The organism is Actinomadura madurae (genome assembly GCF_047130825.1).
Lineage (GTDB): Bacteria > Actinomycetota > Actinomycetes > Streptosporangiales > Streptosporangiaceae > Spirillospora > Spirillospora madurae.
Genome location: NZ_CP083237.1, coordinates 9,264,323 through 9,376,157, shown reverse-complemented (window position 1 = coordinate 9,376,157; position 111,835 = coordinate 9,264,323). Strand labels below are relative to the sequence as shown.

At 71.8% G+C, this 111,835-nt stretch carries 110 protein-coding genes and 2 pseudogenes; 54 read left to right on the top strand and 58 right to left on the bottom strand.

What is annotated here, in order from left to right; all coding sequences use genetic code 11:
* The first annotated feature begins 59 nt into the window (after positions 1-59).
* A complete protein-coding gene (locus K8Z49_RS43950) occupies positions 60-4,790 on the top strand; it encodes a DEAD/DEAH box helicase (protein WP_412516918.1) in 4,731 nt (1,576 codons plus the stop codon).
* 77 nt (positions 4,791-4,867) lie between these two features.
* Here K8Z49_RS43950 and K8Z49_RS43945 read toward each other — a convergent pair.
* Positions 4,868-5,695: pseudogene (locus K8Z49_RS43945) on the bottom strand (DMT family transporter); the annotation flags it as partial.
* A gap of 46 nt (positions 5,696-5,741) precedes the next feature.
* On the opposite strand from K8Z49_RS43945, the gene K8Z49_RS43940 reads away from it, so the two are divergent.
* Positions 5,742-6,323: a TetR/AcrR family transcriptional regulator gene (locus K8Z49_RS43940; protein WP_021600347.1), complete on the top strand. Its 582-nt coding sequence runs from the start codon at positions 5,742-5,744 to the stop codon at positions 6,321-6,323.
* Here the strand turns inward: K8Z49_RS43940 and secA2 are convergent.
* Positions 6,295-8,619 (bottom strand): accessory Sec system translocase SecA2, encoded by a 2,325-nt coding sequence (gene secA2, locus K8Z49_RS43935; RefSeq protein WP_024934628.1) that lies wholly within the window; start codon positions 8,617-8,619, stop codon positions 6,295-6,297. The two genes, K8Z49_RS43940 and secA2, sit on opposite strands and share 29 nt — an antisense overlap.
* A gap of 237 nt (positions 8,620-8,856) precedes the next feature.
* Here secA2 and K8Z49_RS43930 point away from each other — a divergent pair, with 237 nt between their 5' ends.
* Positions 8,857-8,991, top strand: coding sequence for a hypothetical protein (locus tag K8Z49_RS43930; protein WP_021598817.1), 135 nt, complete (start codon positions 8,857-8,859; stop codon positions 8,989-8,991).
* Positions 8,992-9,093: 102 nt separating this feature from the next.
* Here the strand turns inward: K8Z49_RS43930 and K8Z49_RS43925 are convergent, their stop codons facing one another.
* Positions 9,094-10,317 (bottom strand): ROK family transcriptional regulator, encoded by a 1,224-nt coding sequence (locus tag K8Z49_RS43925; protein ID WP_021598818.1) that lies wholly within the window; start codon positions 10,315-10,317, stop codon positions 9,094-9,096.
* A 254-nt stretch (positions 10,318-10,571) separates the two neighbouring features.
* Here K8Z49_RS43925 and K8Z49_RS43920 point away from each other — a divergent pair, with 254 nt between their 5' ends.
* The 7 genes from K8Z49_RS43920 (at position 10,572) to K8Z49_RS43890 (ending at position 17,750) form a co-directional block, all read left to right on the top strand.
* Entirely contained in the window at positions 10,572-11,840 is a 1,269-nt protein-coding gene (locus K8Z49_RS43920) for an extracellular solute-binding protein (RefSeq protein ID WP_412516917.1), read from the top strand.
* A 19-nt stretch (positions 11,841-11,859) separates the two neighbouring features.
* Positions 11,860-12,831 carry a carbohydrate ABC transporter permease gene (locus K8Z49_RS43915; protein WP_021598820.1) on the top strand — a complete coding sequence of 324 codons (972 nt, stop codon included), beginning with the start codon at positions 11,860-11,862 and terminating at the stop codon, positions 12,829-12,831.
* The gene (locus K8Z49_RS43910; protein WP_021598821.1) at positions 12,828-13,670 is read left to right on the top strand and encodes a carbohydrate ABC transporter permease; all 843 of its coding nucleotides are present in this window, start codon (positions 12,828-12,830) and stop codon (positions 13,668-13,670) included. The genes K8Z49_RS43915 and K8Z49_RS43910 overlap by 4 nt, the downstream gene beginning before the upstream one ends.
* A complete protein-coding gene (locus tag K8Z49_RS43905) occupies positions 13,667-15,124 on the top strand; it encodes a glycoside hydrolase family 3 protein (RefSeq protein ID WP_412516916.1) in 1,458 nt (485 codons plus the stop codon). Before K8Z49_RS43910 ends, K8Z49_RS43905 begins: the two co-directional genes overlap by 4 nt.
* 287 nt (positions 15,125-15,411) lie before the next feature.
* Positions 15,412-15,876 carry an RrF2 family transcriptional regulator gene (locus K8Z49_RS43900; protein ID WP_075019701.1) on the top strand — a complete coding sequence of 155 codons (465 nt, stop codon included), beginning with the start codon at positions 15,412-15,414 and terminating at the stop codon, positions 15,874-15,876.
* Positions 15,877-15,886: 10 nt separating this feature from the next.
* Entirely contained in the window at positions 15,887-16,711 is an 825-nt protein-coding gene (locus tag K8Z49_RS43895; protein WP_412516915.1) for a DNA-formamidopyrimidine glycosylase family protein, read from the top strand.
* Between the two features lie 154 nt (positions 16,712-16,865).
* On the top strand, positions 16,866-17,750 hold the full coding sequence (locus K8Z49_RS43890) for a LysR family transcriptional regulator (protein ID WP_075019699.1): 885 nt from the start codon (positions 16,866-16,868) through the stop codon (positions 17,748-17,750).
* Here K8Z49_RS43890 and K8Z49_RS43885 read toward each other — a convergent pair whose 3' ends face one another.
* The 5 genes from K8Z49_RS43885 to K8Z49_RS43865 form a co-directional block, all read right to left on the bottom strand.
* Complete coding sequence (locus K8Z49_RS43885; protein ID WP_021598266.1) at positions 17,751-18,257, bottom strand: hypothetical protein; 507 nt, start codon at positions 18,255-18,257, stop codon at positions 17,751-17,753.
* 152 nt (positions 18,258-18,409) lie between these two features.
* Positions 18,410-18,877 (bottom strand): Dps family protein, encoded by a 468-nt coding sequence (locus K8Z49_RS43880; RefSeq protein ID WP_021598265.1) that lies wholly within the window; start codon positions 18,875-18,877, stop codon positions 18,410-18,412.
* 138 nt (positions 18,878-19,015) lie between these two features.
* Positions 19,016-19,369 (bottom strand): helix-turn-helix domain-containing protein, encoded by a 354-nt coding sequence (locus K8Z49_RS43875; protein WP_021598264.1) that lies wholly within the window; start codon positions 19,367-19,369, stop codon positions 19,016-19,018.
* A gap of 111 nt (positions 19,370-19,480) precedes the next feature.
* Positions 19,481-20,776 carry a CinA family nicotinamide mononucleotide deamidase-related protein gene (locus tag K8Z49_RS43870; RefSeq protein ID WP_111833020.1) on the bottom strand — a complete coding sequence of 432 codons (1,296 nt, stop codon included), beginning with the start codon at positions 20,774-20,776 and terminating at the stop codon, positions 19,481-19,483.
* Between the two features lie 233 nt (positions 20,777-21,009).
* Positions 21,010-21,522, bottom strand: a complete 513-nt coding sequence (locus tag K8Z49_RS43865) for a DUF1990 family protein (RefSeq protein ID WP_412516914.1) — start codon at positions 21,520-21,522, stop codon at positions 21,010-21,012.
* A gap of 88 nt (positions 21,523-21,610) precedes the next feature.
* On the opposite strand from K8Z49_RS43865, the gene K8Z49_RS43860 reads away from it, so the two are divergent.
* The 3 genes from K8Z49_RS43860 to K8Z49_RS43850 are packed head-to-tail and all read left to right on the top strand — an operon-like array spanning position 21,611 to position 23,178.
* Entirely contained in the window at positions 21,611-22,414 is an 804-nt protein-coding gene (locus tag K8Z49_RS43860; RefSeq protein ID WP_111833022.1) for an MOSC domain-containing protein, read from the top strand.
* 21 nt (positions 22,415-22,435) lie between these two features.
* Positions 22,436-22,759, top strand: coding sequence for a hypothetical protein (locus K8Z49_RS43855; RefSeq protein ID WP_412516913.1), 324 nt, complete (start codon positions 22,436-22,438; stop codon positions 22,757-22,759).
* Entirely contained in the window at positions 22,756-23,178 is a 423-nt protein-coding gene (locus K8Z49_RS43850; protein WP_021598259.1) for an acyl-CoA thioesterase, read from the top strand. Before K8Z49_RS43855 ends, K8Z49_RS43850 begins: the two co-directional genes overlap by 4 nt.
* 18 nt (positions 23,179-23,196) lie before the next feature.
* On the opposite strand, the gene K8Z49_RS43845 is transcribed toward K8Z49_RS43850, so the two are convergent.
* From K8Z49_RS43845 to K8Z49_RS43810, 8 genes are all read right to left on the bottom strand, one after another.
* Complete coding sequence (locus tag K8Z49_RS43845) at positions 23,197-23,790, bottom strand: CDP-alcohol phosphatidyltransferase family protein (RefSeq protein WP_021598258.1); 594 nt, start codon at positions 23,788-23,790, stop codon at positions 23,197-23,199.
* The gene (gene rimO / locus K8Z49_RS43840) at positions 23,787-25,211 is read right to left on the bottom strand and encodes a 30S ribosomal protein S12 methylthiotransferase RimO (RefSeq protein WP_024934633.1); all 1,425 of its coding nucleotides are present in this window, start codon (positions 25,209-25,211) and stop codon (positions 23,787-23,789) included. Before rimO ends, K8Z49_RS43845 begins: the two co-directional genes overlap by 4 nt.
* Before the next feature lie 60 nt (positions 25,212-25,271).
* A complete protein-coding gene (locus tag K8Z49_RS43835; protein WP_024934634.1) occupies positions 25,272-26,021 on the bottom strand; it encodes a helix-turn-helix domain-containing protein in 750 nt (249 codons plus the stop codon).
* A gap of 146 nt (positions 26,022-26,167) precedes the next feature.
* Positions 26,168-28,786 (bottom strand): DNA translocase FtsK 4TM domain-containing protein, encoded by a 2,619-nt coding sequence (locus K8Z49_RS43830; RefSeq protein ID WP_412516912.1) that lies wholly within the window; start codon positions 28,784-28,786, stop codon positions 26,168-26,170.
* 102 nt (positions 28,787-28,888) lie between these two features.
* The gene (locus K8Z49_RS43825) at positions 28,889-30,574 is read right to left on the bottom strand and encodes a ribonuclease J (protein WP_021598438.1); all 1,686 of its coding nucleotides are present in this window, start codon (positions 30,572-30,574) and stop codon (positions 28,889-28,891) included.
* Positions 30,571-31,509, bottom strand: coding sequence for a 4-hydroxy-tetrahydrodipicolinate synthase (gene dapA / locus K8Z49_RS43820; RefSeq protein ID WP_075019692.1), 939 nt, complete (start codon positions 31,507-31,509; stop codon positions 30,571-30,573). Before dapA ends, K8Z49_RS43825 begins: the two co-directional genes overlap by 4 nt.
* 156 nt (positions 31,510-31,665) lie before the next feature.
* Positions 31,666-31,887 (bottom strand): hypothetical protein, encoded by a 222-nt coding sequence (locus K8Z49_RS43815; RefSeq protein ID WP_021598440.1) that lies wholly within the window; start codon positions 31,885-31,887, stop codon positions 31,666-31,668.
* A 140-nt stretch (positions 31,888-32,027) separates the two neighbouring features.
* Positions 32,028-33,074: a hypothetical protein gene (locus tag K8Z49_RS43810; protein WP_021598441.1), complete on the bottom strand. Its 1,047-nt coding sequence runs from the start codon at positions 33,072-33,074 to the stop codon at positions 32,028-32,030.
* Between the two features lie 241 nt (positions 33,075-33,315).
* Here K8Z49_RS43810 and K8Z49_RS43805 point away from each other — a divergent pair, with 241 nt between their 5' ends.
* A complete protein-coding gene (locus K8Z49_RS43805; RefSeq protein ID WP_021598442.1) occupies positions 33,316-33,492 on the top strand; it encodes a hypothetical protein in 177 nt (58 codons plus the stop codon).
* On the opposite strand, the gene K8Z49_RS43800 is transcribed toward K8Z49_RS43805, so the two are convergent.
* Positions 33,461-34,435, bottom strand: a complete 975-nt coding sequence (locus K8Z49_RS43800) for a DMT family transporter (protein WP_412516911.1) — start codon at positions 34,433-34,435, stop codon at positions 33,461-33,463. The two genes, K8Z49_RS43805 and K8Z49_RS43800, sit on opposite strands and share 32 nt — an antisense overlap.
* Here K8Z49_RS43800 and K8Z49_RS43795 point away from each other — a divergent pair.
* A complete protein-coding gene (locus tag K8Z49_RS43795) occupies positions 34,434-35,828 on the top strand; it encodes a PLP-dependent aminotransferase family protein (protein WP_024934637.1) in 1,395 nt (464 codons plus the stop codon). The two genes, K8Z49_RS43800 and K8Z49_RS43795, sit on opposite strands and share 2 nt — an antisense overlap.
* Here K8Z49_RS43795 and K8Z49_RS43790 read toward each other — a convergent pair.
* Positions 35,823-36,176: a VOC family protein gene (locus K8Z49_RS43790; RefSeq protein ID WP_412516910.1), complete on the bottom strand. Its 354-nt coding sequence runs from the start codon at positions 36,174-36,176 to the stop codon at positions 35,823-35,825. The two genes, K8Z49_RS43795 and K8Z49_RS43790, sit on opposite strands and share 6 nt — an antisense overlap.
* Positions 36,173-36,436 carry a hypothetical protein gene (locus tag K8Z49_RS43785; RefSeq protein WP_024934639.1) on the bottom strand — a complete coding sequence of 88 codons (264 nt, stop codon included), beginning with the start codon at positions 36,434-36,436 and terminating at the stop codon, positions 36,173-36,175. Before K8Z49_RS43785 ends, K8Z49_RS43790 begins: the two co-directional genes overlap by 4 nt.
* 124 nt (positions 36,437-36,560) lie before the next feature.
* Between K8Z49_RS43785 and K8Z49_RS43780 the strand changes: the two genes are divergently transcribed.
* From K8Z49_RS43780 to K8Z49_RS43765, 4 genes are all read left to right on the top strand, one after another.
* Complete coding sequence (locus tag K8Z49_RS43780) at positions 36,561-37,115, top strand: CGNR zinc finger domain-containing protein (protein ID WP_412516909.1); 555 nt, start codon at positions 36,561-36,563, stop codon at positions 37,113-37,115.
* A gap of 70 nt (positions 37,116-37,185) precedes the next feature.
* Positions 37,186-37,728, top strand: coding sequence for a GNAT family N-acetyltransferase (locus K8Z49_RS43775; RefSeq protein WP_021599407.1), 543 nt, complete (start codon positions 37,186-37,188; stop codon positions 37,726-37,728).
* A gap of 45 nt (positions 37,729-37,773) precedes the next feature.
* Positions 37,774-39,453: an MFS transporter gene (locus K8Z49_RS43770; RefSeq protein WP_412516908.1), complete on the top strand. Its 1,680-nt coding sequence runs from the start codon at positions 37,774-37,776 to the stop codon at positions 39,451-39,453.
* 2 nt (positions 39,454-39,455) lie between these two features.
* Positions 39,456-40,322 carry a 1,4-dihydroxy-2-naphthoate polyprenyltransferase gene (locus K8Z49_RS43765; protein ID WP_412521284.1) on the top strand — a complete coding sequence of 289 codons (867 nt, stop codon included), beginning with the start codon at positions 39,456-39,458 and terminating at the stop codon, positions 40,320-40,322.
* On the opposite strand, the gene K8Z49_RS43760 is transcribed toward K8Z49_RS43765, so the two are convergent.
* A complete protein-coding gene (locus K8Z49_RS43760) occupies positions 40,286-41,326 on the bottom strand; it encodes a DUF3995 domain-containing protein (RefSeq protein ID WP_081842389.1) in 1,041 nt (346 codons plus the stop codon). The genes K8Z49_RS43765 and K8Z49_RS43760 overlap by 37 nt on opposite strands.
* 80 nt (positions 41,327-41,406) lie before the next feature.
* On the bottom strand, positions 41,407-42,081 hold the full coding sequence (locus tag K8Z49_RS43755; protein ID WP_021599411.1) for a uracil-DNA glycosylase: 675 nt from the start codon (positions 42,079-42,081) through the stop codon (positions 41,407-41,409).
* A gap of 112 nt (positions 42,082-42,193) precedes the next feature.
* On the opposite strand from K8Z49_RS43755, the gene modA reads away from it, so the two are divergent.
* The 3 genes from modA (at position 42,194) to K8Z49_RS43740 (ending at position 46,170) form a co-directional block, all read left to right on the top strand.
* Positions 42,194-42,973 (top strand): molybdate ABC transporter substrate-binding protein, encoded by a 780-nt coding sequence (gene modA / locus K8Z49_RS43750; RefSeq protein ID WP_021599412.1) that lies wholly within the window; start codon positions 42,194-42,196, stop codon positions 42,971-42,973.
* A gap of 147 nt (positions 42,974-43,120) precedes the next feature.
* Complete coding sequence (ftsH, locus tag K8Z49_RS43745) at positions 43,121-45,214, top strand: ATP-dependent zinc metalloprotease FtsH (RefSeq protein ID WP_412516907.1); 2,094 nt, start codon at positions 43,121-43,123, stop codon at positions 45,212-45,214.
* A gap of 77 nt (positions 45,215-45,291) precedes the next feature.
* Entirely contained in the window at positions 45,292-46,170 is an 879-nt protein-coding gene (locus K8Z49_RS43740) for a sigma-70 family RNA polymerase sigma factor (RefSeq protein WP_024934643.1), read from the top strand.
* Between the two features lie 3 nt (positions 46,171-46,173).
* Here the strand turns inward: K8Z49_RS43740 and K8Z49_RS43735 are convergent, their stop codons facing one another.
* From K8Z49_RS43735 to rimP, 17 genes are all read right to left on the bottom strand, one after another.
* The gene (locus tag K8Z49_RS43735) at positions 46,174-46,620 is read right to left on the bottom strand and encodes a GNAT family N-acetyltransferase (protein ID WP_021599241.1); all 447 of its coding nucleotides are present in this window, start codon (positions 46,618-46,620) and stop codon (positions 46,174-46,176) included.
* On the bottom strand, positions 46,617-47,144 hold the full coding sequence (locus tag K8Z49_RS43730) for a transglutaminase-like domain-containing protein (RefSeq protein WP_021599240.1): 528 nt from the start codon (positions 47,142-47,144) through the stop codon (positions 46,617-46,619). The genes K8Z49_RS43735 and K8Z49_RS43730 overlap by 4 nt, the downstream gene beginning before the upstream one ends.
* Complete coding sequence (dapB, locus tag K8Z49_RS43725; protein ID WP_021599239.1) at positions 47,144-47,881, bottom strand: 4-hydroxy-tetrahydrodipicolinate reductase; 738 nt, start codon at positions 47,879-47,881, stop codon at positions 47,144-47,146. The genes K8Z49_RS43730 and dapB overlap by 1 nt, the downstream gene beginning before the upstream one ends.
* A 37-nt stretch (positions 47,882-47,918) precedes the next feature.
* Entirely contained in the window at positions 47,919-48,542 is a 624-nt protein-coding gene (locus K8Z49_RS43720) for an FMN-dependent NADH-azoreductase (protein WP_021599238.1), read from the bottom strand.
* A 93-nt stretch (positions 48,543-48,635) separates the two neighbouring features.
* A complete protein-coding gene (locus K8Z49_RS43715) occupies positions 48,636-49,955 on the bottom strand; it encodes a M16 family metallopeptidase (protein ID WP_111833028.1) in 1,320 nt (439 codons plus the stop codon).
* Between the two features lie 72 nt (positions 49,956-50,027).
* Positions 50,028-52,364 carry a polyribonucleotide nucleotidyltransferase gene (locus K8Z49_RS43710; RefSeq protein ID WP_024934646.1) on the bottom strand — a complete coding sequence of 779 codons (2,337 nt, stop codon included), beginning with the start codon at positions 52,362-52,364 and terminating at the stop codon, positions 50,028-50,030.
* Between the two features lie 271 nt (positions 52,365-52,635).
* Positions 52,636-52,905: a 30S ribosomal protein S15 gene (gene rpsO, locus K8Z49_RS43705; RefSeq protein ID WP_021599383.1), complete on the bottom strand. Its 270-nt coding sequence runs from the start codon at positions 52,903-52,905 to the stop codon at positions 52,636-52,638.
* Positions 52,906-53,233: 328 nt separating this feature from the next.
* Entirely contained in the window at positions 53,234-54,175 is a 942-nt protein-coding gene (locus K8Z49_RS43700; protein WP_024934647.1) for a bifunctional riboflavin kinase/FAD synthetase, read from the bottom strand.
* Positions 54,176-54,296: 121 nt separating this feature from the next.
* Positions 54,297-54,965 carry a PAQR family membrane homeostasis protein TrhA gene (trhA, locus tag K8Z49_RS43695; protein ID WP_024934648.1) on the bottom strand — a complete coding sequence of 223 codons (669 nt, stop codon included), beginning with the start codon at positions 54,963-54,965 and terminating at the stop codon, positions 54,297-54,299.
* Between the two features lie 100 nt (positions 54,966-55,065).
* Positions 55,066-55,938: a tRNA pseudouridine(55) synthase TruB gene (gene truB, locus K8Z49_RS43690; RefSeq protein ID WP_021599380.1), complete on the bottom strand. Its 873-nt coding sequence runs from the start codon at positions 55,936-55,938 to the stop codon at positions 55,066-55,068.
* Between the two features lie 26 nt (positions 55,939-55,964).
* Entirely contained in the window at positions 55,965-57,008 is a 1,044-nt protein-coding gene (locus tag K8Z49_RS43685; protein WP_024934649.1) for a DHH family phosphoesterase, read from the bottom strand.
* The gene (gene rbfA / locus K8Z49_RS43680) at positions 57,005-57,544 is read right to left on the bottom strand and encodes a 30S ribosome-binding factor RbfA (RefSeq protein WP_021600090.1); all 540 of its coding nucleotides are present in this window, start codon (positions 57,542-57,544) and stop codon (positions 57,005-57,007) included. Before rbfA ends, K8Z49_RS43685 begins: the two co-directional genes overlap by 4 nt.
* 86 nt (positions 57,545-57,630) lie before the next feature.
* Positions 57,631-57,927, bottom strand: a complete 297-nt coding sequence (locus tag K8Z49_RS43675) for a DUF503 domain-containing protein (protein WP_024934650.1) — start codon at positions 57,925-57,927, stop codon at positions 57,631-57,633.
* Between the two features lie 201 nt (positions 57,928-58,128).
* Complete coding sequence (gene infB / locus K8Z49_RS43670) at positions 58,129-61,149, bottom strand: translation initiation factor IF-2 (protein ID WP_412516906.1); 3,021 nt, start codon at positions 61,147-61,149, stop codon at positions 58,129-58,131.
* A gap of 108 nt (positions 61,150-61,257) precedes the next feature.
* Complete coding sequence (locus K8Z49_RS43665; RefSeq protein WP_235206352.1) at positions 61,258-61,530, bottom strand: YlxR family protein; 273 nt, start codon at positions 61,528-61,530, stop codon at positions 61,258-61,260.
* A gap of 34 nt (positions 61,531-61,564) precedes the next feature.
* A complete protein-coding gene (gene nusA / locus K8Z49_RS43660; RefSeq protein WP_024934652.1) occupies positions 61,565-62,614 on the bottom strand; it encodes a transcription termination factor NusA in 1,050 nt (349 codons plus the stop codon).
* A gap of 25 nt (positions 62,615-62,639) precedes the next feature.
* Positions 62,640-63,326: a ribosome maturation factor RimP gene (gene rimP, locus K8Z49_RS43655; protein WP_075019681.1), complete on the bottom strand. Its 687-nt coding sequence runs from the start codon at positions 63,324-63,326 to the stop codon at positions 62,640-62,642.
* A gap of 208 nt (positions 63,327-63,534) precedes the next feature.
* Here rimP and K8Z49_RS43650 point away from each other — a divergent pair, with 208 nt between their 5' ends.
* From K8Z49_RS43650 to K8Z49_RS43640, 3 genes are all read left to right on the top strand, one after another.
* Positions 63,535-64,521: a DUF4439 domain-containing protein gene (locus K8Z49_RS43650; RefSeq protein WP_244938936.1), complete on the top strand. Its 987-nt coding sequence runs from the start codon at positions 63,535-63,537 to the stop codon at positions 64,519-64,521.
* Between the two features lie 81 nt (positions 64,522-64,602).
* Positions 64,603-64,950, top strand: coding sequence for a hypothetical protein (locus K8Z49_RS43645; protein WP_075019680.1), 348 nt, complete (start codon positions 64,603-64,605; stop codon positions 64,948-64,950).
* 91 nt (positions 64,951-65,041) lie between these two features.
* Positions 65,042-66,109, top strand: a complete 1,068-nt coding sequence (locus K8Z49_RS43640) for a TRM11 family SAM-dependent methyltransferase (RefSeq protein ID WP_412516905.1) — start codon at positions 65,042-65,044, stop codon at positions 66,107-66,109.
* Here K8Z49_RS43640 and K8Z49_RS43635 read toward each other — a convergent pair.
* Positions 66,101-66,802, bottom strand: coding sequence for an HAD family hydrolase (locus K8Z49_RS43635; protein ID WP_024934653.1), 702 nt, complete (start codon positions 66,800-66,802; stop codon positions 66,101-66,103). The genes K8Z49_RS43640 and K8Z49_RS43635 overlap by 9 nt on opposite strands.
* Before the next feature lie 105 nt (positions 66,803-66,907).
* Between K8Z49_RS43635 and K8Z49_RS43630 the strand changes: the two genes are divergently transcribed.
* The 4 genes from K8Z49_RS43630 to K8Z49_RS43615 all read left to right on the top strand — a co-directional run bounded on the left by K8Z49_RS43630 (position 66,908) and on the right by K8Z49_RS43615 (position 70,746).
* The gene (locus K8Z49_RS43630; protein ID WP_412516904.1) at positions 66,908-68,452 is read left to right on the top strand and encodes a hypothetical protein; all 1,545 of its coding nucleotides are present in this window, start codon (positions 66,908-66,910) and stop codon (positions 68,450-68,452) included.
* 57 nt (positions 68,453-68,509) lie between these two features.
* Positions 68,510-68,782: a hypothetical protein gene (locus tag K8Z49_RS43625; RefSeq protein ID WP_021595256.1), complete on the top strand. Its 273-nt coding sequence runs from the start codon at positions 68,510-68,512 to the stop codon at positions 68,780-68,782.
* 117 nt (positions 68,783-68,899) lie between these two features.
* Positions 68,900-70,096 carry a lysylphosphatidylglycerol synthase transmembrane domain-containing protein gene (locus K8Z49_RS43620; RefSeq protein WP_412516903.1) on the top strand — a complete coding sequence of 399 codons (1,197 nt, stop codon included), beginning with the start codon at positions 68,900-68,902 and terminating at the stop codon, positions 70,094-70,096.
* Between the two features lie 128 nt (positions 70,097-70,224).
* Positions 70,225-70,746, top strand: coding sequence for a flavin reductase family protein (locus K8Z49_RS43615; RefSeq protein WP_412516902.1), 522 nt, complete (start codon positions 70,225-70,227; stop codon positions 70,744-70,746).
* 15 nt (positions 70,747-70,761) lie between these two features.
* Here the strand turns inward: K8Z49_RS43615 and K8Z49_RS43610 are convergent, their stop codons facing one another.
* The 6 genes from K8Z49_RS43610 to K8Z49_RS43585 all read right to left on the bottom strand — a co-directional run bounded on the left by K8Z49_RS43610 (position 70,762) and on the right by K8Z49_RS43585 (position 76,810).
* Positions 70,762-71,988 carry an ROK family transcriptional regulator gene (locus K8Z49_RS43610; RefSeq protein WP_033330682.1) on the bottom strand — a complete coding sequence of 409 codons (1,227 nt, stop codon included), beginning with the start codon at positions 71,986-71,988 and terminating at the stop codon, positions 70,762-70,764.
* Positions 71,988-72,746: an ATP-binding cassette domain-containing protein gene (locus K8Z49_RS43605; RefSeq protein WP_021595252.1), complete on the bottom strand. Its 759-nt coding sequence runs from the start codon at positions 72,744-72,746 to the stop codon at positions 71,988-71,990. The genes K8Z49_RS43610 and K8Z49_RS43605 overlap by 1 nt, the downstream gene beginning before the upstream one ends.
* A 198-nt stretch (positions 72,747-72,944) precedes the next feature.
* Positions 72,945-74,192, bottom strand: coding sequence for a sugar ABC transporter permease (locus K8Z49_RS43600; RefSeq protein ID WP_021595251.1), 1,248 nt, complete (start codon positions 74,190-74,192; stop codon positions 72,945-72,947).
* Positions 74,193-74,241: 49 nt separating this feature from the next.
* The gene (locus tag K8Z49_RS43595; RefSeq protein WP_021595250.1) at positions 74,242-75,027 is read right to left on the bottom strand and encodes an ATP-binding cassette domain-containing protein; all 786 of its coding nucleotides are present in this window, start codon (positions 75,025-75,027) and stop codon (positions 74,242-74,244) included.
* 114 nt (positions 75,028-75,141) lie between these two features.
* Positions 75,142-76,227, bottom strand: coding sequence for a sugar ABC transporter substrate-binding protein (locus K8Z49_RS43590; protein WP_021595249.1), 1,086 nt, complete (start codon positions 76,225-76,227; stop codon positions 75,142-75,144).
* A gap of 286 nt (positions 76,228-76,513) precedes the next feature.
* Positions 76,514-76,810 carry a hypothetical protein gene (locus K8Z49_RS43585; RefSeq protein ID WP_021595248.1) on the bottom strand — a complete coding sequence of 99 codons (297 nt, stop codon included), beginning with the start codon at positions 76,808-76,810 and terminating at the stop codon, positions 76,514-76,516.
* Between the two features lie 199 nt (positions 76,811-77,009).
* Here K8Z49_RS43585 and K8Z49_RS43580 point away from each other — a divergent pair, with 199 nt between their 5' ends.
* Both K8Z49_RS43580 and K8Z49_RS43575 read left to right on the top strand, forming a co-directional pair.
* On the top strand, positions 77,010-77,612 hold the full coding sequence (locus K8Z49_RS43580) for a hypothetical protein (RefSeq protein WP_024934655.1): 603 nt from the start codon (positions 77,010-77,012) through the stop codon (positions 77,610-77,612).
* A 54-nt stretch (positions 77,613-77,666) separates the two neighbouring features.
* Positions 77,667-80,192 carry a M14 family zinc carboxypeptidase gene (locus tag K8Z49_RS43575; RefSeq protein WP_412516901.1) on the top strand — a complete coding sequence of 842 codons (2,526 nt, stop codon included), beginning with the start codon at positions 77,667-77,669 and terminating at the stop codon, positions 80,190-80,192.
* A 42-nt stretch (positions 80,193-80,234) separates the two neighbouring features.
* Here K8Z49_RS43575 and K8Z49_RS43570 read toward each other — a convergent pair whose 3' ends face one another.
* The gene (locus K8Z49_RS43570; protein ID WP_024934657.1) at positions 80,235-80,909 is read right to left on the bottom strand and encodes a hypothetical protein; all 675 of its coding nucleotides are present in this window, start codon (positions 80,907-80,909) and stop codon (positions 80,235-80,237) included.
* A 99-nt stretch (positions 80,910-81,008) separates the two neighbouring features.
* Here K8Z49_RS43570 and K8Z49_RS43565 point away from each other — a divergent pair, with 99 nt between their 5' ends.
* Complete coding sequence (locus K8Z49_RS43565; protein WP_021595244.1) at positions 81,009-82,079, top strand: hypothetical protein; 1,071 nt, start codon at positions 81,009-81,011, stop codon at positions 82,077-82,079.
* A 43-nt stretch (positions 82,080-82,122) separates the two neighbouring features.
* Here the strand turns inward: K8Z49_RS43565 and K8Z49_RS43560 are convergent, their stop codons facing one another.
* Positions 82,123-82,698, bottom strand: coding sequence for a TetR/AcrR family transcriptional regulator (locus tag K8Z49_RS43560; protein ID WP_075019675.1), 576 nt, complete (start codon positions 82,696-82,698; stop codon positions 82,123-82,125).
* A 67-nt stretch (positions 82,699-82,765) separates the two neighbouring features.
* Here K8Z49_RS43560 and K8Z49_RS43555 point away from each other — a divergent pair, with 67 nt between their 5' ends.
* Positions 82,766-84,139, top strand: coding sequence for an MFS transporter (locus K8Z49_RS43555; RefSeq protein ID WP_412516900.1), 1,374 nt, complete (start codon positions 82,766-82,768; stop codon positions 84,137-84,139).
* A 28-nt stretch (positions 84,140-84,167) separates the two neighbouring features.
* Here the strand turns inward: K8Z49_RS43555 and K8Z49_RS43550 are convergent, their stop codons facing one another.
* A complete protein-coding gene (locus K8Z49_RS43550) occupies positions 84,168-84,755 on the bottom strand; it encodes an HAD family hydrolase (RefSeq protein ID WP_111833582.1) in 588 nt (195 codons plus the stop codon).
* Between the two features lie 126 nt (positions 84,756-84,881).
* On the opposite strand from K8Z49_RS43550, the gene K8Z49_RS43545 reads away from it, so the two are divergent.
* Both K8Z49_RS43545 and K8Z49_RS43540 read left to right on the top strand, forming a co-directional pair.
* Positions 84,882-85,550, top strand: a complete 669-nt coding sequence (locus K8Z49_RS43545) for a TetR/AcrR family transcriptional regulator (RefSeq protein WP_021595240.1) — start codon at positions 84,882-84,884, stop codon at positions 85,548-85,550.
* Positions 85,551-85,829: 279 nt separating this feature from the next.
* A complete protein-coding gene (locus K8Z49_RS43540) occupies positions 85,830-86,060 on the top strand; it encodes a hypothetical protein (protein WP_021595239.1) in 231 nt (76 codons plus the stop codon).
* 141 nt (positions 86,061-86,201) lie between these two features.
* Here the strand turns inward: K8Z49_RS43540 and K8Z49_RS43535 are convergent, their stop codons facing one another.
* Complete coding sequence (locus K8Z49_RS43535; protein ID WP_033330654.1) at positions 86,202-86,501, bottom strand: Dabb family protein; 300 nt, start codon at positions 86,499-86,501, stop codon at positions 86,202-86,204.
* Between the two features lie 266 nt (positions 86,502-86,767).
* On the opposite strand from K8Z49_RS43535, the gene K8Z49_RS43530 reads away from it, so the two are divergent.
* From K8Z49_RS43530 to K8Z49_RS43510, 5 genes are all read left to right on the top strand, one after another.
* Complete coding sequence (locus K8Z49_RS43530; RefSeq protein WP_412516899.1) at positions 86,768-88,420, top strand: bifunctional lysylphosphatidylglycerol flippase/synthetase MprF; 1,653 nt, start codon at positions 86,768-86,770, stop codon at positions 88,418-88,420.
* Positions 88,421-88,489: 69 nt separating this feature from the next.
* Positions 88,490-89,656: a serine hydrolase domain-containing protein gene (locus K8Z49_RS43525; protein WP_412516898.1), complete on the top strand. Its 1,167-nt coding sequence runs from the start codon at positions 88,490-88,492 to the stop codon at positions 89,654-89,656.
* Positions 89,657-89,676: 20 nt separating this feature from the next.
* The gene (locus tag K8Z49_RS43520; protein ID WP_021597418.1) at positions 89,677-90,372 is read left to right on the top strand and encodes an endonuclease V; all 696 of its coding nucleotides are present in this window, start codon (positions 89,677-89,679) and stop codon (positions 90,370-90,372) included.
* Positions 90,373-90,457: 85 nt separating this feature from the next.
* Positions 90,458-91,027 carry a TetR/AcrR family transcriptional regulator gene (locus tag K8Z49_RS43515; protein WP_250361258.1) on the top strand — a complete coding sequence of 190 codons (570 nt, stop codon included), beginning with the start codon at positions 90,458-90,460 and terminating at the stop codon, positions 91,025-91,027.
* A gap of 71 nt (positions 91,028-91,098) precedes the next feature.
* Positions 91,099-91,860, top strand: coding sequence for a glucose 1-dehydrogenase (locus tag K8Z49_RS43510; RefSeq protein WP_021597416.1), 762 nt, complete (start codon positions 91,099-91,101; stop codon positions 91,858-91,860).
* Between the two features lie 58 nt (positions 91,861-91,918).
* Here the strand turns inward: K8Z49_RS43510 and K8Z49_RS43505 are convergent, their stop codons facing one another.
* On the bottom strand, positions 91,919-93,295 hold the full coding sequence (locus tag K8Z49_RS43505; RefSeq protein ID WP_021597415.1) for an amidase: 1,377 nt from the start codon (positions 93,293-93,295) through the stop codon (positions 91,919-91,921).
* Positions 93,296-93,367: 72 nt separating this feature from the next.
* On the opposite strand from K8Z49_RS43505, the gene K8Z49_RS43500 reads away from it, so the two are divergent.
* From K8Z49_RS43500 to K8Z49_RS43485, 4 genes are all read left to right on the top strand, one after another.
* On the top strand, positions 93,368-93,925 hold the full coding sequence (locus K8Z49_RS43500; RefSeq protein WP_111833580.1) for a TetR/AcrR family transcriptional regulator: 558 nt from the start codon (positions 93,368-93,370) through the stop codon (positions 93,923-93,925).
* 410 nt (positions 93,926-94,335) lie between these two features.
* A complete protein-coding gene (locus K8Z49_RS43495; protein ID WP_412516897.1) occupies positions 94,336-94,557 on the top strand; it encodes a hypothetical protein in 222 nt (73 codons plus the stop codon).
* Entirely contained in the window at positions 94,550-95,149 is a 600-nt protein-coding gene (locus K8Z49_RS43490; RefSeq protein ID WP_412516896.1) for a DUF2637 domain-containing protein, read from the top strand. Before K8Z49_RS43495 ends, K8Z49_RS43490 begins: the two co-directional genes overlap by 8 nt.
* An 85-nt stretch (positions 95,150-95,234) precedes the next feature.
* Positions 95,235-96,011 (top strand): hypothetical protein, encoded by a 777-nt coding sequence (locus tag K8Z49_RS43485; protein ID WP_412516895.1) that lies wholly within the window; start codon positions 95,235-95,237, stop codon positions 96,009-96,011.
* Positions 96,012-96,080: 69 nt separating this feature from the next.
* Here the strand turns inward: K8Z49_RS43485 and K8Z49_RS43480 are convergent, their stop codons facing one another.
* Together K8Z49_RS43480 and K8Z49_RS43475 are read right to left on the bottom strand one after the other, a co-directional pair.
* A complete protein-coding gene (locus K8Z49_RS43480) occupies positions 96,081-97,355 on the bottom strand; it encodes a hypothetical protein (protein WP_412516894.1) in 1,275 nt (424 codons plus the stop codon).
* Positions 97,356-97,764: 409 nt separating this feature from the next.
* Positions 97,765-98,496 (bottom strand): XRE family transcriptional regulator, encoded by a 732-nt coding sequence (locus K8Z49_RS43475; RefSeq protein WP_412516893.1) that lies wholly within the window; start codon positions 98,494-98,496, stop codon positions 97,765-97,767.
* A 171-nt stretch (positions 98,497-98,667) separates the two neighbouring features.
* Here K8Z49_RS43475 and K8Z49_RS43470 point away from each other — a divergent pair, with 171 nt between their 5' ends.
* The 4 genes from K8Z49_RS43470 to K8Z49_RS43455 all read left to right on the top strand — a co-directional run bounded on the left by K8Z49_RS43470 (position 98,668) and on the right by K8Z49_RS43455 (position 100,459).
* Positions 98,668-98,946, top strand: coding sequence for a hypothetical protein (locus K8Z49_RS43470; RefSeq protein ID WP_412516892.1), 279 nt, complete (start codon positions 98,668-98,670; stop codon positions 98,944-98,946).
* 218 nt (positions 98,947-99,164) lie between these two features.
* On the top strand, positions 99,165-99,389 hold the full coding sequence (locus K8Z49_RS43465) for a hypothetical protein (protein ID WP_412516891.1): 225 nt from the start codon (positions 99,165-99,167) through the stop codon (positions 99,387-99,389).
* A 1-nt stretch (position 99,390) separates the two neighbouring features.
* Entirely contained in the window at positions 99,391-99,846 is a 456-nt protein-coding gene (locus tag K8Z49_RS43460; protein ID WP_412516890.1) for a winged helix-turn-helix domain-containing protein, read from the top strand.
* 7 nt (positions 99,847-99,853) lie between these two features.
* On the top strand, positions 99,854-100,459 hold the full coding sequence (locus K8Z49_RS43455) for an HD domain-containing protein (protein WP_412516889.1): 606 nt from the start codon (positions 99,854-99,856) through the stop codon (positions 100,457-100,459).
* 140 nt (positions 100,460-100,599) lie between these two features.
* Here K8Z49_RS43455 and K8Z49_RS43450 read toward each other — a convergent pair whose 3' ends face one another.
* Genes K8Z49_RS43450 through K8Z49_RS43440 form a run of 3 tightly spaced genes read right to left on the bottom strand, consistent with a single transcriptional unit; the run spans position 100,600 to position 103,254 of the window.
* The gene (locus tag K8Z49_RS43450) at positions 100,600-101,997 is read right to left on the bottom strand and encodes a PIN-like domain-containing protein (RefSeq protein WP_412516888.1); all 1,398 of its coding nucleotides are present in this window, start codon (positions 101,995-101,997) and stop codon (positions 100,600-100,602) included.
* A 32-nt stretch (positions 101,998-102,029) separates the two neighbouring features.
* Complete coding sequence (locus K8Z49_RS43445; protein WP_412516887.1) at positions 102,030-102,506, bottom strand: NUDIX domain-containing protein; 477 nt, start codon at positions 102,504-102,506, stop codon at positions 102,030-102,032.
* Between the two features lie 4 nt (positions 102,507-102,510).
* The gene (locus K8Z49_RS43440) at positions 102,511-103,254 is read right to left on the bottom strand and encodes an XRE family transcriptional regulator (RefSeq protein ID WP_412516886.1); all 744 of its coding nucleotides are present in this window, start codon (positions 103,252-103,254) and stop codon (positions 102,511-102,513) included.
* A 179-nt stretch (positions 103,255-103,433) separates the two neighbouring features.
* Here K8Z49_RS43440 and K8Z49_RS43435 point away from each other — a divergent pair, with 179 nt between their 5' ends.
* The 6 genes from K8Z49_RS43435 to K8Z49_RS43410 all read left to right on the top strand — a co-directional run bounded on the left by K8Z49_RS43435 (position 103,434) and on the right by K8Z49_RS43410 (position 107,761).
* A complete protein-coding gene (locus K8Z49_RS43435) occupies positions 103,434-103,643 on the top strand; it encodes a hypothetical protein (RefSeq protein ID WP_412516885.1) in 210 nt (69 codons plus the stop codon).
* A 165-nt stretch (positions 103,644-103,808) separates the two neighbouring features.
* The gene (locus K8Z49_RS43430) at positions 103,809-103,997 is read left to right on the top strand and encodes a hypothetical protein (RefSeq protein WP_173396356.1); all 189 of its coding nucleotides are present in this window, start codon (positions 103,809-103,811) and stop codon (positions 103,995-103,997) included.
* On the top strand, positions 103,994-104,368 hold the full coding sequence (locus K8Z49_RS43425) for a hypothetical protein (protein ID WP_412516884.1): 375 nt from the start codon (positions 103,994-103,996) through the stop codon (positions 104,366-104,368). The genes K8Z49_RS43430 and K8Z49_RS43425 overlap by 4 nt, the downstream gene beginning before the upstream one ends.
* Before the next feature lie 59 nt (positions 104,369-104,427).
* Entirely contained in the window at positions 104,428-106,152 is a 1,725-nt protein-coding gene (locus tag K8Z49_RS43420) for an FtsK/SpoIIIE domain-containing protein (RefSeq protein WP_412516883.1), read from the top strand.
* A gap of 98 nt (positions 106,153-106,250) precedes the next feature.
* A complete protein-coding gene (locus K8Z49_RS43415) occupies positions 106,251-106,505 on the top strand; it encodes a helix-turn-helix domain-containing protein (RefSeq protein WP_412516882.1) in 255 nt (84 codons plus the stop codon).
* Between the two features lie 119 nt (positions 106,506-106,624).
* The gene (locus K8Z49_RS43410) at positions 106,625-107,761 is read left to right on the top strand and encodes a tyrosine-type recombinase/integrase (protein ID WP_412516881.1); all 1,137 of its coding nucleotides are present in this window, start codon (positions 106,625-106,627) and stop codon (positions 107,759-107,761) included.
* Positions 107,762-108,839: 1,078 nt separating this feature from the next.
* Here K8Z49_RS43410 and K8Z49_RS43405 read toward each other — a convergent pair.
* From K8Z49_RS43405 to K8Z49_RS43395, 3 genes and pseudogenes are all read right to left on the bottom strand, one after another.
* A pseudogene (locus tag K8Z49_RS43405) lies at positions 108,840-109,235 on the bottom strand (AMP-binding protein); the annotation flags it as partial.
* Between the two features lie 280 nt (positions 109,236-109,515).
* Complete coding sequence (locus K8Z49_RS43400) at positions 109,516-109,695, bottom strand: hypothetical protein (protein WP_412516880.1); 180 nt, start codon at positions 109,693-109,695, stop codon at positions 109,516-109,518.
* A gap of 327 nt (positions 109,696-110,022) precedes the next feature.
* Positions 110,023-111,264, bottom strand: coding sequence for a thiolase family protein (locus K8Z49_RS43395; RefSeq protein ID WP_412516879.1), 1,242 nt, complete (start codon positions 111,262-111,264; stop codon positions 110,023-110,025).
* Positions 111,265-111,835: the final 571 nt, after the last annotated feature.

Here is a 111,835-nt window from a genome sequence, read left to right as displayed (position 1 = left end):
ACAATGTGACGCGCGCCACGCCGCCGCATTCTGTCGGACCCGCGAGGCACTATGGCGCCATGGGCGGTGACGTGCTCGAACGCTTCTCGCCGGCGACCCGCGCCTGGTTCACCGGGGCGTTCGCCGCGCCCACCCCCGCCCAGGCGGGGGCGTGGGGGTCGATCGCCGGCGGCGACGACACGCTGGTCGTCGCCCCGACCGGGTCCGGCAAGACCCTCGCGGCGTTCCTGTGGTCGCTCGACCGGCTCGCCACCGAGGCCGTCCCCGACGACCCGCTGCGCCGCTGCCGCGTCCTGTACGTGTCGCCGCTGAAGGCCCTCGCCGTCGACGTGGAGCGCAACCTGCGCGCCCCGCTGGCCGGCATCCGCCACGCGGCGCGCCGCCTCGGCCTGCCCGAGCCCGGCGTCCGGGTCGGGATGCGGTCGGGCGACACCCCGGCCGACGAGCGCCGCAGGCTGGCCACCAGACCGCCGGACATCCTGATCACCACGCCGGAGTCGCTGTTCCTGATCCTCACCTCGCGGGCGCGCGAGTCGCTGCGCGGGGTGGAGACCGTCATCGTGGACGAGGTGCACGCCGTCGCGGGCACCAAGCGCGGCGCGCACCTGGCGCTGTCCCTCGAACGGCTGGACGCGCTCCTCGAACGTCCGGCCCAGCGGATCGGCCTGTCGGCGACCGTCCGTCCCACCGACGAGGTCGCGGCGTTCCTGGGCGGCACGAAGCCGGCCGCGGTCGTCCAGCCGCGCTCCGACAAGGTCTTCGACCTCGACATCGTCGTCCCGGTGGAGGACATGGGCGAGGTCGGGCAGTTCGTGGACGACTCGGGGGCGGCCGACCCCCGCCAGCGCAGCATCTGGCCCCACGTCGAGGACCGCCTGCTCGACCTCATCCAGGCCCACCGTTCGACCCTCGTCTTCGCCAACTCCAGGCGGCTGGCCGAAAGGCTGTGCGGACGGCTGAACGAGCTCGCCTACGAACGCGCCACAGGCGAGCCGCTGCCCGAAGACCACTCTCCCGCGGCGACGATGGCCCAGGCGGGCGCGGCCAGAGGGGCGCCGCTGGAAATCGCCCGAGCGCACCATGGTTCCGTCTCCAAGGAGGAGCGGGCCGGCATCGAGAACGCCCTGAAGGAGGGCCGTCTCCCCGCGGTCGTGGCGACGTCCAGCCTGGAACTGGGCATCGACATGGGCGCGGTCGATCTGGTCGTCCAGGTGGAGTCGCCGCCGTCCGTCGCCAACGGCCTCCAGCGGGTGGGACGCGCCGGCCACCAGGTCGGCGCCGTGTCCAAGGGCGTCATCTTCCCCAAGTACCGCGGCGACCTCATCCAGACGACGGTCGTGGCCGAGCGCATGCGCGGCGGCGAGATCGAGGAGCTGCGGTACCCGCGCAACCCCCTGGACGTCCTCTCCCAGCAGATCGTCGCGATGGTCTCCATGGACGAGTGGACGGTCGACGACCTCGAATCCCTCGTCAAGCGCGCCGCCCCCTACGCCACGCTCCCCCGGTCGGCGCTGGAGGCGTCCCTCGACATGCTCGCCGGGCGCTACCCCAGCGACGAGTTCGGCGAGCTGCGCCCCCGCCTCGTCTGGGACCGCGTGACCGGCGTCCTGCGCGACCGTCCGGGCGCGCAGAGGCTCGCCGTGACCAGCGGCGGGACGATCCCCGACCGGGGTCTCTTCGGCGTCTTCCTCGTCGGGGAGAAGGCCTCGCGCGTGGGCGAGCTCGACGAGGAGATGGTCTACGAGTCGCGGGTGGGCGACGTGTTCGTCCTCGGCGCCAGCTCATGGCGCATCGAGGACATCACCCCCGACCGGGTGCTCGTCTCGCCCGCCCCCGGCCAGCCCGGCAAGCTGCCGTTCTGGCACGGCGACACCCTCGGCCGGCCCGCCGAGCTGGGCCGCGCGCTCGGCTCGTTCACCCGCGAGCTGGCGGGCCTTCCACAGGAGCGGGCACAGGAACGCGTCACCACGGCGGGCCTGGATGCCTGGGCCTCCGCCAACCTCGTCTCCTACCTCCACGAGCAGCGGGAGGCCACCGGCCACGTCCCGGACGACCGGACGATGGTCGTCGAGCGGTTCCGCGACGAGCTCGGCGACTGGCGCCTGGTCGTGCACTCTCCGCTCGGGGCGCGCGTGCACGCGCCGTGGGCGCTCGCCATAGCCGGCCGCCTCCGCGAGCGGTACGGCCTCGACGCGCAGGCCATGCACGCGGACGACGGCATCGTCATCCGCATCCCCGACATGGACGAGCCGCCCGGCCTCGACCTCGTCGCCTTCGACGCCGACGACGTCGAACGCGTCGTCGTAGACGAGCTGGGCGGTTCGGCGCTGTTCGCGGCACGGTTCCGCGAGTGCGCCGCGCGCTCGCTGCTCCTCCCCCGCCGCCGCCCCGACAAGCGCATGCCGCTCTGGCAGCAGCGCCAGCGCGCCGCGCAGCTGCTGGCCGTCGCGAGCAAGTACCCGTCCTTCCCGATCGTGCTGGAGACGATGCGCGAGTGCCTGCAGGACGTGTTCGACGTCCCCGGCTTGGTGCGGCTGATGCGCGACCTGTCGGGACGCAAGGTCCGCATGGTCGAGGTGGAGACGCCCGAGCCGTCCCCCTACGCCCGCTCCCTGCTGTTCCACTACGTCGGCGCGTTCATGTACGAGGGCGACTCACCGCTGGCCGAGCGCCGTGCCCAGGCCCTCGCGCTCGACTCGGCGCTGCTGGCCGAGCTGCTCGGCCAGGCCGATCTCCGCGAGCTGCTCGACCCCGACGCGGTCGCCGAGACCGAACGCGAGCTGCAGCGCCTCGCCGCCGACCGGCGGGCCCGTGACATGGAGGGCGTGGCCGACCTCCTCCGCGCCCTCGGCCCCCTCACCACCGCGGAGATCGCCCGCCGAACCCTCCCCGCCCGCGCCGAGGCGGAGGACGACCGAACGCCGCGACGTCCCCTCACAGATGGCACGGTTCGACCGGCCGGAGTGAACGCGCCCAGCCCGGCCGACCTGGAGCCCTCGGCCGCCGGTGCCGGCGGTAGTGCACCTGGGACGGGGGCCGCCGTGCCGGACGAGGTGGCCGTGCAGGTGGCGCGGTGGGTGGCGGAGCTGGAGGCGACGCGGCGGGCGATCCGGGTGCGGGTGGCCGGCGAGGAGCGGTGGGCGGCGATCGAGGACGCCGGGCGGCTGCGGGACGCGCTCGGCGCGCCGCTGCCCGTGGGCGTCCCGGAGGCGTTCCTCGAACCGGTCGACGATCCGCTCGGCGACCTGGTCTCCCGGTACGCACGCACCCATGGCCCCTTCCGGGCGGGCGAGCCGGCCGCGCGGTTCGGGCTGGGCGTCGCCGTGGTCGTCGAGACGCTGCGGCGGCTCGCGGCCGGGGGGCGGGTGGTCGAGGGCGAGTTCCTGCCAGTCGAGGCCGTGGCCGGGCCGTTGACGACCGAATGGTGCGACACCGGCGTGCTCCGGACGCTGCGGCGGCGCTCGCTGGCGCGGCTGCGCGCCGAGGTCGAGCCGTCCCCGCCGGAGGCGCTCGGCCGTTTCCTGCCGGTCTGGCACGGCGTATCGGGCGGATCCCGGTTGCGCGGCATCGACGCGCTCGTCCAGGCGATCGAGCAGCTGCAGGGCGCGGCGGTCCCCGCGTCCGCGCTGGAGTCGCTGATCCTGCCGTCGCGGGTGCCCGGCTACTCCGCGGCCATGCTGGACGAGCTGACGTCCGCGGGCGAGGTCGTCTGGGCCGGCCAGGGCGGGCTGCCCGGCGGCGACGGCTGGGTGGCGCTGTACCTGGCCGACACCGCGCCGCTGCTGATGCCCGAGCCCGCGGAGATCACGCTCACGCCCGTCCACCGGGCGGTCCTGGACGCGCTCGGCGACGGCGGCGCGCTGTTCTTCCGGACGCTGTCGGACCGGGTGAACCGGCAGGTCACCGCGAACGACGCCGACCTCGTCACCGCCGTGTGGGACCTCGTCTGGGCCGGGCACCTCACCAACGACACGATGGCCCCGCTGCGGGCCGCGCTCGGGTCGGGCCGCCCGACGCACCGGTCGCGGACGACGCGCCGGGGACGTCCCGTCCTGCCGTCCCGGACGGGCCCGCCCACCGTGGCGGGGCGCTGGTGGCCGCTCCCGGAGCGGGAGGGCACCCCCACCCTGCGGTCGCACGCGCTGGCCGAGGCGCTCCTGGAGCGGTACGGCATCGTCATCCGCGGCGCGGTGGCGGCCGAGCGCACGCCGGGCGGGTTCTCCGCCGTGTACCCGGTGCTGCGGGCGTTCGAGGAGTCCGGCCGGTGCCGGCGCGGCTACTTCGTCGAGGGCCTCGGCGCGGCGCAGTTCGCGCTCCCGGGGGCGGTCGACCGGCTCCGCGCGCTCCGCCCGGCCGCGGCGGCGGCCCCGGACGACATCTCCGCGCTGTGGGAGCCGGCGCCGCGCGAGCCGCAGGTCCGCGCCCTCGTCCTGGCCGCGGCCGATCCCGCCAACCCGTACGGCGCGGCCCTGCCGTGGCCGGAGCGGGACGACGAGGTCGCCAGCGGCCACAAGCCGGGCCGCAAGGCCGGCGCGCTGGTCGTGCTGGTCGAGGGCCGCCTCGTCCTCTACGTCGAGCGCGGCGGCCGGACGCTGCTGACCTGGGACGACGCCCCGGACGTCCTGCAGCCGTCGGTCGACGCGCTGGCGCTCGCGGTCCGCGAGGGGGCGCTCGGCAAGCTCACCGTCGAGCGCGCCGACGGCGCGGCGATCACCGGCTCGCCGCTGGCCGCGGCGCTGGAGTCGGCCGGCTTCCATCCGACCCCCAGGGGCCTGCGGCTGCGCTCCTGACCGCCCGGGGCGCGGAGCGCGACCGTCACGGCCACGGCGCACACCGCCACGCCCAGCAGCGACGGCGGTGTGAGCGTGCTGCCGAACATCAGCCATCCCCACAGCATCGTCGTGGGCGGCGTGAGGTAGAGCAGGGCGGACACCCTGGCCACGCCCGTCCGCTGGACGTTGATCCAGTAGAGCCCGTAGCCGCCGAGCATCGCCAGCGCGACCAGGATGGCGATGGCCGCCCAGAACACGGGGTCGGCCGGCGGCAGGAGGGAGCCGTCCAGTCCCGCGACGCCCGAGAAGACCACGGCGCTGATGCCCGCCTGGACGGCGAGGGCCTCGGGCAGTTCCGCCGAGGGCCGGGCCCGCCGCTCCAGGAGGGTCGCGCCGACGAGGGAGAGCATCGCGGCGAACGGCAGCGCGTACGCCCAGGCGGGCGCTCCCCCGTTCAGGTCGCCGCCGACGACGAGCAGGACCCCGCCGAGCCCCGCGACGAACCCGGCGAACTGCCGGCGGCTGATCGATTCGCCGAGCAGCGGCACGGCGAGCGTGACCGCGACGAGCGGCTGCAGGGCGGTGATCAGGCTGTTGATGCCCTCGACGACGCCGTACTCGGCGGCGAAGAAGACGCCGGCGAGGTAGCCGACCTGGCCGAGCGCCCCGATCAGGACGTGCAGCAGGAGGTCCCGGGACGGGACGCGGCGCCGCCGCCAGGCCACCCAGGCGCCGAGGACGGCGACGCCGATGATGAACCGCCAGGCGAGCAGGGCGGTCGCCGGCGCGGCCCGGGTGCCGAGCTCCGCGCCGACGAAACCGGAGCTCCAGGTGATGACGAAGGCGGCCCCCAGCAGGGCGTCCGTTCGGCGCGGGTGCACGGTCCTCCTAGGTATACATACCGGTATAGCTACAGAGTACATATACCGGTATGTATACTTGCGGTGTACCTCTGGGGAAGGAGCCGCGATGGCCGTCCGGGAAAGGCCGCTCACTCCCGCCGCCCGGCGGGTCCTCCAGGTGGCGAGCGAGCTGTTCTACGAACGCGGGATCGGCTCGGTCGGCATGGAGCTGATCGCCGCCGAGGCGGGGGTCACCAAGAAGACCGTCTACGACCGGTTCGGGTCCAAGGACGCGCTGATCCTCGCCTACCTGCGCGCGCGCGACGAGCGCTGGCACGCCTTCATAGAGGGCCGTCTCTCCGAGATCGCCGATCCGCGCGAGCGCGTCCTCGCCACGTTCGACGCGCTCGGAGAGTGGCTGACGACGAAGTGCCGGCGCGGCTGCTCGATGGTGAACGCCTGCGCCGAACTCCCCGAGCCGTCCCACCCGGTCCACCGGCTCGCCGCCGAGCAGAAGGCGTGGGTGCGGGCTCTCTACGCGGAGCAGGTCGGCGACGGCGCGCTGGCCGACCAGCTCCTCATCCTGCACGAGGGGGCGATCGTCGCGTTCAGCGTGGGCGGCGTCCACGACGCCACCGGGAAGGCCCGCGCCGCGGCCGCCGCGATCCTCCCCGCGACGCTCAGCGCCGCCGGCGCCCGAACATGTTGATCATGCCGCGCAGCGCCCGCTCGTCCAGGGACCCGAACGGGTTGTCGTGGACGAGGTACGTCCAGGTCGCCGAGGGGCGCTTCAGGCCCGCCGAGTCGAGGTCGATCCCGTCCCCGGACGCGGTGAGGGCCTCGAACGCGGCCACCGACCGCTTCCGCGCGTCGGCGAGCAGCCGCTTGCCCGCCGGCACCGCCTCCCGGTTGAACTCGACCAGCGGGTCCAGGCCGCGGCCGAGCGACCGCAGGTGGATGCCCTCGCGCAGGTCGGCGAGGTAGGCGAGGTGCTCGGCCCAGCAGCGGTCGAGCTGGTACAGGACGACCTGGCGCGCGGCGGCGGCCACCGCGTCCGCGCCCGCGGTCCCGGCGAGCTCGGCGTGCTTCGCGGGCGCCGCCGCGGCCATCGCGCGGTCGGCGGCGTCACCGCGCAGGACGCCGTCCCGCTCGGCCAGCAGCTCCCGCCGCTGCAACCCGATCAGGTGGTTGTACCGCCAGGTGTTGCGGTGCAGTTCGAGGTCGACGCCCTCCGCGACGCGCTGGGCGTGGCCGACGAGCCAGTGCGCGCCCTTGCCGGTGACGCGGCCCTGGTCGTCGGCGGGGTCGTCCGGCTTCTCGTCGGGCGCGTAGCGGGTGACCAGGTCGTCCTGGAGGCTGGTGAAGAACACCGAGCCGCCGGGGTCGCCCTGCCGCCCCGCACGCCCCCTGAGCTGGTCGTCCAGGCGGCTGCTGTGGTAGCGGCCGGTCCCGATGACCAGCAGGCCGCCCGCCTCGGCCACGCGGTCGTGGTCGGATCCGCCGGCCTCGGCCGGGGCCTTGCCCGGCTCCGCGGACGGGCTGCCGCCGAGCCGGATGTCGGTCCCCCGCCCGGCCATCTGGGTGGAGACGGTGATCGCGCCGTACGCCCCCGCCTCGGCGATGATCGCGGCCTCCTCGGCGTCGTTCTTGGCATTGAGCACGACCCGGTCCAGCCCGGCGCGGGCGAGCCGGCGGGCGAGCCGCTCGGACTCGGCGACGTCGCCCGTGCCGATCAGCACCGGGCGGCCGGCGGCGTGCGCGGCGGCGATCTCCTCCACGATCGCGACCTCCTTGTCGGCGGCGGTCGCGTAGAGGCGGTCCGGCTCGTCGGCGCGGACGCACGGCCGGTTCGGCGGGACGACCGCGATCTGCAGCGCGTAGAACTCGGTGAGCTGCCCGGCGACGGCCATCGCCGTGCCCGTCATCCCGCACCGGACGGGATAGCGCCCGATCAGCTCCTGGACGGTGATCGAGTCGAGGATCTCCCCGCTCGGCGACGCCTCCAGGGCCTCCTTCGCCTCGACCGCCGCCTGCAGGCCGTCCGGCCAGCGCTGCAGCAGGGCGACCCGGCCCCGCGACTCGCTGACCAGCTTCACCGCGCCGTCCCGGACGATGTAGTCCACGTCCCGGAGCAGGAGGACCTCGGCGTGCAGGGCCACGTTGACCGCGGTGAGCGTGCCGAGCTGGTCCGGCGCGTACAGGTCGACGCCTAGGACGCGCTCCACCTCGCGGGCCCCGGCCGGGGTCAGCTGGACGTTCCGGGCCTCGTCGTCGGTGGTGTAGTGCAGGCCGGGCCGCAGCCGGCGGACGAGGTCGGCGTACTGCGGGTCGGCGGCGTCGAGGTCGGCGGCGCCCGCGAGGACGAGGGGCACCATGGCCTCGTCCACCAGGACCGAGTCGGCCTCGTCGATCAGCGCGACGGACGGCTCGGGCAGGACGAGGTCGTCCGGGTCGGTGACGAGCCGGTCCCGGAGGAGGTCGAAGCCGACCTCGCTGACCGGCGCGTACGTCACGTCCGCCCGGTACGCGGCGCGCCGCTCCCCGGGCGTGGACGACTGGCCGACCCAGCCGGCGGTGACCCCGAGCAGGGAGTACAGCGGCTCCATCCACTCGGCGTCGCGCCGCGCCAGGTAGTCGTTGACCGACATCACGTGCACCTGCCGGCCGCGCAGCGCGTACCCGGCGGCCGCCAGCGCCCCGGCCAGGGTCTTGCCCTCCCCGGTCGCCATCTCCGCGACATGCCCGGACAGCAGCGCGAGCGTCCCGATGAGCTGGACGTCGTAGGGCCGCTCCCCCAGCGCCCGGCGGGCCGCCTCGCGGCCGAGCGCGCACAGCTCCGCCAGGTCCTCCTTCTCGCGCAGGGCGGACGCCGCGGCGGTCAGCTCGGCGTCGGACAGCTCCCGGACGCGGGGCTCGCGCGCACCGGCCTCCTCGGCCAGCGCGCGGAAGGGCCCGAGGTCGACGCTGCCCGGCTTCTGGACGAGCCGCCGCAGCCGGTCACGCAGCGCCACGGCGCCTCCTCGGTTCGTCGCTCACGGTTCCCCCAACGGCAGGTCGCGCACGTGCGTTCCCCATGATCGCAGTGCCGGGGCGGAGCGGCACCGGCGCCGTCTCCGCTGTTGGTCTGACCTCGATTTCATTCCTTGGGCGGATCCCCTCCACCCCTCGCGTTTGAAAGCATGAGGCCATCACGGGGTTTGCGGTGGCCGTGGGGAAAGCGCCACCGCGGAACGGGGTTCGCCATGACACCTACGGCACGCAAGGCCGCCGCACTCCGGCGCAAGCGCCAGATCATCAGCCAGACCGTCATCGACCGCGCGCTGAACGATCCGCGGCGGCACAAGGAGACCGCGGTCGCCGCGGCCGCCGCCAAGTAGGAACCGCCAAGCAGGAACGTGCCAAGCAGGAAACGCCGAGCAGGAACGCTCCGCACGGCCGTCGAGGCGCCCCCGCCGATCCGGCGGGGGCGCCTCGCGGTTCTAGGACTCCCCCGCGGACGAGAAGACGTCGTCGCGGGCCTGCTCCAGCGCCGCGTGCAGGGCGCCGCGCAGGACGGGATCGCCGGTCACCCCGGTCACCGTGACGGTGGGGCGGGTCGGGCTGATCCGGCCGACGATCTCCTCGATGCGGGTGGCGAGGGGCCGCCCGCCGGCCAGGCCGAGGCTGCCCGACAGCACCACCAGGCCCGGGTCCAGCACGATGTTGACCGAGGTCACGCCGTAGCTGATGCGGTTGGCCAGCTCGTCCAGGAACGGGCCGCCGCGCTCCTCGTCGGCGGCGGCCGCGCGGACGCAGTCCACCGCGGTCGGCTCGGCGATGCCGTGCTCGTGCGCGAGCGCGCGGACGGCGTCCGCGCCGACCAGGGCCCCGTAGCCGCCGGCGAGGGTGGGCGTGCCCCAGGTCACCGACTCGGTCACGCCCTCGTCCTGCGGGCCCCGGCGGGCGGCGCCGAGCGGCAGCGGCGCGCCGGGGACGGGCAGGTAGCCGATCTCCCCGGCGCCGCCCCACCGGCCGCGGTGCAGCCGGCCGCCCAGCATCACCGACATGCCCATGCCGCGGTCGAGCCACATGAGCGCGAAGTCGTCGGCGCCGCGCGCGGATCCGTACGCCCGTTCGGCGATGGCGGCGAGGTTGACGTCGTTCTCGATGGTCACCGGGCGACGCAGGTCGCTCCGGAGCTCGGCGAGGACGCCCTCGTGCAGCGCCGGCAGGTCGAAGGAGAACTGGATGTCACCGGTGCGCGGGTCGACGACTCCGGGGGTCCCGATGACGCAGGCGTTCAGCTTCGACATCGCGACGCGGGCGGACGCGCAGGCCTTGGCGACGGCGTTGTGCACCAGCTTCACCGGCTCGTCACCGCCGTTGGGGTCCACGGTGACCTGGGCGACGACGTGCCCGGTGATGTCGGCGACGCCCGCGGTGACCCCGTCCGGCCCGACCTCCAGCCCGGCGACGTAGGCGCTGGACGGGACGACCGCGTAGAGTGCGGCGTTCGGGCCCCGTCCCCCCGCCTGCTCCCCGACCACCGAGACGAGCCCGCGCTCCTCCAGCCTGGACAGCAGCTGGGACGCGGTCACCTTGGAGAGCCCGGTGTGCTCGCCGATCTGGGCGCGGGTCAGCGGGCCCTGCTCGACCAGCAGGTCCAGTGCCGCGCGATCGTTGAGCTCACGCAGCAGCCTCGGCGTTCCCGGGCGTCTTGCCATGCTGGCACCCCTGATGTCTCAATCCGCTAACGAGCAGTTTTGTTTAGGAAAGTTTCTTGTTAGTTTACGCCCAAGCGCCGACCGGTCCGGTACCCCGGGCCGGCGGAGCCCGCAGAGCGCGGACTGGCGAGCAGGGCGCCCGCGATCGATGCGAATGCGAGAGGGGCATGGCCAGGACCTTAAAGGGTCCGTGCCGTCCCCACCCGCACCGCCGGCCACACGGCCGCGCGAGGCGATGCCGGAAAGGATCCCCAGTGAGGTACATCAAGGTTGCGGCCGCGGCGGCCGCGATCGCCCTGGCCGCCACGGCCTGCGGCGGCGACAGCAAGGACGACGAGGCGGGCGGCGGCAAGGACCCGGCGCAGCTGAAGGTCTGGATGATGGGCGACGGGACGCCCGAGCAGACCAGGCTCCTCGACGGCGTCGAGGCCGAGTTCAAGCAGAAGCACCCGAACACCGACGTCCAGATCAAGTACGTGCCGTGGGCGCAGGTCGCCACCACGTTCCAGAAGGCGGCGGCCGGCGGCGAGGGCCCGGACGTCACCGAGCTCGGCAACACCGACGTCCAGTCCCACGTCGAGCAGGGCAGCCTCGCCGACATCACCGACGAGTTCGGCGGGTGGGCGGACGGCAAGACCCTGAACAAGACCGCCCTGGCCAACGACCAGGCGGACGGCAAGACCTACGCGGTGCCGTGGTACGGCGGCGTCCGCGGCGTGTGGTACCGGACGGACTGGTTCCAGGAGCTCGGCATCCAGCAGCCCAAGACGTGGGCCGACCTGACCGCCGCGGCGAAGAAGGTGCAGGACTCCAAGAAGGTGCCCGGCATCGGCATCCCGAGCGACCAGACCAACGCGCTCCTCAGCTTCATCTGGGGCAACGGCGGCGACGTGGCCGCCAAGCAGGGCGAGGAGTGGAAGGGGCAGCTCGACCAGCCGCAGGCCGTCGAGGCGGTGAAGTACTACGCCGGCCTCGTGACCACCGAGAAGGTCGCGCCCGAGAAGTACGTCGGCAAGAACGAGCTGGAGGGGCCGCAGCGCGACTTCGCGCTCGGCAAGCTCGGCATGTACGTCGACGGCAGCTGGGCCCTGAAGGAGATGACGAAGATCTCCGAGAAGAACGCCGACAAGTGGGGCGTCTTCCCGATCCCCAGCAAGGCGGGCGGCAACGCCCCGGTCATGGCGGGCGGCTCCGACCTCGCCGTCTGGAACGACAGCAAGGCCAAGGACGCGGCGTTCGACTACATCACGGTCCTGAACAACGCCAAGAACGCCAAGGCCTGGGCCGACTACAGCGGCTTCTCCTCCATGCGGTCGGACGTCACGTTCACCGACCCGAAGCTGGAGATCTTCACCCAGATCGCCGGCAACACCAAGTTCCCGCCGATCAGCGCGGGATGGGGCGAGTTCGAGCAGGCCAAGAAGGTGCTGCCGAACGCGGTGAAGGCCGTCATGCAGGGCAAGTCCGCCGAAGAGGAGATGAAGAAGGCGAACGAGCAGGCCAACACGCTGTTGAACCCGTAACACGGCTGATCGGAACGTCATGCTCGACACCGCTCCCGCGGTGCGGAAGGCACCCGGCCGGAAGTCCTCCGGCCGGGTGCGGCCCCGCCGCCGGCCCCGCCTCGGGCCCTACCTGCTGATCGCGCCGACCGTGCTCGTGATCGCCGTCCTGATGTTCTGGCCGATGATCCAGATCGGGATCATGTCGTTCCAGAAGGTCGGCAACCGCCAGCTGCGCGGCGAGCCGGCCGAGCAGGTCGGGACCGAGAACTTCGACACGATCCTCAACGACCCGTTCTTCTGGCAGACGCTCCGGAACACGGTGCTGTTCGCCGTCGTCGCGGTGACCCTGACCATGGTCGTCGGGACGCTGGTGGGGCTGCTGCTCAACAAGCTCGGCAAGCGGATGTCGGGCTTCGTCGCGGGCGGCGTGATGGTCGCCTGGGCGACCCCGCCGGTCACCGCCGCGATCATCTTCAGCTGGCTGTTCGGCTCCACCGGCGGCGTCGTCAACTGGGGCCTGGACCTGCTGCCGGACGCCCTCGTCGGCGGCGGCTGGAGCGACTACAACTGGTTCGCCACACCGCTGTCCACCTACACGGTCCTCACCGTGTGCGTCGTGTGGCAGGCGTGCCCGTTCGTCGCGGTGTCGGTGCTGGCGGGGCTGAAGAGCGTCCCGGGCGAGCTGTACGAGGCGGCCCGGGTGGACGGGTCCGGCGCCTGGCGGACGTTCTGGAGCCTCACCTACCCGATGCTCAAGCCGATCTTCCTCGTGCTGCTCGTCATGTCGATCATCTGGGACTTCAAGGTCTTCACCCAGCTGTTCATCATGTCCGGGATGGCCAACCGCGACGCGTTCAACCTGTCGCTCTACGGCTACTCCGAGGCGTTCGGCTCGCTCAATCCGAAGCTCGGCATGGGCTCGGCGATCGCGCTCGTGCTGACGCTCATCCTGCTCGTCGTCACGGCCCTCTACGTACGGGTCATGGTCCGTCAGGGGGAGACACGATGAGACGCTCACTGCCACGCAGGATCGCACTGAACGGGACGGGGCTGCTGGTCTTCCTGATCGCGGTCTTCCCCGTCTTCTGGATGGCCTCCACCGCGTTCAAGCCGAACACAGAGATCTTCAGCACGACGCCGAAGCCGCTGCCCGCCCACCCGACGCTGACGCACTTCGACCTGGTGCTGAACGGCGGCATCGCCGAGGTCTCCTTCTGGGAGTACTTCCGCAACAGCGCGATCCTGGCGCTCGTCACCGTGCTGGCGTCCGGCCTGCTCGCGCTGATGGCCGCCACGGCCGTCGCCCGGTTCCGGTTCCGCTTCCGCACCACCTTCCTGATCATGCTCCTGGTGGTGCAGATGGTGCCGCTGGAGGCGCTGGTCATCCCGCTGTTCCTCGATCTGAAGCAGCTCGAACTGCTGAACAGCCTGTCCGGTCTCGCCATCGTCTACATCGGCTTCGCGGTGCCGTTCGCCATCTGGATGCTGCGCGGGTTCGTCGCCGCGGTGCCGCGCGAGCTGGAGGAGGCCGCCGCGATCGACGGCGCCGGACCGGTCCGGACGTTCTTCACCGTCATGCTGCCGCTCGTCGCCCCCGGCCTGGTGGCGACCAGCATCTTCTCCTTCATCACCGCCTGGAACGAGTTCATCTTCGCGTTCACGTTCCTGGACGACCAGAACAAGTACACCCTGCCGATCATGCTGCAGTTCTTCTTCGGCCGCAGCGGCAACGCCTGGGGGCCCATCATGGCAGCGTCCACGCTGCTCACCATTCCCGTCATCGTCTTCTTCCTGCTGGTCCAGCGCCGTATGGTGTCCGGCCTCACCGCCGGGGCGGTGAAGGGGTGACGACCGACGACACCGCGACCACGGCGGAGATCGCCCGGCTGGCGCGCGGCACGCTGCTGCCGTCCTTCCACGGTTCGACCGCGCCGCGCTGGGTGCTGGACGAGCTGGAGTCCGGCCTCGCCGGCGTCACCCTGTTCGCCCTGACCGGCAACGTGCCGAGCCCGGAGTCGCTGGCCGCGCTCACCGCGCAGATGCGCAAGGCCGGCGACCCGTTCGTCACGATCGACGAGGAGGGCGGCGACGTCACCCGGCTCGGCGGGCACGCGACCGGCAGCCCCTACCCGGGCAACGCCGCGCTCGGCGCCGTCGACGACCCCGAGCTGACCCGGCGGATCTACCGCTCGCTCGGCGCCGAGCTGGCCGAGGTCGGCGTCAACTTCAACTTCGCGCCGTCGGTGGACGTCAACACCGCCGACGACAACCCGGTGATCGGGACCCGGTCGTTCGGCTCCGACCCCGAGCTGGTCGCGCGGCACGCCGCGGCGTCCGTCACCGGCACGCAGGAGGCGGGCGTCGCCGCCTGCGCCAAGCACTTCCCCGGCCACGGCGCCACCGTGGACGACTCGCACCTGTCGATCCCGCTCGTGGACGCCGACCTGGACCTGCTGGACCGGCGCGAGCTGGTCCCGTTCCGGGCGGCGATCGAGGCGGGCACCCGCGCGGTGATGACCGGGCACCTCAACCTGCCCGCGATCACCCGCGGCGTGCCGGCCACCCTGTCCCACGACGCGATCACCGGGCTGCTCCGCGAGCGGCTCGGCTACCGGGGCGTGATCGTCACCGACGCGCTCGACATGGAGGGCGCGAGCGGCGCGATCGGCATCCCGGAGGCGTCCGTGCGGGCCCTCGCCGCGGGTGCCGACCTGCTGTGCCTCGGCCCGCACGAGCAGGCCGAGACCGTCGAGGCGACGCTCGCGGCGGTCGACGAGGCCGTGCGGACCGGGCGCCTCCCGGTGGCCCGGCTGGCGGACGCCGCGGAGCGCACCGGCCGGCTCCGCGCGTGGCTCGCCGGGCACAGCCCCGCCGTCGTCGACCGCGCCGCCGGGCTGGAGGCCGCCCGCCGCGCCATGCGGGTCACGGGAGCGCTCCCAGGTTGGGAGGCGGCGCCCCTGGTGGTGGAGACGGAGTCGACCGGCAACATCGCGGTCGGCCCGACCCCCTGGGGCCTGAACCCCTGGGCGCCCGACGCCGTCCAGGCCGACGGCGCGGACGGGACGGCGGACCGGATCCTGGATCGTGCCAGGGGCCGCGGCCTGATCGTCGTCCTGCGGGACGCGCACCGGCACGCCGGCCAGCGCGCTCTCACGACGGCACTGCTGACGGCGCGCCCCGACACGGTCGTCGTGGAGATGGGCCTGCCCGTCTGGCGCCCCGGCTCGGCCACCTACCTGGCCACCTACGGCGCCGCCGCCGCGAACGCCCAGGCCGCCGCCGAACTCCTGGGGCTCTGTTAATGGCATTCCTCTCCTCCTTCGGGCCTGGAGGCCCTGCTGTGTTTATTGCAGTGCCCTCCTCCTTCGGGCCTTGGCGGCCCTCCTTCGTCGGGTACTGCGGGCGATCGCTGCATCGCTCCGACTCGCCTTGCGGCTCGCTGCGCGATCAGGTTCTCGCTTCGCTTGAACCTGCCTTCGGACGCGATCGCAACCATTGAGGTCGGCGCGCTCGGTGGGTTCAGAGCCTGGTCCCGGCGAGCGCGCCGTTCCCTACCCGAGTGGTCCGATCGGCAAGGGATAATGCCTACATGCGATTGTCCGCCAGGGTCGACTACGCGTTGCGCGCCGCCGCCGAGCTGGCGGTCGCCGGGAGTCACCCGGTGACCGCCGTGCAGCTCGCCGAGGCGCAGCAGATCCCGCCCAAGTTTCTGGAGAACATCCTCGGCCAGCTCCGCCGGTCCGGGCTCGTCCGCAGCCAGCGGGGGCCCGAGGGCGGCTACTGGCTGGCGCGCCCGGCCGAGCGGATATCCCTCGCCGACATCATCCGGGCGATCGACGGGCCGCTGCTCGGCGTCCGGGGCGAGCGTCCCGAGCACGTCGGGTACGAGGGGCCCGCGCGCTCGCTGCAGGAGGTGTGGATCGCGCTGCGCGCCAGCGAGCGGGCGATCCTGGAGCAGGTCACCCTCGCGCACATCGCGGCCGAGGAGCTGCCCGCGCCCGTGCGGAAGCTGACCGAGGACCCGTCCGCCTGGGAGAGCCCCTCCCTGATCTGAGGGGAGGCCGATGCCGGAGGGGGACACCGTCTGGCTGACCGCCCGGCGGCTGCACGAGGCGCTGGCCGGGCGGGCGCTGACGCGCTCCGACTTCCGCGTCCCGCGGCTGGCCACGGTCGACCTGCGCGGGCGGACGGTCCTGGAGGCGGTGTCGCGGGGCAAGCATCTCCTCGTGCGGGTTGAGGGCGGGCTGACCATCCACACGCATCTGATGATGGAGGGCCGCTGGCAAGTCCGGCGTTCCGTCACGGGCCGGCCCTCCGCGAGGGGCGCGTCCGGAGCCGTGCCGCGCGATCATCGGGTGCGGCTGGTGCTGGAGAACGCGGAGTGGCAGGCGGTCGGCCACTCGCTCGGCATCGTCGAGCTCCTGCGCACCGCCGAGGAGGACGGCACGGTCGGGCATCTCGGGCCCGATCTGCTCGACCCGTCCTGGGACGCGGAGACGGCCGCCGAGGCCGTGGCCCGGCTGGGCGAGAGGCCGGACCGGGCGATCGGCGAGGCACTGCTCGACCAGACGCGGCTCGCCGGGATCGGCAACGTCTACAAGGCCGAGATCCTCTTCCTGCGGGGCGTGCATCCGTGGACCCGGGTGAGGGACGTTCCCGACCTTCCCGGCCTCGTGCGGCTCTCTCACCGGCTGCTGGACGCCAACAAGGAGCGGCACGGCCACATCACGACGGGCGACCGGTCGCGCGGGCGGGAGCACTGGGTGTACGGGCGGGCCGGGCGGCCCTGCCGCCGCTGCGGAACCCGGATCGAGCGCGCGGACCAGGGAGCCGGGCCCGGCGAGCGGATCACCTACTGGTGCCCGCGCTGCCAGCCCGCCGCCGGCTAGGGGTCGGCGCCCGCCCTCCCCCGAGGTGCCCAGGGCGGGTCGCCGCCTGTCCGGGTCGCCGGATCCCGCGCCCGTACGACCGATCGTCGGCCCACGACAGCCCCAAGTCAATTCTCGGGTTTCCTTATCGACCCCTTCGCTCTACCTTGGGTCGGTGACCCTGGACGATCTTCGCGTGTTCGTGGCCGTGTGCGCGTCCGGCAACCTGAGCGCCGTCGCGCGCGACCTGTCGTGCAGCCAGTCGGCCGTCAGCCAGCACGTGAAGCGGCTCGAACGGGAGACCGGGCTGGTCCTGCTGGAGCGGCGCCCGCGGGGCGTGGTGCCGACCCGCGCGGGGCGGATCCTGGACGAGGCCGCGGCGGAGGGCATCGCGGGGCTCGACGCCGCGCTGCGCCGGCTCGACGACCTGCGCCGCGGCGTCGGCGGCACCGTCCGGATCGCGACCGGCGCGACCACCGTCCGGCACTTCATGGCGGCCGGGGTGGCCGTGTTCCGCGCCCGCCACCCCGAGGCCGCGCTCCAGTTCGAGACGGCCGGGTCGAGCCGGCGGTGCCTGGAGGCGGTCCGCGCGCACACCGCGGACCTGGCCTGGGTGACGATCGGGCCGCCGCTGGAAGGGGTCGAGCAGAGGGCGTCCTGCGAGCTGCCGTGGATGCTCGCGGTGCACGCCGCCGATCCCCTGGCGGGCCGGGAGGCCATCGCGTTGGACGATCTGTCCGGGATCCGGTACATCGAGCTGCCCGCGCATTCCACGTCCCGCGTGCACCTGGAGATGCACCTGGAGCGGCACGGGGTGCGGCTGGCGTCCACCACGAGCGTCGCCGACTGGGACACGGCGCTGCTGCTGGCCGAGCTCGGCCTCGGCCACGCGATCCTGCCGGCGCTGCCGGGCTGGGGAGGCGGGACGGGAGACGTCCGCCTGGTCCCCGTCCGGGACCTGCCGCCGCTCACCGCCGGCTGGGCCGCCCGCCGGTGGGACGCCCTGAGCCCGCTGGCCGTCGAGTTCGCCGACACCGTCCTGGACCACCTGCGGACGTGATCAGCGCACGCCGACCCGCCCGTTCGCGACCGTCAGCACGGCCTGCGGACGGCCCTCCCCGCAGCCCGGCCCGTTGGGGAACGTGGCCTTCGGGGTCACGTCGAGGCTCTGGTCGAGCACCGTCCGGCCGTCCGCGTCGCGCAGCCTGACCGTGACCCGGACGGGCTCTTTCGGGAGTCCCTCGACCTGCGCGAAGCCTGCCTTGCCGCCGTCGGGGGACGCGGACGCCCCGCAGACGGCGTCGGGCTCGTCGCCGTCGCAGCCGGTCGAGACCGCCGTCGACGTGGGGTGCAGCTCGATGCGGGGCTCCCGGCACTCCCCGTTCCAGCAGACCCGCAGGGACGCGGTGTCGATCCGGGCCGCGTCGGGCGCGGGCACGGCCAGCCGCAGGCCCGGCATGGACCCGATCGCCGTGCAGGGCCGGCCCGCTCCCTCGCCCCCGGCCCCGCAGGCGGCGAGGGCGAGCGCCGCGGCGCCGAGTGTGACGGCTCTGCTGAGAAGGCGCATCCCTCATAATCTCCACATTCCGGGCCCGGCGGCACCGGAACGCCGGAAGGCCCCGGCCCCGCACCGAAGCGGTGCGGGGCCGGGGCCGTCTATGGTGTCTCGTCCGCCCGGTGCGCCGGAGTCGCGCTGCCATGGGCGGGCCGGAACGCGTATCAGGTCTGCGCCTGGAACATCCAGTGCTGCTTTTCAAGTCCGGCGGTGATGCCGATGAGCAGATCCTGGGTCACCTGGTCCGGCTCGTCGGTCGCCGCGATCCGCTCGCGGAACCGGCCGATGATCTGCGCCAGGGTGTCGGTGATCGCGGCGACGACCTTGTCGTCGTCCAGGTATCCGGCCTCCGGCTGCGGGACCTTGCTCTTGTCGGCGACCGTGCGGGCACGGCCGTCGGGGTTCACGCCGATCGTCACGGCGCGCTCGGCGACGTCGTCCTGGCCGGCACGGGCGAGAGTGACGATCTCGTCCAGGTGCTCGTGGACGACCTTGAAGTTACGCCCCGTCAGGTTCCAGTGCGCCTGCTTGGCCACCAGGGCCAGATCGATGAGGTCGATGAGAGCGCCCTGCAGGGCGTCCCCCGCGACCCTCTGGTCGGCCTCGCCGAGCGGGCTCTTGATCGCCGCCATGTCGGGCTCCTTCCGCATCGTTACGGTTATCCCTCACAACACGGAACGATCCCCGGAAATGTCGCATTCATGCGTGAGGCCGCGCACACCCGCGGCCCCGGTCGGCGCATGAGAACGGGCCTGGAAACGGGCCGGGGATCAGGCCGCGACCATGTCGCCGCGGAACTCGCCGGTGATCTCCTCGGGGGTCTCGGGGATCCGCTCGGCGGGGATCCGCTCGTGCTCCGGCGCGCCCGCCATGACGGGCTCGTGCTGCAGCTCGGCCAAGGCGAGCTGATCCGCGACGTCCCTCAGCACGTGCGACAGCGGGACGCCCAGGGCCTTGCAGATCGAGGACAGCAGCTCCGAAGAAGCCTCTTTCTGCCCCCGTTCCACCTCGGACAGGTAGCCGAGCGACACCCGCGCGGCCGCGGACACCTCACGGAGGGTGCGTCCCTGGCGCAGCCGCAGCTGCCGCAGTACGTCACCGAGCAGCTGGCGAAGCAGGACCATCGTCTCGCTCCCTCCCTCAGTTCGGACCATCTGCCGGTTCCACCGTACCCGGCTTGACGGTGGCCATGGCAGACCGTTGATTTCGTGTTCGCTCGGAACGTAACGCTGTAATCAGCCCGGATCTTCCCGATCCACCCGACCTTCGCCGTTCCCGTCCTCCGCGTCAAGCCCCAGCAGGCGACGTCTCAGCAGTTCAAGAGCGTGTACGACCGTCATCCGGCGCACGACCCCGCGGGTCTCCGGTCCGTTCCCGGGCACGGGCAGCCGCGGCCCGACGACCGTGCGCGATTCTTGCGGACCGGCCAGTCCGATGTAGACCGTTCCCACCGGATGCCCGTCCTGCGGGTCGGGGCCGGCGACACCGGTGACCGCGAGCCCGTACGTCGTCCCGAGGGCGTCCCGGACGCCCGCGGCCATCGCGGCGGCCACGTCCGGGTGGACGGCCCCGTGCGCGGCGAGCAGCTCGCCGGGAACGCCCAGCAGCCGCCGCTTCACATCGGTGGCGTAGGCGACGACGCCCCCGCCGTAGGTGGCCGACGACCCCGGCGTGCGGGTCAGCTCCGCGCCGATGAGCCCGCCGGTCAGCGACTCCGCCGCCGCCACGGTCTCGCCCCGCCCGGCGAGCAGCCGGTGCACGACCAGCGCGAGCGACTCGTCCTCGACCCCGTACACGGCCGGGCCGAGCAGCTCCCGGACGCGCGTCTCCACGCCCGCCAGGCGCCCCGCGGCGTCCGCCCCCGCCACGGTGATGCGGACCTTCACCTCGGCGGGGTCGGGCAGGTAGGCGAGCTTCACCCCGTCCATCGCCTCGACCTCGGCGAGCCGGGTCGCGACCACCGACTCCCACAGCCGGGCGGTGCGCAGGGTGCGGCGCGCCACCGCGGGCAGCCCGGCGATCTCCGCCAGCTCCGGCAGCACGACCTCGTCCATGATGGTGCGCATCTCGAACGGGACGCCGGGCAGCGCGTACACGGTCCCGCCGGGCAGCTCGACCCGCAGGCCCGGCGCCGAGCCGGCGGAGTTGGCCAGCACCCGGGCGCCCTCGGGGACGTCCGCCATGCGCAGCGCCATCGGCTGCAGCTCGCGGCCGGCCCTGGCGACCCGCTCGCGCAGCCGCCGCTCCAGGGCCGCGTCCCGGACGAGCGCGACACCGGCGGCCTTGGCCAGCGCGTCCCGGGTCACGTCGTCGTAGGTGGGGCCGAGACCGCCCGTGGTGATGACCGCGTCGGCGCGCTCCAGGGCGGAGGTGACGGCCGCGACGATGACGTCCGTCTCGTCGCCGACGACGACGCTGCGGGTGACGTCGGCGCCGTGGTCGGTGAGCCGGCGGCCGAGCCAGGCCGCGTTGCCGTTGACCGTGTCGCCGAGGAGCAGCTCGTCCCCGACGGTGAGCAGTTCGACCCGCATCGCGTCCCCCTGTCCGCCGTCCGCACGCCGCAGGGCCTCGAATCTACCGGTGCGGATTCGCGCTGGAAGCCCGACATGAGGCTGATGGTCCGGTAACGGTGTGAGTCAAAACTCACTCCGCGGGTGCGTCCTCGCGGCCGGGCGGAGGGGATAATCGTTACCGCAGCACCCGCGAATACGGGGCCGCGGGATCACGACCGGGGTGGGCGTGTTCCCGCGGCCCGCTCGCGTGCTCAAGAGCGCGACAGCCCGCGCAGCACCGCGCCGCACCGGCGGGCGTAGGCCCGCTGGAACGCCCGCCCGAACGGGCCCGCCAGCCGCGCCGCCGCCGTCGCCGGACGGCTGAACGCGGTGACCGTCAGCCACACGTCGCCCTCCTCGTCCAGGTGCACGACGAACGACTCCTCGCCCGACTGCGGGTGGCCCGGAAGCGTCCCGTACGCCCATCCGACGTAGCGCTCCTCCTCGCGCGTCCACACGATCCGGCAGGGCGCCCGCAACCGGAGCGGCCCGGCGCCCAGGCCCACCACGACGCTCACGCCGGGGGCGGCGCGCGGAGCCGACGCCTCCACCCGGGCGGGGAGCGCGCGGTGCATCCAGAACTCCATGACCGCGTCCGCCGCGTTCCGGAACGCCGCCGGACCCCGGCCGACGAGCATCCGGTGCCGCAGATGCCGGTACCCGGCCGGGCGCTCCGCGTCGCGCGTCGCCCCTACCTCGGCATACGTGAAGTCCTGTCCCGCCATCCCCGCCCGTCCTCCAAGCTGACGAATCGGTGTCAAGTATCGCCCGTTTCTCTGGCCGCCCGGAGGATCGGTCCGTAACGTCCGTCGCATGAGAGCCGTCGTCGCCGGGCTGAACGTCTTCCCGATCAAAAGTGCCGGGGCCGTCGCGCTCACCGCGGCCGCCCTGACCCCGAACGGGCTGCGCCACGACCGGGAGTTCATGCTCGTCCGCCCGGACGGGCGCCACCTGTCGCAGCGGGAGGCCCCCGAGCTCGCCCTGGTCCGCCCGGACTTCGACGGTGTGAAGCTCACCGTCCGGACACCGCTCGCGCCCGCGCCGCTGGTGTGCGAGGTGTCCGGCGGGCCCGCCGTCGACGTGACCGTGCACCACCGCCCGTGCCAGGGCATCGACCAGGGCGACGAGGCCGCCGCATGGTTCTCCGGCGCCCTCGGACTCCCCTGCCGCCTCGTCCGCTTCACCGGGACGCGTCCCACCGCGCTCGGCGGCGGGACCCTGGCCTACGCCGACGGCTACCCGGTCTCGGTGCTGTCGGCCGAGTCGCTGGACGACCTGAACCGGCGGATGGGCGGCCGGCTCCCGATGGCCCGCTTCCGGCCCAACATCGTCCTGCGCGGCCTCGGCCCGTACGGCGAGGACGCCGTCACCGGGCTGCGCGGCGACGAGGCGGAGATCGAGCTCGTCCGGCCCTGCGGGCGCTGCGTCATCATCAACACCGACCAGGAGACGGCCCGCCGGTCTCCGGAGCCGCTGCGCGCCCTGGCCGGCTACCGCACCGAGCGCTTCGGCGGCGCCCGGCAGGTCGTGTTCGGCCGGCTCGGCATCCCCCGCGCGCTCGGCGCCCTGCACGTGGGCGAGGAGCTGACCGCCTCCTCATCGCTTGGCGATCGCTAGCGATCGGTCTACGATGGGCGGGTGGACGAACCGATCGACCGCGCCCGGCTGCAGGCGGGCCTGCGGCTCATCGCACGCGGCCTGGAGGAGATCGCCGGCGCCCTGGACGGCCCCGACGAGCCCGGGGAGCTGGAGCGCATGGCCCGCGTCATGCGCGAGTGGGGGCCCGGCGGCCTCCGCAAGGACGAGGCGTCCGCGCTGTTCAAGCGGCACGGCTTCGCGCCGCAGACGACCGGCGGCTGGACGCGCGGCGACTGGGTCGAGATAGGCGGCGACGGCCTGCGCTACCTCACGGCCAAGTCCCGCGAATGGCTCGCCGGATATGAGGAGGAGGAGAACCCGTGACGCCTTCCTTCACGGTGCGGGTCACCGTGCGCGCCTACGAGCTGGACACCCAGGGACACCTCAACAGCGCCGTCTACCACCAGTACGGCGACCACGCCCGCTGGGAGTGCCTGCGCGCGGCCGGCATCTCCGTGGACGAGCTGATCGCGACCGGTGTCGGGCCCGTCACCCTGGAGAACACCATCCGCTACCACCGGGAACTGCGCGCGGGCGACGAGGTCGACATCACGTGCACGTTCCACTGGGGCGAGGGCAAGACGTTCCGCATGCGGCAGGAACTGCGGAAGGCGGACGGGTCCCTGGCCGCCGAGATCAGCAGCCTCGGCGGACTGCTCGACCTGGAGAGGCGGCGGCTCGTCCCCGATCCCGGGTCCCACTGGCGCGCGCTGGCCGACGCACCGGCGCTGCTCGGGCTCTGAGCGCCTCTCGGCGCCCTCTCAGGAGGTCTCGGAACCTGTGCGGCGCAGGCGCCAGGCCTGGACGACGTAGTCGATGCCCGTCGCCACGGTGACGACGAGGGCGGCGCCCATCGTGACCCAGCGCAGGTAGTCCAGCGGGCCCGGCAGGATGTAGAAGCCGATCGCGACGACCTGCAGCATCGTCTTCAGCTTGCCGCCCTTGCTGGCCGGGATCACCCCGCGCCGGATGACGGCGAACCGCATCACCGTGATGCCGATCTCCCGGACCATGATGGCGGCGGTCACCCACCACCACAGCTCCCCCATCACCGACAGGCTGACCAGCGCCGCGCCGGTGAGCGCCTTGTCCGCGATCGGGTCGGCGATCTTGCCGAAGTCGGTGACCAGGCCGCGGGCCCGCGCGATGTCGCCGTCGATCTTGTCGGTGATCGAGGCGACGGCGAACACCGCGAACGCGGCGAGCCGCCAGCCGGTGCCGTCCAGGAAGAACAGCCACACGAACACCGGCACCAGCGCGATCCGGGCGAGCGTCAGCGCGTTGGCGATGTTCCACACGCCCGCCTGCGGCGGTTCCGGGGAACCCGCGACCGGATCCGGGGTGCCGGCGATCATGAGACGTCCGCGATGAGGTCCACGCCGTCGCTGCCCGTGACCCGGGCGGCCACGATCTCGCCGAGGGCGAGCCCCGCGCCGCGGACGAGGACCGTCCCGTCCACCTCGGGCGCCTGGTGCTCGGCGCGGCCTTCGAAGGCGCCGTCCTCCGCCCCGTCCTCCAGCTTGTCCTCCAGCAGGACGCGCACCGGCGAGCCGACGCGGTCCTCGGCGCGCTGCGCCGTCAGCTCCTCGGCCAGCGCGGACAGCTCCTCGACCCGGGCGGCGACCTCGGCGGGGTCGAGCTTGCCGTCCAGGTTCGCGGCCTCCGTGCCCTCCTCGTCGGAGTAGCCGAACACGCCGACGGCGTCGAGGCGGGCCGCCGTGAGGAACTCCGCCAGCTCCTCGAAGTCGTCCTCGGTCTCGCCGGGGAACCCGACGATGAAGTTGGAGCGGACGCCCGCCTCCGGCGCCAGCGCGCGGATCTGGTCGAGCAGCCCGAGGAACCGCTCCCGGTCCCCGAACCTGCGCATGGACCGCAGCACCGGCCCGCTCGCGTGCTGGAAGGACATGTCGAAGTACCGGGCGACGCCGGGCGTGCCGCAGATCGCCTCGATGAGCCCCGGCCGCGTCTCCGCCGGCTGCAGGTAGCTGACCCGCACGCGCTCGATCCCGTCCACCGCGGCGAGGCCGGGCAGCAGCTTCTCCAGCGCGCGCAGGTCGCCCAGGTCCTTGCCGTACGACGTGGAGTTCTCGCTGACGAGCACCAGCTCGCGGGCGCCGTGCCCGGCGAGCCAGCGCGCCTCCTCCAGCACCTCCTCCGGCGGGCGCGACACGTACGCGCCGCGGAACGCCGGGATCGCGCAGAACGTGCAGCGCCGGTCGCAGCCGGACGCCAGCTTCAACGGCGCGACCGGGCCGCCGCCGAGGCGCCGCCGCAGCACGCGCGGGCCGGACGCGGGGGCCATCCCGTCCGGCAGGTCGGCCGGCCCGCCGTGCCCCGGGATCGCGACGCCGGCGGAGGACCGCTCGACCGGGCTGATGGGCAGCAGGGTCCGCCGGTCGCGCGGCGTGTGCGCGGCGTGCGCGCGTCCCGCCATGACGTCGTCCAGCCGCTCGCCGATCGCGGTGTAGTCGTCGAAGCCGAGCACCGCGTCTGCCTCGGGCAGCGCCTCGGCCAGCTCCCTGCCGTAGCGCTCGGCCATGCAGCCGGCCGCCACGACCTTGGCGCCGGAGTCGTGCGCGGCCAGCAGCGTGTCGATGGAGTCCTTCTTGGCGGCCTCGATGAACCCGCAGGTGTTGACGACCACCACGTCGGCGCCGTCCGCGCCGTCGGCCACGTCCCAGCCCGCGTCCTCGATGCGCGCGGCGAGCTCCTCGGAATCGACCTCGTTGCGGGCGCAGCCGAGCGTGATGAGCGAGACCTTGCGGCGAGTCGACATGCCCCTAAGGTAATGGGCGCGCACGTCCGGACGGGTCGGCGGGGCCGAGGTCCGGGCGGCCTACGCGGGCTCGGGGTCGTCGCGGTCGAAGGTGAGCCGCTGCACGCCCTCGCCCTCGCCGGGCGAGCCCAGGTGCTTGCCGTTGACGGTCAGGTCGACGCTGCCCCCGACGCCGATCACCATCCGCACCTTCTTCTTGGCGCTGAAGTCCTTCTGGTCGCCCTCGCGCAGCATCCCGCTGAACAGCGTCTCGCCCTTGTCGCCGCGGACGTTCAGCCACGTCGTCCGCTTGGCCTCGACGCTCACCTCGACCTTGGTGCGCGGCGCCTGCGCGACCGGGCCGTCGTTGCGCGCGGACGGGGTGGGCGACGGCTTGGGCGCCGCCGGGGTCCCGGCGACCTGCTGCGCGGTGCGGTGCTCACCGCCGCCGCCGCTGCCGACCACCTGGATCACGCCGTAGATCACCACGAGGGCGAGCGCGAGCGCCATCGCGGCGCTCCAGTTCGGCGCGCGGCGCTCGCGGAACGCGACGGGCTGCTCCGGCTCGAACGCCGACACCGCCGAGACGGGCTGCGGGGCGCCACCGTGCGCGGCGTCGAACTCGGCGACGAGCGGTTCCGGATCGATGCCGATGACCCGCGAGATGCTGCGGATGTGTCCGCGGGCGTAGAAGTTGCCGCCGCACGCCGAGAAGTCGTCGGCCTCCATGCCGCGGATGACGGTCTCGCGTATCCGCGTCTGGAGACTCACCTGTGTCACCGAGAGACCGGCCCGCTGACGTTGCTCCGCCAAGGTCTCACCGATGCTCACGCCGGGCCTCCTTTGAGGGCGCTCGTGGCCGACTCCGCATGATTGCGGCACCAGTCTAGAAACGGCAATGCCCGCTGGGCGACAGCCAACACGTTCGAAACAGGGCAAGATTTCGCATCATTCCGCAATGCCCCGGCGCCCCGCGCTCAGCCGCCGCCGCGCAACTCCGCGAGGACGCCCGGGAGATCGTCCGGCTTGGCCAGCACGTCCCGCGCCTTGGAGCCCTCGCTCGGCCCGACGATGTCGCGGCTCTCCATCAGGTCCATCAGCCGTCCGGCCTTGGCGAACCCGACGCGGAGCTTGCGCTGCAGCATCGACGTCGACCCGAACTGGGTGGACACGACCAGCTCGATCGCCTGGACGAGCAGGTCCATGTCGTCGCCGATCTCCTCGTCGATCTCCTTCTTCGGCACGCCGGACGCGCCGACGTCCTCCCGGTACCTCGCCTCCATCTGCCCCTTGCAGTGGTCGACGATCCCGTGGATCTCCTTCTCCGCGACGTAGGCGTTCTGGATGCGCATCGGCTTGCTCGCGCCCATCGGCAGGAACAGCGCGTCGCCCTGGCCGACGAGCTTCTCCGCGCCCGGCTGGTCGAGGATGACGCGGCTGTCGGACAGCGAGGAGGTCGCGAACGCCAGCCGGGACGGGACGTTGGCCTTGATGAGCCCGGTGACGACGTCCACCGACGGGCGCTGCGTGGCGAGCACGAGGTGGATGCCGGCGGCGCGGGCGAGCTGGGTGATGCGGACGACGGAGTCCTCCACGTCGCGCGGCGCGACCATCATCAGGTCGGCCAGCTCGTCCACGATGACCAGCATGTACGGGTACGGCGTGTAGACGCGCTCGCTGCCGGGCGGGGCGGTGAGCTTGCCCGCCTTCACCGCCTTGTTGAAGTCGTCGATGTGCCGGTACCCGGACGCGGCGAGGTCGTCGTAGCGGCGGTCCATCTCGCCGACGACCCATTCGAGGGCCTCCGCGGCCTTCTTCGGGTTGGTGATGATCGGGGTGATGAGGTGGGGGATCCCCTGGTACATCGTCAGCTCGACCCGCTTGGGGTCGACGAGGATCATCCGCACCTCGTCCGGCGTGGCGCGCATCAGGACCGAGGTGATGAGCCCGTTGATGCACGTCGACTTGCCGGCCCCGGTCGCGCCCGCGATGAGGATGTGCGGCATCTTCGCCAGGTTGGCGACGACCGTGCGCCCCTCGACGTCCTTGCCGAGGCCGACGATCATCGGGTGGTGCTCGTTCGTCGCGGCGGGCGAGCGCAGCACGTCGCCGAGGCTGACGATGTCCTTGTCGGTGTTCGGGATCTCCACGCCGATCGCCGACTTGCCGGGGATCGGGGAGATGATGCGCACGTCGGCGCTCTTCACCGCGTAGGCGATGTTCTTCGTCAGCGCGGTGACCTTCTCGACCTTCACCGCGGGGCCGAGCTCGATCTCGTACCGGGTGATCGTCGGGCCGCGGGTGAACCCGGTGACCTGCGCGTCGATGTCGAACTGCTCCAGCACGCCGGAGAGCGCGTTCACCACCGTGTCGTTGGCCTTCGTGCGCGGCTTGGACACGCTGCCGGGACGCAGCGCCGACGGGTCGGGCAGCATGTAGATCTCGCCGGACGACGACAGCGGCAGCTGCTCGGACCGGCGCGGCGCCGGGGTCGGGTCGGGCACCTCGGCCGGCTCCGGGGCGTCCGGCGCGTCCGGCATCGACGCGCCGGCCACGTGCTCGTCCGCCGGCTCGTCGTCGCCGGGCGGGGCGGGCGGCGGGACCTCGGCGCCGCCGAACGGGTCGGGCTCGAACAGCTCGTCGGCGAGGTCGCGCCTCGGCCGGTCCGCCTTGTTCGGGACGTCCTCCAGGAGGGGGGTGTCGTAGGGCCGGGAGTGCTCGCCGACCTCCAGCTCGCCCTCGCCCTCCTCGGCCTTCTTCCTGCGGCGCCGCTTCTTCGGCGCCTCGCCGTCCTCGCTCTCGCCGGCGGCCGGGCGCTCGGGGCGGTTCTGCAGCGTCGCCATCGCCCACAGGTCGGTGACCCGCTCGGGGACCTTCGCGATCGGCGTCGCGGTCACCACCAGCAGCCCGAACCCCGACAGCAGGAGCAGCAGCGGGACGGCCACCCATCCGCTCAGCGCCGCCTCCAGGGGGGCCGACACCAGCCAGCCGACGACGCCGCCCGCCTCGCGGACGCCGTCCATGTCCTTCGCGGGGGACGGGACGCCGGCGGCGATGTGCAGGACGCCGAGCACGCCGACGCCGAGCGCGGTGATGCCGATGACGATGCGGCCGGTGTCCTCGTGGTGCTCGGGATGCCGCAGCGTCCGCCAGGCCAGCAGCGCCAGCAGGACGGGCAGCGCCATCGCCATGATGCCGAGGCCGCCGCGCACCACCTTCTCCAGCGCGATCGTGACGACGCCGTCCGGGCGGAACCAGGTCACCGAGGCCAGCACGATCGAGGAGCCGAGCAGCGCCAGCCCGAGGCCGTCGCGGCGGTGCTCGGGGTCGAGGTTGCGGGCGCCGTGCCCGTAGGCGCGGAAGACGGACCCGACCGCGACCGCCGCGAGCAGGTACAGCCTGAACAGGAGCTTGAAGAACCCGAGCACCGCCATGGGGATCGGGTCGGGCTTCGCCGGGGGACGCCCCCGGCCCGAGCCGCGGCCGCCCTTAGCGGTGCCGCTCGGTCGCTTCCGGGGGGACGAACCTGCGGCCTTGCGAGCCGTGCCCCCCGCACGCGAGGAGGTTTTCGCGCCCCCGGACGCACGTGTGGCCATGGTTATGAGAGTAACCAAGGACCTCAGCGGTTCCAGGGATGGCGGACGGGCGTGTTGGGAACGGACGGCCGCGGGAGCCCGCGGCCGTCCGGCCCCTGGCGCTCAGACCTCCACGACGACCGGGACGATCATCGGGCGGCGGCGGTAGTTGTCGCTCACCCACTTGCCGACCGTGCGCCGGATGAGCTGGCCGATCTGGTGCACGTCGTTCACGCCGTCGCCGGCGGCGTCCCGCAGCACCTCCTCGATCCGCGCGATGACCTCGTCGAAGTCCTCGTTCACGATGCCGGCGCCGCGGGCGTGCACCTCGGGCCCGGCGACGAGCTTGCCGGACGTGGAGTCGATCCCGACGACGATGGAGACGAACCCCTCCTCGCCGAGGATGCGCCGGTCCTTCAGCGAGGTCTCGGTGACCTCGCCGACCGAGAGGCCGTCGACGTACACGTACCCGGCCGGGACGGCGCCGACGATGCTCGCGCGGCCGTCCACGAGGTCGACGACGACGCCGTCCTCGGCGATGACGACGCCCTCCTCCGGCACGCCGGTGAGCGCCGCGAGCTTGGCGTGCGCGCGCAGGTGCCGCCACTCGCCGTGGATCGGCATGAAGTTCGCCGGCTTGGTCACGTTGAGCACGTACAGCAGCTCGCCCGCGGACGCGTGCCCGGACACGTGCACCAGCGCGTTGCCCTTGTGGACGACGCGGGCGCCCCACCGGGTGAGCCCGTTGATGACGCGGTTGACCGCGTTCTCGTTGCCGGGGATCAGCGACGACGCCAGCATCACGGTGTCGCGGTCGGTGATGCGGATCGAGTGGTCGCGGTTCGCCATCCGCGACAGCGCGGACATCGGCTCGCCCTGCGAGCCGGTGCACACCAGCACCAGCCGGTCGCCGGGGATGTCGTCGATCTCCTTCTGGTCGACCATGACGCCCTCGGGGACGCTCAGGTACCCGAGCTCGCGCGCGACGCCCATGTTGCGGACCATCGACCGGCCGACGAAGCAGACCTTGCGGCCGTTGGCGACGGCGGCGTCCAGGACCTGCTGGACGCGGTGGATGTGCGAGGCGAAGCAGGCGACGATGAGCCGCTCCCGCGCGGTGCGGAAGACCTCGTCCACGACCGGCCCGATGTTGCGCTCGCTGGTGACGAAGCCGGGCACCTCGGCGTTGGTGGAGTCGGCCATCAGCAGGTCGATGCCGTCGGCGCCGAGCCGGGCGAACCCGGGCAGGTCGGTGAGCCGGCCGTCCAGCGGGAGCTGGTCCATCTTGAAGTCGCCGGTGTGCAGGACGAGGCCGGCGGACGTGCGGATGGCGACGGCGAGCGCGTCCGGGATCGAGTGGTTGACGGCGAGGAACTCGCAGCCGAACGGCCCGAAGGTGCGGCGCTCGCCCTCCACGACCACGTCGGTGACGGGTTTGATCCGGTGCTCGGTGAGCTTGGCCTCCAGCAGCGCCAGCGTGAGCCGGGAGCCGACGAGGGGAATGTCGCGGCGCTCGCGCAGCAGGTACGGGACGGCGCCGATGTGGTCCTCGTGGCCGTGCGTGAGGATGACGGCCTCGATGTCGTCCAGGCGGTCCCTGATGTACTCGAAGTCGGGCAGGATCAGGTCGATTCCGGGCTGCTCGGTCTCGGGGAACAGCACGCCGCAGTCGACGACGAGCAGGCGACCGCCGTACTCGAACACCGTCATGTTGCGGCCGATCTCCCCGAGCCCGCCCAGGGGGACGATGCGCAGGCCGCCCTCGGGCGGTGCGGGCGGGTCCGAGAGCTCCGGGTGAGGATGACTCACCGGGCGACCTCCGGGATGACTGCCTCGGGCACTTTGACTCCCCCAATCGTGAGGTCTTCGCGCAGGCGCGCCGCGAACTCCGGCGGGGCCTCCAGCAGCGGCGCGCGGAGCGGGCCGCCGCCGGGAAGGCCGAGCAGGTTCAGCGCTGCCTTGACGGCGATGGCGCCCTGCGTACGGGTCATGATGGCGGTGACCACGGGCAGCAGGCGCCGGTGGATCTCCAGCGCCCGCCCGTGCTCACCGGCGCGGTATGCGTCGATCATCTCATGGAGCTCGACGCCGACGACATGGCCGACCACGCTGACGAACCCCGCGGCGCCCACCGACAGCCAGGGCAGGTTGAGGTTGTCGTCGCCGGAGTACCAGACGAGGTCGGTCCGCGCCATCACCCGGGACGCGCCGAACAGGTCGCCCTTGGCGTCCTTGACGGCGATGATCCGCGGGTGCTCGGCGAGCTGCACGAGCGTGTCGTTCTGGATCGGCACCCCGGCGCGCCCCGGGATGTCGTACAGCATGCAGGGCAGGCCGGTGGCGTCGGCCACCGCCGTGAAGTGCCGGACGAGGCCCTCCTGCGGGGGCTTGTTGTAGTAGGGGGTGACGACGAGCAGCCCGTGCGCGCCGGCGGCCTCGGCCTGCCGCGCGAGTTTCAGGGTGTGCTCGGTGTGGTTCGTGCCGGCACCGGCGACGATCACCGCGCGGTCGCCGACCGCGTCGATGACGGCGCGCAGAAGCGTGCTCTTCTCTTCGTCGCTCGTCGTGGGCGACTCGCCCGTCGTCCCGTTGACGACGAGGCCGTCGTGGCGCCGCTCGTCGACCAGGTGGGTCGCGAGGCGCGCGGCGCCGTCGTAGTCGACGCCGCCGTCCGGCAGGAACGGAGTGACCATGGCGGTCAGCATCCGTCCGAACGGAGCGTCAGTCGTTGTGCTGGGTGCCATGCAACGAACGGTACCGTTCCGGCCGATCGTCTTGGACCCGCAGGTGGAAGCCGACCTACCCCAATATGGGAGGAAGCCGCCGCCACACGCTCGGGGGTACGCGTGGCGGCGGCTCCCACATCCGACATCGTGGCACGCAAATGCCTCGTTACGGGGTCAGTCCGGCCACTTCCCGGACTCGGTTGGATAACGTGACCCCACGGTCATCTGGTGCAGCCGGACCCGGAGCTCCTCGACGTCGGGGGTGCGCACGAGATCGTTGCCGCGGACGGCCCACCAGAGGCCGGACCCGCCCCGTCCGATCCGCCAGCCGGCGAACTCGGCTGCCAGCTCGCCGATCCTGTCGGCGTCGTGCCGCGCGGACTGCTGAACGCCCATCGGCCTCGTCCCCACTTCCTTTGCCATCCGCAGGTCGAATCCTGACCGTCCGCACCGAGCCTTACCCCCCGGCATCCCGGACTATCCACCCCTTTTTACCTGGGCATACGGAAGAAACGAAACGTAACCGGGCGGGTTTCTCAGCCGCCAAGACTTTCTGTCGTCCGGGGCAGCCAGGTGGCGCGGTAACGGGCCCATTCGGCCGGGTTCGTGGTCCACTCCGCGTACACGCCGACGCCGTACGGCCGCTTCGGCGGCCGCTTCAGGTCGTCGATCCCGCGGCGGACGCCACGCAGCGCGACGGAGAGGTCCTCCGACCACTCCATGAGAGGGCGGTAGGTGGGGACGCCCATGAAGACGGTCGTCCGGTCGCCGATGAGCTCCAGCGTCGCGCGGGTGTTCCGGGCGAAGTGCCATCCGGCGAGCGCGCGCGTCGGCAGCGACACGTCGTACGTCATGATCGCCACCTGGTCGGCCCGGTCGGCGACGGCGCGCAGGAAGTCCCGCGTCGGACGCGGCGGGTAGTGGAACGACGTCCCGCCGCGCGGCAGGAGCGCCTTGTAGACGGGCTGCGCGGCGTCCACGAGCGTCAGTTGCTCCAGTGCCACCGACAGCAGCGCGCCCTTGCGCCCGGTCAGCTCGCGGGTCCGGTCCATGAGCGTCAGGAACGCGCGGTCGTCGGGGTAGATGGGCTCGAAGTCGTAGTGGATGCCGTCGAAACCGAGATCGAGGAAGATCGCGTCGGTCCGGAGGACCCGCTCCCGGACGGCCGGGTCGTCGAGGTCGATGACGCCCTTGCCGTCCACCCTCCGGATCTGCCCCAGGTACGCCTGCGCGCGGACGCCCGGCGCGTACTCGCGCATGGCCTCGATGAGCCGCCGCGCGTGCCGGTACTTGGCGGCGGGGACCGACCCGTCCGGCTCGAACGGGCCGGTGTGGAAGAACACGTCGGTGATGCGGTGCCGCCTCAGCGACTCCCCGAGCGCGCGGTACTCGGCGTCCGTGTGCGGCTCTCCCACCCACTGGTGCCGGGCCCACAGCGCGTTGGCCTCCGTGCCGCGCGCCTCGGGCTCCTGCTGCCACCACACCCAGGCCCCGGCGAGCACGAGCGCGGCCAGGCCGAGCCCGTAGGCCGCCGCCCACCCCGTCCAGCGCAGAAGCCGCCAGACCCACCCGATTCTCCTCATCGCGCAATGATCCCGGATCATCCACGCACCTCGAACGCCCTACGCCAGGATTCCCCCTCGCCGCTCCCACACCACCGCCACGAAATGATCATGGTTGGGCCGAGGCCGCGCGCCGCGCGGGACGGCCGGGCGCGGCGGGGGAACCCTGTGGAGACGAGGCGGCTCGGCAGTGTCGGCCCCCGTGGTCTCGATGGGGAGCCGCCCCGGTCCTTACGTCCAGGTGGATGGAGGTCGAGCCGGCATGCGAGTCCCACCGAGCCAGGGCGAGCCGCGCCCCCTGATCAGCACCCGAACGCTCGTGATCGTCCTCGTGGCGGTCGGCGCCGCCGTACTCACCGCCGCGGCCCCGCGGTTCGCCGTCCCCATCGGCGTGGGCGTGGCCGTCATCACGCTCCTCGCCCAGATCGTGAAGGACTGAGGAGCGCCCGCTCCGCCGGGTCCCGCGGGGCCCGGCGGACGCGGGTGCGCTGGGTGAGGGCGACGCACACCAGCACGGCGACGGCCGCGAGCACGGTCGTGGCGTCGACCACCTCGGCGAGCAGGATCCCCGACCACGCCAGCGTCAGCACCGGCTGCGCGAGCTGGACCTGGCTGGCGCGGGCGATCCCGGCCCGCGCCAGCCCCTCGTACCAGGCGAAGAAGCCGAGGTAGGCGGAGAAGGCGGCGACGTAGCCGAAGCCGAGGACGGCGTGCCCGGTCCAGGCGGGACGGGTGGTGGCGAGCAGCCACGCGGTCACCGGGACGGTGACGGGCGCGGCGAGCACGAGCGCCCAGGAGATGACGCGCCAGCCCGGCATGTCGCGGGCCAGCCGGGCCCCTTCGGTGTACCCGGCCGCGGCGGCGAGGAGCGCGCCGAACAGCAGCAGATCGGCGGCCGTGACGCGGCCGGCGCCGCGGACCAGGGCGAAGCCGGTGACGCAGGCCGTGCCGGCCGCGCTCGCGAGCCAGAACGCGCCGGAGGGCCGCTCCCCCGCGCGCAGCACGCCGCAGACGGCGGTGGCGGCGGGCAGCAGCCCGACGACGACCGCGGAGCGGGCGGACGAGGCGCCGTGGTCGAGGGCGAGCGTGGACAGCACCGGGAACCCGAAGATCACGCCGGCCACGACCACCGCGAGGCCCGCCCACTGGCCGCGGCGCGGACGGCGCGCGCGGACCGCCAGCAGCGCGGCGGCGGCGAGGACGGCCGCGGCGGCGGAGCGGCCGACGCCGATCAGGTACGGGTCGAGCCCGTCGAGCCCGAAGACCGTGGCGGGCAGCGTGAAGGAGTAGATCAGGACGCCCAGCCCGGCGAGCCACAGGCCGGGGCCGAAGGCGGGATCCGCTACCGGCGCGGGGACAGTAGCGCTATCTTGGTTCCTCATGAAAGACGATAGCAGTGTGATGGCGCTGGCCGGAACGCTGCGCGCCGGCGTCCTGCGGATGAGCCCCGGGGAGCGGCTCCCGTCGAGCCGCGCGCTCGTCGAGCGGCACCGGGTCAGCCCGGTGACGGTGTCCCGGGCGCTGGGCGTGCTGGCCGCCGAGGGCCTGGTGGTGACGCGTCCGGGCAGCGGCACGTTCGCCGCGGAGCGCAAGGAGACCGTCCCGGAGCCGGCCGACCTCGGCTGGCAGGCGGTGACGCTCGGGGACCGGTCCGTCGATCCGTCCGGGGTGTCGTGGCTGCTCACCCCGGCCCCCGAGGGCGTGGCCGCGCTCAGCGGCGGCTACCTGCATCCCTCGCTCCAGCCGGTGCGGGCGCTGGCCGCGGCGGGGGCGCGGGCGGCCCGGCGGCCGGACGCGTGGGAGATGCCGCCGCTCGGCGGGGTACCGGAGCTGCGCGCCTGGTTCGCCCGCACCGTCGGCGGCGGCGTCACCCCCGCCGACGTGGTGATCACCAGCGGCGGGCAGCAGTCGCTGACGACCGTCCTGCGGGCGCTGCTCCCGCCGGGCGCGCCCTTGCTGGTCGAGTCGCCGACCTACCTCGGCGTCCTCGCGGTGGCGCGGGCCGGCGGGCTGCACCCGGTGCCGGTCCCGGTGGACGCACACGGCGTCCGCCCCGACCTGCTCGCCGAGGCGTTCGCGATGACCGGGGCGCGCGTCCTCTACACGCAGCCCGCCTTCCAGAACCCGACCGGCGCCGTGCTGGACGCGCAGCGGCGCGAGCGGGTGCTGGACGTGGCGCGCGCCGCCGGCGCGTTCGTGGTCGAGGACGACTTCGCGCGCCACCTCGGCATCGACGCGGACCCGCCGCCGCCGCTGATCGCCGCGGACGGCGAGGGCCGGGTCGTGCACATCGCGTCCCTGACCAAGGCGACCGCGCCCAGCCTGCGGGTGGCCGCGGTGGCGGCCCGGGGCCCGGTCGCCGAGCGGGTCCGCGCCACCCAGCTCGTCGAGGAGTTCTTCCCGGCGCGGCCGCTGCAGGAGACGCTGCTGGAACTGGTCAGCTCGCCGGGCTGGCCGCGGCACCTGCGCGCCGTCCGGACCGCCCTGCGGTCGCGCCGCGACGCGCTGCTCGCCGCGCTCGCGCGCGACCTGCCGGAGCTGCGCGTGAACCGCCCGGCGGGCGGCCTCCACCTGTGGGCCCGGCTGCCGGACGGCGCGGACGACGCCGCCCTGGCGGAGGCCGCCCTGCGCGCCGGCGTCCTGGTCAGCGCGGGACGGCCCTTCTTCCCCGCCGAGGCCCCGGCCCCGTACCTGCGGATCGGGTACGCGACCGCGGCCTCGGAGGCGGAGCTGGCGGAGGGCGTCCGCCGCCTCGCCGCCGTCCTGCGGTCATGAGGCGGTGCAGAAGCAGAACTCGTTGCCCTCGGGGTCGCGCCACACCTGGAAGGGGGATGCCGGGTCGCCCATGAGGCCGGCGGCGGGGGTCGCGCCGAGGCGGGCCGCCCGCTCGCCTGCCGCGCGGACGTCGGGGACGTCCAGGTCCAGGTGCAGCCGGTTCTTGGCCTTCTTGCCCTCGGGAACGCGCTGGAAGGACAGGACGGGGCCGCCCGTCCCCAGCGGCTCCAGGTCGAGCCAGTCGGCGTTCACCGCCGACGTCCTCATGCCGAGCAGACCGCCCCAAAAGGCCGCCATCGCGTCCAGGTCGGCGCAGTCGATCACGATGTTGCCCACCCTCGGGGTCATCGCGCACCTCCGGCGAGACGGACCGCGCCCGCGGAGCGCGCCGCGGCACGCGCGCAGTACGGGGCCGGCCGGTGGCGGCGCGGCAGCGGCAGGCCGCCGACCAGGGCGCGGAAGCGGGCACGCCGCTCGCCGGCCTTCACCTCCGCCCGGGCGCGGGCGGCCAGCCTCGCCTCCACGATGTCGGCGTGGAGGCGCGCGTACTCGCGCTCCGCCCAGGCGTGCCGCGTCGCGAGCGCCCCCAGGTACGGCAGCTCGTTCATGTCGTCCTCCCGTTCATTGACACCATCAAAAGCTTAATGCCGGTGTCGTCGTCGCGCAACCGGTGAAACATTTATGGCGGTGTCGCCGGTTGGTAGGGTTGAGGAGGACAAGGCAGGAGGGGTGATGGCCGACACCCGCGAGAACGAGGACCCCGCGCTGCTGCTGACCGGCTTCGTCAACACGCTCGACGTCGAGTCCGCCGCGGACGCGCTCGCGACGCCCGGCGACCTGGCCGGGTGGCTCGCCGGGCGCGGTCTCGTCCCGGACGGGACGCGGGCCGGCGACGCCGACCTGCGCACCGCGCTCACGCTCCGCGAGGGCCTGCGCGAGGCCATGTCCGCCAACCACGGGCCGCGGGAGGTCGACCTCCCCGGCGACCTGGACGACGCCCTGGCCGCCCTGCCGCTGCGGATCGAGCTGACCGGCCCGCGCCCCGTCCTGCTGCCGCTCGACCCGCCCGGCACGGCCGCCGCGGGGCTCGCCCGGATCGCCGCCGCGATCATGGACGCGGTGTCCGCTGGAACCTGGCCCCGGCTGAAGGTCTGCCAGGAGGGCACCTGCCGCTGGGCGTTCGTGGACACGTCCAAGAACCGGTCGCGCGCGTGGTGCTCGATGAGCACCTGCGGGAACCGCACCAAGACGCGCGCCTACCGGGCCCGGCGGCGCACCCCCGCCTGACCGGCGCTCGCTAGGGTTGACCGGGTCTCCGGATGAAGGCCGGGGCTCCGGAGAGAGGACGTGGGACGGCATGGCGGATGTGGGGGTGCGGCCCGCGCGGCGTGCGGACGCCGCCGCCGTCGCAGACATCCAAGTGCGGGCGTGGCGGCACGGGTACCGCGACCTGCTGCCGGCGGGCGTCCTCGACGAGGTGACCGGCGACGCCGCCGTGGAGCGGTGGCGGGAGAAGTGGGCGGAGGCCGCCACGGCGCCGCCGAGCCCCCGGCACCGGCTGCTGGTCGCGGTGGCGTCCGACCTGGTCGTCGGCTTCGCCGCGCACGGGCCGGCCGAGGACCCCGACACCCGCCCGGACGACACCGCCGAGCTGATCGGGCTGCTCGTCGACCCGCTGCACGCCCGCGCCGGGCACGGCAGCCGGCTCCTCGCTGCCACCGTCGACCTGCTCCGCGAGGACGGCTTCGCCACCCTGATCTCCTGGGTGTTCGAGGGCGACGAGGTCACGCGGTCGTTCCTCGGCTCCGCCGGATGGGCGCCCGACGGCACCGCCCGCACGCTCGACATGGGCGAGCCCGTCCGGCAGATCCGGCTGCACACCGACATCGGCGTCCGGTGAGGGGTCGGTGAGCCGCACCGGCGCCCCGGCCATATCTTTGACGTCGTGCCCGAGTCCACCTCCCTGACCCCGCCGCGCGCCCCGGCGCCGGCGCCCGCCGTCCGGCACCGCCGGCTCGGCGTCGCCGTCATGAGCCTCGGCGTCTCGCTGGTCGTCGTGGACGCCACGATCGTCGGGGTGCTGCTCCCCCGGATCATCGGCGACCTGGGCCTGATGACGACGGACGCCGAATGGGTCACCTCGGTGTACTCGCTGGTGTTCGCCGCGCTGCTCATCCCGTTCGGGCGGGCCGGCGACCTGTTCGGGCGGCGCCGGATGTTCGTGCTCGGGGTGGCGGTGTTCTCGGTGGCGAGCATCGCCGCGGCGGTCGCCGGGACCGGGTCGGCGCTGCTCGGCGCGCGGGCCCTGCAGGGCGTGGGCGCCTCGATGATCATGCCGGCCACGCTGTCCACGGTGAACGCGGTGTTCACCGGGCGGGACCGGGCCGTCGCGTTCGGCATCTGGGGCTCCATGATCAGCGGGATGGCCGCGCTCGGACCGCTGCTCGGCGGGGCGCTGGCCACCGGCGGCGGCTGGCGGTGGGCCTTCGCCGTCAACCTGCCGCTCGGCGCCGTGCTGATCGCCGGGGCGCTGCGGTTCATGCCGGAGACCCGCCGGCCGGGGCCGGGGAGCGCGCGCCGCGAGATCGACTGGCCGGGCGGCCTGCTGTCCGCGCTCGGGCTCGGCGCGCTGGTGTGCGGGATCATCGAGGGCCAGACCTACGGCTGGTGGACCGCGACCCGCCCGTTCTCCATGGCCGGGCTCGACTGGCCGGAGGGCGGCCTGTCGCCGGTCCCGGTCGTGCTGGCGCTCGGCGCCGCGCTGATCGCGGCGCTGATCCTGGTGGAGCGGTCCCGCGCGGCGGCCGGACGCCCGGTGATGCTCGACCTCGACCTGTTCCGGATCCCGAACTTCCGGCGCGGGAACCTGGCCTCGGCCCTGATCAACGTCGGCGAGCTCGGCCTGCTGTTCGTCCTGCCGCTGTTCCTGCTCGGCGTGCACGGCACGAACCCGCTCCAGATCAGCCTGGCGATCCTGCCGCTCGCCCTCGGCGCGTTCCTGTCCGGCGGATGCGCGGGCCGGCTCGCGAACCGGCACGGCGCCCACCGGGTCGTGCAGATCGGCATGGTGCTGGAGGTCGCCGCGGTCACCGCCCTCGGCGTCACGGTGTCGGCGACGACCGGCTGGCCGGGCCTCGCGCCCTGGATGCTGCTGTACGGGCTCGGGCTCGGCCTGACGTCGGCGCAGCTGACGAACGTGTCGCTGGCGGACGTCCCGCCGGACCGGTCCGGGCAGGCGTCCGGGACGCAGTCCACGGCCCGGCAGGTCGGCGCGGCGCTCGGCATCGCCGCCATCGGGACGGTGTTCGCGACGAGCCTCGGGCACGCGATGGCCGACCGGCTGTCCGGCTCGGCGCTGCCGCCCGAGCAGCGCGCCGCCATCGCGCACGGCCTGCGGGAGAGCGCCGGGACCTACGGACGTGATCTGCACGACACCCCGGGCCTCGCCGCCGAGGCGCGCGCCGCCGACGCCAGCCTCGCCGCCGCGACCAGGCACGCCGCGCTGACCACCGCGGCGATCCTCGCGCTCGGGCTCGGCCTGTCGCTGCGGCTGCGCCCGAGTGGTGATCTTCATCGGGAAGAATCGGACCGCCAGCCCCCTGTCGTCCCACAGAACAAGCGGTGATCGTGGCCACGCTCTCCCAATGGGTCGCCGGCTCCCGGCCCCGGACCCTGCCCGCCTCCCTCGTTCCCGTCGTCGTCGGCACCGGCGTCGCCGCCGGCGAGGGCGACCCCGTCTGGTGGCGCGCCGTCCTCGCCGCGGTCGTCGCCCTCGTGCTGCAGATCGGGGTGAACTACTCCAACGACTACAGCGACGGCGTCCGCGGCACCGACGAGGACCGCGTCGGCCCGCTCCGGCTCGTCGGGTCGAAGGTCGCGCCGCCGAAGCAGGTCCTCGCCGCCGCCCTCGGCTGCTTCCTCGCCGCCGCCGTGGCCGGGCTCGTCCTCGCCGCGGTGACCACCTGGTGGCTGCTGCTCGCCGGCGCGTGCGCGATCCTGGCCGCCTGGTTCTACACCGGCGGCAAGACCCCGTACGGCTACCGCGCGCTCGGCGAGGTCTCGGTCTTCGTCTTCTTCGGCCTGGTCGCCGTCGTCGGGACGGTCTACGTCCAGGTCGAGGCGCTGCCGTGGGAGGCGTGGGCGGCGGCGGTGCCGATCGGGCTGCTGGCGTGCGGGCTGCTGGTGGCCAACAACCTGCGCGACATCCCCACCGACCGCGAGTCGGGCAAGCGGACCCTCGCCGTCCTCCTCGGCGACCGCTGGACCCGGATCCTGTACGCGGCCTGCACCGCGCTGCCGTTCATGATCGTCCTGGCGCTGGGGGCGGTGCGCCCGTGGGCGCTGATCGCGCTGCTCGCGGCGCCGCTGTCGCTGCCGCCGACGCAGAAGGTGCTGAACGGCGCGGCCGGCCCCGCCCTGATCCCCGTCCTGGGCGAGACCGGCCGGCTCCAGATCGCCTACGGCGTGCTGCTGGCGGTCGGCCTGGCGCTCTGACCCCCGGCGGCGTCGCTCCCGGGGCCGTGGCTCTCGGCGAGCAGGACGGCGCCGGTGAGTCCCATGATGAGCCCGCCGAGCACCCCCGCCAGGGCGGTCAGGCCCGCCGCGGTGCTGAAGTCCGGCGCCAGGGCGTCCGGCCGGCCGATCATCACCAGCAGCCCGTAGAGGGACCCGGTGAACGTGGCGGCGGATCCCACCCAGGCGGCGGACAGCGGCACGGCCAGCGGCCCCGGCCCGCCCGCACGCCGGACGATCAGCACGAGCGCGGCCGCACCGGCGATCGCCAGCACACCCCACACGCCGTCGGCCAGTTGCTGCGGCACGTTCCGGTCGTCGAGCGCGTCGTCGTGGAGGCCCGCCGTCCCGCCGAACGCCCAGTACAGGTGCGCGGCGGCGAAGGCGGACACCGGGACGGCCGCAACCCGTGCCAAGAGCATCTGCAGCGACGAGGTCGCGCCCTTGGGAAGGTTCCTCGCCCGTGTCGCGAAGACCCACGGCCACCGGTCCCGCGCGTACAGGACGAACGCCGTCAGCAGCCCGAGCCCCTGCACGGTGAACCCCCCGTAGACGATGCCGTACACCCAGCTCTGGAGCCCGTTGGCGTCTCCGGTCACCGGTTGAGAGGAGAACAGCGTCTGCAGGAGCGTCCCCAGCGGGACGGCGAGGACGATCGGCGCGAGCAGCCCGGCCGCGACCCAGATCGGCGCCAGCACCAGCCAGCCCGGCAGGCGCCGCCCCCAGGGGAAGGTGAACGCCATCGCGACCAGCACGGCCACCGCGTCCATCCCCATGGTGATCGCGTTGCCCGCGTAGAGCGCGGTGTCCTCGGCGGCGGACGCGTCGTTCCACCCGACCGTGCTGCCGGACAGCCACGCGATCTTTATGGTGAGGTAGGGGACGCACGCGGCGATCGTCGCCGCGCAGACGGCCAGGCGGAGGCGGCCGGGACCCCCGCGCGCGGCGCGCGGCCGCACCGGCAGCGGATGAGCTGAAACGGTCATGCTCCGAGGATCCGCCGGAGCGCCCGTCCCGCGCCTCCCGCCGCCGGGTGACGCGCGTCCCCCGCGCGGGTGAACCCCCGCTAGCCCCAGCTGATCTCGGGCAGGCCGGCGTCGACGAGGGCCTTGTTGACGGCGCTGAACGGGCGCGTCCCGAAGAACTTCTTCGCGCTGAGCGGGCTCGGGTGCGCCGACTCGATCACCGTGTGCTGCGGGCCGGTGATCAGGCGGGCCTTCTTGCGCGCGTAGGCGCCCCACAGGACGAACACGACGCGCTCGGTCTTGTCGTTCAGCGCGCGGATCGCGGCGTCGGTGAAGTCCTCCCAGCCCTTGCCGGCGTGCGAGCCCGCCTCGCCGCCGCGCACGGTCAGCACGGCGTTCAGCAGCAGGACGCCCTGGTCGGCCCACCGGGTGAGGTCGCCCGACGCGGCGGCCGGGACACCGAGGTCGGTGCCGAGCTCCTTGTAGATGTTGCGCAGCGACGGAGGCAGCCGCACGCCGTCGCGGACGCTGAAGCTGAGCCCGTGCGCCTGGCCGGGCCCGTGGTAGGGGTCCTGGCCGAGGATCAGCACGCGGGCGCGGTCGAACGGGCAGTGCCGGAACGCGTTGAACAGGTCGTCGCGCGGCGGGTACACGGTCTGCCCGTCGTACTCCCCCGCGACGAACGCGCCCAGCGCGGCGGTGGCGAGCGGGTCGAGCAGCGGGTCGAGCCGCTCCCGCCAGTCGCCGGGCAGCAGTTCCATCAGGTCGAGGGACATCGTCGAGCCTCCGAGGACGTGATCTCCAATTGCCCGAAACACTAGTGCGGGCCACTGACACGCCATGCCGAATCCGGGGAGCGCGGGCACTTCGACTCTAGGATGACGCCATATGCCCGATTCCCCCCGTCGGCGGCGCCTCCGCGCGTCCGCGCTGCTCGCCGCCCTCGTCCTGCCCGGCCTCGGCGCGGGCTGCGGCGGCTCGTCCGGGCCGGTGACGCTCACCGTCCTCGCCACCGCGTCCATGACGGAGGTGTTCGGCGAGATCGCGGCGGCCTACCACCAGGACAACCCCGGCGTCCGGCTCCGGCCGGTGTTCGGCGGCGCGCCCGAGCTCGCCGACCGGCTGTCCGAGCACGACCCGGGCGACGTCCTGGTGACGGCGGACGGGGCGAGCATGGACGAGGCCGCCGAGCAGCTCGGCACACCCCGCCGGACCGTCGCCAACGGCGCGCTCACGATCGCCGTCGCGCCCGGCAACCCGCGCCGCGTCCGGGGCCTGCGGGACCTGCGGAGGCCGGGCCTGCGGGTCGTCGTCGGCGCCGGGACGGTCCCGGTGGGCCGCTACACCCGCCAGGTCCTCCGCAAGGCGGGGCTGACCGTGCGGTGGAGCAGCGAGGAGATCGGCGCGCGGGCCGTCCTGGACCGGATCCGCGCGGGCGAGGCCGACGCGGGGATCGTGTTCATCACCGACATGCGCTCGGCCGGCATCGCGGCGAGCAGCGTGCCCATCCCCGCGGACCACAACGTCACCGCCGCCTTCCCCGCCGCCCCGATCCGGGGCGGCGCCCACGAGGAGGACGCGGCGGCGTTCGTGTCGTGGCTGGTCACGCCCGCCGCGCAGAAGCTGTTCAACAAGTACGGCTTCGTCACCCCGGCCGCCCCCCGCTGAGGCGGCCCCGCGGGCGCCGCGGCGGGCGCGGGAACGGATGGGGGGCGAACTCCGTTGACCTCCCCGGGGACCCGACGGGGGTCCGGTGCCGGCCGGCACGGCGGGCACCAGCGAGAGCACCGCGATCGATCCGGGGAGATGGCAGACGTGCCGGAGCAGCGACCCGCGCCGGGGCCCGACGAGGCGCCACGGCCCACCACCACGCGGCCCACCGCCACGCCGCCCACCACCACGCGGCCGGGCGGCGCGCACCGCTCGGCCGCCGAGCCCGACCGGCACCGGTCGGTCCCGCCCCGCACCGATCCGGAGCAGCCGTGGCGCGCCGAGGGCGTCCCCGGCCGGCGCGAGCGGCCGGCGCGCCGCCTCGGCGGCTGGAAGCCCGGCCGCAACACCGGCGTCTTCTGGGCGCTGCTCCTCGCCGTCTTCGCGCTGAGCTACGTCTCCATGCACGTCACCGGGCAGAAGGAGCGGGTGACGATCCCCTACACGGCGTTCACCCAGCAGGTCGCCGCCGGGAACGTCAAGGACGTCTACACCAAGGGCTACGAGATCCAGGGCCAGCTGAAGAGCAGGCAGCAGGTCCCCGGGCAGCGGGACGCCGGCGAGACCTACACCGCGTTCGAGACGCTGCGGCCAGCGTTCGCCGACGACCACATCTACACCCAGATGGTGCAGAAGGGCGTGGAGGTCGAGGCCAAGCCGGTCAACGCGGACCGCGGGCTCCTCGCCAACCTGCTGCTCTCGCTCCTGCCCACGCTGCTGTTCGTCGGCCTGTGGATCGGCGTGATGGTGTGGCTGCAGCGCCGCATGACCGGCGGTGGGGGCGGCGGGCTCATGGGCGGCTTCGGCCGGTCCCCGAAGCCGGTCGCGCCGGACGAGAAGCGCGCCACCTTCGCCGACGTCGCCGGCATCGACGAGGTCGAGGCGGAGCTCAGCGAGGTCGTCGACTTCCTCAGGGACCCCGGCAAGTACCGCCGGATGGGCGCCCGCGTCCCCCGCGGCGTGCTCCTCACCGGCGCGCCCGGCACCGGCAAGACGCTGCTCGCCCGCGCCGTCGCCGGCGAGGCCGGCGTCCCGTTCTACTCCGCCGCCGCCTCGGAGTTCATCGAGATGGTCGTCGGCGTCGGCGCGGCCCGCGTGCGCGAGCTGTTCACCGAGGCCCGCAAGACCGCGCCGTCCATCATCTTCATCGACGAGATCGACACGATCGGCCGGTCGCGCGGCGGCGGCGCGAGCATGGGCGGGCACGACGAGCGCGAGCAGACGCTCAACCAGGTCCTCACCGAGATGGACGGGTTCTCCGGCTCCGAGGGCGTGGTGGTGATCGCCGCGACGAACCGGCCCGACATCCTCGACCCGGCGCTGCTGCGCCCCGGCCGGTTCGACCGGCAGGTCGCGGTGTCCCCGCCCGACCTGGACGGGCGCGTCGCGATCCTGCGGGTGCACACCCGCGACGTCCCCCTCGCCGACGATGTCGACCCCACCTCCGTCGCGAAGATGACGCCCGGCATGACCGGCGCCGAGCTGGCCAACCTCGTCAACGAGGCCGCCCTGCTCGCCGTCAAGCACGAGAGGGGCGCCGTCGGCATGGACGAGTTCCAGAGCGCGCTCGAGAAGGTGCAGCTCGGCACGCGGCGCTCCCTGGTCATGCCGTTCGAGGAGCGGCGCCGGACGTCCTACCACGAGTCCGGGCACGGCCTGCTCGGCATGCTGCAGCCGGGCGCCGACCCCGTCCGGAAGATCACCATCGTGCCGCACGGCCGCGCGCTCGGCGTCACCGTGTCCACGCCGGACGACGACCGCTACGCCTACGACGAGCGCTACCTGCGCGGCCGGATCATCGGCGCGCTCGGCGGCATGGCGGCCGAGGAGCTGGTCTTCGGCGTGATCACCACCGGTTCGGAGAGCGACCTGGAGCAGGTCACCAAGATCGCCCGCGGGATGGTGGGCCGCTGGGGCATGTCCTCGAAGGTCGGCCCGCTGTCGATCCTGCCGGCGGACGGCGACGGCCCGATGGGCCAGTACGCCGCCCAGGGCACCCTGGACGCCGTCGACCTGGAGGCCCGCCGGATCGTCGACGAGTGCTACGCCGAGGCCCTGGAGACGCTCCGCGCCAACCGCGACCGGCTCGACTCGCTCGCCGCCGCCCTCCTGGAGAACGAGACCCTCGACGAGAAGGCCGCCTACGCCGCCGCCGGTGTCGACCGGACCATCCGCGAGGTCGACATGTCGAAGACCTGACCTCCGCGGGCGAGCGCCGGTCACATCCGCCGCGTCCGGTCCGTCAGTGCTATGACGGAGCCGAAAAGGGGAACGTGATGGACGAGCGCGAGTTTCTGGCCGAGCGGTTCGAAGAGCACCGCACACACCTGAGAGCGGTCGCCTACCGGATGCTGGGCTCGCTCGCCGAGGCCGACGACGCCGTCCAGGAGTCCTGGCTGCGGCTCAGCCGCTCCGGGGCCGGCGGCATCGAGAACCTGGGCGGCTGGCTGACGACCGTCGTCGGCCGGGTGTGCCTGGACATGCTCCGCTCGCGCACGTCCCGCCGCGAGACCCCCTTGGAGGAGCGCCTCCCCGACCCGGTCGTCGGCCCGGCCGCGGGCCCGGACCCCGAGCACGCGGCGCTGATGGCCGATTCGGTCGGGCTCGCGCTGCTGGTGGTGCTGGAGTCCCTCACGCCCGCCGAGCGGCTGGCGTTCGTCCTGCACGACACCTTCGGCGTCCCGTTCGAGGAGATCGCCCCGATCGTGGGGCGGTCACCGGCCGCGGCGCGGCAGCTCGCCAGCCGCGCCCGCCGCCGGGTGCGCGGGACGGCGCCGTCCCCCGAACGCGACCCGGTGCGCCAGCGGGCGGTCGTCGACGCGTTCCAGGCCGCCGCGCGGGACGGCGACTTCGAGGCGCTCGTCGCCGTCCTGGACCCGGACGTGGTCCTGCGCGCCGACGTCGGCGCCGTCGCCGGCGGCCTGACCGAGATCCACGGCGCCGCGGGCGTCGCCGGGCAGGCCCTCGCCTTCCGCCAGAGCGCCGGCGTGTCCGTGCCCGCGCTGGTCAACGGGACCGCGGGGATCGTCGGCTTCGAGGACGGCCGGCCGAAGTCGGTGCTGGCCTTCACGATCGCGGACGGCAGGATCGTCGAGATCGACATCCTGGCCGACCCCGCCCGCCTCGCCGCGCTGGACCTCTCCTTCCCCGGCTGACGCTCAGGCGTCGAGGCGGCGGTGGAAGAGCACCTTGTCCTCTCCCGGGCCGTCGTGGGAGGGGGCGTCGGCCGTGGTGAATCCCATGGCCCGGTGGAAGGCGATCGACGCGGTGTTCCGGGGGGACGTCAGAGCGCGGACGGTGGTGCGGTCGTCGGCGCGGGCCATGGCGAAGAAGGCCTCGTACAGGCGACGGGCCAGCCCGGTGCCGCGGTGCGCCGGGGCGACGCCGGCGAAGTGGACGTAGGCCGTGTCCGCGTCGGAGGGCGAGAGGAAGCCGACGAGGAAGGCCGCGAGGTCGCCGCGGGTCTCGGCGACGAGGCTGGTGCGGTGGAAATGGTCGAGGAACAGGCGGGGCAGGACGGGGTGGATCTCGCGGCCCCACCAGTCGTCCACGACGGCGATGATGCGGTCGTAGTCGGCCGCGGCGGCCGGGCGGACGTCCGTCACAGGGTCTCCGGAAGGCCGGCGACGGTGAGGGTCTCCATGCCCTGCAGAGCCTTCAGGACCGTGGGGTGCGGCACCGCGTGGACGGTCGGGAGGATCGGGTCGGCGGGGTGGGCCAGCGCGTCCTCGGACGCGGAGAAGGCCACGTCCGTGCCGCGCGGATCCAGGCGGACCCAGCGGTCGTCGATCAGGGCGGCGGCCAGGCCGTGGACGAAGCCGGGGCACAGCTGGTAGCAGAGGCCCGCCTGGACGCCGCCCGCGCGGAGGAGGGCGACGAAGGCGTGCGACTGGGCGAAGCAGAGGCCGGTGCACTGGTCGAGGACGTCCGAGGCGCGCCACGTGACGCGGGTGTCGCCGGTGTCCATCGGGTGCGAGATCCGGTCGCGGACGTGGTCGAACGCCGCGCGGGCGTAGGCGATGTCGTCGCCGGTGCGCAGCTCCGAGGCGATCGACTGGACGAGCGGGTGCTCGATGTCGATCGCCTCGGACGCGGCGAGGTAGTCCCAGGGGTCGGCGGCGAAGTCCATCACAGCCCGAGGAGCGACTCGATGCCGATCGTGAGCCGGTCCAGCTCGGGGACCCTGCGGACGGCGAGCAGCACGCCGGGCATGAACGACTCGCGGTTCATCGAGTCGTGCCGGATGGTGAACAGCTCGCCGTGGCCGCCGAGGACCACCTCCTGGTGGGCGACGGCGCCGGACATGCGGACCGCGTGCACCCGCACGCCGTCCACGTCGGCGCCGCGCGCCCCCTCGATCTCGGAGGTGGTGGCGTCCGGGGACCGGGACACCCCGGACTCGGCGCGGGCGGCGGCGACCAGCTCGGCGGTGCGGTACGCGGTGCCGGACGGGGCGTCGACCTTGTTCGGGTGGTGCGTCTCGACGATCTCGACGGACTCGAAGAAGGGGGCCGCCTTCTGCGCGAAGTGCATCATCAGCACCGCGCCGATCCCGAAGTTCGGGGCGATGATGACGTTGCCGGCCGACTCGTCGGTGAGCCAGGAGCGGACGGTGTCGAGGCGGGACGGATCGAAGCCGCTGGTGCCGACGACGGCGTGCAGGCCCTGCTCGACGCACCATCTCAGGTTGTCCATGACGACGCCGGGGTGGGTGAAGTCGACGACGGCCTCGGCGGCGGTCAGGGCGTCGAGCTTGTCGCCCTGGTCGACGGCGGCGACGAGCTCCAGGTCATCCGCCCCCTGCACGGCACGGCACACCTCGGCTCCCATGCGGCCCCGCGCGCCCAGCACCCCGACCTTGATCACGTGTTCCTCCCGGTTCGCGTCCCGCCCGAGCCTATCGTCAGAAGCGCTTGCCCAGCTCGCGCGCCTCGGAGTGCGCGGTGCGGCGGCCGGTCTCGGCGTCGGCGGTGGCGAGGTCCGGCCGGAACTCGACGGTGCGGACGTCGGTGATCCCCGTCCAGCGCAGCCAGCCCTCGAAGAACGGAGCCTGGTGGTCGTGGCCGAACGCGGGCGGGCGGCCCTCCCCGTAGACGGCGCTGGTGTAGACGACGGCGGCCTTCTTGCCGCGCAGCAGGCCGCTGTACCCCTTCTCCGGGTCAAAGCCGAACACCCAGCCGGGCTGCGAGATGACGTCGATGAACTGCTTCAGGATGTACGGAACGCTGGTGTTCCACATCGGCACGCTGAAAAGGTAGCGGTCGTAGGAGTCGTAGCGCTCGAAGACGTCGCGGGCGGCCCGCCACGCGGCGGCCTGCTCCCCGGACGGCTCCTCCCCCGCGAACACGGTCATCTTGGCGCCGGCCCCGGCGGGGCCGAACTCGGGGAGCGAGCCGTCCCACAGGTCGAGGTGGTCGACGGCGTCGCCGTGGACGTCGCGGTAGGCGTCCAGGAACGTCTTCGCGATCGCGAGCGACTCGGAGGCGCCGCCGCGGGGCGACGCGGAGATGTGCAGCAGACGGGACATGGGGCGTTCCTCTCGGGACAGCATACGGACCAGAGTCCGATTACTCCCGGAAGAGTAACGGACTCCGGTCCGCTTAACAAGTCCGTCCCGCGGTCAGGCGGCGAAGTCCCGGTCCCCGACCGGCCCGATCACGGTGAGGGCCCGCGGGCCCGCCAGGACCTCGGCCGCGACGGCCCGGACGTCGTCGAGGGTGACGGCCTCGATCCGCGCCAGGACCTCGTCCACCGGCAGCAGCGACTCGTAGACCAGCTCGCTCTTGCCGATCCGGCTCATCCGGGAACCGGTGTCCTCCAGGCCGAGGACCATGGCGCCGCGCAGCTGCCCCTTGCCGCGCTCCAGCTCCTCGGCGGTGAGGCTCTCCTCCACCGCCTTGTGGAGCTCGTCCCGGCAGATCGCCAGGACCTCCTCCGCCTTGGCCGGCTGGCAGCCCGCGTAGACCCCGAAGATGCCGGTGTCGGCGTACTGGGCGGTGTAGCTGTAGACCGAGTACGCCAGGCCGCGCTTCTCGCGGATCTCCTGGAAGAGGCGGGACGACATGCCGCCGCCGAGCGCCGCGTTCAGCACGCCGAGCGCGAACCTGCGCTCGTCGGTGCGGGACGTCCCGGCGCCGCCGAGGATGATGTGGGCCTGCTCGGTGTCCTTGTCGATGACGACGGTGCGCGGGTCGATCGGCACCGGCGTCCCGTCGAGGCGGGGCGCGGCGGGCGCGGCGTCGCCGGCGAGGTGCTCGGCGAACGCCCCGGACACCAGCCGGACGACCTCGTCGTGGTCGATGTTGCCCGCCACCGACACCACCAGGCGGGACGGGACGTAGTGCTCCCGGTAGTAGCCGTGGATCCGGTCCCGGGACAGCGCGTTGATCGACTCCTCGGTGCCGAGGATCGGGCGCCCGAGCGGGGTGTCGCCGTACAGCGCGGTGGCGAACTCGTCGTGGATCAGGTCGCCCGGGTCGTCGTCGCGCATGTGAATCTCTTCGAGGATCACCCCGCGCTCGGCCTCGACGTCCTCGGGGCGGTTCACCGACTCGGCGACCATGTCGGACACCACGTCCACCGCGAGCGGCAGGTCGGCGTCCAGCACCCGCGCGTAGTAGCAGGTGTACTCCTTGGCGGTGAACGCGTTGAGGTCGCCGCCGACCGCGTCGATCGCCGCGGAGATCTCCAGCGCCGACCGCCGCCGCGTGCCCTTGAACAGCACGTGCTCCAGGTAGTGGCTGGCGCCCGCGTCGGCGGGCGCCTCGTCGCGGGAGCCGACCGCCGACCAGATGCCGAACGCGGCGGACCGCACGGTCGGCATCGACTCGGTGATGATCCGCAGCCCGCCGGGCAGGACGGTGCGGCGCACCGCGCCGGCACCGTCGGTGTGGATCGTGGTGGTGGTGCCGGGCTCCTGCGCCCTCGCCGGCAGGGTCACTGTCGCTCACATTCCATGGTGGGAAAACGGCCGGCCCGCCCGTGACGGGCGGGCCGGCCGGTCATGCCGGGGTCAGGAGTTGCGCTGGCCGGCGTCGTCGCCGCCGCGGCGGGTGCGGCGGCGCCGCGGCCCGCGCCGCTCGCCGTCGTCGCGGCGCTCCCGGCGCTCGCCGGAGTCGTCCTCGCCGGGCGCGGCGGCCGGGGCGCCGCCCTCGCCGCCCTCCGCCTTGTCGGCGGCCTCGCGCTCCACCACCTCGACCGGCACCAGCGACAGCTTGCCGCGCTGGTCGATCTCGGTGACCTCGACCTGGATCTTCTCGCCGACGCCCATCACGTCGTCGACGTTCTCGATCCGGGCGCCGCCGTGCAGCTTGCGGATCTGCGACACGTGCAGCAGGCCGTCCTTGCCGGGCAGCAGCGACACGAACGCGCCGAACGTCGTGGTCTTGACGACGGTGCCGAGGAACCGCTCGCCGACCTCCGGCATGTGCGGGTTCGCGATCGAGTTGATCGCCTGCCGGGCGGCCTCGGCGGACGGCCCGTCGGTGGCGCCGACGTAGATCGTGCCGTCGTCCTCGATCGTGATGTCGGCGCCGGTGTCGTCCTGGATCGAGTTGATCATCTTGCCCTTGGGGCCGATGACCTCGCCGATCTTGTCGACCGGGACCTTGATGGTGATGATCCGCGGCGCGTTCGGGCTCATCTCGGCGGGCGCCTCGATGGCCTCCTGCATCACGTCCAGGATCGCCAGGCGGGCGCCCTTGGCCTGCCGCAGCGCGCCGGCCAGCACCGAGGCGGGGATGCCGTCGAGCTTGGTGTCCAGCTGCAGCGCGGTGATCAGGTCGCGGGTGCCGGCGACCTTGAAGTCCATGTCGCCGAACGCGTCCTCGGCGCCGAGGATGTCGGTGAGCGTGACGTACTCGTCGCCCTCGTTGATCAGGCCCATCGCGATGCCCGCCACCATCTGCTTGAGCGGGACGCCCGCGTCCAGCAGCGACATGGTGGACGCGCAGACCGAGCCCATCGAGGTGGAGCCGTTGGAGCCGAGCGCCTCCGACACCTGCCGGATCGCGTACGGGAACTCCTCGCGGGTCGGCAGCACCGGGATCAGGGCGCGCTCGGCGAGGGCGCCGTGCCCGATCTCGCGCCGCTTCGGCGAGCCGACCCGGCCCGTCTCACCGGTGGAGTACGGCGGGAAGTTGTAGTTGTGCATGTAGCGCTTGGTGCGCTCGGGGTTCAGCGTGTCGATCGTCTGCTCCATGCGGAGCATGTTCAGCGTCGTCACGCCGAGGATCTGCGTCTCGCCGCGCTCGAACAGCGCCGAGCCGTGCACGCGCGGGATGACGTGCGCCTCGGCGGTCAGCTGCCGGATGTCCTTCAGGCCGCGGCCGTCGATGCGCAGCCCGTCGCGGATGACCCGCTCGCGGACCAGCTTCTTGGTGACGGCGCGGTAGGCGGCGGAGATCTCCTTCTCGCGCCCCTCGAACTGCTCGGCGAGCTTCTCCGCGGCGGTCGCCTTGATCTCGTCCAGCCGGGTCTCGCGCTCCTGCTTGCCGGCGATGGTGAGCGCCTGCGCGAGGTCGTCGCTGACGGCGTCGGTGACGGCGGCGAGCACATCGTCCTGGTAGTCCAGGAAGATCGGGTACTCGGCCGTCTCCTTCGCGGCGACGGCCGCGAGGTCGCTCTGCGCCTTGCACAGCACCTTGATGAACGGCTTGGCCGCCTCAAGGCCCTCGGCGACGGTCTCCTCGGTCGGGGCGGTCGCGCCTTCGCCGACGAGCTTGATGGTGTCGCGGGTGGACTCCGCCTCGACCATCATGATCGCGACATCGCCGTCCGCCAGCACGCGGCCGGCCACGACCATGTCGAAGGTGGCGCGCTCCAGCTCGGGGTGGGTCGGGAAGCCCACCCACTGGCCCTCGATCAGCGCGACGCGGACGCCGCCGATCGGGCCGGAGAACGGCAGGCCGGCCAGCTGCGTGGACAGCGACGCGGCGTTGATCGCCACGACGTCGTACAGGTGGTCGGGGTGCAGCGCCATGATCGTCTCGACGACCTGGATCTCGTTGCGCAGGCCCTTGGTGAACGACGGGCGCAGCGGCCGGTCGATCAGCCGGCAGGTGAGGATCGCGTCCTCGGAGGGACGGCCCTCACGGCGGAAGAACGAGCCGGGGATGCGCCCCGCCGCGTACATCCGCTCCTCGACGTCCACGGTCAGCGGGAAGAAGTCCAGGTTGTCCTTGGGCTTCTTGGACGCGGTGGTCGCCGACAGCACCATCGTGTCGTCGTCGAGGTAGGCGACGGCGGAGCCGGCGGCCTGCCGGGCCAGCCGGCCCGTCTCGAACCGGATGGTCCGGGTGCCGAACGTGCCGTTGTCGATGACGGCCTCGGTGCTCTGCGCGCCGTCGATGCGCACGGCTTCTGTCACGGGAAACCTCCTCAAGGTTCCATTTCGGTCCTCGCGGCCGTTTCCCGTTGGCTTGTCACGCTGCCGGTCTTCGATCGAAGCACCCGGATCGGCAGGTCCGCCGACAAGGCGGAACGGATCCGGAAGCCACTACCGAGGACCGGCCCGCACCAGCGGTGTCCGCGAGGCTTGTCTGTAGTTGTCCGGCCGGGGCCACCTGGCCCGCCGGCCGTAAAAGGAAGGGAGTGGCCCCGCGGGCCACTCCCCGACCGCACTAGCGGCGCAGTCCGAGTCGCTCGATCAGCTGCCGGTAGCGGTTGATGTCCTTGTTGCTCAGGTACTTCAGGAGCCGGCGACGACGGCCGACCAGCAGCAGGAGGCCGCGGCGGCTGTGGTGGTCGTGCTTGTGCTCCTTGAGGTGCTCGGTCAGATCGTTGATACGGCGCGTCAGCAGCGCGACCTGGACCTCCGGGGATCCGGTGTCACCCTCAGTGGTCGCGTACTCGGCGATGATCTGGTTCTTGGTGGCGGTGTCGAGCGACACGTGGCTCCTTCGATGAATTCGTCACCCGCAGATCCAGGGCCCGGTGGGCGCACGGGTCCGCATGGTGCGTGTTAAGAGAGTGGCGGGCCGCATGAGGGTGCAGCCAACCGCACCGGGGCCCATCCCGGCGACTCTTCACCGTACCATGTCGTGTTAACTGCAAGACCGGCCCAAGAGGCTCGCCTGGCGGCTCGCATCTTGACCGTTCTTGGGGCGAGCGCGACCTCGCTTCGCGAGCTTCCCGGCGGGGCTCGCCTTCGGCTTCGCCCCGCCGGTCAGGTCGCGCGCTCGCGTGACGGCTGAGGCTCTCCGCAAGGGTGGAACGGTCTCAGGATGTGATTTCCCTGGCTTGGACCACGTCTCGGTGCATTTCCTCGATGAGGGCCTCGATCGAGTCGAACTTCAGGGTGTCGCGGATGCGGGCGGTGAAGTCGACGGCCATGTGCTCGCCGTACAGGTCGAGGTCGTCGCGGTCCAGGGCGTACGCCTCGACGGTGCGCTCCCCGGCCCCCTCGAACGTCGGGTTGGTGCCGATGGAGATGGCGGCGGGCCAGCGGAAGGCGGGGTACCGGTCGGTGTCGGCGACCAGCCAGCCGCCGTAGACGCCGTCCGCGGGGATGGCGGTGTGCGGCAGCGTCTCCAGGTTGGCCGTCGGGAACCCGAGCGCGCGGCCCCGCTGGTGGCCCCGCACGACGACGCCCTCGACGCGGTGCGGACGCCCCAGCGCCTGCGCGGCGGCCTCGACGTCCCCCGCGTTCAGCCGCTCGCGGATGTAGGTGGACGAGATCGTGTCCCCGTTGGCCACCAGCGGCATGCCCTCGGCGGTGAAGTCGTACTTGTCGCCCAGCTCGCGCAGCAGCGCGACGTTCCCCTTGGCCTTGTGGCCGAACCGGAAGTCCTCGCCGACGATGACGTGCGCCGCGTGCAGCCGGTCGGCCAGGACCGACCGCACGAACTCGTCCGGCGGCACCTTCGACAGCTCCAGCGTGAACGGCACGACCACGACCGCGTCCGTGCCGAGGCCTTCGAGCAGTTCGATGCGGCGCCGGGTGGTGGCGAGCAGCGGCGGGTGCGTGCCGGGGCGCACGACCTCGTCAGGGTGCGGGTCGAACGTGATGACCACCGAGCGCAGGCCGCGGCGGCGCGCCTCGTCCGCGGCGGCACCGACGATCCTCTGATGGCCGCGGTGCACGCCGTCGAACACCCCGATGGTGACCACAGAGCGGCCCCAGTCCGCGGGTACCTCGTCGAGGCCATTCCAACGCCGCACCATTCACTCCCTGCGTAGGACATGCCTGCCCGGTCTCTCCTGCCGTCCTAGAGTGCCATGCGGAGGCGGGAACGGTCGCACCCAGGGGGCATGGTGGGGGGCATGGTGGGCGGTACCGGGCTCAGCCGGACTGGTACACGACCAGCGAGACCGCGATGTACTGCAGGACGTAGGCCGCCAGTGTGAAGGCGTGGAAGACCTCGTGGAAGCCGAACCAGCTCGGCGACGGGTCCGGCTTGCGCAGCCCGTAGACCACTCCCCCGACGCTGTAGCAGATGCCGCCGAGCGCGACCAGGAGGCAGGCGGCGAGGCCCGCGCCGTCGAGGAACTGCGGCAGGAAGAAGACCGCGACCCAGCCCAGCACGATGTAGAGGGTCACGTAGAGGGCGCGGGGGGCGCCGATCCAGACCGTCCGGAACACCACGCCCGCGACGGCCCCCGTCCAGACGCTGGCGAGCACGGCGACGCGCACGCCGCCGTCCAGGGCCACGACGGCGAACGGCGTGTAGGTCCCGGCGATGATCAGGTAGATGTTGGCGTGGTCGAAGCGGCGCAGCACCTCGATCAGGCGGTGCGAGCGCTGCCGGTGGTACGTCCCCGAGATCCCGAAGAGCATCCCCGATGCCGCCACGTACACGGCCGACGCGAGCCGCGCCTGCACGCTCGGGCCGAGCGCCACCAGCACCAGGCCGGCGACCAGCACCGCGGGGAACGCGCCGAGGTGCAGCCAGCCGCGCAGCCGCGGCCGGGTCGGGGACGCCACCGGGGAACGGTCGTTGACAGTGGTCACGGACACCTCCTCACAAGCGAACCTACGGTTACGTAGGTTACGCGGGCGTAGGTTGGTATGCACCGTTTCCGCCGGTGATGCTCACCACGAACGCCCGCCGTCAGGGGACGAAGACGGCGAGGGGCTTGGCCACCCTGCCCTGCTCCTCGACGAGGGCGAGCAGCGTCCCGTCCGGCGCGAAGACGCCGACCGGACCCGGGCCGAGCCCCGCGGCCGGGAGGCGCCCGCCGTGCGCGACCTTCCGGGCGTCCTCGTCGGACACGTCCCGCCGCGGGAACACCGCCGCGACGGCCTCGTCCATCGGCAGGATCTCCATCTTTTCGGCGAGCCGCTCCAGCGTCCGCGCCGTGGAGAGGTCGTACGGCCCGACCCGCGTGCGCCGCAGCGCGGTCAGGTGGCCGCCGCAGCCGAGCGAGGCGCCGAGGTCGCGGGCCAGCGACCGGATGTAGGTGCCGGACGAGCAGGCGATGGACGCGTCCACGTCGATCAGGTCCCCGTGCCGCCGCACGTCCAGCACCGTGAAGGCGTGCACGGTCACCGGGCGGGCGGCCAGCTCGACCTCCTCGCCCTTGCGGGCCATCTTGTAGGCCCGCTGACCGTTCACCTTGATCGCGCTGACCTGCGGCGGGATCTGCCGGATCGGCCCGGTCAGCGCCGCGACGCCCGCCCGCAGCGCCTCGTCGGTGACCTCCGCGGCGGACGCGGTCGCGGTGGTCTCGCCCTCGGCGTCGTCGGTGTTGGTCGACTCGCCCAGCCGGATCGTGGCGTCGTAGCACTTCTCCGTCAGCGCGAGATGCCCGAGCAGGCGCGTCGCCTTGCCCACCCCGAGCACCAGGACGCCCGTCGCCATGGGGTCCAGCGTGCCGGCGTGCCCGACCCGCCGGGTCTTCGCCAGCCGCCGCATCTTCCCGACGACGTCGTGCGACGTCCAGCCGGCGGGCTTGTCCACGATGACGAGTCCCGAGTTCTCCACGCGCGCTCCGCTTCCGTCGTCCGGTGTCAGTCGTCCGGTTCGCCCGGGACGCGCAGCGCCGCGCGCAGCCGGTCGATGATCCAGGCGGGCTCCCCGCCCATCGTGAACGCCGCGGCGGTGCGGTGCCCGCCCCCGCCGAGCGCGACGCAGGCGCGGCCCACGTCGACCGAGCCCTTGGAGCGGGTGGAGACGTACCACTCGCCCCGGTCGTTCTCCTTGCACACCACCGCGACCTCGGCCTCGTCGGTGCGCCTGAGCTGGTCGATGACCCCTTCGAGCTGGTCGTAGAGGACGTCGCGGGCGTCCCGGTCGGCGCGCGCGATCGTCGTCCACACCAGGCCCCGGCCGCCGGCGGCGTCGCGTTCCAGCCGGGCCCGCCCGAGCGCCCCCGCGAGGACCTGCAGGTAGCCGAACGGCGCCCGGTCCCACAGCTCGCGGCTGACGGCGTCCGGCCGGACCCCGGCGGTCAGCAGCCGCCCCGCCAGGTCGTGGACCTCCGGCGTCGTGCACGGGTACCGGAACGAGCCGGTGTCGCTCGCGAGCCCCGCGTACAGGCCCTGGGCCATGTCCCGGTCCAACGGGACGCCGAGGCGGCGGATCAGCTCCTCGACCAGCACCGCGGTGGCGGCGGCGTCCGGGTCGACCAGCCGCACGCCGCCGAACCCGGTGTTGGACGCGTGGTGGTCGACGACGATCAGCGCGCCGGCCCGCCCGGCGGCGCCGGCGAGCGAGCCGAGCCGGGCCTGGCCCGCGGCGTCCAGCGAGATCATCAGCTCCGGGGCGTCCGGCATCCGGGCGGGCTCGACGAGGATCTCCTGGCCCGGCAGGAACCGCAGGATCGCCGGGACGCCGAACGGCTCGCCGAACGACGCCAGGCACCGCTTGCCCAGCGCGCGCAGGGCGCGCCCGAGCGCCAGCATCGAGCCGAGCGCGTCGCCGTCGGGGGCCACGTGGCAGGCGAGGCAGATCTCCGCGGCCTCGTGGATCAGCTCGACCGCGCGGTCCCAGTCGAGATCGGTGCCGGCGGCGCCGCGCCCGGCGGGGGCGGCGGCCCCGGCCGGCCCGCTCACGACGACGGGCGTGCGGAACGGCCGTCCTCGCCGTCACCCGCGACGTCATGCCCGTCGAAGTCGTCGTCCTCGTCGTCGTCCTCGTCGGCCTCGGTGCCGGTGTCGTCGTCCTCGTCGGGGACGGGCTCGCGGTAGGGGTTCGCGTCACCGGCGTGGGACGCGCCCTGCGCGGCCCGCGCCACCTCGGCGTCCCTGGCGCGGGCCTGGGCCAGCAGGTCGTCGATGTGCGCGGCGTTCTCCATCAGGGAGTCCATGACGAAGGTGAGGCTCGGCGTGTGGCGCACGCCCGTCTTCCTGCCCACCTCCGACCGGATGACGCCCTTGGCGCTCTCCAGCGCGGCGGCCGTCTCGGCGCGCTCGCCGTCCGACCCGTAGACCGTGTAGTACACGGTCGCGTCGCGCAGGTCGTTGGTGATGCGGGTGTCCGTCACGGTCACGAAGCCGAGCCGCGGATCCTTGATCCGGCGTTCCAGCATCTCGGCCACGATCTGCTGGATGCGGTCGGCGAGCTTTCGCGCCCGAGCTGCGTCCACCATGATCGCACTCCCTTTCTATGGTCCGGGCGAAGAGGGTCGTCCTCGCTCTTTCATTGTGGGGGGACGCCCCGCGTCGCGCCGGGCCGTCAGTCCTCGTCGTTGAACAGACGCTGCCGGGCCGCCAGCAGTTCGATCTCCGGCCGCCCGGCCACCAGCCGTTCGCACTGGTCGAGCACGCGGGTGCAGTTGGCGGCCGTCGCGGAGACCACCGCCACCCCGATCTCCGCCCTGCGGTGCAGGTCGTTGTCGCCGGTCTCGGCGACGGCCACCGCCGGGAAGCGCTTTTGCACCTCGGCGATGATGGGCCGGACGACGGACCGCTTCTGCTTCAGCGAGCGGACGTCTCCCAGCAGCAGGTCGAGTGTCAGCGCACCCACGTACACCTGGTCGATCACCTCGGGTTCCTCGGAAGGCGGAACGCGGCCGTCCGCCGCGTTCCCGAACATGACGGACGCCAGGCTAGAAGTCCGCCTGGCGCCGTGTCACCCGATAAACGATCATCTCGCCGGCGGGCCGGTGGACCGGCCGCCGGGTCGGCTCGCCCGCGCGGCCCCTGCCGGGACCGCGCGGGCGTGCCGTCCGCCTCAGTCGCGGGGCTTCTCCCGCATCTCGAAGCACTCGATGACGTCGCCGAGCTTGATGTCGTTGTAGCCCACGCCGATACCGCACTCGAAGCCCTCGCGGACCTCGGTCGCGTCCTCCTTGAAGCGGCGCAGCGACGACACCGTGAGGTTGTCGGAGACCACGACGCCGTCGCGGACGAGGCGCGCCTTGGCGTTGCGCTGGATGATCCCCGAGGTGACCATCGAACCGGCGACGTTGCCGATCCGCGGCACCTTGAAGATCTCCCGGACCTCGGCGGTGCCGAGCTGGGCCTCCTCGAACTCCGGCTTGAGCATGCCCTTGAGGGCCGCCTCGATCTCCTCGATCGCCTGGTAGATGATCGAGTAGTACCGGATGTCGACGCCCTCGCGGTCGGCCAGCTCCTGCGCGTTGCGCTCGGGCCGCACGTTGAAGCCGATGATGACCGCGCCCTCGGACGCCAGCGACAGGTTGACGTCGTCCTGGGTGATCGCGCCGACACCGCGGCGGATGATCCGCAGGTTGACCTCGTCGCCCACGTCGATCTTGAGGAGGGAGTCCTCCAGCGCCTCGACGGAACCGGACACGTCGCCCTTGAGGATGAGCAGCAGCTCCTGCCGCTCGCCCCGCTCCAGGTCCTTGAACAGCTCTTCGAGGGAGCTGCTCTTGCGGCTCTTGAGCAGTTCGGCGTTGCGCTTGCGCGCGACCCGCTTGTCGGCGATCTGCCGGGCGACCCGGTCGTCCTCGACGACCAGGAAGTTGTCGCCCGCGCCGGGCACGGCCGCGAGGCCGAGCACCATCACCGGACGGGACGGGCCCGCCTCCTCGACGCTGTTGCCGTTCTCGTCGAGCATCGCGCGGACGCGGCCGTTGGCCACGCCGCAGACGATCGAGTCGCCGACCCGCAGCGTGCCGCGCTGCACCAGCACGGTCGCCACGGCGCCCCGGCCCTTGTCCAGGTGGGCCTCGATGGCCGAGCCCTGGGCGGGCATGTCGGGGTTGGCCTTCAGGTCGAGCTCGGCGTCGGCGGTCAGGACGATCGCCTCCAGCAGCCCGTCGATGTTGACGCCCTGCTTGGCGGACACGTCGACGAACTGGGTGGAGCCACCGAACTCCTCGGCGACCAGGCCGTACTCGGTGAGCTGCGCCCGGACCCGGTTCGGGTCCGCGCCCTCGACGTCGATCTTGTTGACCGCGACGACGATCGGCACCCCGGCCGCCGTGGCGTGGTCGATCGCCTCGGTGGTCTGCGGCTTGACGCCGTCGTCCGCGGCGACCACCAGCACCACCAGGTCGGTGGTGTCGGCACCGCGGGCACGCATGGCGGTGAACGCCTCGTGGCCCGGGGTGTCGATGAAGGTGATCTTGCGGTCCTCGCCGTCGACCTCGGTCTCGACCTGGTAGGCGCCGATGTGCTGGGTGATGCCGCCGGCCTCGCCCGCCTGCACGTTGGCGTGCCGGACGGCGTCCAGCAGCTTGGTCTTACCGTGGTCGACGTGGCCCATGACGGTGACCACCGGCGGACGGGACTGGAGGTTCTCCTCGCCGCCCTCGTCCTCGCCGTACTCGATGTCGAACGACTCGAGCAGCTCGCGGTCCTCGTCCTCGGGGCTGACGACCTGGACGTCGAAGTCCAGCTCCAGCCCGAGCGCCATGAGGTCGTCGGGGTCGACCGACTGGGTCGCGGTGACCATCTTGCCGAGGTGCATCATGATCGCGACGAGCGACGCCGGGTTGGCGCCGATCTTCTCGGCGAAGTCGGTCAGGGACGCGCCCTGCGGCAGCCGGATGGTCTTGCCGTTGCCGCGCGGAGCCGAGACGCCGCCGACGGCGGGCGCCTGCATGTTCTCGAACTCCTGGCGGCGCGCCCGCTTGGACTTGCGCCCGCGGGCCGGGCGTCCGCCGGGACGCCCGAAGGCGCCCTGCGTGCCGCCGCGGCCACGGCCGCCGCCACCGGGGCGCGGGCCGAAGCCGCCGCCCGGACGGCCGCCGGCACCCGCGCGGGGGCCGCCGAAGCCGCCGCCGCCACCGGGGCGGCCGCCGCCACCCGGACCGCGGCCGCCGCCGCCTGGACCGCGGCCGCCGCCACCCGGGCCGCGACCGCCGCCGCCACCGGGGCCGCCGCGCCCGGGGGCGCCGGCGGGCCGCGAGGACGGCATGTTCATCGGGCTCGGACGCGGGCCGCCCGGCCGGGGCGGCATGCTGCCCGGGTTCGGGCGCGGACCGCCCGCACCTGGGGCGCCGCCGGGACGCGGACCGGGACGCGAACCGCCCGCGGCGCCACCGCCGCCGGGCCGGTCACCGCCCGGACGGGGACCGGGACGCGGACCCGGCTTGGGCGCCTGGCCCATGCCGGTGTTGGTCGAGCTGAACGGGTTGTTGCCGGGACGCGGCCCGCCGGGGCCGCGGCCGCCGCCGCCCTGGCGCGGACCCGGGCGGGGGCCCGGCTTGGGCGAGCGGGGACCCGGCTTGGGCCCGCCGGGCGCGCGGTTGCCGGTGCCCGGACCGGACGCGGGCGGGGCGCTGGGCCCCTGCGCGGCGGGCGCGTTCACCGGCGTGCTCGGCGCCGGCGGGACGGCCGGGCGCGGGCCCGGCTTGGGCCCTCCGCCCTGGCCGCCGGAACCGCCGGGGCCACCGGAACCGCCGGGACCACCGGGACCACCGGGACCGCCGGGGCCGCTCTGGCCGCCGGGGCCCGCGGGACCCGGCTTGGGCGCGGACGTGCGCGGACCGGGGCGCGGCCCCGGACGTGCACCCTGGGAATCGGAACCGCCGCCGGGCGGACCCGGGCGCGGCGGTGCGGACGGGCGCGGCGCCTGCTTCTTGGCCGCGACCCGCCGGTCCCCCTGCTTGGGGGACGAAGAAGAATTTGAGAAGGCTTCTGTCAGCCTGCGAACGACCGGCGCCTCGATCGTGGAGGACGCCGACCGCACGAACTCGCCCATTTCCTGGAGCTTGGCCATGACGACCTTGCTCTCTACACCGAACTCCTTGGCGAGTTCGTAAACCCGGACCTTCGCCACTGCACTCCCTACTCGGTCCGGGGGTGCGGCCTCCGGACCGTCGCTAACTTGCCGTACTCATCGCGGCGTGCTCATCGAGCGCTCATAGCAATCTCGACCTGCTTCCGACTAGACGTCGCTTACCATTCGGCCATCCTGCTGCTGCGCGGCGCGTGCCGCAAGTTGTCGGCGCAGCGCACCGGAGTCGAGCGGCCCCGGAAGGCGGAACGCCCTCGGGAACGCCCGACGTCGCTCTGCGAGCTCCAGACACCCCGGATCGGGATGCAGATACGCACCCCGCCCCGGCAGCCGTCCTCGGGGGTCGGGGACGATGTCGCCCTCGACCACCACAAGACGCAGCAAGTCGGACTTGACCGTGCGAACCCGGCAGCCCACGCACATACGAACAGGGGCCGCCCGGCCACGTTCCATGAGTCTACCGCGCCGAGGCGTCGGCGGGGCCGGTCGCATGCTCTCCTGGCGTAGAAGATCCGGATTGGCCGGAGCCGGCGCCCTTCGGGGGCGTCTGCCCGGGCTCGGTGTCGGACCGGATGTCGATCCGCCAGCCGGTGAGCCGCGCGGCGAGCCGGGCGTTCTGCCCTTCCTTGCCGATGGCCAGGGACAGCTGGTAGTCGGGCACGACGACGCGGGCGACCCGGCCGTCCGCGTCGACCACCTCGACGCTCGAAACGCGCGCCGGGGACAGGGCATTCCCGACGAACTCCGCGGGGTCCTCCGACCAGTCCACGATGTCGATCTTCTCGCCGTGCAGCTCGGCCATCACGTTGCGGACCCGGCTGCCGAGCGGGCCGATGCAGGCGCCCTTGGCGTTCACCCCCGGCTTGCGCGAGCGGACCGCGATCTTGGTGCGGTGGCCGGCCTCCCGCGCGATCGCCGCGATCTCCACGGTGCCGTCGGCGATCTCCGGGACCTCCAGCGCGAACAGCTTGCGGACGAGGTTCGGGTGCGTCCGCGACAGCTGCACCGACGGGCCGCGGTGGCCCTTGCGGACCTGGACGACGTACGCGCGCAGCCGCTCGCCGTGGTCGTAGTGCTCGCCGGGCACCTGCTCCTGCGGCGGCAGGATGGCCTCGATCTTGCCGAGGTCGACCAGCACGTTCCGCGGGTCCTTGCCCTGCTGGATGATGCCGCTGACGATGTCGCCCTCGCGGCCGGCGTACTCGCCGAAGGTCAGCTCGTCCTCGGCGTCGCGGAGCCGCTGCAGGATGACCTGCTTGGCGGTGGTGGCGGCGATGCGGCCGAACCCGGTCGGGGTGTCGTCGTACTCGCCGGCCTCGTTGCCCTCGTCGTCGGTCTCGGTGGCCCAGACGGTCACGTGCCCGCTCGTGCGGTCCAGTTCGACGCGCGCCTTCGGCGCCGCGCCCTCCGTCCGGTGGTAGGCGATCAGCAGGGCGTCTTCGATGGCCTTGACGGCCACGTCGAGCGAGATGTCCTTCTCGCTCTCCAGCGACCGCAGGGCGGTCATGTCGATGTCCACGAGGTTCCCCCCTCTAGTCCGGCTCAGCCGGAGAACGCGTTTCCTCGGCCTTGTCAGCAGCGGGTCTGAACTCCACCTGCACACGGCCGCGCCCCAGCTCGCCGAGGCCGAACCGGCGCCGCACGATCTCCGGCGCGGCGGCCCGCCCCTTCCCGGAGGCCTGTCCCCCGGAAGCGGGCTCCGGCCCAGCGGACCTGCCGCCGCCCTTCGCCCCGGCTCCCTTGCCCCGGCGCTTGCGGACGACGTCGATCTCGACGGCCTCGTCGTCGGCCGCCACCACGCGGCCCTCGACCTGGCCTCCCTCCGTCAACGGGGCGACGACCAGCCGGCCGACGGCACGGCGCCAGTGCCGCGGCTCGGTGAGGGGGCGGTCGACACCGGGCGAGGTCACCTCCAGCACGTAGGCCGAGGTGCCCATGACGTCGGACTCGTCGAGCAGCCCGGAGGCCGTCTCGCTCAGCCGGGCGATGTCGTCCAGCCCGACCCCGCCGTCACCGTCCACGACGATCCTGACCAGCCGCCGCCGGCCCGCCGGGCGCACGTCGACCTCCTCCAGGTCGAAGCCCGCCGCGGCGACCGCGGGCGTGAGGAGCCGGGTCAGCTCGGCGGCGGCCGCATCGCGCGTGGGGCGGGCCGGGGCGCCCGGCCCCTGCCGGTCGCGCCTCCCTTGAGCGCGGCCGCCGCTGGACTCGACGCTCATGGGCCCTCCTCCTGTTGTGCCGCCGCGATCGCGGGGTCCCCGATCGTCCGTTGACACCTCAAGACTATCGACAGCCGGAGACCGCAGTGGTCTTTCGGACGGCTCACCGGCGCGGCGGATATGGAATGCTTGAGCTGGCCCGATGGACGCGTCCGGAGACCCGCGGTCACAGCGGGCCACCACCACACCACCGGGTGAGGAGACTCCCTTGCCAGAGGCCGTGCCGCCCCTGCCGGGAAACCTGTCGCGCCGGGCGCTGCTGGGGCGGGCACCCCTGCTCGGCGGCGCGGCGATGATCGCGATGCCGTGGCTCGCGGGCTGCGCCGCGGAGGCCGCGCCGCGGGGGGACGTGCCTCTGCTCGTCGGCGCCATCGCGTCCGAGCAGAACCTGATCGCCGCGTACGAGTCGGCGCGGTCGGCGGACGCCTCGCTGGCCGGGCGGCTGGACCCCGTCCTCGCCCGTCACCGGAGCCATCTGGCGGTCCTGAAGCGGCACTACGTCCCGGGTTCGGGCGACCGGGCGGACGAGGGCGGCGCCATCCCGCCGCCGGGCGCGGCGCCCGTCCCCGCCGGGGCCCGGGGCCTGGCGGCCCTGCGCGGCCTGGAGGAGCGGGCGGCGCGGGCGCGGGCCGCGGAGGCCGCGAAGACCGGCCCGGCACTGGCCCAGCTGCTCGCCAGCATCGGCGCGTGCGAGGCGGGGCACGCGATGGCGGTCAGGGGCGAGCCCCCGCCCGTCCGGTCGACGACCGACGCCGAGGCCGCGCGGGAGGCGCTGGCCGCCGAGCACGCGGCCGTGTACGGGTACGGGGTGCTCGGCTCCCGGCTGCGCGGGACGCTCCGGCAGACGGCGAAGGAGCGGTGGAACGCGCACCGCGCCCAGCGCGACACGCTGGCCTCGATCTTGTCGATCAAGCGGGTCGCCGCGGCGCCCGCCTACCGGCTGCCCGTCAAGGTCACGTCCGCGCGCGCCGCCGCCCAGCTGGCCGCGGCCCTGGAGGACGGTCTCGCCCCGGCCTATGTCGGCCTGGCCGGGGCCTCCTCCCCCGACCTGCGGGCCTTCGCCGCCGACGGGGCGCAGCGGGCCGTGGCGTGGTCGGCGCGCTGGCGGGCGAGGGCGGGGCTCGCCGCGCCCGCGCACGCGTTCCCCGGGCTGCCGGACGCGGCGCTCTCCCCGCGTCCCGAACCGGGTGAGTGATCTTCGGCACGCCGGGAACGAAGTGCCCGAATCGCGGCGTTAGTCCCAATTAGCAGGGACAACCCGAGAGGAGGGAGCACGGTGACCACGACTCCGCGGCCGGGCGCGGCGAGCGCCCTCGACGAGCTGCGGGCCGCCTACCACGAACAGCTCACCCGGCTCGCGGCCGAGCGCGACGCCGCCCGAAGGCAGGCGCGCCGGGCCCAGGCCCAGGCCGACGTGGCGCGCGCCGATCTGGCGAGCCTCAAGAGCCGCGTCCACGAACTGCTGAACGCCGCCGCGCGGCACCTTCCGGATCTGCCCGCCGTCGAGGGTCCCGCCACGCCGGAAATCCGCGCCGCCGAGGAGTCGCGGGCGTTGCCGGCCGCCGGCGGGGACACTCCCTCCGGGAAGGGCGGCGCCGCAGATCGATCCGCGCAGGCCGCCTGACCGGGATGGAGCGGCCCGCGGGCCGTCCCGAGACCGCCGGGCGCGGCAGTCCCGGCGGTCTCCGCCCTCGGGGTCCAGTAAGGTCCACCAAATGACCGCGTACGGCCTTCTTGTCTCCCCCTCGCACAACCGGGTCTATGCGCAGGCCGCCGCAGGCCTGGTGAAGGCGGAGCTGGCGGTGTTCGGCGAGAGGGCCCTCGGCGGACGCGTCCACGACATCGAGGAGACCGCCATCGGCGGCGTCCCCTACGTGACCTTCTTCGCCGACGAACTCACGGACCAGGACGTCCGTCTCCTGTCGAACCTGTCGTCGCTCTATGCGCTGTTCCGGATCGAGGGCGAACTGCTCCGCCCGGTCATGCTCCAGCCCCTCGACCTGTTCGGCAGCGACCTGCTGACCATCCAGAAGTACTCCGGCAAGACGAACGAGTACTTCACCAAGCTGCTGCTGAACGTCACCGCGATGGCGACCGACTCCCCCATGGACCTCGTCACCGGCCGCCCCCGCGTCCTCGACCCGCTGTGCGGCCGGGGCACCACGCTCAACCAGGCCGTGATGTACGGGCTGGACGCCGCCGGGATCGACATCGACGCCAAGGACTTCGACGCCTACGCCGCCTTCGTCAAGACCTGGCTGAAGAACAACCGGGTCAAGCACCAGGCCGAGATCACCAGCATCCGGCGGGAGAAGGCCGTCCTCGGGCGCCGCCTGCACGTGACGCTCGGCGCGTCCAAGGAGCGCTACAAGAGCGGCGAGACGATGGAGATCACCGTCGTGAACGCCGACTCCCTCGGCGCCGGAAAGTTCTTCCGCCCGGCCTCCTTCGACCTGATCGTGACGGACGCCCCGTACGGGGTGCAGCACGGCAGCCGTCCCAAGGGCGCGCAGCCCGGCCGGAAGGGGAAGCCGCACCTGTCCCGCAGCCCGGTCGAACTGCTCACGGCCGCCGTCCCCGAATGGACGCGCCTCCTGCGTCCGGGCGGCGCCATCGGGATCTCCTGGAACACCCTCGTCGGGCGCCGCGAGCAGCTCGCCGAGATCCTCGCCTCCAGCGGCCTGGACGTCCGCGACTCCGGCGCCTACCGCGATTTCCGGCACCGCGTCGACCAGGCCATCACCCGCGACCTCATCGTCGCGGCCAAGCCCGCGTCAGGGTGAGTGCCACCTCTCCACGTGCGGGAGCAGTTCGGCCAGGTCGTGGATGCGGGCGTCCGGCGGCGTGAGCCCGGGACGGTCGAAGGCGGGGGTCGTCTGGTGGACGATCTGGACCGCCCGCAGGCCGGCGGACTTGGCCCCGTGGATGTCGTCGTAGGGGCGGTCGCCCACGAAGACGCAGGAGGCGGGGTCGGTGGCGCCGACGGCGTCCATCGCGGCGCGGAAGGCCTCGGCGTGCGGCTTCGTCCACGGGATCTCGCTGGAGTAGACGGCGCCGTCGAGCATCCCGAGCACGTCGTCGCGGGCGAAGACGCGCTCGTGCCACTCCCGGGTCCAGATGGTGTTGGACAGCACGCCGATCTTGATGCCGCGCTCGCGGAGGGCGGTGAGCAGGCCGGGGACGGCGGGGTCGGTGTGGGTGTGCGGGGTCCAGGTCTCGAAGTGGGTGGCCAGGAGCCCCTCGGTCGGCTCCACGCCGGCCATGGCGAACGCCTCGGCGAGGGTGGCGCTGCGGTGCTCCTCGGTGCCGCGGCGCCACAGCTCGTCCTCGGCCGCGACGAGCGCGGCGACGGTCTTCTCGATCGTGTCCGCGGGGAGGTGGGCGGAGCAGATGGCGTGCCACATGTCGGCCAGTTCGAGGTCGTGCCACGGGGTCAGCGTGCCGCCCCAGTCGAAGATCACAGCTTGTACGCCCATGACCGGATCGTAACCATCCGGGCGCGTTGAACGATCACCCATGTACGCGGTGGATCGTCCCGGAGGGCGCGGCCGGGCCACCCACGTCCCGTCGAGGAGCCCTCCATGCGCAGCCCCCTGCTCGCCGCTCTGCTCGCCGCCGCCCTGGTGGGGGTCGCGGTCCCGGTTGCGGCCGACCCGATCCCCGATGGTCCGGGGAAGGGCTTCGTCCCCTCCTACATCGGCGGTCCGGCCACGCCGAGGCCTCTCACCGGACGTCCTGTCCCGGCCAACCCGCACCAGGGGCCCGTGGCGACGTCGTCCATGCACGCCGACAGCCACGCGTCCGACACCTACCCGTTCCCGGGGCCGCTCGGCCGCGATCCGCGAGTGTGGAACGAGGCCAAGGGCGGCGGCCTGCCGGGGCTATGCTCGACGGTGACGTTCGCCCGGCGGACCGGCCTGATCGTCGCGCAGTGCACGCGGGGGCAGAACTTCGTCCTGCGGCTGATCGATCCGAGGACGCTGAAGGACCTCGCGACGTACGACCTGCCGCCGAGGCCGTCCACCGTCCAGGCGGTGTACTCGCTGAGCCTGGACAAGGTGCTCACCGACACCTCGGGCGGGGCGTACTACTACCTGGACCCGCAGGACCGCGCCGTCCTGGCCGACTCGGCGTTCCATCTGCGCCGCTTCGCCCACGAGAAGGGGCCGGACGGGAAGTGGCGCTTCAAGGTCACCGACGACTGGGACCTCGGCGGGCACCTACCCCACGACTGCGCCACCTGGACGGATCCCTGGCCGGAGGGCGAGTGCGACCCCATCACCGCGGTCGGGCCCGACTGGGACGGCCTGATCTGGTGGATCACGCGGAACGGGCGCGTCGGCACGGTGAATCCCGAGACGGGGACCGTGCGGATGACACGCCTCGCGGGCGAGAGCATCCAGAACTCCTTCGCGGCGGCCGAGAGCGGCGTCTCGATCGTCTCAGACCACGCGCTCTACCGGATGCGGGCCGGCACGGACGGAACGCCGGAGATCGTCTGGCGCGAGGCGTACGACAGAGGCAGCGGACGGAAACCCGGCCAGATCGACCAGGGCTCCGGGACGACCCCCACGTTCTTCGGCGACGGCTATGTCGCCATCACCGACAACGCCGACGACCGCATGCACGTCATAGTCCGCCGCAGGGACGACGGCGGGCTCGTCTGCCAGATCCCCGTGTTCGGCAGCGGAGCCAGTGCCACGGACAACTCCCTCGTCGGCTACGGGAACAGCCTGTTCGTCGAGAACAACTACGGCTACCGCAACTTCTTCGAGCTCCCACCGGGAGGGTCGTCCGCAGGCGGAGTGAGCCGCGTGGACGTCAAGCCGGGCGGGGACGGCTGCGAGACCGTCTGGACGAGCAGGGAACGTTCGCCGTCCACCATCGCGAAGGTCTCCGTGCCCGCCGGGCTGCTGTACCTCTACACGAAGGAACCGCGCGAGGACTTCATCGACGCCTGGTACCTGACGGGAGTGGACGTCCACACCGGGAGGACCGCCTTCAAGGTGCTCACGGGGACCGGCAAGTGGTTCGACAACAACTGGGCGCCCATCACCCTCGGCCCGGACGGGACCGCCTACGTGGGCGTCGTCGGCGGGCTCGTCGCCGTCCGCGACCGCGAGTAGGGCGCCGGACATCGGGGATACCGGTCCGATCAGCGGATCCGAGGTGACGGAGGAGTCATGAGGGAACGCCGGCCGGGCGAGGGCAGGGACTTCCGCGCGGACATCGACGACATGGGCGACGACGAGCAGGAGGAGGAGATCGCCCTGACCGAGCAGTACGTGGAGGACCCGCCCGATGACCACGTCATCGAGGAGCCCGAGGAGAGCAGGGACGGGGTCGGCATCGGCGACTACGAGAGGCAGTCGGCCCGGCGCGGCGAGGACGAGCGGTGGCCCGATCCCAACGTCCCCGCCGAACGCGACGCGGTGAACCCCACCCGCCGGCCTTGACCGGCCTGTGACGCAGGTGGCGCGAGTCACTTTGCGGTTCGTTTCCGCACCTGGGGGAATGTCATAGGCGGGCCGTAGGTTGCGCAATGCGGGGCGAGCTTGCGAGGTGACCGGGACATGGACGACACAGTCACGGCACCGGTCCGCCCCCAGGGCGACGCGGAGTCCTCGAACCCGTTCCAGGACGAGCAGGTGCCGCAGGGTCCCTGGTGGCGGCGCAGGGCCGGCCTGGTCGTCCAGTGGGCGCTCGTCCTCGGCGCCCTCGCCGCGCTGCCGCTCTACGGTGACGAGCTTCCCGACCTCGGCGCGATCTGGACGGCCGCGTCGCACGCCGACCCGGGCTGGCTCACCGCGGTCGTCCTCGCCGTCGCGGGGTCGATGGGCGCGTTCGCCCGGCTCCAGCGCCGGCTGCTGCGCATCGGCGGGCTGCGGATGACGCTGCGCCGCGCCTTCGCGATCACCTACGCGGGCAACGCCCTGTCCACCACGCTCCCGGCGGGCCCCGCGGTCAGCGTCGTCTACACGTTCCGGCAGTTCCGCCGCGGCGGGGCGTCGGCGCGGCTCGCCACGGCGGTCATCCTGGCCGGCGGCGTGATCACCACGACCGCCTACTCCCTGATCGGCCTCCTCGCGCTGCTGTCCGACCCGCACGCCCGCCGGTTCGCGCTGCTCGCGCTCGCCGTCCCGGCGGCGCCGACCGTGCTCCTCGTCCCCGCGCTGCGGTGGGGCCGGTTCCGCGTTCTGGTGACGGCGCCGCTGCGCCGCGTCCACCGGGCCGCCCTCGCCCATCCCCGGATCGCACCGCACGCCGAGCGGCTCGCGGGGGTCCGCGACGTCCTGCGGCCGACCCGCGGCGACTGGGCGGCGCTCATCGCGCTCGCCCTGCTGAACTGGGTGTTCGACATCCTGGCGCTGCTCTCGGCGGCGCACGCGGTGGGCGTCGCCGTCGACCCCAACGGCGTCGCGCTCGCCTACTTCGCCGCCCAGGCGGCGGGCAGCATGCTCCCGCTGCTCCCCGGCGGCCTCGGCGCCATCGAGGGCAGCATGGCCGCCTCCCTGGTCGCGTTCGGCGCGACGCTGTCGCCCGCCGCAGCGGCCGTCGGCCTGTACCGGCTCGTCTCCTACTGGGCGGTCGTCGCCGTCGGCTGGATCGCCTGGGCGGCCCTGCACGAGGGCCCGCGCGTCCCGGCCCGCGTCAAGGCGCACCTGTCCGGCGCCGGGCGTCTCGCCCTGAACGGCATGACGGCGGTCGCGTTCGTCACCCCGTACACCGCCGTCATGCTGAACCCGCCCGCCGAGGCGCCGCGTTCCTGATCACGGCTCGGTCCCCGGACCGAGCCGCGGCCGGGACCTTCGGCTGAGATCGCGCCCCCGGGGAATCAGCACGGCCGGCGGAAGGCTTTAGTGGTCATCGACGCATCCCCGGCCAGGAACGGACCCCTATGCACGGATCGCCCAACGGCTCGTCCGGCCCCTCCGCCGCCCGCGTCGGCGCGGCCGCGTTCCGCTCGGTGCTGAGCAGGTTCGCGACCGGCGTGGTAGCCGTCACCGCCGTCGACCCGGCCTCGGGACGTCCCACGGGCCTGGCCGTGAACTCCTTCACGTCCGTCTCCCTCGACCCGCCCCTGGTGGGGTTCTGCGTGGCCCACACCAGCCGGACCTGGCCCCGGCTGCGCACCGCCGGCCGCCTCTGCGTCAACATCCTGGCCGACTCGCAGCTGGACGTCACCGAACGGCTCGCGTTCGGCAACGGCGACGAGAAGTTCACGGGCATCGGCTGGTCGCACACCCCCGGCGGCGCCCCCCTGATCAGCGACGCCCTGGCGTGGATCGAGTGCTCGGTCGAGCAGGAGCACCTCGCCGGCGACCACATGATCGTCGTATCCCGCGTCCACGACCTGGCCGAACACCACGACGCCCCACCCTTGATCTTCTACAACCGTACCTACGGAACCTTCGCCTGAGCGCCGGTGACGGGGTCAGACGGGACTGTCCTCCGGGGCTCTCAGTCTGGCGAGGACTTGGACGGGGTCGGCGAGGACTTCGGCGAACGCGAACTCGGCGGCGCCGACGAGGGTCGTGTCGTCGCGAAGGGCGGCGGTGCGGAGCTTGACCTTCTCGCGGGGGGCGGCGAGGGCGCCGTTGGTGAGGACGCTGCGGATGGGGGCGGCGGCGCCGAGGTAGATGTCGCGCAGCGTCCCGCCGAAGACGATCATGCCGGGGTTGAAGATGTTGACGAGGTTGGCGACGCCGAGGCCGAGCCAGGAGCCGACCCGGTGCAGCGCCTCGCGGGCGACGATGTCGCCGGCGTCGGCGGAGACCACGATCTGCCGGACGGCGTCGCGCCCCGCCTGGCCGGGCTCCTCCTCGCGGCCGGCGTGGTGCAGCAGCGCCCGCTCCCCCACCTCGGCCTCCAGGCAGCCCTTCGCGCCGCAGGCGCAGAGCCGGCCGCCGGGATTGATGATCATGTGGCCGATCTCGCCGCCGAAGCCCTGGTCGCCGCCGAGCAGCCGGCCGTGGGCGATGATGCCGCCGCCGACGCCGACGTCGCCGTGCAGGTAGATGAGGTCGTCGCAGCCGACCCCGGCGCCGCGCTCGTGCTCGGCGAGGGCGCCGAGGTTGGCGTCGTTGCACACCGAGACCGGGATGCCGAGGCCGAGGCGGCGCGACAGCGCGTCCCCGAGCCGCAGCTCCCCCACGTCGAGGTTCGGGCCGAACATGATGGTGTCGTCGGAGCGGCGGACGGTGCCGGGGAACCCGAGCGCGGCGCCGACGCAGACGGCGTCGCGTTCGGCCTTGCGGACGAGGGACCGGGCGCCCGCGACCAGGACGGACAGCAGGTCGGAAGGGTCGGAGTCGCGGGCCCGGGGGCCCTCGCGGCGGTCCAGCACCACGCCGCCGAGGCCGACGCGGGCGACCACGAGCCGGTCGACGCCGACCTCGAACGCGAGCACGTAGACGCGGGTGGACTCGGGCCTGACCACGAGCGACGGGCGACCGGCCCGGCGTCCGGGACCGCGCGGCAGCTCCTCGCGGACGAGCCCGGCCGCGGTGAGGTCGGCCGTCAGCGCCATGATCGTGCTGCGGTTCAGGCCGAGGGACTCGGCGAGCGTCGCCCGGGACGCGGGGCCGCGCAGGTGCACGAAGCGCAGCAGGGTTCCGAGGTTGTGGCGCCGGATGTCCTCTTGTGATGGGCCCGCCTTCATCATCGGCGCAGCCCCACCTGTTCGCCGGCTCCCGAAGTGATCAGCTCGACGACCTGGCGGTGGGTGACGTCGGCGGTCCTGACCTGGGCGACCATCCGGCCGAGGTAGAGGGCGGCGATCCGGTCGGAGACCGCGAAGACGTCGTTCATGTTGTGCGAGATCAGCACGACGGCGAGGCCCTTGTCGGCGAGCCGCCGCACGACCTCCAGGACCTGCTGGCTCTGCGCGATGCCGAGCGCGGCGGACGGCTCGTCCAGCACCACGACCTTGCTGTCCATCAGGACGGCGCGGGCGATGGCGACGATCTGCCGCTGCCCCCCGGACAGCGTGGAGATCCGGCGCCGGACCGAGCCCAGCGTGCGGACGGCGAGGCCGGACAGCGCCGCGCGGGCCATCTCCTCCATCGTGTCCTCGTCCAGGGCCAGGCCGCTGCGCTGCTCCCTGCCGAGGAACATGTTCTGGACGATGTCGAGGTTCTCGCAGAGCGCGAGGTCCTGGTGGACGATCTCGATGCCGAGGCGGCTCGCGTCGCGCGGGGCGCCGACCCGGACCTGGCGGCCCTCGAAGCGGTACTCGCCCCGGTCGACCGGGTGGATGCCGCCGATGCAGTTGACCAGCGTGGTCTTGCCGGCGCCGTTGTCACCGATCAGGGCCGTGATCTCGCCGGGATAGGCCGAGAACGAGACGTCCTGCAGGACCTGGACGGAACCGAAGCTCTTGTCGATGCCGCGCAGGTCCAGCGCCGGTGTCTTCGACATGCCGACTGGCTCCCACCGTCCCACACCGCCGCCACCCGCCAGGCGGTCGAGGTCAGTGAGCGTACCAGCCGTGTTCCCCGCGCGGGAACGGCCGGGAGCGGCGCCGGGGGCGGGCGCCCACGCCGGGGAGCCGGTGGTGCGGGCCACCGGCTCCCAGGCGTCCCCGGCCGGGTTCACGGGGTCACCGCGTTCCCGCCGTCACCGGCCGGCCGCCGACCGCCGGCGCCTGGCCAGCGCGTCCATCGTGGCGGCCAGCAGCAGCACGACGCCGGTGATCAGGAAGCTCAGGTAGGCCTTGGTGCCGAGCAGGCCGAGCCCGTTCTCGATGATGGCGATGACGAGCCCGCCGAGCACCGCGTCCCGCGCCTTGCCGCGCCCGCCGAACAGGCTGGTCCCGCCGATGACGGCGGCGCCGACCGCGTACAGCAGCGTGTTGCCGCCGCCCGCGTCGGTGGCGACCGAGTTCAGCCGGGACGCGGCCACGATGCCGCTGACCGCCGCCAGCCCGGAGCCGATCATGAAGACGGAGATCCGGATGCGGGCGACGTTGATGCCGGCCCGGCGCGCGGCCTCGGCGTTGCCGCCGACGGCGTAGATGTGCCGCCCGTAGCCGGTGCGGCCGAGCACGAACGTGCAGACGATCAGCAGCACGCCGACCAGCAGCACGCCCCAGGGGATGCCGCCGAGCGTGATCAGCGGGCTGGGCGCCCGGTCCAGGCTCAGCACGTAGGTGCTGATCAGCAGCGCCGCGGCCACCACGGCGGACTGCGCGATCACGAACTCCAGCGGCTTGGAGTGCAGGTCGCGGACGCGCTGGCGCCGCCAGCGCAGCAGCTGGGTGGCGGTGTACCCGACCGCGCAGGCCGAGGCGAACGTCCAGCCGAGCCAGATCGGCATGTTCTTGTTGGCGAACGCCACGATGACCTCGTCGCGGACGGGGACGGTGCCGCCCTCGCCGATCAGCCGGAGCGTGATGCCCTGGAGTCCGAGGAAGAACGCGAGCGTGACGACGAACGAGGGGATGCGCAGGACCGAGACGAGCCAGCCGATCACGGTGCCGATGATGATCCCGGTCGCCACCGCGCTGATGATCGCCACGTACCAGGGCTGGCCGGCGTCCACGACGAGCTTGGCCATCACGGCCGCGCTGAGGCCGCTCGCCACGCCGGCCGACAGGTCGATCTCGCCGACCAGCAGCACGAACACCAGGCCCATCGCGAGGATCGTGATGGGGAGCGCCTGGGTGGACAGGTTGGCGATGTTGCCCTTGCTGAGGAACGTGTCGGGCTTCAGCGCGGTGAACAGCACGACGAGGGAGATCAGTCCCAGGATGGCGGGGAGCGCGCCGAGCTCACCGGACTTGATCTTGTTCCAGTAGTCCAGCGCGGCGGACCTCACATCGTGCTCGCGCCGGTCGGTCGCGAAGTCCGAGTCCGCCAGCTTCATGGCGGTCTCCTTCTGTCTGGGGAGGTCGGTGGACACGCGTGGTCCCCCTTCAGATGCTCTCGGCGGCGGTCGTCGGCGCGAGGCCGAGATCACCGGAACGGCCGGCGGTGATGAGCTCCACGACCTGGCCGTGGGTGACCTCGGAGCGGGCGACGTCCGCCGCGACACGGCCGAGGTAGAGCGCGGTGATGCGGTCGGCGACCTCGAACACGTCGTTCATGTTGTGCGAGATCAGCACGACGGCGTGCCCGCTGTCGGCGAGCCGCCGGACGAGGTTGAGCACCTGCCGCGTCTGGGCGACGCCGAGCGCGGCGGTGGGCTCGTCCAGGATCACGACCTTGGACTCCCACAGCGCCGCCTTGGCGATGGCGACGGTCTGCCGCTGCCCGCCGGACAGGCTCGACACCTGCTGGCGGACGGACTTGACGGTGCGGACCGACAGCCGCGCGAGGACCTCCCGCGCGGACTCCTCCATCGACGCCTCGTCCAGCACGAGCCCCCGGCGGCGTTCGCGGCCGAGGAACATGTTCTGCACGATGTCCAGGTTGTCGGCGAGGGCGAGGTCCTGGTAGACGACCTCGATGCCGAGTTCGGACGCGGTGCGGGGGCCGTCGATGGTCACCGGCCGCCCGTCGAACTCGACGTGCCCCGAGTCGATCGGGTGGATGCCCGCGATGCACTTGATCAGGGTCGTCTTGCCCGCTCCGTTGTCGCCGACGAGGGCCATGACCTCGCCCAGCCGCAGCGTGAAGTCCACGTCGTGCAGGACGTGGACGGCACCGAAGCTCTTGTTGAGCCCGGTCAGGCGGAGGACGGGGTCTCCGTTATCAGCCACGTGTTTCCTTCCGAGTCTGTCGCGCCCGTGGCGGGCCCCCGGCGTCCCGGGTTTCCGGGTGCCCGGGACGCCCTCAGCGGTGTGGGGCCCGCCACGAGGTAGGGGCGGGGAGCGTTACTGGACCTTGATGCCCGCGGCCTCGCACTTGGCCGCGTACGCCCCCTTGCAGAGGTCGGCCGCCTTGACCGCGCCGTCGTCGGTGACCTGCTTGACGTTCTCCTTGGTGATGCCGATCGGGGTGAGCAGCACCGACGGGACGTCACGCTTGCCGACCGGGTCGTGCTCGGTGGCGGTGGTCTCGCCCTTCTCGCCCTTGATCAGCGAGACGGCCAGCTTGACGGCCGCGTCGGCCTCCTGCTTGGTCGGCTTGTAGACCGACATGCACTGCGTGCCGTCGAGGATGTTCTGCAGGCCCTGCAGGGTGGCGTCCTGGCCGGTGACCGGGACCTTGCCCGCCCGCTGGTTCTTCTTCAGGATCGAGATCACCGCGTTGCCGAGGTTGTCGTTCGCGGCGAGCACGCCGTCGATCTTGCCCTTCTGCTCGGTCCACATCTGCTCGAAGAGCGTGGCGGCCTTCTCGGCCTTCCAGTCCGGGACGGGCTGCTCCGCGACCTTCTTGTAGGTGCTGACCTTGTCGAGGACGTTGTGCGAGCCCTTGGCGAAGAGGGTCGCGTTGTTGTCGGTGGGCGAGCCGTTCAGGTAGACGATGTTGGCGTCCTTCTCGCCCAGGCACTTCTGCAGGCCCGCGCCCATCGTCTCGCCGACCTTCACGTTGTCGAACGAGACGTAGTAGTCGGCGACGCCGCCGAGGGTGAGCCGGTCGTAGTCGATGGTCTTGACGCCCTGCGCCTGCGCCTTGCGCTGCACGGCCGCGGCGGAGTTGGAGTCCAGCCCGGTGATGAGCAGGACGGTGACGCCGCTGGTGAGCATCTGGTCGGCGATGGTCTGGAACCGCTGGGCGGAGCCCTCGGCGTTCTGGATGTCGCTCTCGACCCCGGCGGCCTTGAAGGCCTGCTGGAGGTAGGGGCGGTCGAAGTTCTCCCAGCGGGCGGAGGAGGCGGTGTCGGGCAGGATCACGCCGACCTTTCCCTTGGCCGCTCCGGAGTCGCCGCCGGAGTCGTCGCCGTCGTCGCCGCACGCGGTGAGGCTGAGCGCCGCGGCCGTCGTGAGGGCCATCAGGCTGAGGATCCCCTTGCGCATAGCCCGGGTCCTTTCTGGGCGTGGCCGCGGCCGGGGTGGCCGGTGCCGGTGGGCGAGATCACATTCCCACCGACGTGAATGTTGTGCCCCGCAACTTATGTCGCGCCCGCCCGTCGCGCCAGACCTGGCGCCGAGTTGATTTGTTGTCGGCGGTAACAATCAAGTAACGCGAGATCAACACGGGTGAAACGGGGGATGGCGAGCGGCAGCGGGACGGCCGGCGGCGGGCGCCCGCCGGACCCGCCCCCGGCGGGCCCGGTCAGCGAAATGTTTCGCGGCTCAACATTCAGCGGACGGCGAGGACGATCGCGACCCGCTCGGCCGCGCCGGCCACGTCGTCGGCGGGCGCGATGCGCTCGGCCCACGACCACCAGTACCACCAGCCGTCGGCGCCCTGTTCCGCCAGGATGTTCTCGGTGAGGGCGGCCGCGTCCGGGTTCATCACGTGCAGGCTGGGCGACTGGCCGCGGGGCAGGGTGATGCGCACCCTGAGACCGCGCTTGACCAGCTCGTCCCCGAGCTCTTCCAGATATTCGATCCGCGTCTTCGACGGCGCGGCCGTTCCCGTATCGTCAGGCGTCATCCTTGTTCCTCACGGATTCCGCGCGGCCCGACGTGCCTTCAGCGTCCCGCTTCACCCGCCCGTGCGCAAGCACCCCGGCTGGTCAGCCGGGTGATGGCGGGGACGGCGGACACGCGCGCGCCCCGCGTTTCGGAGGTGGGCGGAACCTTATCCGGGATATCTTGCGCCTAACACATCAACCGGAACTTGGGGGCGGAAGATGACGGTGGGCGCGGGTGCGCAGCCAGGAGCGGGCCCGTCCGCGACTCCGGCGGGCGGCGCCGCACGCGGCTCGCGGACGTGGCACCGGTTCCACTACGCGGTCGGCGTTTTCCTCATCGCCTACGGCGCCGCGGGCCTGCTCAGCGCGGCGGTGCTGTGGGGCGACCGGGTCGAGGAGATCGAGGGCTACTTCGGCTCCGGCCCCGCGACGGGCGTGCTGGTCCTCGTCAAGGTGGCCGAGACGCTGCTCGTCGCCTGCGCCGCGGCCGGGCTCGTCCTGCGCCGGGACATGCTGCTCGTCCCGCCGACGGCCGGCTGGATGGCCGGGTTCGCCATGTTCGCCGTCCTGGACGTCTTCACGGGCAGGTGGGGCGGCCTTCTCCAGCACCTGGCCTACCTGGCGGGGTTCGTCGTGCTGCTGTTCCTCTCCTACGGGCTGAGCGCGAAGGCCCAGCTCGCGGCGGCCCCGAAGGGCGACACGCCCGACACGCCGGGACGCGGGCCGGGCGGCCTCACCCGGACCCAGGAGTTCGCCCTCCAGGCGATCAACCGGGCCGCCTCCCTGACCGGGCCGCGGCCCCGCCCAGGGCCGCGCGACTGATCTTGGCAGAAGTTGCCGTTGGTGCGGTTCGCGCCCGGTGTCACGTTGTGGCTCATGAGAGCCCGAAAACTGACGTTGCCCCTGGTGCTGGCGGCGTCCCTGGCGGTCCCGGCGTCGCTCGGCGCGCCCGCCGCCGCGCAGCCCGCCGCGCCGGCGGCAGGATGCGACCCGACGCAGACCGCGCCGGTCTACCGAGGCAGGGTCCCCTCCCCCGAGCAGGTCCTCGGCTTCGACCTCGGCGAGCGGCCCGTCACCGCCGCCGAGTCCGACAGGTACCTGGAGACGGTCGCCGCCAGGAGCGAGCGGGTCGTGTCCGGGACGCTGGCGACCAGCGCGCAGGGGCGCCCGCTGAAGTACGCGATCGCGGGACGCCCCGAGCTGATCTCCAAGGCCGGGCTGGCCAAGGTGCGGCTGGAGGCCGGCCTGCTGCGCGACCCCCGCACCCCCGCCGCGCTCGCCAGGCGGATCACCGAGCGCGGGATCCCGATCCTGTGGGTCAGCGGGAACGTCCACGGCGACGAGCCGAGCGGCACCGACGCGGCACTAAGGGTCCTGCGCGACCTCGGTGACCGCGGCGACTGCGCCGCCACCGCGATCCTCGCGAACGCGCTCGTCATCGTCCTGCCGACGCAGAACCCGGACGGGCGCGAGCTGAGGACGCGGCAGAACGCCTACGGGTTCGACATGAACCGCGACTGGTTCGCGCGCACCCAGCCCGAGACCGACGGCAAGCTGGCGATGCTCAACCAGTACCCGCCGGTCCTCTACATCGACGCGCACGAGATGGGCGGGACGTCGTACTTCTTCCCGCCGAACGCCGACCCGGTCTATCACGAGACGCCCGAGCAGGCCGTCGGCTGGATCAACGACACGTACGGCGCGGCGATGGCGGCCGAGTTCGAGCGGCAGGGCATCGACTTCTTCAACCGCGACGTCTACGACCTCTTCTACCAGGGCTACGGGGACACGGTCCCGATCAGCGCGTTCCACGCCGCGGGGATGACCTACGAGAAGGGCGACGGGAGCCCCTATCCGGAGCGGGTGAAGGAGCAGTACCTCACCCAGTGGGTGTCGCTGTCGGCCGCGGCCCGCGACCGGCGCCGCATCCTCACCGAGTGGCGCCGGATGACGGTCGACGCCTACGCGCAGGGCAAGGCCGGGGAGCTGGAGCCCAACCAGGTCTACAACCCGCCCAACCAGGTCGACCGGCCGGTGCCGGACCAGAAGGTGCGGGCCTACTTCCTCCGGGACGACGACCCGGCCAAGCGCGCCGCGGTCCGCCTCATCGTGCGCAGGCTGCAGCGGATGGGCGTGCGCGTCGAGAGGCTCGTCCGGCCGCTGACCGTGCCCGACTTCAAGGCGTACGGGAAGCCGGAGGCCGGGACGACGCTGCCCGCGGGCACCTACGTGATCTCCATGGCGCAGGGTCGGAAGCACTGGATCCAGGCCATGCTGAACGAGGACTCCTACACGCCGTTCCCGTACTTCTACGACGTGACGGCGTGGAGCCTGCCACTGATCGGGAACGTGTCCGGCGGCTCGTCCGGCGCCGTCCTGCGCCCGAAGGCGGTGCGGGTGCCGACCCCGGCGGCGCCGCGTCCCGGACACGAGGGGAAGGCGCCCAGGCTCGCGGTCCTGCAGCTGTCGGCGACGTCGTCCTCGGCGCGGGAGTCGGCGGGCTGGCTCCGGCACCGCCTCGACCGGGACTGGAAGCTCCCGTTCACGCTGCTCACCCCGGCGGACGTCGCCGCGGGCGAGCTCTCGGGCGTCGAGGTGCTCCTCACGCCGAACGGCCCGGCTTCGTCCGCCTACACGGCGCTCGGTGACGCGGGCCGCGCCGCCCTCCAGCAGTGGGCGCGGGACGGCGGCCGCTACGTCGGCTGGCGGGGCGGCGCCCAGCTCGCGGCCCGGCTCGGGCTGACGACGGCGACGCTGGCCGAGCCGACGTCCGACATCCCCGGCACGCTGTTCCGCGTGAAGGTGGACGGCGCGAGCCCGCTGGCGAAGGGCGTCGGCGCCACGGCCTGGAACTTCACCTCCTACGACCTGGTCATGAAGGCGTCCAGCGGCGTCGCCGTGGCGTATCCGGAGGCGGATTCACCCGACTGGTTCGTCTCCGGGTACGAGCGCGGCGCGTCCGAGCTGGGCGGCACCGCCGCGGTCGTCGACCAGCCCGTCGGGGAGGGACGGTCCGTGCTGTTCGCGGCCGAGCCGAACTTCCGCGCCCTGACCGACGGGACGGCCAGGCTGCTCTACAACGCGATCCTGGGCCCCGACCCGGCGAAGGCGGCGGCGCCGCGGCGGGCGGGCGCCACGGCCAAGGCGGCGCGGGAGGCGGCCGGGCTGCCGTCGTACGAGTCGCCGATCCGGGTGTCGGTGAAGGCGGCGGACGCGGCCGGGACCGTGTCCGTGCTGCGGTCGGTCGGCGCGGCGTGGGCGGAGCGGCGCGCCGGCGGCGTCGTCCACTACGTGATCGACAACCCGCGGGGCCTGCCGGTGGACCACCATCCGTTCGCCGGGCGCCTGCCGTCCCTCATCCGCGCGGCCGGCATCGCGCCGGTCGCCGTCACCCTGCCCTGATCCGCCGGCGCGGCGCGGCGGACCCGTCCCGGCGCGCCGCGCCTACCGGCGGACGAGCCAGGCGGTCGCGGTCATCGTGCCCGGCGCGACCTCGGTGAACCCGCCGTCGCGGACGGCGACCGCCGCCTCCTTCACGCAGCGGCTCCACGGCACGTCCCGGGCCAGGTGGACGCGGGCGCCGGCCTCGACCCACGCCGCCACGTGCCTGCGGCGGCCCCGGCGGAGGAGGAGCTGGGCGGCGTGCCCGCACTGGGCGGCGGCCTTCCCGGTCGTGATCGTCACGTCCGGGTTCAGGGCGATCGCGGCGTACGGCGGCTCGGGCGGCGGGCCCGGCTCCGCCTCGTCGGGGAGGTCCAGACCCGCCACCTGGAGCTTGGCCAGCTGCGGCGGGACCTCCGACACCGGGCCGGGCGGGAACGCCCGCACCTGCGCGCCCGCGTGCTCGACGGTGACGCCGGGCAGCGCCTCGGCCTCCGGCCAGCGGACGCCGCGGGCGCGCCGGGTCACCTTCCTGATCCTGCGCGCCTCCCACTCCCGGACGGCCTCGCGCCACTCCCCCTCGGGATCGGCGGCCCGCGGATCGGTGAGCAGCCTCACGACCGCGGTCGCCGCCGCCTCGCAGACCGCGCCGTGATTGGGCGGATCGGCCTTCTCCGCGCGTACCACCAATTGCATCGCCCATGGCGGATCGTCGAGGGGGTCGTAGTCAGGTCGCACGCCTGGAGTATTCCAAACCCGATCCGGCTTTCCCGACACGGATGTGGGTACTGCAACTCTTGCCGTCCCCCGTACGTCGGTTCAGGTGGGAGGTCGCCCGTGACCCATGGCGCGTGGAACGATTCCATACCCGGGATCGGCACGTTCTTCGTCGGTATCGACGTCGCCCCCGGCCGTTACCGCTGCGAGGACGGCAAGGGCGGCTGGTGGGTGCGCTTCACCGGCCCGGGCGGCGGCGACCCCGTCGGCTCCTGGCCGCTGCCCGCCGGGCCGACCGAGATCGAGATCGCGCCGACCGACTTCGCGTTCGAGACGCACGTGTCCACCTCCTGGCGCCGCATCGCGCCGCCGCGCTCCCCCGGGGACGGCGCCCCCGCCGAGCCGCGGCCCGTCGCCGACCCGGCGCTGCGGGCCGAGCTGGACACCATCGTCGCGCGCCGCAAGCCACTGCTGTGGTTGGCGCCGCTGTCGGTCCTCGCGCTCGGGCTGATCGGGTCCCCGCTGCTCGGCTCGCTGTGGCTGATCGGCCTCGGCATGCTCGCGGTGCTGGTCGCGCTCGGCACCCCGTCGGTCTCGCTGGACCTGCGGCGCGCTCGGGAGCTGGAGCGGCGCCGCGACCGCTACCTCACTCTGGAGGACTTCGACGACGAGGGCCGCGCGCTGCTGGCGCGCGTCCAGACCGCGATCGACGCCGTCCGCGACTCGCAGGTCAACCGGGAGGGGCTGCTGGACTCCGTCGACAACGCCGTCACGCTGCCGCGCCAGGAGTGGGAGATCGCGCAGGTCCTGGCGAAGCAGTCGAAGCTGCGCGCGGAGCAGGAGGAGATGGCCGCGGCCGACACGATCCCCGAGGTGGAGGCGGCGCTGCGCCCGCTGCGCGACAAGCTCGACGTCTCGGTGGAGGCGGTGACGCGCCGCGTCGAGGCGCTCGAACGCTACGCCGAGCGGGCCCGCGCGGCCGACGAGGTGCTGCGCGCCCAGCGCCATCTGGAGGCGATCGCGGAGAAGGCGCACGAGTACGACGAACTGCTCGCCGACACCGTCCGGGACGACCTGGCGCTGCCCGCGATCGAGCGCCTGACCGAGCAGGGCGACGAGCTCGTCCGCACCCTGCGGGAACGCCTCGCGAAGGCCGCCGAGGCCGGCGGGGAGCTGCCGCCCGCCTCCTAGGGCGCCGTCAGAAGCCAGGACGCTGTGAGAAGCCAGGGCGCCGTCAGAAGAGCGTGTCCAGATGGTGCCGCAGGATCTCCATGGCCGATTCCGGACTCCGCCGCCCCACCAGCACGCTCGTGCCGAGGCCGTGCGCGAGCGCCAGCAGCCGCGCCGCCTCCACCGCCGGGTCCCCGGGCACGCCCGCGTCCGCGAGGACGCCGGTGATCTGCCGCTCCAGCCGGTCGGGGCCGTCCACGAACGGCTGCGCGGCCAGCGACGGCTCGGTCAGGGCCAGCACGGCGTAGGACGTCCACACCTGGTGGAAGGCGCGGCTCTCCGGGTCGGTCGGCAGCGCCTCGGCGAGCAGCGCCTCGACGACCTCGCGGGGCGAGGGGTCCTCCAGGCCCTCCAGCCGGGCCGCCCACCGCTCGCGGCTCTGCCGTTCGAGCCGCTCCAGCGCCGCGTTCATCAGCCGCGCCTTGCTCTCGAAGTAGTACTGGACGAGCCGCAGCGAGACACCGGCCTCGGCGGCGACCGAGCGCATGGTCACCGCGTGCAGCCCGTCCCGCCCGGCGGCGCGGACCAGCCCGTCGATGATCTGCGCGCGCCGCGCGCCGTGGTCGGCCGTCCTCGGCACGCCCCCTCCTCCCGTCATGTGATACGAACGTATCATTATGGTACGGCTGTATCACCAAGGAGGTCCGATGACGCCGCGGCACCGCCTCGTGCTCGCCCTGGCGTGCGCGGCGCAGTTCATGGTCGTCCTCGACGTGTCGGTCGTGAACGTCGCGCTGCCCGCGATCCAGGCGCGCCTGGACGTCGCGCCCGCCGACCTGCCGTGGATCGTCAACGCCTACGCGCTGCCCTTCGCGGGCCTCCTCCTGCTCGGCGGCCGCCTCGCCGACCTCTGCGGGCTCCGCCGGACCCTCGTCCTCGGCCTGGCGCTGTTCACGCTCGCGAGCCTCGCCTGCGGCCTGGCGGGCTCACCGGCCGCGCTCATCGCCGCCCGCGCGTGCCAGGGCGCCGGCGCGGCCGTCCTCGCCCCGGCGACGCTGACCGTCCTCACCACCACGTTCGAGGAGGACGTCCGCCCCCGCGCCCTGGCCGCCTGGACGGCGGTGGGCCTCGCGGGCGGCACGGCGGGCAACCTCGCCGGCGGCCTCCTCACCGACGCGCTGTCCTGGCGCTGGATCTTCCTGGTCAACGTCCCGGTCGGCGCCCTGGCCCTGCTGCCCGCCCGGCTGCTCCCGGGCCGGACCGGCGGGCGGCGGCGCCTGGACGTCCCCGGAGCCGCCCTCGCCACGGGCGGCGTCACGGCGCTCACCTTCGGCATCACCCGCGGCTGGAACGCCCCCGCCCTGGTCATCGGAGCCGCCGCGCTCGCCGCGTTCGCCGTCGTCCAGTCCCGGTCGCCGGCGCCGCTGATCCCGCTGCGGCTCTTGCGCGTCCGCGCGGTCGCGGCCGGGAACGCGACCATGCTGCTCGCCGGGGCCTGCCTCAACCCGATGTGGTTCTTCCTGGCGCTGTCCATGCAGAACGTCCTGCACCTCACCGCGTTCCAGACGGGCCTCGGCTTCCTCCCGCACACCCTCCTGACGATCGCGGTCGCCCTCCACGTCACGCCCAGGCTGATGCGGCACGCGAGCGACCGCACTCTGATCATCGCCGGCGCCCTGATCGCGGCGGCCGGTTTCCTGTGGCAGAGCCGCCTCTCCCCCGGCGGCGCCTACCTGCCGGACGTCCTCGGCCCGGCGGTCCTCATCTCCGCCGGCGGCGGCCTCCTCAACACCCCGCTCACCAACGCCGTCACCTCGGGCGCCCCGTCCCGCGACGCCGGCGCCGCGTCCGGCCTGATGAACACCACCAAGCAGGCGGGCGCCGCCCTGGGCCTGGCCGCCCTGGCCGCCCTCACCGCCCGCGAGGAAACCTATGACCGCGCCTTCCTGACCATGGCGGCCCTCCTCCTGGCCGCCGCCGCAACAGCCCGCGCCCTACCCGGCCAGGACCGCGGCTCCCCCGCGACCGCCCGGCGTCCCGGGCAACACGACGATCACGGCGCCGGCTCGAAGCCCGCGTGACCGGCGCCCGCCCGCGGCCGGCGGCGGTCTAGGCGACGAGGGTGCGGACCTGGGAGCGGGAGGTGAAGAGTTCGGCGCGCATGCCGGTTGCGCGGGCGGCGCGGACGTTGCGTTCGCTGTCGTCGAAGAAGAGCACGTCGGCGGTCGTGACGCCGAGGCGCTCGGCGCAGATCTCGTAGGCGCGCGGGTCGGGCTTGGCGACGCCGATGTCGCAGGAGTAGACGCGCGCGTCGAAGCGGGCGAGCCAGCCGCCGTGCCGGGCCTCGAAGCGGGGCACCAGGTCGCCGATGATGTTGGACAGCAGCCCGAGCGTGCGGCCCTCGTCGGCCAGCTCGCCGACGAGCGCGACCATGTCCTCGTCGACCTCGGTCCAGCTGTCGAGGTCGGCCTCGTTCAGCGCCGCGACGTCGGGGAACGCGACGCCGAGCAGCCCGGCGACGTCCGCCCAGTAGGAGGTGCTCTCCTGGCCGGCGTCGTAGGCGGGGCGGCAGGCCCAGTAGGCGTCCCAGAACGCGGGGCCGGGCGTCCCGGCGAGCTGCTCGATCCGCCGCACCGCCTCGGGCGTCTGGGTGCGGGCGATCACTCCGTACAGGTCGAACACGATCACGTCGGACATGGGGCAGAGCCTATGCGGCGGGGGCGAACGGGGTGGCAAGCACCTGTAGCAAGCGCTTGCTGTGCCCCGTACCCTGGTGCGGCCGCGACACGAGCAAGCGGTTGGGCGAGACGGCATAATGAGAGGGTGACGACCACGAGCGCCAAGTCCGGACGATCGAGAACCCGCGCCACCGGTGAGAGCGGCCCGCGCCGCCGCGGCCGGGGATCGGCCGCGCTGGCCTCGGAGCGCCGCGAGCACCTGGTCAGGCTCGCGGCGGAACTGTTCGCGGAGAAGGGCTTCCAGGCCACGACGGTCCGCAACATCGCCGAGGAGGCGGGCATCCTCTCCGGCAGCCTGTACCACCACTTCGACTCCAAGGAGTCGATCGTCGACGAGATCCTCTCCGGGTTCTTCACCGACATCATGGCGGGCTACCAGGCGGTGATCGACGAGAACCGCGACCCGCGGGACACGATCGCGGGGCTCGTCCGGGTCGCGTTCGGCACCCTGGAGCCGCACCGGGCCGCCATCACGGTCATGCAGAACGACTGGAACTACCTCCGGGGGATGGACCGGTTCGCCTACCTGATCAAGTCCGAGGACGAGGTCGAGAAGATGTGGGTGAACACGCTCCAGGCGGGGCAGGCGGAGGGGCTGTTCCGCCCCGACCTCGATCCGAAGCTGACCTACCGGATGATCCGCGACACCGTGTGGGTGGCGGTCCGCTGGTTCCGTCCCGGCGGCCGCCTGAACGCCCAGGGGCTCGCCGAGCACTACCTCAAGGTGATGTTCGACGGGATCAACCTGCACTAGCCGCACCGCGCCCGCGTCCCGTCCCGCCGATCGTCACCTGAACGCGCCGTGCACCGCCGGACCGGCCGTCCGGCGGCGGTTCCGGCTTCGTCCCTGGTCATGCCGGGGCGGCCCGCATTCGGGCCGACCGGATACATACATTCGGGCACATCGGCGCGGTATCCCACCGTTCGGCGCCCCCAGCCTCCATAGTGTGCTTAGTCACTATTTGCCGAGTAGGGGTGACGCTTTGGTCCCTGAGGACGCTGTTGCCGGAGAGATCTACGGGGGGAGGGCGGCATGACGACTCATCGGGGTGCCGCCGGCCAGGGCGAGCCCACGCCCGCGGCCATGCGCGCGGCCACCGTGCGCGCTCTTCAGGAGCAGTTCCCGGGTGTGCGCGTCTGGTACGGCGAGGCGACGGGGTCGTGGTGGGCCATGGTGCCGCTGCGCGACGGGCCGCGGCTCCTGGAGGCGCCGACTCCGCAGCAGCTCCGCGACGACATCATGAACCTGCGGGCCCTGGGATGACCGGGCCGCGCGGGGGCGGTGCGCCGCCCGCCGGAAACGGGGCGCGATCCGTCCCCGGCGGACGTCTCTGAGGAAATTAACCCGAAACCTCTTCAGAACACAAGCGCTTGCTCGGTTTTGTGCGCCGGGGTGCCCGCGCCGCTACGCCTCGTACTGGATGGACGCGCGCTCCACCGCGATCGGCGTGATGAACTCGTCCACCACCGCGCGGTGCACCGGGTCGTCGCGGTAGGCCAGGTAGGCGTCCCGGTCGGCGAAGTCCGCGACCACGACGAAGTCGTACGTGCCGGGGTTCACGCCCGCGTTCGCCCCGACGCTGTACTCCCTGATCTCCGGGATCGCTCCGGGAAGCTCGCGCAGCCTGGCCGCGACCTCGTCCTGCTGGCCCGTCGTCGTTCCCTCGGCCCACCTGAACATCACCACATGCCGAAAACCACTCATGTTCGGCACGTTACCGGTGACTCCCCCGGTTCAGCCGCCGCCGAGCCCGGCGGCCGTGATCGCGCCGAGTTCCCGGCACGCCTCCGGATCGTCCTTCCCGGGCTCGCCGAGCGGTGTTCCTCGCGACCGTCACCCGGGTATGGCCGGTGTGAAGCCCCTGACCAGCGAGTCCGGTTCCAGGCCGGCACCGAGGGCGATCTTCAACGTCCGAATGCGGGAATGGGTTCCAGGGGATCTTGGTTGTGGGCTCAGCGGAGGTGTCCTTCGTGCAATCAGCGAAACCGGCGGTACCGCCGCGGGCGCGGCCGGTGTGGCCGCTCGCCCTCACCGCGCTGCTGGTCGCCGTGCTCATCGCGGTCCCGGCGTTCGCGCACCCCCCGCACTGGCTCGGCCGGCTGTCCCGGCTGGTGACCGGCAGCCCGCTCGCCCCGGCGCACGCGATCGCCATCGGCCTCGCGCTCGGCCTGCTCGCCCGCGGCGTCCTGCTGCGCCGCCGCGCCGCCTGGTACGGCCTGGTCACGCTGGTCCTCCTCGGGCTGCTCGCGGTCCTCGCGGGCGACGACCCGCTGTGGCGGCTGCCTCTGCTCGCCGCCGTCCTCGGCGGCCTGTGGCTGGAGCGCGACCGGTTCCCGGTGCGCCCGCATCCCGAGCGCGTCCGCGCGGCCGTGCGGACCGGAGCGGTCCTGGTCGCCGCCGCCACCGCGGCGTCGCTGGCCTTCGGCGGCGTGTCGATCCGGTCGGTCGGGGACGTCGCGACCGGGCTCGGCGCCGCCGGCGGGCCCACCGACGGCGCGTCCTGGCTGCCGGGCGTGCTCGGCCTCGCCGGCGCCGCCGGGCTCCTCGTGCTGATCATCACCCTGCTCGCGCCCGACCCCGCGCCGCCGCCCGGCGACGAGGCCGAGCGCCGGCGCGTCGCCGGGCTCGTCGCCCACCCGGGCTCGGACACCCTCGCCCCGTTCGCGCTGCGCCGCGACAAGGCGTACGTGTTCAGCGCGGACGGCCGCGCCGCGATCGGCTACCGCGTCCTGTTCGGCATGGCGGTCGCGGGCGGCGACCCGGTCGGCGACCCCGCCTGCCACCCCGCCGCCGTCCGCGCGTTCCGCGCGATGTGCCGGACGACGGGCTGGCGGCCGGCCGTGCTCGGCGCGAGCGACGGCCTGCTCGCGGCCTGGGGGCCGTGCCGGGCGATCGGGTACGGCGACGAGGTCGTCCTCCGCCCCGGCGAGTTCTCCCTGGCGGGACGGCAGATGCGCAACGTCCGGCAGGCCGTGAGGCGCACCGAGAACGCGGGCGTCACGTCCGAGATCGTCCCGGAACGCGACCTGACCCCCGCGCTCCGCGCGAAGCTGCTGGACGTCGCGTCCCGCTCGCTGGGCGGCGCCGCCGAGCGCGGCTTCTCCATGAACCTCGACGAGCTGCTGACCGGCTACCACCCGGGCGCGGTCGTCGCCATCGCCTACGACGAGGACAAGGAGCCCATCGCCTTCCAGCGCTACGTCTCCGCGGGCCAGGGCATCAGCCTGGACGCGATGCGCCGCGCGCCCGGCGGCCCGAACGGGGTCAACGAGCGCCTCATCGTCGAGATGGTCCGGTACGCGGGCGAGCGGGGCCACGGGGTCGTGTCGCTGAACTTCGCCGCGTTCCGCGAGCTGCTGGACGCCGACGAGCGCACCCTGCTGGAGAAGGCCGGCTACCGGGCCCTGCACCTCCTCGACCCGTGGATCGCGGTCGAGTCGCTGTACCTGTTCGACAAGAAGTTCAGGCCGTCCTACCGGCCGCGCAACGTCGTCCTCCGGTCCTGGTTCGACCTCGCGTGGCTGGCCGCCGCCCTGCTCACGCTGGAGTTCGGGCGGACGCGGCCCGCGCAGCGCGCCGCCGACCCGGTCACCGAGCCCGTCCACCACCTCGGCCGCTTCTAGCGCGTCACCCGGCGCGGCGGGCAATCCTAGAACGTGATTCCATAGAGCTCCCCGCTGAGAGGATCGCGCATGAGCACGGTGCAGGGCCACTGCGATCCGGCGTTCGCCGGCGTCCGCGAGGTGTTCGAGCAGCACTTCGCCGAGGGGCGCGAGCTGGGCGCCGCCGTCGCCGTCTACGTGGGCGACCGCAAGGTCGTCGACCTGTGGGGCGGCGTCGCCGACCGCCGCACCGGACGCGAGTGGCTGCCCGGCACCCCCTGCTTCGGGTTCTCCTGCACCAAGGCGGTGACGGCCGCCGCGGCGCTGCTGCTCGCCGAGCGCGGCGCCTACGAGGTGGACGGCCCGGTGACCGCCTGGTGGCCGGAGTTCGGCGCCGGGGGCAAGGACGGCGTGACCGCGGCCCACCTGCTGTCGCACCAGGCCGGGCTGCCCGCGTTCGCGCGTCCCGTGACGGCGGAGGAGGCGGCCGACGCCCCGGCGCTCGCGTCCGAGCTGGCCGCGCAGAAGCCCGAGTGGACGCCGGGCGAGGCCCACGGCTACCACGCGCTGACCTACGGGTGGCTGGCCGGGGAGATCGTCCGGCGGCTGTCCGGCCGGATGGTCGGCGCCTTCGTCGAGGACGAGTTCGCCGGCGACCTCGACCTGTGGATCGGGGCGCCCGAGGACGTGATCGGGCGGGCCGCGAAGCTGTCGGCGGGACGGCGCCGCGGCGGCGGCGCCGACGCCCCCCGGCCCGGCGCGCCCGACGTCCTCAAGCGGCTCGCCGAGGCCTACCTCGACCCGCGGAGCCTGATGAACCGGTCGCTGAACAACCCGCACCCGGGCAAGGGCGGCTACAACAACCCGGTCGTGCTGCGGGCCGGCTGGCCGTCCGCCGGGATGATCGCCACCGCACCCGCGCTCGCCGGCTTCTACCGCGACCTCGTGGCGGGCCGGATCGTGCGCCCGGACACGCTGCGGGACGCCCTGCGCCCGCGCGTCACCGGCCCGGACCGGACGCTGCTCGTGGACAGCTCGTTCGGACTGGGCTTCATGCGTCCGTCGCAGACGTTCTACACGCCCAAGGCGGGGCGCGAGTCGGCGTTCGGCCACACCGGCGCGGGGGGCTCGATCGGCCTCGGCGACCCCGAGGCCGGGCTCGCGCTCGCCTACCTGCCCAACCTGATGGGCGACCAGGCGTCCGGCGACCTGCGCGCCTTCCGGCTGACGCAGGCCGCGTACGCGTCGCTGTCCTGACCGGCCGGTAGCGTCCCGGCATGGACGTACACGACCTGCACCCCTGGCCGTCCACGCCGCAGGAGGCCGAGGCGATCCAGGACCGGCTGCGTCCCCTGCTCGACCTGGACGTCCCGGGTCCGGCCGCGCCGCGCACCGTCGCGGGCCTCGACGTCTCGTACGCGGGCGACGGCGGCGGTGCCGGCGACCGCGTGGCCGCCGCCGCGGTCGTCCTCGACGCGGCGACCCTGGAGGTCGTGGAGGAGGCGGTCGCCGTCGGCACGGCCGCGTTCCCGTACGTCCCGGGCCTGTTCGCGTTCCGGGAGCTGCCCACGCTGCTCCGCGCCCTCCGCGCGCTCACGACGACACCCGGCCTGCTGGTGTGCGACGGGTTCGGGATCGCGCACCCGCGGCGGTTCGGGCTGGCCTGCCACCTCGGCGTCCTGACCGGCCTGCCGTCCATCGGCGTCGGCAAGACGGCGTTCGTCGGCACCTACGACCAGCCCGGCCCGCGGCGCGGCGACGCCAGCCCGCTGCTCGACGGGGGCGAGGTCGTCGGACGGGTGCTGCGTACGCGCGACAACGTGAAACCGGTGTTCGTGTCCGTCGGGCACCGCACCGATCTCGACACCGCGTGCCGGACCGTCCTCGCCCTCGCGCCCGAGTACCGCCTCCCGGAGACGACGCGCCGCGCCGACCGCCTGTCGCGCGAGGCACTGGCCGCGCCGTCCGGGTAGCGCTCTCCACGGGGAGATGGCAGGCTCGTCCAGTAAGCAGGCGTGTACCATCCCAGGTCACCCGCTACATCGCTGGACGGTGCCCATGGACACCCGCCCGATGCGGGCCGACGCCCGCCGCAACTACGAGCGACTCATCACGACGGCCCGCGTCGCGTTCATGGAGAACGGCACGGGCGCGTCCCTCGACGACATCGCCAAGCGCGCGGGTGTCGGCTCGGGCACGCTCTACCGGCACTTCCCGACCCGCGACGCGCTGCTGCACGCCGTCCTGCGGGAGCGGATCGACGGGCTCCTCGCGCACGCCGAGGAGCTGCTCGCCGACCCCGATCCGGACGCCGCGCTCGGCCTGTGGCTGCGCACCTACCTGTCGGGCGCGGCCACCCCGCGCGGCACCTCCACCGTGATCATCGAGGCGATGTCGGCGGAGTGGGCCGACACCGGGCTCGGCGCCGCGGCGGCGGCGATCTGCGAGGCGCTCGGCCGGCTGCTGGACCGCGCGCAGCGCGCGGGGGCGATCCGCCCCGACATCGACCCGGGCGACCTGCTGCGGCTCACCAACGCGATCGGCGTCGCGTCCGAGCGCACGCCCGACCGCGAGGCGTACGCCGCGCGGATGCTCGCGCTCCTCTTCGACGGCCTGCGCACGGGGTAGGGGGCCGCCTTGTTCCGTTGACCAAGCGTTCGCTAGGTTTTATCGGACGGCAGCGGCGACGAGGAGCGTTGATGGGGCAGCTTGACGGCAAGGTGGCACTGATCACCGGCGGCGCGCGCGGCATGGGCAAGGCGCACGTCCGCCGCTTCCTGGACGAGGGCGCCAAGGTCGTGTTCGGCGACGTCCTGGAGGAGGAGGGCGCGAAGCTCGCCGCCGACCTCGGGGACGACGTCCGGTTCGTCCGGATGGACGTGTCCAAGCAGGAGGACTGGGAGCGGGCCGCCGAGACCGCGACCAGCACGTTCGGGGCGCTGAACGTCCTGGTCAACAATGCCGGGATCCTCCGGCACAAGACGATCGAGGACATGACGCTCGACGAGTTCCGCACGATCCTGGACGTGAACCTCGTCGGCCAGTGGCTCGGCGTCAAGACCGTCACCGCCCCGATGCGCGAGGCGGGCGGCGGCTCCATCGTCAACGTGTCCTCGACCGAGGGCTTCATCGGCGCCGCCGGCCTCGCCGCCTACAGCGCGAGCAAGTTCGGCGTCCGCGGCCTGACGAAGTCGGCCGCGCGCGAGCTCGGGCGGTACGGGATCCGGGTGAACTCCATCCACCCCGGCGCCGTGCTGACACCCCTGACCATGCAGGACGACATCGTCTCGGCCACCGCCGACAACGCCGACGCGTTCATGAAGGCCCTCCCCCTCGGCCGGATGGGCAAGTCGCAGGAGGTCTCCGGGCTGATCGTCTACCTGGCCTCGGACGACTCGTCCTACTGCACGGGCAGCGAGGTCCTCGTCGACGGCGGCATGCTGACCGGCGCCGGGTACTGAAGCGCGACGGGCCGCCGGTACCGGCTTGGACCCCCGCACCGGCGGCCCGTCGCGTGCTCTAGGGGCGCAGGCCGGTCCACCCCTCGACGGCCTCCAGCTGCGCGGCGAGCGAGATGAGCGTGGCCTCGTCGGAATCATGCCCGAGGAGCTGGGCGCCGATGGGCAGGCCGGCCTTGGTGAATCCCGCCGGCACGTTCACCCCCGGCCAGCCGACCACGTTCCACGTCCACGCGTAAGGGCACGCGGCCGCGACGCCCGACTGCGTCTTCTGGTATCCCATCCCCTCGAACGCCCCCACCTTCAAGGGCGGCTGCGCGGTGGTGGGCGTCATCACCACGTCGGCCGCCTGGAAGATGCGGCCGATCTTCCTGCGCAGATACGGGTCCATCCTCTTCGCGAGAGGCAGCAGCCGCTTCCCGACCAGCCGCCCCATGCGCGCCTCCACCTCGGTCCTGTGCTCCGGCCTCGGGTTCGGCATCGCGTCCAGCCAGTCGGCGACGCCGGACGTCCCCCTCGGGACGAGCCCGAGCGCCACGAGCCCGTAGTCGGGGTCGGCGGGGAACACCTTGTGACCGAGATCGGTCAGCCTCCGCGCGAGCCGCTCCACCGCCGCGCGGATCTCCGGGTCGAGCTCGCCGCTGACCCCGAAGGCCGTCCGGAACGACACCGCGATCCGCAGCCGGCGCGGCTCCCGCCTCGCGGCCTCGGCGAACGGGGTCAGGGGCGGGTCGACCTGGTACACGTCGTCCGGATGGCTGCCGCTGAGCACGTCGAGCAGCAGGGCGGCGTCCCCGACGCTCCGCGCGATCGGGCCCCACACCGTGATCCCGTTGAACGGGTCGGTCTGCGGGTATCCCGAGACCCGCCCCCGCTGCGGCTTGATGCCGACCAGCCCCGTCCATGCCGCCGGGATGCGGATCGACCCGGCGCCGTCCGATCCCACGGCGCCCGCGACCATGCCGGCGGCGACGGCCGCCGCCGACCCGCCCGACGACCCGCCCGGCGTGTACTCCGGGTTCCACGGGTTCCTCGCGACGCCGTACCCGGGCGACTCGCTGAACGGCCACAGCCCGATCTCGCACGTCGTCGTCTTCCCCACGATCACGGCGCCGGCCGCCCGCAGCTTGCGGACGACCTCCCCGTCCTCCACCGCGGGCCGGTGGTCGCCCAGCACCGCGAACGGCGTGGTCTCACCGGCCAGATCCGTGTCGTCCTTGATGGCGACGGGCACCCCGAGCAGCGGCAGCCGCTCCCCCTCCGCCAGCCGCTTGTCGGCGTCCAGCGCCTCCTGCCCTGCCGCCTCGCTGCGCACCACCCGGAACGCCCCGAGCGACTCCTGCCGCCCGATGGACTCCAGACTCTCCTCGACCAGCTCACTGGAGGAGATCTCGCCCCTCGCCAGCGCCTCCGCCTGCCCGGCCAGCCCCAGCTCCACCCACGCCTCCCGGTATCGTTCGTTCGAACGAACGATACGGAACATGCCCGTCCTAGGGAAGACTGTGCAGCGATGAGCGCCCGCGATCAGATTCTCGAAGCCACCCTCCGCCTCATCGGCGAGCAGGGCATCGGCGCCGTGACCAACCGGGCCGTCGCCCGCGCGGCCGGCGTCTCACTCGGCTCCCTGACCTACCACTTCCCCAGCCAGGAGGACCTGCTCCGCGAGGCCCTGCACACCTTCGTGGAAGCCGAGATAGCCCGCATCACCGCCTACGTCACGTCCCTCGCCGAGTCGGGCATCGCCCCCATCGAGGCCGCCGACCAGGTCGAGAAGGCCGTCGTCGACTTCGCCTACGGCCCCGAGCAGATCGCGAACCTCGAACTCCATCTGCACTCGGCCCGCGACCCCGCCCTGCGCACGGCCTCCGCCCGCTCCGTCGAGGCCTACGACCGGCTGGCCGCCGCGATCCTCGACGCCCTCGGCATCCCGGACGCCGAACGCCACGCCCCCGCGATCGTCGCGATGCTCTACGGCCTGGCCGTCCGCCGCCTGGCCACCGGCGACACCGCCGCCACCGGCACCGCCGACGCCTTCCGGCTCCTCCTCCTCGGCGCCCTGCCCCGCTGAGAAAAGCTTCTGGCCCGCACGGCCCTAGAGCGGGAAAAACAAGGCCGTGCGGGCCAGAAACCTGTCTCAATCAGGAACCTCAGTCGGAACCTCAGCCGACGTTCGCTCTGCTCTCCGCCTGTGCACCTCCGCCGTGTCTCCGATGTGACGCCTGCAACGCTAAGCCGCCGCCCCCCCCAACAGGGGCCCCTTAAGACTCCTTTAGGGAACCCCTGAGCCACCCTTATTCAGGGCCCGTCCGAAGCCGTCCGGGGAGATCGAGCAGAGAGCCGCTCACCTGCGAAAACCAGGAAGGGAGACCAGGGGAACCATCCGGCACTGTCGACCTACGTCGGAGTTAAACCGACCTACGTTGGCTCCCGAGATTGGCTCCCCTGGCTCCCTCCCCTCAGCAGGGAGGAGGGGTCTCCATGGCCCTCGAAATCACTGAAACAACGATGACCGCGACGGTAAATGGCGAGGTCATCGCCACCGCAACCCGCACCAACTGCGGATGGCACGTCACCACATGGCCGCGCCCCCTAGACCGCAACGCAGCGATCACGGCCCTGATGCTCGCCGAACGCGTCCTCACCCACGGCGAGGACGACCCGTGCGTGATCGAGTGGCGCAGGGAGCTTGGCCGTGGCTGACCGCCTCATCCGGATCACGACCGCGCTCGCCGTGGTGGCGGTAGCCGCAGTGGCCGCCGTCATCTCGTACCGCCACGCCTACGAACTCGTCCACGCACACGGCGAGTCCGGCCCCACGGCCCGCCTCGTCCCGTTCACGGTGGACGGCCTCATCTGGGCGGCGTCCATGGTGATCCTGGACGCAAGCCGCCGGAAGCACCCCGCACCACCGTTGGCCAAATGGAGCCTCGCCGTAGGCATCGTGGCGACGGTAGGCGCCAACGTGGCGCACGGCGCGTCCCACGGCATCATCGGCGCGATAGTCAGCGCATGGCCCGCGCTCGCCCTCGTGGGGAGTTTCGAACTCCTGATGACACTCACGCGCAGCGCCGCGCGTGGTGACCTCGTCCAGGACGAGGATCGCACCAACTCGGAACGGCCTCGCACCGAAGTGGAGCAGACACCAGAACAGGCAGTGCTGGACGAGTACAGGGCGAGCTTGCAGGGCCCTGGCCGTCCGGTCTCTCAGCGCTACCTCGCCGAGAAGTACGGCATCGACCGCCGCAAGGTGAAGCAGATCATCACCAACGTGGAACAACCCGCCCCAGCGTGAACCAAGGAGCCCCAGTCACGTACTACCTCGGGCCGTGGCCGGGGCTCCTGCGTACCACCAGTGCCACTTGACCCCCATGTGGTCCATGAAACGAGAGGAGCCTGCGAGAACAACAAAGTGTTCTTTTGGGGTGGCTGACCATCTTCGTCGAAGTGGTCCTGATGATGTTGTTCAGCGGCTAGGTTCTCTAGGTATGGCTACTGATTGGTCGCTTGTTGCGGCCTTCGCTTCTGCTGTTGCCGGCGTTGGGTCTGCTGTCGCTGGTCTTGGCGCGTGGGGTGCCGCTACTCGCTCCGCGAGCAGCGCCAAGGACTCTGCCGATGCCGCAAACAAGCTTACAGAGCTTGAAGGAGATCGAAGGCACGCAGAGTTGACTCCGGTGTTTGATTTTCGCCTTGACGAAGGTACAGAACATGGTGGTACCCACGGCGAGCTTTCGATTCAACTAACCGGCCCGGTCGGACTAGATTACCTTGACATAGTCACGATTGAAATCCTTGACGAGGCATGGAAGAAACATTGGAACGCCAATAATCTTCCACGCAATGTGACTGAAGAAGAAGCCGCGAATTTTGTATGGGGGCCATGGGAATTTAACCAGGGCGCATCCGAACAAGTCATCAGCAATCGGAAGACTCGCCCAAGGTCCTACGTGCGTGTGACTGGCGAGAACTGGGAAAGGCTGTCTTTGCGTCGAACGAAGCCCGGTCACTGGATGAGCGACTCAACCGATGATGCCGCCTGGCAGCGACTGATTGCTGGCCCTATTCGACTGCTGATCACCTGCAATCGAGAGCCCCTGCCTGAGTGGTACTTGCTTTATGAAATCTCGCCAGGCCTCAACTCAAACCTAGAGAGGTAGGTTAGCCGGTGGACCGAGTTCGCCGCTTGCACTCTTTTCCGTCAACATCTGTTTGACGTTTCCCCGGAGTTACAAAAACTCTAGCATGCGTTGAGCCGTCCATTTGAAATGGCCATTCTCGGTTACGCGATCGAGGGCGGCGTTGGGGGCATCGCCAATCTTTAGGTAGTAAAGAACGAACAGCCAGTATGCAGCTTCGCCAAAGAAATAGAGTTCCGCTTCATGTTGATGCAGAATCCGCCCAGCATGATGGGCGATGTTATTGCGATCATCTTTTATGACCGTAGCCCACCGATTGAATTTATTATCCGGGACAAGGAGTTTGAAATGTGCACTGACGTCGCCGATGCATTCAAGAATCCTATTGCGGTAGGTCATGTTTGATTTTCCAGAGACGGCCTTGTGAAGCGATTCCAATGCAGCCGCCCTCCCAAAGAATTTATCACTAACATACAAATAGCGATTGTATTTGGTCGCCATAACTCGACCCAATTGAGAGCGATACTTTTTACAGGCTTCCATCCACCGCACGATACCATCAATTTCTCCGATATCGGAGAAGCTAAAAGCAATACTATCTCCAAAAACATGCTTTTCGGAGCCAGCTTGCGCAACTTGTTGCACGAGTAGTTTGACTGATTGCCGGCCCATCCGCTCGTTATCTTCGGTGAAATCAGGATGATAGAGCAAGAACTCCTCGAATGAGCAAACTCGATCAGTCGCCATAGTTACTAGATCTTGCAGATCGCTTGCATAATCCATGGCGCGGCTCAACGATAGAATCGAGTTGAAGCTGAATTTCACGTCAGCGAATTGACGGATAGTAAACTCGCGATTTGTTTTACTCGAAGTTCGATAGCCGTGTCGGACCTCGATATTTCCATCCGAAAATGGAGCACTTACAGTATCCAGGCCCTCCACTTTGATTGAGTAGCCATTCTTGGGCGAGGTGGAAAATTCTTGCGATACTCCACTAACACCAGCCCAGTTGAGGAAATTTGTTACTTCAACGCCTATGCCATCGAAAGTGAGCTCCTCGTCTTTTGCATACGAGGCACCCTCGATAATGAGACCGACAGAATACTTTTGGCGGTGTGCGCCGCTAAAATTCATTTGTCCATGCGTTTGGAAGCAACGGTCTAGCGTATACAGTTCTTTGGTCGATGAACCGATGATGCGTCGGACAGTCTCGGAATCTTCCCAGAAGCTCGTCATCCCTTGGCTGCCGAAACCTCCGATAAGTGAAAGTTCAGTGCCCTCAGATTGCGAGAGTTTGAGGGTGCCAGCCACCTTCTTGTCAGGCTGTTCTGGCAACCAAAATTCACCTTCGAAGTTAAGGTCCATCTGGTTAATATGGATTGCGGCTACTCTTGGCGCTACCCATTGACGGAAGCTGGCCGGTTCCGGACTATTGTGGGGAGGGGCCTCTTAGCCTGGACCGGCTGACAGACCGGCGCTGCCGACTACCCGCATCGGCCCTGTCGTGAGGCTCCGCGCGGAGTGCCCACGCAAGGTAAGAACCGACCAGCGACACGGGCCCGGCCAACTCAGTTCTTCGTCCTTTGGTGCGGCCCTGTAACTCCTGCTGGTGTACACACCTGCCGACCCGCCTCGGCCTGGCCCCTTAGCCAGCGCTTGACCCGAGGCAGAAGGCAAAAGGCCGAGTCGGTGCGTGTGCGGCCGATTCTCGGGCCGCCTTGAGATCTACAGAAAGTCTCACAGAGTTCCGGGCGCTCGATCACGGGTCACGCCTTTAGGCCGTCGGGGTTGCGCCGGACCAGACACGCTCGAAGCTCTCCAGGTACATGCTCGCCATGTCGCCGTCTTCGGCCCTGCGCAGGTGCAGGACGGGGGCGTGGGACGCGGCGATGCCGTAGGCATGCGGGTTGATCAGTAGCTCGTCGCCGGCGCGGTAGATCGAGTTGTAGAGCACTGTGTCATGTAGCCGGACGTCAACGCCGTCCGCGTCCTGTAGGGCCCGGTAGTGGACGAGGGCGTTGCGGATCTTCGCGGCCATGGACTCGCCTACGCCCTCGTCGTTGCCGCGCTCAGCGACGCACGTTCCGTCCGGGTCGCCGAGCAGGATCCGCACCCGAACGCCCTCACGTGCTCTCTGGGCGAGTGTGCGCATGATGCCTGTGTCTTCGGCGAGGAAGAGACCCGCGTAGGCCAGGATGCCGATCTCGTCCCGCGCGGCCTGGAAGAGCTGGTGCCAGACCGGACGAGGGACAGCCCAGCGGTGCGGGTAAGTCGCGAGGACCTCAACCACCGGCGTCTCTACCTGGGTGCTCGTCACAGCGACGTGCGGCCACAGGTCGATCTCGTCGCGTCCGACCAGTGCGGCGACCCTCGTCCGGTGACGGGGGTAGGGGACACGTCCGGCGACCCATCGGTGGACGGTCTTGGGGTCCACGCCCAGCCGCGCGGCAACGCTGGCCTCGGTCAGGTTCGCGTCGGCAAGGGCACGCCTCAACAAGTCGTTCACCGGACCTCCCGCAGATGCAAGCGACAACGACGCACAAGCGACGCTAACAGAAGACGTCCCTAGACGTCCCTAGATGCCGATGGAGAGGTCCCAACCCGAACGGAAGGCTCAAGGCACACGGCGAAGCCACCACTTCGCCCCGGAGATCTACACGGAAGCCAAGGAGCCCCCATGCCCACCGAATGGCCCCAGAAGGCCGACCCGAACCCCCACGAAGATGAGGCGCGTGCTGCGGACGAGGCACTCGCCGAGTTGCGCCGTGACTTCACCGGTCACCGGATCTGGCGCGCCGTGAAGTGGGACGGACGACTCGGAGACTGGGTGGCGAGCTTGCACAACCCGCACGCCGGTGTGGACCCCACAGTGATCCGATCGAGCCCCGCCGCACTGCGCGAGGCGCTCGTCAACGAGGCCGCTCGCGCCGAAGTCGCGCGCGTGGAGACCTGGTGATGGCGCGGGACCATTCCCCGCAGCCGCCGCCAGAGGAGGCCGCGAAGGGGAGCGCGGCCTCATGGGGTGGGGCGGAGGTGGCGTGGTCGGTGCATATTTCCCCGGATGCACCGCCCGCGTCCCCTCTGCCCACCTATGGCGGCCCATGGCGCGCACGCTGGCACCTCACCCTTCTCGCCTTGGTGATGCGCCGAGACGGCTGGAGGACCCAACTCCGCATGACCGGGCCGCGCCAGCTCCTCCGCGTGTACTCCAAGTGCACCCCGACCATCGGCGAGAGCGTGTCCGTGGCCTGGGGCAACAGCACCTGGTGGTACCAGTCCAGCACCGGCCTGTGGCTCACGCCGTGCAGGAACGTCGACCTCGCCGCCGACAAACTCGCCATCCTGCTCACACCCTGGGTCTCGGCGGCATTCGACCTGCTGAGGGACGAGCAGCCCTGACATGACCCGCCGCACGGCATGGGGCACCTACGCGCGCATCACAAACGCGCTACGCCAACGCATCACAGACGGCACCTACGCCCCCGGCACCCGCCTACCGGGCGAGGCCGCTCTCTGCGCCGAGTTCGGCGTTGCCCGCAACACCGTGCGGCGGGCCCTGTCCACCCTGCAAGCCGAAGGACACATCACCGTCCGCACCGGCGTAGGACGCTTCGTCCGAGACTCGGCTACGCAACCATGTACACGTTCCGAGCACATCGCCGCGAACCTACGCCACCAGATCGAGAGCGGACGCTACCAACCGGGGGACGCCCTCCCCAGCGAGGCACAACTTGCCCGCCGCTACGGCGTGTCCCGTTTCACCGCCCGCGCGGCCCTCGTCGCTCTTGAAGCCGCTGGCCTGGTCACCTGCGTCCACGGCAAGGGACGCTACGTCCGTCAAGACGTCCCCAGATGAGCCACACATGCCCGTGGACGTCCAGCAGTACCTACGTAGCGTCGACCCCATGAAGAAGAACACCGCAGCATGGGCCCGCGCCCTCGCACGCAAGCACCTGGAAACCCCACTCCCCCGCCGGTGGGCCCACACCCAAGGCGTAGCCCGCCAGGCGCGCACGCTCGCCCCCATCCTCGGCAACAAGGCCGACCTTCTAGAGGCCGCCGCATGGCTCCACGACATCGGATACGCCCCCGACCTCGTAAACACCGGCTTCCACCCCCTAGACGGCGCCCGCTACCTCCGCGACACCCACCACGCTGACGTCCATCTATGTCGCTTGGTGGCTCATCACTCCTGCGCCGTCATCGAAGCCCGCGAGCGAGGTCTAGCGGACGAACTGACAAGCCAGTTCGGGATAGACCCTCCTGGCCTCATTCAGCCGCTGATCTACTGCGACATGACCACGACGCCTGACGGCGATTCCGTATCCGTCTCCAACCGCATCGCCGAGATCCGTGAACGGTACGGACCAGCCCACCTTGTTAGTCGCTTCATACAACTAGCAGAACCACAACTTAGGGCCACTGTAAGAAATGTTCAAAATGAAGCAAGATTTGCTGGCTTGATCTAGCAAGTCATCATCTTGCTACATTGCAGGCAATCCAAAAAGGGCCATGACGCCATGAGATCCAAGCATCTCCATTATCGCACACTGGCCCGACATTTCTTGATACCATTTACGCCAAAAGTATGCGCTCGCAGGAGCATCGCTCAACTGGAATCGTCATTTCCCGACTCCATCCAGCGATCAAGCAGGACGTTAACAGCCTGCCTCAACTGCTCATTGTCAGAGAGAGTGACCCAGTTCACGAATTTCACAGTGGCGCCCACTTCACGGAATTCCCTTTCTCGGCGATTGATCACCGCGGGAAGCTCACAATTTGCTATAATCAGGACGGGCGATAGCCATCGGCCATTCAGAATGGAACGAAGATACTTCAAGTAGGTAGAGTTGAAGCCTTCGATCCCGGGGCAATATTTGACGATAATATCGATATTGACCGAGTGTCGCCTACTGTCATTGGCGAGGCGGACAGAATGTACTCGCAAGCTGGCATCAACAGGTGAGGCATCGTCTTGAATCTTGGTAATATCCGCATCAGGAAAGGCTATTTGGAGGTTGGCTAGAACAAGCTTCTCATAGTTCTCGCCCGTAGGGCGCGTTGACGTGTCGCCCTCTTGATCTGCAAGAGTAGCCAGCTCGGAGAGGCGCTCTGCCTGGTCAAAGGTATCTTCACTGACAGCTGCACTGAGAAATGTCTGCGCATGTATTAGGAACGAGGAGACGGTCAACATGTGAAACCGAACTCCCGCATCTTGCCGCATTTCTTCGACCAACTCCGGACGAGGACCAATGGTCCTTCCTCTATCCCTCAGGATCCAGTCCTCTTTTTGGTCATTGGACACCAGCAGCACAGGACGCATCCTTTTAACAGCTTCTATTTTCAGTTGGGCCCATACGAAAAAGTCGCCAACTGCCTTCGACTCGTCCTTATCTGCATCGGCATAGCCAGGGGGAATTTTTGCCTTAATGCGCCTAACTCCTTCTGCATGAGCTTTTTGCTCATCATCCAGGCGTATACCAACATTTCCATCAAGCACCTCCTCGATTCGTCGAAGGATAGGATCATCTCTAAGAGCCGAGTCTAGATCTATGTCCAAAACAGCATGCCCTTCGAGGCCGACGCTGATTTGACCATGGACCTTATCCAGTGCAGCCACCATCTTCTTAATTGAGCCCTCATCAAGCCTCTGCCGGTTTGCCAGCGAATGCAGGACTTGCACGGATGCCTGGTGATTCTTAGCGAGGGCCGAAAGTGCCTTGCCTAGAGCCTGCTCTCCTTCAGCGATGACCCCCAAGCGGTTCCGCATAAATTCTTCCGCCACTCGATGACTAACCCACAGGCGATCCTCTAATTTCTCCAGTGCGGAGAAGAAATCTTCCCGAGCGGGCGGACTGAAGCGATATGCATCGAATAAAGCATTCGTATCGAACGCTATCAACCCACTAGTGAAAAACTCCTCCAATTCCCCTTCCGATGGCGGAAAGTAGCCCGGCACCGCCGCGCGCAATGTATGCGCCTGCCCCTCTGACTTCTCGTCCTCCATGCTCCGTCCACCCCTTGTTGATAAATTTCAAATCATCGAATATCGACGCTGGTTCGCTTTTGCGCAAACCGATCAATACGTATACGCATGGACCTGTCGATCTTTAGCCTGCCTGTGTCACTTATCCTTACCCAATAGACTTCGCGAGACTCTTCACTGGGAGTGAGCGAACCTCCGATAGGACGTGCGGTAAGAACAATCGAAAATTCTTGGCGAACTTCGTCATTGCTGGTGTAGTGGATGAGGTGTTTGGGATCGCTGTAGATGCCTACTAGGCCGGTAATCTCTACGTCGATTCCGGTTTCTTCTTTTGTCTCGCGGATGGCAGCCTGAGTTACGGACTCGCCTAGGTCTACAGCACCGCCTGGTAGGGCCCAGTTGTCGTTGTCGGTGCGGCGGATCATGAGGATCTCGCCTCTGTCGTTCTCTACGACGACGTTGACGGACGGGACGAGGCTGTTGGCCTTAGGTGCATTGGGGTCGTCGTAGTAGTCGATTCTCCGGCCCATAGGGTCAGTCCCCCGGTATGGGTGTGGCACCTTCCCAGACGCGTTCAAAGCTCTCTAGGTAGGTGTTGACCAGGTCTCCGCCGGCTATGCGGCGCAGGTGCCAGACGGGGGCGTGTGCGGCCGTGACGCCGTAGACGTGGGTGTTGACGAGCAGCTGGTCATCGGCGCGGTAGATGGAGTTGTAGAGGACCGTGCGATGGAAGCGGAACTCTACGCCGTCTCGTTTGCGTAGGTTCTTGTAGAGGACGAGGGCGTTGCGGATCTTTGCGGCCATGGCGTCGTCTACGCCCTCGTCTGTGCCGCGTTCGGCTACCTGGGGGCTGTCGGGGTCGCCTAGGAGGATGCGGACGCGGACACCCGCCTCCGCTTTCTCGGCGAACGTGCGGTGAATGCCTGCGTCTTCGGAGAGGAACAGGCCGGAGTAGACCAGCACGCCGATCTCGTCTTTGGCTGTAGCGAAGAGACGTCCCCATGCGTCCCTTGGGACGGACGTTCGGTGCGGGTAGATCGTCACCAGTTCGCTGCTGGACGCTGCGGTGACTTGCTCGTTGGACAGAGCGTCCGGCCAGAGGAACGTCTCATCTACGCCCAAGCGCGAAGCCACTGCGTAGCGGTGCCGCCGGTAGGGGGTGCGGTCTTTGGTGATCCACCGTTCTACCGTTTTGGGGTCCACGTCGATCGCTTCGGCGAGCGTGGCGATAGTCAGACCCTGCTCTAGCAGGGCTGCGCGTAGACGTTCGTTTGGCATGCACCCGTCCGAGATCCGGGACGTCCTAGGACGCGATCAACCCTATGAGGACGTCATGAACACGTCCAGTCATGTAGTGATCTCGTCCCCCAGGTCAAGCGCACTCTCTTTCTCGTAAGCCACCGACCGCCCGAAACCGCCCCCGCCGGACACGGGCCTTACGAGAGGAGTGATCGCACATGATCCTCGTCCTGGCCTCGATCCTCGCCGTCTTCCTCGCCGGTTCCATCTGCGGCATCTTCGCCATGCTCGTCATCGGCATCCACGCCGAAGAGCGCCGGGTGGCGCGGGGGCGCGCCGAGTCGTCCCGCGCCGGTACGGCCTCCCGGCGTCTGCTCAGCACCCGGACGGGTGACGAGCTCCCGGACCGCGTTCCGGCGGGGCGGTGAGCATGCGGCACATGCCTCGGGTCATCACCGGCCACGCGTGCGCGTGCGGCGCGCGTGTGGAGCCCGGTAACCGGCGGTGCCGCAAGTGCCGCGCTCGCGCCCGGTGGCTCCGGCGCGGGCACGGTTCGCGGTACCCGGACCTGTGGCTGTGAAGGGGGTGAACCTGTGAACGTCTCGGTTCCCCTGGTGGCGATTCTCGGCGCGGTGGTGTGGGTCGCGTGGCGGTACATGGGGCTTCGTGGCTGGCACATCGCGGTGTGCCTGCTGTTCGGGTTCTTCCTCGCCGCGACCAGTGCCGCGCCGGAAATCCGTCGACTGGTGTCCGTTCTCGTCCAGTCCCTTTCTCAGCCGTGATGGCCCTGACCGAAGGGAGGGATGCCCTGGTGCCTGATACACCGCACGTGAAGGTCAACGTTCAGGAGGTCCGTACGCGCAACCTCGCCGCGCGTGAAATCGTCTCGAACCTGTCCGCCGCAATGCCGTCCATAGAGGACTTGTGGCTTCGCCTCTACGCCGCACTCGCCGACGTTCCCGCGCTCGTCTCCGAAATCACCCGGCTTGCCGCCGTGCTGTCGAAAGTGCGGCGCGACCGCGCGAACCTGGTGGCCGCCGGACGCGCCACCCTCAAAGCCGAACGAGACGCCGAACCGGATCCGCTGTACTACCTGCGCGACGAACTTCGCGCGCAAGGGCACCTTCCCCCGAACTCCTGGGGGCACTCATGAGCCGGACGCGTCAGATGCGGCGGCACGCCCACAAGATGCGCCGCAACGGGCTCCAACCCATGGTGATCATCGACAGTGAAGGGCCATTCCCGGACGTCGCCGGCGTCCTCCTCGCGCGAGCCATGTGGCGATACCGGTCCGAGCTGGCACCGCTCTACCTGGTGACCACGCTCGCCGTTGGGGGTGCGCTAATGCACTTCACGCATCCGGAATGGTGGCCTTGGCTGTTGGCTACCGCCGCGGTGGCCGCCTGGGCTCTGGCCTTGTTCGGCGGGCGGGTCGGGCTTGCCCTGCGGATCGAGCGGGCATATGCCGCTGCCGTCGCCATGGGTGCCGGTGGGTGGCTCTCGGCCGCTACCGCGTTGGGCGTCATGCTCCGGCCGCTTCCCCTCGTTCTTGTCGGCGGCGGGATTGTGCTTGCCCTGCCGTGGTGGACGCATCGGAGACGGCGCGCCAAAGTACGCGTCGATCGTCAGATAGCTGCGTGGCCGGACATCGCGAAAGACGTCGGCCTCGCCGGATCACGCGCACAATCCGCGGTGGTGGACGTGTGGGGATGGCGCGCACGATTCGCCCTGGCACGCGGCCAGACGATCCAGGACGTCATCGGAAAGGTTCCGGCGATCGAGTCGGCTCTCGGGACTTTCCGGGGCGCTGTACGTGTCGAACCGACACGCGACGACAAGGCCAACCGGTTCGAATTGCGGGTACTGGACGCCGACCCGCACGCCGACGCCATCCCGTGGCCGGGACCGTCCGTCTCGTCCATTGCTGAACCGATCGACCTAGGCCCGTTCGAAGACGCCACCGGCGCGCGCGTGCTTCTGCTGCGACGTCACGGCCTTATCGGAGGTGTGGCCGGTTCGGGCAAGAGCGGCGGAATCAACGTCCTCATGGGCAACCTCAGCGCATGCCGAGACGTGGTCATCTGGGCCATCGACCTCAAGCGCGGCATGGAACTCCAGCCGTGGGCGTCCTGTATCGATCGACTCGCCACCACACCCGACCAAGCCCGCGCCATGCTGCGCGACGCCGTCACCGTCCTGGAAGCCCGCGCCGAATGGCTCGCCGCGAACGGGCGGCGCGTGTGGGATCCGACGCCGGAGCTTCCCGCGCTCGTCATCGTCGTGGACGAGTACGCCGAACTCGCCGATGACGCTCCCGACGCAGCCGGCGACACAGACTCGATCGCGCGGCGGGGGCGTGCCGTCGCCGTAACGCTGATCGCGGCCACTCAGCGGCCCACACAGAAGGCCATGGGCAAGGGTGCGGTCCGGTCTCAGATGGACGTCCGCGTGAGCTTCCGCGTCCGGGAGAGGAAGGACGTCGATCTCATCCTTGGGCAAGGGATGCTCAGCGCCGGATGGCACGCTCACACCCTCAACGCGCCCGGGAAGTTCCTGCTGTCCGCACCCGAACACGACACACCACGACGAGGCCGCGCCTACCTCCTCACCGACGCCACCGTGGCAGAGACGGCACAGCGCCACTCATCCGTCCGTCCGCCGCTGGACGAGGTCTCTCGGCGTGCACTGGACGAGGCGCGCATGCCTGTCTCCGTGCCGTCCGTACCCGTCACACCGTCCCGTGAAGACCCTGCCAAAACGGCGCTGAGGGAAGCCCTGGACGGCGCGCCGGACGAGGGGCTTCCGATCGCACACCTTCTGATGATCACGCAACTCAGCCGCCCCACCCTATACCGGCGCCTCGCCGAGCTGGTGAGGACCGGCTGCGCCGTTCAGGTCGGACGAGGCCGCTACAAGGCGTCCGATCACACCCGGTAATCGTCTCAGCGTCTCGTCTCGTGTGCGCGTCTGCACGTATGGGCGGCGGAGACGTCCATGAGACGAGACGAAGACGAGCACTCCCCGTAGCCAAGGAGATGATCACCAACCCACATCTACGCACGACCCCCGGGACGAGCCCGGGTGAGAGGAGGTGGTGCCCCCTGCAGGCGTACACCGTCGAACAAGTCGCCGAGATCCTCAACATCGGACGGGACAAGGTCTACTTCCTGATCCGCACCGGCCAACTCCGCAGCATCAAAATCGGCAAGCTGCGCCGCATCACCGACCGGCACCTCGCCGACTTCGTCACCTCCCTGGAAGAGCCCTCCCTCGAAGACGCGACGCACTGACCCACGCGGGAGGTCCGTCCGGACACAGCGTCCGTAAACGGACCTCCCAACCTAGGGACGTCTTGGGACGTCTTGAGTTATGGTCGGTGGTGACCTCGATCGATATGAGGAGGGATCCGTTGGCAAAGATCCTGGTCGGCAGGTACGAAGGGTCAATCTACGAGGAGGGCGACGGTTACACCGGCGCACTCTCGCTCGGGTTCGGCCCGGACGGCAAGCGCAAGCGACTCAAGAGGAAGGGAAGGACCAAGACAGAGGTCAAGAACAAGCTCAAGGAAGCCGTCGAAGAGCTGGACAAGAGCGTAAAGACGGACCGGAACTACTACATCCTCGACGCGGTAGACGAGTTCCTCGCCGCGTTCGCGAAGACTGGCAAGTCACCGGCTACCAACGAGGTCTACCGGTCGCTCGCCGATCACCAACTCAAGCCGTTCATCGGACGGACACGCCTCAAGGAACTCACGGCGGACGACGTCGAGAAATGGCTCAACGGCAGGGCTCCACACCTCACCTCGTCCTCTCTCGGCATCGTGCACGGCATCCTCAAGCGCTCGATCCGCAGAGCAGCGCGTCATGACCGCATCGGCCGGAACGTCGCCGAACTGGTCGACACTCCGGACGGCAAGGCCGCCCGCAAGTCGCGTTCGCTGAGCCTCAAACAGGCGAGCGCGCTCCTGGAAGAGGCGAGCAAGCCGCAGCACCGATTCGGCGCGTACGTAGTCCTAGCGATCCTCTCGGGACTCCGTACGGAGGAACTCCGCACCCTCAAGTGGAGTGATGTCGATCTCGACAAGGCAACCGTCTACGTCCTGCGTGCCGACCGGCACAAGGGCGAGACCAAGACGAGGCTGAGCCGACGTGGTCTCGGCATCGCAGACATGGCGGTTGCCGCACTCCGTGCCCTCAAGACGAGGCAGGCAGCAGAGAAGCTCAAGGCCGGCGAGGCGTACCAAGACCACGACCTCGTGTTCTGCCACGTGGACGGCCGTCCGTACACCGCGCAACACGTCCGCCATCGGTTCCGCATGGTTCTGAAGGCGGCCAACCTCAACCCCGCCGAGTGGTGCCCGCGCGAACTACGGCACACGTTCGTGTCCATCATGAGTGATCACGACGTCCCCCTAGAGAAGATCAGCGTTCTGGTGGGGCACTCCAGCACGAAGATCACCGAAACCGTCTACCGCCACCAGCTCAGGCCGGAGATCCGGGACGGCGCCGAGCACATGAACGACATCTTCAAGACCAAGTCCGCGTAGGCGCGGCTCCCGACTTGGCTCCCCATGACTTCGGACGGCGCAGCCCCCCTCCCCCACCTGGAAGGACTCACATTCCAGCCCTGGGACTCCTTTAGGGAACCCCTGAGCCACCCTTATTCAGGGCCCCTCCGAAGCCGTCCGGGGACGTCGACCAGAGAGCCGCTCACCTGCGAAAAACCAGGAAGGGAGTCCAGGGGAACCATCCGGCACGGTCGACCTACGTCGTACTTGAACCAACAATGACCGTAACGGTAAGTGACGATGTCATCGCCACCGCAGCCCACACCACCCTCGGATGGCGCGTGGGCGGCGTCCAAGCACCCAAGACCGCCCGACGCGCGGGCACAGCTTGGAGGCCAAAGGACCCCTTGACGATGTTGCCTCCAGTGGCCAGCGGTGCCGCTGAGTGGCTGGGTCGGAAATATCGAACCTGGATCGCCCTCCCAGGCGTTTGGCACGGACCGACCAGTGACATAGTCTCCGTTCATGGCCTGACGGCGCCCGCCCGGGTGTGTAGTGCCCCGGGGAGCCCAATCCCCGGTAAGTGTCCGCAGTGGTCAGTCTGGTTGCGGATCAGCCAGCATTGAATTCCCTGATCATGAGCCCCATCCATTGATGGCGGTTGGTGTTGCGAGCCCGAGTGGGAGAAGGTACTCAGGAGGCGTAGGCTCCCCTGAGGTGATCGAATGCGTACACCGGTGATGGTGTACGGCCATATGGTCTGACCAGCACTTCAGCAGGAGCCGCATCTTGGGCGGGCCAACCTGTTGTTGCGTATGTGGTCCTGAGCATCGCGCTCATCCATATTGGTCTGATCGCGACGGTCACTATCGTGGCGATTCGCAAGAGAAGCACTCCGGCCCGTCGACAAGTGGCCCTGGAGATTCTCCGGGTCCTGACCGGTCACGTTCATCCACCGGCCGTCGAGGCTTCGACTTCCCCTCCTCCATGCCAGGTGACAAACGGCGGCCAGGAACGGCAGGGAGGGGCAGGATGATCCGGCCGACCCGGCCTCGTGCCCCTCCCCCGTTCAGACGCAGAACAGCCCCTGACCGGAGCATGCCGGTCAGGGGCTGCTTCATTTGGGGCGGCAGGTCCAGCAGTCGAACCCGGGCAGGTTAAGCCGCCGGATGCATAGAGAGACCACAATGAGGGACTCTACTCGCTCCGTTTTCACACACCCGCCATCGGTTCCGGAATGGCTCGGTGGCCGTCGGCGCCCTTTCGGCGACCGACGTTGTTGTCGAGACGTCGATCCCCCCGTGCCGGGCCAGCGCGTCCGTGATGACCCGCCGGACCTGATGGTCTCGGCGGTCAGCTCGGGGTTCTTGTAGTAGCCCTTCATCACCAGGTCGCCGCGCACGCAGATCTCGCCGGTCTCTCCCGGCCCGACCTCGTCGTGGGTGTCGGGGTCGAGGATCGCCACGGTCGCCATCGGATACGGGCGGGCCGCATGCGGCGAGTCGGCCGTCCGGTGCGGGCCTGCCGTCCACGAGGTGCTCGTCGGGGCGCATGAAGGTCACGCAGGAAGAGGTCGGTCGCTCCGTGGCGCTCGGTCGCGTCGAGGGCGTCGTCCGGTGCCGGCTGCGGGATGATCACCACCGTGCCGCCCCGTGCGGAGGCCTTGAGGCTGAGCAGGTCGGCCGTCCGGGTCCGAGGCGCGGCCGCCAGGTTCACGATCGGCTCGTCGGGGGCGTGGGTGAGCGCCATCATCTGGTGCGTCACCATCACGGAGAGGCTGCGGTGGGTGTTCATCACCCCCTGGGCAGCCCGGTCGTGCCACCGGTCGGGGCGACCGCGACTACGTCGTCCATCGCGTGGGGGACGTGGGGCTTCGTCGTCGGGGACGGGGCGACCAAGTCCATCAGGGCGGGGTCCTCCGTGTCGGGGCCGAGCGTCATGAAGTGCCCGATGCGGGTCAGGTGCGGTTTCATCTCGGCGTCCACCGGCGCGAGTCGGGGTGGTAGACGAGCACCTCGACGTCGAACCGGTTGAGCAGCTCGATGTTGTCGGCGACGGGCGTGCCCGGGTTCAGCGGCACCCAGGCGCCGCCGCTCCGCCAGATGCCGAGGACGCACAGCCACGACGGGAGAGCATGGCCGCCTTGGTCTCGCGCCGGGCCCCTAGCTCGGCGAGCAGGTGCGCGATACGGCAGGACAGCTCGCCGGCCTCCGCGAACGGCCAGGTCTCGTCCCCCATCCGTAGACGGTACCGGCCGGTTGACGGCCCGTCCCCGGTCGAAGAAGTCGATGATCGCCGTATCAGCCTTTCCCTAGAATCGTGACCGCGGTGACCGCTTCCTCACCGCGGTGGAACCCGCCGCCGTTCTCGGCGAGCGCGATGCGCGCCCGCTCCACCTGCCGCGCCCCCGCCTCGCCGCGGAGCTGCTGGACCAGTTCGAAGATCTGCCCGAGCCCGGTCGCCGCCAGCGGGTGTCCTTTGGACTGGAGGCCTCCCGACGGGTTCACCGGGACGCGGCCCCCGAGCGCGGTCACGCCCGCCTCGGCCGCGGGACCGCCGTCGCCCGCCGGGACCAGGCCCAGCAGCTCGGTCTGCAGGATCTCGGCGAAGGCCGTGGCGTCGTGCACCTCGGCGACGGACACGTCCTCCGGCCCGGCCCCCGCCGCCTGGTAGGCGCGCTCGGCCACCCGGGCTCCGATGTGACCGTCGAACGAGGTGACGTCCCGGTCGGTCCCCGTGCCGACGACGGCGGCCAGCACCTTGACCGGACGGGTGCCGCGCAGCCGCCGCAGGCCTCGCGCGTTGCACAGCACCGCCGCGGCGCCTCCGTCGGTGACGGGGGCGCACATCGGAACCGTCAGCGGGTAGGACAGCCGCCTGGCGGCGAGGACCTCTTCCACCGACAGGGGCGTCCGGTAGTGGGCCCGCCGGTTCCCGGCCGCGTGCCGGTGGTTCTTCGCCGACACCGCGGCGATCTGCCGCTGGGTGGTGCCGTGCAGCCGCATGTGGTTGCGGGCCATCGCGGCGTAGATGTCCATGAAGATCGAGCGGCGCCCGAGATCCGGCTCGTCGACGTCCCCGCCGAGCAGGGCGAGGGTCCGGTCGAGCCCTTCCCGGTCGGAGACGTCGTAGGCGCCGTCGAACACCGCCATGGTGCGCTCGGGATCCCCGATGCTCATCTTCTCCACGCCCACGGCCAGCGCGACGTCAGACGCCCCGGAGCGGAGCTGCGACACCGCGAGCGAGAAGGCCGAGGCACCGGTGGCGCAGGCGTTCTCGACGTTGTAAACGGGGATCCGCTGGACGCCCATCTCCCGCAGGGCGATCTGCCCCGCGACCATGTGCTGGTTCCCCAGCGGTCCCTGGGTCGTCGTGCCGAACAGGGCGACCTCGATGTCGCCGGTCACGGCACCGGCGTCGGCCAGGGCGTCGGAGACTGCCGAACAGGCGAGCTCTTTGAACGAGCGGTCGGCATGGACGCCGAAGGGGGTCATCCCCACACCGGCGACCCACACGGTTTCTGACATGGCGGTCGGGCTCACGCTTCCTCCTTCACTCGTCATGGCTGCCGGCGTCGCGGTGCCGGATCACCTCAAGGGCCTTCGGGCGGTCGACCAGCCAGGTGGCGACGTACGGGCCGGTTCCGCCGAACAGCGCCACGGACACGGCGTAGGGCAGGCCGATCCCGGCACTGCGGAACCGGGCGGGGAAAAGCTCCGCTGGACGACACGTTCCGCAGCATGCTGGCCGTGCTGACCTTCCTTGCCCGCTGGTCGTCCATCTCGAGCGCGGCCGCGGAGCCGAGGAGGAACGGGACGCGGCGGCGTACTCACCGCCCGCCGACAGGCCCTGGATCAGCCGGGCCAGCAACGGGATGGAGGGTGCGGCGATTCCCGCCTGCGCGTAGGTCGGAGCGACCTCGATCAGCAGGGTGCCCGCCCCCCATGCCCATGATCGTCATGCTCAGCGCCCTCTTGCGGCCGTGGCGGTCGGCCTGACCGCCGATCACCGGTTGCCCGGTTCGGCGTATGGTGGCCGGCCGTTCAGTCAGCGTCGTCATCCGAACTCCCCACGTCGGCACCGGACGGCCGTCCCTCCGGACCCGGACTGGAA

Coding starts and splice junctions, on each gene's coding strand:
- K8Z49_RS43785 (WP_024934639.1), bottom strand. CDS start 36,436: ATGAACGAGCTGCCGTACCTGGGGGCGCTCGCGACGCGGCACGCCTGG.
- K8Z49_RS43640 (WP_412516905.1), top strand. CDS start 65,042: ATGACCGCGTACGGCCTTCTTGTCTCCCCCTCGCACAACCGGGTCTAT.
- K8Z49_RS43605 (WP_021595252.1), bottom strand. CDS start 72,746: ATGTCGAAGACACCGGCGCTGGACCTGCGCGGCATCGACAAGAGCTTC.
- K8Z49_RS43600 (WP_021595251.1), bottom strand. CDS start 74,192: ATGAAGCTGGCGGACTCGGACTTCGCGACCGACCGGCGCGAGCACGAT.
- K8Z49_RS43815 (WP_021598440.1), bottom strand. CDS start 31,887: ATGGGCGTTCAGCAGTCCGCGCGGCACGACGCCGACAGGATCGGCGAG.
- K8Z49_RS43830 (WP_412516912.1), bottom strand. CDS start 28,786: ATGGCCACACGTGCGTCCGGGGGCGCGAAAACCTCCTCGCGTGCGGGG.
- K8Z49_RS43435 (WP_412516885.1), top strand. CDS start 103,434: ATGATCCTCGTCCTGGCCTCGATCCTCGCCGTCTTCCTCGCCGGTTCC.
- K8Z49_RS43450 (WP_412516888.1), bottom strand. CDS start 101,997: ATGGAGGACGAGAAGTCAGAGGGGCAGGCGCATACATTGCGCGCGGCG.
- K8Z49_RS43440 (WP_412516886.1), bottom strand. CDS start 103,254: ATGCCAAACGAACGTCTACGCGCAGCCCTGCTAGAGCAGGGTCTGACT.
- K8Z49_RS43420 (WP_412516883.1), top strand. CDS start 104,428: ATGGTGATCATCGACAGTGAAGGGCCATTCCCGGACGTCGCCGGCGTC.
- K8Z49_RS43795 (WP_024934637.1), top strand. CDS start 34,434: ATGAAAGACGATAGCAGTGTGATGGCGCTGGCCGGAACGCTGCGCGCC.
- rimP (WP_075019681.1), bottom strand. CDS start 63,326: ATGAGCGTCGAGTCCAGCGGCGGCCGCGCTCAAGGGAGGCGCGACCGG.
- K8Z49_RS43775 (WP_021599407.1), top strand. CDS start 37,186: ATGGCGGATGTGGGGGTGCGGCCCGCGCGGCGTGCGGACGCCGCCGCC.
- K8Z49_RS43535 (WP_033330654.1), bottom strand. CDS start 86,501: ATGAGTGGTTTTCGGCATGTGGTGATGTTCAGGTGGGCCGAGGGAACG.
- K8Z49_RS43730 (WP_021599240.1), bottom strand. CDS start 47,144: ATGGACTTCGCCGCCGACCCCTGGGACTACCTCGCCGCGTCCGAGGCG.
- K8Z49_RS43585 (WP_021595248.1), bottom strand. CDS start 76,810: ATGACGCCTGACGATACGGGAACGGCCGCGCCGTCGAAGACGCGGATC.
- K8Z49_RS43740 (WP_024934643.1), top strand. CDS start 45,292: ATGGACGAGCGCGAGTTTCTGGCCGAGCGGTTCGAAGAGCACCGCACA.
- K8Z49_RS43625 (WP_021595256.1), top strand. CDS start 68,510: ATGAGGGAACGCCGGCCGGGCGAGGGCAGGGACTTCCGCGCGGACATC.
- K8Z49_RS43635 (WP_024934653.1), bottom strand. CDS start 66,802: ATGGGCGTACAAGCTGTGATCTTCGACTGGGGCGGCACGCTGACCCCG.
- K8Z49_RS43455 (WP_412516889.1), top strand. CDS start 99,854: ATGCCCGTGGACGTCCAGCAGTACCTACGTAGCGTCGACCCCATGAAG.
- K8Z49_RS43470 (WP_412516892.1), top strand. CDS start 98,668: ATGCCCACCGAATGGCCCCAGAAGGCCGACCCGAACCCCCACGAAGAT.
- K8Z49_RS43445 (WP_412516887.1), bottom strand. CDS start 102,506: ATGGGCCGGAGAATCGACTACTACGACGACCCCAATGCACCTAAGGCC.
- K8Z49_RS43790 (WP_412516910.1), bottom strand. CDS start 36,176: ATGACCCCGAGGGTGGGCAACATCGTGATCGACTGCGCCGACCTGGAC.
- K8Z49_RS43900 (WP_075019701.1), top strand. CDS start 15,412: ATGCGATTGTCCGCCAGGGTCGACTACGCGTTGCGCGCCGCCGCCGAG.
- K8Z49_RS43755 (WP_021599411.1), bottom strand. CDS start 42,081: ATGTCCCTCGACCTGATGGAACTGCTGCCCGGCGACTGGCGGGAGCGG.
- K8Z49_RS43415 (WP_412516882.1), top strand. CDS start 106,251: ATGATCACCAACCCACATCTACGCACGACCCCCGGGACGAGCCCGGGT.
- K8Z49_RS43895 (WP_412516915.1), top strand. CDS start 15,887: ATGCCGGAGGGGGACACCGTCTGGCTGACCGCCCGGCGGCTGCACGAG.
- K8Z49_RS43400 (WP_412516880.1), bottom strand. CDS start 109,695: ATGAAACCGCACCTGACCCGCATCGGGCACTTCATGACGCTCGGCCCC.
- K8Z49_RS43665 (WP_235206352.1), bottom strand. CDS start 61,530: ATGTGCGTGGGCTGCCGGGTTCGCACGGTCAAGTCCGACTTGCTGCGT.
- K8Z49_RS43510 (WP_021597416.1), top strand. CDS start 91,099: ATGGGGCAGCTTGACGGCAAGGTGGCACTGATCACCGGCGGCGCGCGC.
- K8Z49_RS43465 (WP_412516891.1), top strand. CDS start 99,165: ATGACCGGGCCGCGCCAGCTCCTCCGCGTGTACTCCAAGTGCACCCCG.
- K8Z49_RS43590 (WP_021595249.1), bottom strand. CDS start 76,227: ATGCGCAAGGGGATCCTCAGCCTGATGGCCCTCACGACGGCCGCGGCG.
- K8Z49_RS43810 (WP_021598441.1), bottom strand. CDS start 33,074: ATGAGGAGAATCGGGTGGGTCTGGCGGCTTCTGCGCTGGACGGGGTGG.
- K8Z49_RS43865 (WP_412516914.1), bottom strand. CDS start 21,522: ATGGCGGGACAGGACTTCACGTATGCCGAGGTAGGGGCGACGCGCGAC.
- K8Z49_RS43940 (WP_021600347.1), top strand. CDS start 5,742: ATGGCCGTCCGGGAAAGGCCGCTCACTCCCGCCGCCCGGCGGGTCCTC.
- K8Z49_RS43950 (WP_412516918.1), top strand. CDS start 60: ATGGGCGGTGACGTGCTCGAACGCTTCTCGCCGGCGACCCGCGCCTGG.
- K8Z49_RS43800 (WP_412516911.1), bottom strand. CDS start 34,435: ATGAGGAACCAAGATAGCGCTACTGTCCCCGCGCCGGTAGCGGATCCC.
- K8Z49_RS43460 (WP_412516890.1), top strand. CDS start 99,391: ATGACCCGCCGCACGGCATGGGGCACCTACGCGCGCATCACAAACGCG.
- K8Z49_RS43540 (WP_021595239.1), top strand. CDS start 85,830: ATGACGACTCATCGGGGTGCCGCCGGCCAGGGCGAGCCCACGCCCGCG.
- nusA (WP_024934652.1), bottom strand. CDS start 62,614: ATGACCGCCCTGCGGTCGCTGGAGAGCGAGAAGGACATCTCGCTCGAC.
- K8Z49_RS43520 (WP_021597418.1), top strand. CDS start 89,677: ATGGACGTACACGACCTGCACCCCTGGCCGTCCACGCCGCAGGAGGCC.
- K8Z49_RS43610 (WP_033330682.1), bottom strand. CDS start 71,988: ATGAAGGCGGGCCCATCACAAGAGGACATCCGGCGCCACAACCTCGGA.
- K8Z49_RS43930 (WP_021598817.1), top strand. CDS start 8,857: ATGACACCTACGGCACGCAAGGCCGCCGCACTCCGGCGCAAGCGCCAG.
- K8Z49_RS43525 (WP_412516898.1), top strand. CDS start 88,490: ATGAGCACGGTGCAGGGCCACTGCGATCCGGCGTTCGCCGGCGTCCGC.
- K8Z49_RS43495 (WP_412516897.1), top strand. CDS start 94,336: ATGGCCCTCGAAATCACTGAAACAACGATGACCGCGACGGTAAATGGC.
- K8Z49_RS43555 (WP_412516900.1), top strand. CDS start 82,766: ATGACGCCGCGGCACCGCCTCGTGCTCGCCCTGGCGTGCGCGGCGCAG.
- K8Z49_RS43575 (WP_412516901.1), top strand. CDS start 77,667: ATGAGAGCCCGAAAACTGACGTTGCCCCTGGTGCTGGCGGCGTCCCTG.
- K8Z49_RS43780 (WP_412516909.1), top strand. CDS start 36,561: ATGGCCGACACCCGCGAGAACGAGGACCCCGCGCTGCTGCTGACCGGC.
- rbfA (WP_021600090.1), bottom strand. CDS start 57,544: ATGGTGGACGCAGCTCGGGCGCGAAAGCTCGCCGACCGCATCCAGCAG.
- rimO (WP_024934633.1), bottom strand. CDS start 25,211: ATGTCGACTCGCCGCAAGGTCTCGCTCATCACGCTCGGCTGCGCCCGC.
- K8Z49_RS43760 (WP_081842389.1), bottom strand. CDS start 41,326: ATGACCGTTTCAGCTCATCCGCTGCCGGTGCGGCCGCGCGCCGCGCGC.
- K8Z49_RS43875 (WP_021598264.1), bottom strand. CDS start 19,369: ATGGTCCTGCTTCGCCAGCTGCTCGGTGACGTACTGCGGCAGCTGCGG.
- K8Z49_RS43500 (WP_111833580.1), top strand. CDS start 93,368: ATGAGCGCCCGCGATCAGATTCTCGAAGCCACCCTCCGCCTCATCGGC.
- K8Z49_RS43845 (WP_021598258.1), bottom strand. CDS start 23,790: ATGATCGCCGGCACCCCGGATCCGGTCGCGGGTTCCCCGGAACCGCCG.
- K8Z49_RS43885 (WP_021598266.1), bottom strand. CDS start 18,257: ATGCGCCTTCTCAGCAGAGCCGTCACACTCGGCGCCGCGGCGCTCGCC.
- K8Z49_RS43915 (WP_021598820.1), top strand. CDS start 11,860: ATGCTCGACACCGCTCCCGCGGTGCGGAAGGCACCCGGCCGGAAGTCC.
- K8Z49_RS43615 (WP_412516902.1), top strand. CDS start 70,225: ATGCACGGATCGCCCAACGGCTCGTCCGGCCCCTCCGCCGCCCGCGTC.
- K8Z49_RS43925 (WP_021598818.1), bottom strand. CDS start 10,317: ATGGCAAGACGCCCGGGAACGCCGAGGCTGCTGCGTGAGCTCAACGAT.
- K8Z49_RS43880 (WP_021598265.1), bottom strand. CDS start 18,877: ATGGCGGCGATCAAGAGCCCGCTCGGCGAGGCCGACCAGAGGGTCGCG.
- K8Z49_RS43630 (WP_412516904.1), top strand. CDS start 66,908: ATGCGCAGCCCCCTGCTCGCCGCTCTGCTCGCCGCCGCCCTGGTGGGG.
- K8Z49_RS43550 (WP_111833582.1), bottom strand. CDS start 84,755: ATGTCCGACGTGATCGTGTTCGACCTGTACGGAGTGATCGCCCGCACC.
- K8Z49_RS43860 (WP_111833022.1), top strand. CDS start 21,611: ATGAGAGCCGTCGTCGCCGGGCTGAACGTCTTCCCGATCAAAAGTGCC.
- K8Z49_RS43870 (WP_111833020.1), bottom strand. CDS start 20,776: ATGCGGGTCGAACTGCTCACCGTCGGGGACGAGCTGCTCCTCGGCGAC.
- dapA (WP_075019692.1), bottom strand. CDS start 31,509: ATGGCACCCAGCACAACGACTGACGCTCCGTTCGGACGGATGCTGACC.
- modA (WP_021599412.1), top strand. CDS start 42,194: ATGCCCGATTCCCCCCGTCGGCGGCGCCTCCGCGCGTCCGCGCTGCTC.
- K8Z49_RS43485 (WP_412516895.1), top strand. CDS start 95,235: ATGAAACGAGAGGAGCCTGCGAGAACAACAAAGTGTTCTTTTGGGGTG.
- K8Z49_RS43720 (WP_021599238.1), bottom strand. CDS start 48,542: ATGTCCCGTCTGCTGCACATCTCCGCGTCGCCCCGCGGCGGCGCCTCC.
- K8Z49_RS43910 (WP_021598821.1), top strand. CDS start 12,828: ATGAGACGCTCACTGCCACGCAGGATCGCACTGAACGGGACGGGGCTG.
- K8Z49_RS43515 (WP_250361258.1), top strand. CDS start 90,458: ATGGACACCCGCCCGATGCGGGCCGACGCCCGCCGCAACTACGAGCGA.
- K8Z49_RS43620 (WP_412516903.1), top strand. CDS start 68,900: ATGGACGACACAGTCACGGCACCGGTCCGCCCCCAGGGCGACGCGGAG.
- K8Z49_RS43580 (WP_024934655.1), top strand. CDS start 77,010: ATGACGGTGGGCGCGGGTGCGCAGCCAGGAGCGGGCCCGTCCGCGACT.
- K8Z49_RS43480 (WP_412516894.1), bottom strand. CDS start 97,355: ATGGACCTTAACTTCGAAGGTGAATTTTGGTTGCCAGAACAGCCTGAC.
- K8Z49_RS43805 (WP_021598442.1), top strand. CDS start 33,316: ATGCGAGTCCCACCGAGCCAGGGCGAGCCGCGCCCCCTGATCAGCACC.